The 115343-nt window shown below is 45.2% G+C and carries 88 protein-coding genes, 1 tRNA gene and 1 riboswitch (1 of these 90 running past the window's edge); of the genes, 72 read left to right on the forward strand and 17 right to left on the reverse strand.

Features of this window, described 5'->3' with window-relative positions; genetic code table 11:
• The 3 genes from G625_RS0115620 to G625_RS0115630 form a co-directional block, all read right to left on the reverse strand.
• Positions 1–99 carry the start of a D-alanine--D-alanine ligase family protein gene (locus G625_RS0115620; RefSeq protein ID WP_198014924.1) on the reverse strand. The gene continues 831 nt to the left of window position 1, outside the view, so the window shows 99 of its 930 coding nt (coding positions 1–99); the start codon lies at positions 97–99; its stop codon lies off the left edge, out of view.
• A gap of 110 nt (positions 100–209) precedes the next feature.
• On the reverse strand, positions 210–2186 hold the full coding sequence (locus G625_RS0115625; RefSeq protein ID WP_029201843.1) for an MFS transporter: 1977 nt from the start codon (positions 2184–2186) through the stop codon (positions 210–212).
• Between the two features lie 3 nt (positions 2187–2189).
• On the reverse strand, positions 2190–3605 hold the full coding sequence (locus G625_RS0115630) for a sensor domain-containing diguanylate cyclase (protein ID WP_029201844.1): 1416 nt from the start codon (positions 3603–3605) through the stop codon (positions 2190–2192).
• Between the two features lie 465 nt (positions 3606–4070).
• Between G625_RS0115630 and G625_RS0115635 the strand changes: the two genes are divergently transcribed.
• The 4 genes from G625_RS0115635 (at position 4071) to ilvD (ending at position 8873) form a co-directional block, all read left to right on the forward strand.
• Positions 4071–5042, forward strand: a complete 972-nt coding sequence (locus G625_RS0115635; protein WP_044933102.1) for a DUF2232 domain-containing protein — start codon at positions 4071–4073, stop codon at positions 5040–5042.
• A 209-nt stretch (positions 5043–5251) separates the two neighbouring features.
• Positions 5252–5833: an AAA family ATPase gene (locus G625_RS0115640; protein WP_198014925.1), complete on the forward strand. Its 582-nt coding sequence runs from the start codon at positions 5252–5254 to the stop codon at positions 5831–5833.
• A gap of 91 nt (positions 5834–5924) precedes the next feature.
• Positions 5925–6860 carry an N-acetyl-gamma-glutamyl-phosphate reductase gene (gene argC, locus G625_RS0115645; protein ID WP_044933105.1) on the forward strand — a complete coding sequence of 312 codons (936 nt, stop codon included), beginning with the start codon at positions 5925–5927 and terminating at the stop codon, positions 6858–6860.
• A 366-nt stretch (positions 6861–7226) separates the two neighbouring features.
• The gene (gene ilvD, locus G625_RS0115650; RefSeq protein WP_029201848.1) at positions 7227–8873 is read left to right on the forward strand and encodes a dihydroxy-acid dehydratase; all 1647 of its coding nucleotides are present in this window, start codon (positions 7227–7229) and stop codon (positions 8871–8873) included.
• A gap of 127 nt (positions 8874–9000) precedes the next feature.
• On the opposite strand, the gene G625_RS0115655 is transcribed toward ilvD, so the two are convergent.
• Complete coding sequence (locus G625_RS0115655; RefSeq protein ID WP_029201849.1) at positions 9001–9525, reverse strand: hypothetical protein; 525 nt, start codon at positions 9523–9525, stop codon at positions 9001–9003.
• A 269-nt stretch (positions 9526–9794) separates the two neighbouring features.
• Between G625_RS0115655 and G625_RS0115660 the strand changes: the two genes are divergently transcribed.
• A complete protein-coding gene (locus G625_RS0115660) occupies positions 9795–10049 on the forward strand; it encodes a type II toxin-antitoxin system RelB/DinJ family antitoxin (RefSeq protein ID WP_029201850.1) in 255 nt (84 codons plus the stop codon).
• Positions 10050–10101: 52 nt separating this feature from the next.
• On the opposite strand, the gene G625_RS0115665 is transcribed toward G625_RS0115660, so the two are convergent.
• Together G625_RS0115665 and G625_RS20405 are read right to left on the reverse strand one after the other, a co-directional pair.
• Positions 10102–11058: a D-2-hydroxyacid dehydrogenase gene (locus tag G625_RS0115665; protein WP_029201851.1), complete on the reverse strand. Its 957-nt coding sequence runs from the start codon at positions 11056–11058 to the stop codon at positions 10102–10104.
• A gap of 411 nt (positions 11059–11469) precedes the next feature.
• The gene (locus G625_RS20405; protein WP_049895952.1) at positions 11470–13662 is read right to left on the reverse strand and encodes an FAD-binding protein; all 2193 of its coding nucleotides are present in this window, start codon (positions 13660–13662) and stop codon (positions 11470–11472) included.
• A 307-nt stretch (positions 13663–13969) separates the two neighbouring features.
• Between G625_RS20405 and G625_RS0115675 the strand changes: the two genes are divergently transcribed.
• Positions 13970–14863 (forward strand): LysR family transcriptional regulator, encoded by an 894-nt coding sequence (locus G625_RS0115675; protein WP_029201852.1) that lies wholly within the window; start codon positions 13970–13972, stop codon positions 14861–14863.
• Between the two features lie 459 nt (positions 14864–15322).
• On the opposite strand, the gene G625_RS0115680 is transcribed toward G625_RS0115675, so the two are convergent.
• Positions 15323–15393 (reverse strand) — tRNA-Gly (locus G625_RS0115680).
• Between the two features lie 226 nt (positions 15394–15619).
• On the opposite strand from G625_RS0115680, the gene G625_RS20410 reads away from it, so the two are divergent.
• Entirely contained in the window at positions 15620–16429 is an 810-nt protein-coding gene (locus G625_RS20410; RefSeq protein ID WP_029201853.1) for a GDSL-type esterase/lipase family protein, read from the forward strand.
• Positions 16430–16552: 123 nt separating this feature from the next.
• Positions 16553–17461, forward strand: coding sequence for a GDSL-type esterase/lipase family protein (locus G625_RS0115690; RefSeq protein ID WP_029201854.1), 909 nt, complete (start codon positions 16553–16555; stop codon positions 17459–17461).
• Between the two features lie 161 nt (positions 17462–17622).
• Here the strand turns inward: G625_RS0115690 and G625_RS20415 are convergent, their stop codons facing one another.
• The gene (locus G625_RS20415) at positions 17623–18330 is read right to left on the reverse strand and encodes a flavin reductase family protein (protein ID WP_044933108.1); all 708 of its coding nucleotides are present in this window, start codon (positions 18328–18330) and stop codon (positions 17623–17625) included.
• A 244-nt stretch (positions 18331–18574) separates the two neighbouring features.
• Here G625_RS20415 and G625_RS20420 point away from each other — a divergent pair, with 244 nt between their 5' ends.
• The 12 genes from G625_RS20420 to G625_RS20450 all read left to right on the forward strand — a co-directional run bounded on the left by G625_RS20420 (position 18575) and on the right by G625_RS20450 (position 36602).
• Positions 18575–19516 (forward strand): GDSL-type esterase/lipase family protein, encoded by a 942-nt coding sequence (locus G625_RS20420; RefSeq protein ID WP_049895953.1) that lies wholly within the window; start codon positions 18575–18577, stop codon positions 19514–19516.
• Between the two features lie 92 nt (positions 19517–19608).
• Positions 19609–20388: a DUF4358 domain-containing protein gene (locus tag G625_RS22135; protein WP_084152940.1), complete on the forward strand. Its 780-nt coding sequence runs from the start codon at positions 19609–19611 to the stop codon at positions 20386–20388.
• 257 nt (positions 20389–20645) lie between these two features.
• Positions 20646–22097 (forward strand): MBOAT family O-acyltransferase, encoded by a 1452-nt coding sequence (locus tag G625_RS0115720; protein ID WP_029201855.1) that lies wholly within the window; start codon positions 20646–20648, stop codon positions 22095–22097.
• Positions 22098–22241: 144 nt separating this feature from the next.
• A complete protein-coding gene (locus G625_RS20435) occupies positions 22242–23453 on the forward strand; it encodes a DHHW family protein (protein WP_084152941.1) in 1212 nt (403 codons plus the stop codon).
• 252 nt (positions 23454–23705) lie between these two features.
• Complete coding sequence (locus G625_RS21620; protein WP_198014926.1) at positions 23706–25256, forward strand: polysaccharide deacetylase family protein; 1551 nt, start codon at positions 23706–23708, stop codon at positions 25254–25256.
• Positions 25257–25339: 83 nt separating this feature from the next.
• Entirely contained in the window at positions 25340–27010 is a 1671-nt protein-coding gene (locus tag G625_RS0115735) for a M3 family oligoendopeptidase (RefSeq protein WP_029201856.1), read from the forward strand.
• A gap of 3 nt (positions 27011–27013) precedes the next feature.
• Positions 27014–27880 carry a pseudouridine synthase gene (locus G625_RS0115740; protein WP_029201857.1) on the forward strand — a complete coding sequence of 289 codons (867 nt, stop codon included), beginning with the start codon at positions 27014–27016 and terminating at the stop codon, positions 27878–27880.
• Positions 27881–27948: 68 nt separating this feature from the next.
• A complete protein-coding gene (locus G625_RS0115745; RefSeq protein ID WP_029201858.1) occupies positions 27949–29106 on the forward strand; it encodes a DUF4317 domain-containing protein in 1158 nt (385 codons plus the stop codon).
• A 114-nt stretch (positions 29107–29220) separates the two neighbouring features.
• Positions 29221–32124: an amino acid permease gene (locus G625_RS21625; RefSeq protein WP_198014927.1), complete on the forward strand. Its 2904-nt coding sequence runs from the start codon at positions 29221–29223 to the stop codon at positions 32122–32124.
• A gap of 4 nt (positions 32125–32128) precedes the next feature.
• The gene (locus tag G625_RS0115755; protein ID WP_029201859.1) at positions 32129–33823 is read left to right on the forward strand and encodes a two-component system response regulator; all 1695 of its coding nucleotides are present in this window, start codon (positions 32129–32131) and stop codon (positions 33821–33823) included.
• A complete protein-coding gene (locus tag G625_RS0115760) occupies positions 33810–34151 on the forward strand; it encodes an Hpt domain-containing protein (protein WP_029201860.1) in 342 nt (113 codons plus the stop codon). The genes G625_RS0115755 and G625_RS0115760 overlap by 14 nt, the downstream gene beginning before the upstream one ends.
• A gap of 12 nt (positions 34152–34163) precedes the next feature.
• A complete protein-coding gene (locus tag G625_RS20450) occupies positions 34164–36602 on the forward strand; it encodes a PAS domain-containing hybrid sensor histidine kinase/response regulator (RefSeq protein WP_049895957.1) in 2439 nt (812 codons plus the stop codon).
• 275 nt (positions 36603–36877) lie between these two features.
• Here G625_RS20450 and mnmA read toward each other — a convergent pair whose 3' ends face one another.
• Positions 36878–37972, reverse strand: coding sequence for a tRNA 2-thiouridine(34) synthase MnmA (gene mnmA / locus G625_RS0115770; protein ID WP_029201861.1), 1095 nt, complete (start codon positions 37970–37972; stop codon positions 36878–36880).
• A gap of 407 nt (positions 37973–38379) precedes the next feature.
• Here mnmA and rfbA point away from each other — a divergent pair, with 407 nt between their 5' ends.
• The 11 genes from rfbA (at position 38380) to G625_RS0115825 (ending at position 51289) form a co-directional block, all read left to right on the forward strand.
• Entirely contained in the window at positions 38380–39273 is an 894-nt protein-coding gene (gene rfbA / locus G625_RS0115775) for a glucose-1-phosphate thymidylyltransferase RfbA (protein WP_029201862.1), read from the forward strand.
• Between the two features lie 135 nt (positions 39274–39408).
• Complete coding sequence (gene rfbB, locus G625_RS0115780) at positions 39409–40440, forward strand: dTDP-glucose 4,6-dehydratase (protein ID WP_029201863.1); 1032 nt, start codon at positions 39409–39411, stop codon at positions 40438–40440.
• Positions 40441–40460: 20 nt separating this feature from the next.
• Positions 40461–41384 carry a dTDP-4-dehydrorhamnose reductase gene (gene rfbD, locus G625_RS0115785; protein ID WP_029201864.1) on the forward strand — a complete coding sequence of 308 codons (924 nt, stop codon included), beginning with the start codon at positions 40461–40463 and terminating at the stop codon, positions 41382–41384.
• Positions 41385–41518: 134 nt separating this feature from the next.
• On the forward strand, positions 41519–42880 hold the full coding sequence (gene glmM, locus G625_RS0115790) for a phosphoglucosamine mutase (protein ID WP_029201865.1): 1362 nt from the start codon (positions 41519–41521) through the stop codon (positions 42878–42880).
• A 147-nt stretch (positions 42881–43027) separates the two neighbouring features.
• Positions 43028–44785 carry a 2-isopropylmalate synthase gene (gene leuA / locus G625_RS20455; RefSeq protein ID WP_044933219.1) on the forward strand — a complete coding sequence of 586 codons (1758 nt, stop codon included), beginning with the start codon at positions 43028–43030 and terminating at the stop codon, positions 44783–44785.
• 111 nt (positions 44786–44896) lie between these two features.
• A complete protein-coding gene (locus tag G625_RS0115800; RefSeq protein ID WP_029201866.1) occupies positions 44897–45871 on the forward strand; it encodes a glycosyltransferase family 8 protein in 975 nt (324 codons plus the stop codon).
• On the forward strand, positions 45852–46850 hold the full coding sequence (locus tag G625_RS0115805) for a hypothetical protein (protein ID WP_029201867.1): 999 nt from the start codon (positions 45852–45854) through the stop codon (positions 46848–46850). Before G625_RS0115800 ends, G625_RS0115805 begins: the two co-directional genes overlap by 20 nt.
• Before the next feature lie 103 nt (positions 46851–46953).
• Positions 46954–47781: an NAD-dependent epimerase/dehydratase family protein gene (locus G625_RS0115810; protein ID WP_029201868.1), complete on the forward strand. Its 828-nt coding sequence runs from the start codon at positions 46954–46956 to the stop codon at positions 47779–47781.
• Positions 47782–47789: 8 nt separating this feature from the next.
• Positions 47790–48767 carry a glycosyltransferase family 2 protein gene (locus G625_RS0115815; RefSeq protein WP_029201869.1) on the forward strand — a complete coding sequence of 326 codons (978 nt, stop codon included), beginning with the start codon at positions 47790–47792 and terminating at the stop codon, positions 48765–48767.
• 82 nt (positions 48768–48849) lie between these two features.
• The gene (locus G625_RS0115820) at positions 48850–49854 is read left to right on the forward strand and encodes a glycosyltransferase (protein ID WP_044933111.1); all 1005 of its coding nucleotides are present in this window, start codon (positions 48850–48852) and stop codon (positions 49852–49854) included.
• Positions 49844–51289, forward strand: coding sequence for a lipopolysaccharide biosynthesis protein (locus G625_RS0115825; RefSeq protein ID WP_029201871.1), 1446 nt, complete (start codon positions 49844–49846; stop codon positions 51287–51289). Before G625_RS0115820 ends, G625_RS0115825 begins: the two co-directional genes overlap by 11 nt.
• On the opposite strand, the gene G625_RS0115830 is transcribed toward G625_RS0115825, so the two are convergent.
• Together G625_RS0115830 and G625_RS0115835 are read right to left on the reverse strand one after the other, a co-directional pair.
• On the reverse strand, positions 51231–52382 hold the full coding sequence (locus G625_RS0115830) for a glycosyltransferase family 2 protein (protein ID WP_084152944.1): 1152 nt from the start codon (positions 52380–52382) through the stop codon (positions 51231–51233). The two genes, G625_RS0115825 and G625_RS0115830, sit on opposite strands and share 59 nt — an antisense overlap.
• Before the next feature lie 251 nt (positions 52383–52633).
• Positions 52634–53929, reverse strand: a complete 1296-nt coding sequence (locus G625_RS0115835) for an acyltransferase family protein (RefSeq protein WP_029201873.1) — start codon at positions 53927–53929, stop codon at positions 52634–52636.
• A gap of 479 nt (positions 53930–54408) precedes the next feature.
• On the opposite strand from G625_RS0115835, the gene G625_RS0115840 reads away from it, so the two are divergent.
• Together G625_RS0115840 and G625_RS0115845 are read left to right on the forward strand one after the other, a co-directional pair.
• A complete protein-coding gene (locus G625_RS0115840; protein ID WP_029201874.1) occupies positions 54409–54783 on the forward strand; it encodes a CidA/LrgA family protein in 375 nt (124 codons plus the stop codon).
• Positions 54780–55490: an LrgB family protein gene (locus G625_RS0115845; protein ID WP_029201875.1), complete on the forward strand. Its 711-nt coding sequence runs from the start codon at positions 54780–54782 to the stop codon at positions 55488–55490. Before G625_RS0115840 ends, G625_RS0115845 begins: the two co-directional genes overlap by 4 nt.
• A gap of 221 nt (positions 55491–55711) precedes the next feature.
• Here G625_RS0115845 and G625_RS0115850 read toward each other — a convergent pair whose 3' ends face one another.
• Positions 55712–57466, reverse strand: a complete 1755-nt coding sequence (locus G625_RS0115850; protein ID WP_084152945.1) for a L,D-transpeptidase — start codon at positions 57464–57466, stop codon at positions 55712–55714.
• A gap of 207 nt (positions 57467–57673) precedes the next feature.
• Here G625_RS0115850 and G625_RS0115855 point away from each other — a divergent pair, with 207 nt between their 5' ends.
• The 7 genes from G625_RS0115855 to G625_RS0115885 all read left to right on the forward strand — a co-directional run bounded on the left by G625_RS0115855 (position 57674) and on the right by G625_RS0115885 (position 64675).
• Complete coding sequence (locus G625_RS0115855; protein ID WP_029201877.1) at positions 57674–58786, forward strand: DegT/DnrJ/EryC1/StrS family aminotransferase; 1113 nt, start codon at positions 57674–57676, stop codon at positions 58784–58786.
• A gap of 10 nt (positions 58787–58796) precedes the next feature.
• Positions 58797–59819 (forward strand): ATP-grasp domain-containing protein, encoded by a 1023-nt coding sequence (locus tag G625_RS0115860; protein WP_029201878.1) that lies wholly within the window; start codon positions 58797–58799, stop codon positions 59817–59819.
• Positions 59820–59941: 122 nt separating this feature from the next.
• Positions 59942–60655 (forward strand): glycosyltransferase family 2 protein, encoded by a 714-nt coding sequence (locus G625_RS0115865; RefSeq protein WP_029201879.1) that lies wholly within the window; start codon positions 59942–59944, stop codon positions 60653–60655.
• 5 nt (positions 60656–60660) lie between these two features.
• On the forward strand, positions 60661–61926 hold the full coding sequence (locus G625_RS0115870; protein WP_029201880.1) for a lipopolysaccharide biosynthesis protein: 1266 nt from the start codon (positions 60661–60663) through the stop codon (positions 61924–61926).
• Between the two features lie 10 nt (positions 61927–61936).
• A complete protein-coding gene (locus G625_RS0115875) occupies positions 61937–62869 on the forward strand; it encodes a glycosyltransferase family 2 protein (RefSeq protein ID WP_044933115.1) in 933 nt (310 codons plus the stop codon).
• Between the two features lie 50 nt (positions 62870–62919).
• Positions 62920–63387, forward strand: coding sequence for a DUF2304 domain-containing protein (locus G625_RS20460; protein WP_084152946.1), 468 nt, complete (start codon positions 62920–62922; stop codon positions 63385–63387).
• Positions 63374–64675: an acyltransferase family protein gene (locus G625_RS0115885; protein ID WP_029201882.1), complete on the forward strand. Its 1302-nt coding sequence runs from the start codon at positions 63374–63376 to the stop codon at positions 64673–64675. Before G625_RS20460 ends, G625_RS0115885 begins: the two co-directional genes overlap by 14 nt.
• Positions 64676–64776: 101 nt before the next feature.
• Here G625_RS0115885 and G625_RS20465 read toward each other — a convergent pair whose 3' ends face one another.
• Positions 64777–66252, reverse strand: coding sequence for a DUF2142 domain-containing protein (locus G625_RS20465; protein ID WP_049895958.1), 1476 nt, complete (start codon positions 66250–66252; stop codon positions 64777–64779).
• 296 nt (positions 66253–66548) lie between these two features.
• Here G625_RS20465 and G625_RS0115895 point away from each other — a divergent pair, with 296 nt between their 5' ends.
• From G625_RS0115895 to tpiA, 25 genes are all read left to right on the forward strand, one after another.
• Entirely contained in the window at positions 66549–67733 is a 1185-nt protein-coding gene (locus G625_RS0115895; RefSeq protein ID WP_029201883.1) for an acyltransferase family protein, read from the forward strand.
• 510 nt (positions 67734–68243) lie between these two features.
• On the forward strand, positions 68244–69059 hold the full coding sequence (locus G625_RS0115905; protein ID WP_029201884.1) for an ABC transporter permease: 816 nt from the start codon (positions 68244–68246) through the stop codon (positions 69057–69059).
• 175 nt (positions 69060–69234) lie between these two features.
• Positions 69235–69984 carry a lysophospholipid acyltransferase family protein gene (locus tag G625_RS20470; RefSeq protein ID WP_049895959.1) on the forward strand — a complete coding sequence of 250 codons (750 nt, stop codon included), beginning with the start codon at positions 69235–69237 and terminating at the stop codon, positions 69982–69984.
• A gap of 33 nt (positions 69985–70017) precedes the next feature.
• Entirely contained in the window at positions 70018–71160 is a 1143-nt protein-coding gene (pheA, locus tag G625_RS0115915; protein WP_029201885.1) for a prephenate dehydratase, read from the forward strand.
• A 14-nt stretch (positions 71161–71174) separates the two neighbouring features.
• Positions 71175–73394 carry an RNA degradosome polyphosphate kinase gene (locus G625_RS0115920; RefSeq protein ID WP_029201886.1) on the forward strand — a complete coding sequence of 740 codons (2220 nt, stop codon included), beginning with the start codon at positions 71175–71177 and terminating at the stop codon, positions 73392–73394.
• An 18-nt stretch (positions 73395–73412) separates the two neighbouring features.
• Positions 73413–74114 (forward strand): response regulator transcription factor, encoded by a 702-nt coding sequence (locus G625_RS0115925; protein WP_029201887.1) that lies wholly within the window; start codon positions 73413–73415, stop codon positions 74112–74114.
• Between the two features lie 180 nt (positions 74115–74294).
• On the forward strand, positions 74295–75509 hold the full coding sequence (locus G625_RS20475) for a sensor histidine kinase (protein ID WP_330365064.1): 1215 nt from the start codon (positions 74295–74297) through the stop codon (positions 75507–75509).
• Positions 75448–78066: a hypothetical protein gene (locus G625_RS0115935; RefSeq protein ID WP_207637314.1), complete on the forward strand. Its 2619-nt coding sequence runs from the start codon at positions 75448–75450 to the stop codon at positions 78064–78066. The genes G625_RS20475 and G625_RS0115935 overlap by 62 nt, the downstream gene beginning before the upstream one ends.
• Positions 78053–79015, forward strand: a complete 963-nt coding sequence (locus G625_RS0115940) for an ABC transporter ATP-binding protein (RefSeq protein ID WP_029201889.1) — start codon at positions 78053–78055, stop codon at positions 79013–79015. The genes G625_RS0115935 and G625_RS0115940 overlap by 14 nt, the downstream gene beginning before the upstream one ends.
• Entirely contained in the window at positions 78993–79715 is a 723-nt protein-coding gene (locus G625_RS20480) for an ABC transporter permease (RefSeq protein ID WP_049895960.1), read from the forward strand. The genes G625_RS0115940 and G625_RS20480 overlap by 23 nt, the downstream gene beginning before the upstream one ends.
• Positions 79716–79802: 87 nt before the next feature.
• Entirely contained in the window at positions 79803–80330 is a 528-nt protein-coding gene (locus tag G625_RS20485) for a VanZ family protein (protein ID WP_049895961.1), read from the forward strand.
• Positions 80331–80592: 262 nt separating this feature from the next.
• A complete protein-coding gene (gene udk, locus G625_RS0115955; protein ID WP_029201890.1) occupies positions 80593–81213 on the forward strand; it encodes a uridine kinase in 621 nt (206 codons plus the stop codon).
• A gap of 182 nt (positions 81214–81395) precedes the next feature.
• Positions 81396–82877, forward strand: coding sequence for a threonine synthase (gene thrC, locus G625_RS0115960; RefSeq protein WP_029201891.1), 1482 nt, complete (start codon positions 81396–81398; stop codon positions 82875–82877).
• 280 nt (positions 82878–83157) lie between these two features.
• Positions 83158–84021, forward strand: coding sequence for a class II fructose-1,6-bisphosphate aldolase (gene fba / locus G625_RS0115965; protein WP_029201892.1), 864 nt, complete (start codon positions 83158–83160; stop codon positions 84019–84021).
• A gap of 265 nt (positions 84022–84286) precedes the next feature.
• Positions 84287–86422, forward strand: a complete 2136-nt coding sequence (locus G625_RS0115970; protein WP_029201893.1) for a glutamine synthetase III family protein — start codon at positions 84287–84289, stop codon at positions 86420–86422.
• A 522-nt stretch (positions 86423–86944) separates the two neighbouring features.
• Positions 86945–88939, forward strand: a complete 1995-nt coding sequence (locus G625_RS0115975) for a sugar phosphate nucleotidyltransferase (protein WP_029201894.1) — start codon at positions 86945–86947, stop codon at positions 88937–88939.
• Positions 88940–89006: 67 nt separating this feature from the next.
• On the forward strand, positions 89007–90293 hold the full coding sequence (locus G625_RS20490; RefSeq protein ID WP_049895963.1) for an N-acetylmuramoyl-L-alanine amidase family protein: 1287 nt from the start codon (positions 89007–89009) through the stop codon (positions 90291–90293).
• Between the two features lie 163 nt (positions 90294–90456).
• Complete coding sequence (locus G625_RS20495) at positions 90457–92415, forward strand: BMP family ABC transporter substrate-binding protein (protein WP_044933118.1); 1959 nt, start codon at positions 90457–90459, stop codon at positions 92413–92415.
• Positions 92393–93106: a metallophosphoesterase family protein gene (locus tag G625_RS0115990; RefSeq protein WP_029201895.1), complete on the forward strand. Its 714-nt coding sequence runs from the start codon at positions 92393–92395 to the stop codon at positions 93104–93106. The genes G625_RS20495 and G625_RS0115990 overlap by 23 nt, the downstream gene beginning before the upstream one ends.
• Entirely contained in the window at positions 93096–93764 is a 669-nt protein-coding gene (locus G625_RS0115995) for a uracil-DNA glycosylase (protein ID WP_029201896.1), read from the forward strand. Before G625_RS0115990 ends, G625_RS0115995 begins: the two co-directional genes overlap by 11 nt.
• 21 nt (positions 93765–93785) lie before the next feature.
• Positions 93786–94619, forward strand: a complete 834-nt coding sequence (locus G625_RS0116000; RefSeq protein WP_029201897.1) for an undecaprenyl-diphosphate phosphatase — start codon at positions 93786–93788, stop codon at positions 94617–94619.
• A gap of 142 nt (positions 94620–94761) precedes the next feature.
• On the forward strand, positions 94762–95562 hold the full coding sequence (locus G625_RS0116005; RefSeq protein WP_029201898.1) for an N-acetylmuramoyl-L-alanine amidase family protein: 801 nt from the start codon (positions 94762–94764) through the stop codon (positions 95560–95562).
• Positions 95563–95920: 358 nt separating this feature from the next.
• Positions 95921–96940 (forward strand): type I glyceraldehyde-3-phosphate dehydrogenase, encoded by a 1020-nt coding sequence (gene gap / locus G625_RS0116010; protein WP_029201899.1) that lies wholly within the window; start codon positions 95921–95923, stop codon positions 96938–96940.
• 227 nt (positions 96941–97167) lie between these two features.
• Complete coding sequence (locus tag G625_RS0116015) at positions 97168–98388, forward strand: phosphoglycerate kinase (protein WP_044933126.1); 1221 nt, start codon at positions 97168–97170, stop codon at positions 98386–98388.
• 149 nt (positions 98389–98537) lie between these two features.
• The gene (gene tpiA, locus G625_RS0116020) at positions 98538–99287 is read left to right on the forward strand and encodes a triose-phosphate isomerase (protein ID WP_029201901.1); all 750 of its coding nucleotides are present in this window, start codon (positions 98538–98540) and stop codon (positions 99285–99287) included.
• A 48-nt stretch (positions 99288–99335) separates the two neighbouring features.
• Here the strand turns inward: tpiA and G625_RS0116025 are convergent, their stop codons facing one another.
• Entirely contained in the window at positions 99336–100055 is a 720-nt protein-coding gene (locus tag G625_RS0116025; protein WP_029201902.1) for a hypothetical protein, read from the reverse strand.
• A gap of 173 nt (positions 100056–100228) precedes the next feature.
• Positions 100229–101287: a methionine adenosyltransferase gene (gene metK / locus G625_RS0116030; protein WP_044933129.1), complete on the reverse strand. Its 1059-nt coding sequence runs from the start codon at positions 101285–101287 to the stop codon at positions 100229–100231.
• A 188-nt stretch (positions 101288–101475) separates the two neighbouring features.
• Positions 101476–101586, reverse strand: a riboswitch (SAM riboswitch).
• A gap of 566 nt (positions 101587–102152) precedes the next feature.
• Here metK and G625_RS0116035 point away from each other — a divergent pair.
• From G625_RS0116035 to G625_RS0116070, 7 genes are all read left to right on the forward strand, one after another.
• Positions 102153–104855, forward strand: a complete 2703-nt coding sequence (locus G625_RS0116035) for a hypothetical protein (protein ID WP_029201904.1) — start codon at positions 102153–102155, stop codon at positions 104853–104855.
• Between the two features lie 187 nt (positions 104856–105042).
• The gene (locus tag G625_RS0116045) at positions 105043–106641 is read left to right on the forward strand and encodes a helix-turn-helix domain-containing protein (protein WP_029201905.1); all 1599 of its coding nucleotides are present in this window, start codon (positions 105043–105045) and stop codon (positions 106639–106641) included.
• Between the two features lie 154 nt (positions 106642–106795).
• Positions 106796–107815 carry a homoserine O-succinyltransferase gene (locus G625_RS0116050; RefSeq protein ID WP_029201906.1) on the forward strand — a complete coding sequence of 340 codons (1020 nt, stop codon included), beginning with the start codon at positions 106796–106798 and terminating at the stop codon, positions 107813–107815.
• Between the two features lie 58 nt (positions 107816–107873).
• Positions 107874–109124 carry a peptidase T gene (gene pepT / locus G625_RS0116055; protein WP_029201907.1) on the forward strand — a complete coding sequence of 417 codons (1251 nt, stop codon included), beginning with the start codon at positions 107874–107876 and terminating at the stop codon, positions 109122–109124.
• 1054 nt (positions 109125–110178) lie between these two features.
• Positions 110179–111513: an MATE family efflux transporter gene (locus tag G625_RS0116060; protein WP_029201908.1), complete on the forward strand. Its 1335-nt coding sequence runs from the start codon at positions 110179–110181 to the stop codon at positions 111511–111513.
• A 73-nt stretch (positions 111514–111586) separates the two neighbouring features.
• Positions 111587–112243, forward strand: a complete 657-nt coding sequence (locus G625_RS20500; RefSeq protein WP_084152947.1) for a 5-formyltetrahydrofolate cyclo-ligase — start codon at positions 111587–111589, stop codon at positions 112241–112243.
• Between the two features lie 142 nt (positions 112244–112385).
• Positions 112386–113141 carry an NAD-dependent protein deacylase gene (locus tag G625_RS0116070; RefSeq protein ID WP_029201909.1) on the forward strand — a complete coding sequence of 252 codons (756 nt, stop codon included), beginning with the start codon at positions 112386–112388 and terminating at the stop codon, positions 113139–113141.
• A 169-nt stretch (positions 113142–113310) separates the two neighbouring features.
• Here G625_RS0116070 and G625_RS0116080 read toward each other — a convergent pair whose 3' ends face one another.
• Both G625_RS0116080 and rfbC read right to left on the reverse strand, forming a co-directional pair.
• A complete protein-coding gene (locus G625_RS0116080; RefSeq protein ID WP_029201910.1) occupies positions 113311–114285 on the reverse strand; it encodes an RluA family pseudouridine synthase in 975 nt (324 codons plus the stop codon).
• Between the two features lie 72 nt (positions 114286–114357).
• Positions 114358–114966: a dTDP-4-dehydrorhamnose 3,5-epimerase gene (gene rfbC, locus G625_RS0116085; protein WP_029201911.1), complete on the reverse strand. Its 609-nt coding sequence runs from the start codon at positions 114964–114966 to the stop codon at positions 114358–114360.
• Positions 114967–115343 lie beyond the last annotated feature (377 nt).

A 115343-nucleotide genomic window follows, 5' to 3' on the forward strand; every position in this document is an offset into this window, starting at 1 on the left:
ATGTCCCCTGTTTTCCAGGGCTTTTGCTATATCTTTTGCGTTTTTTTCTGAAGGACCCTTTTCTTCGGGAGTTCCTCCGTAAACTACACTGACTATCATACTATTATGCTCCTCTATAAATGCATGTTTTCCGCCGTTTATCTCTGACATACAGATGCAGATCTAATCGGCTCCTATACTGATTCTCCTGATTTGTAAAAATCCGGTCTTTATCGTACTGTTCCGGATTTTTGCATCATCTCCGAATAAATAAAATATGCTACTGCCATTATAGCAAATGCTACGGCCAAAGCACCTATTCCCGCCCTGTAACCCAGTGTCAATGCGGCGGCAAATACGAATGGGCCGATCATTTCCAGCATCTTTTTTATAAAAGAAAGAACCGAAAGTGATTTTGACGGGCCAAGCTTTTGAACAGCCGGAAGTCCGAGGAAGTAGTTGTTCTGGACACCGAAGCCAAAACTGTCGGCTGTTCCCAGAAGACAGGCACTAATGTAAGGCAGGAACAGACTCGCTCCCATAACCGGGAAAAGAAGGCTCAAAGCTATAATGAGATTATAAACATAGTTTATTCTCTTGAGGGACTTGCCCTTGAGCTTTGATATAAAGACTGAAAGAGTGGGACCTGCATATACAAGGAGTATTCCGTATAACATCTGGGATCTTCCGACATCGGTTATGCTTCCGCCCATGGAGTCAAAGTAAAGAGGCAGATAGTAGCTCAGGAAGGAGGCTGCAATACTTGCCGGTGCGATCATAAGGATCACAAACAGGAATACTGAAAAGTTCTCATTGAAGGATATCTTAGCGGTTTGTCCGGTTTCTGTTTCATTGCTTTTTGCCTTAGGAAGCAGAGCATTTTCAAGTCTTATGATAAAGACTGAGGTCATAAGAGTGAAAACGGCAGAAATGAAAAATACTGTCTTATACCCAAATACATCCGCAAGGATAGCGCCCAGTGAAGAACCGCAGTTCATTCCCGAGTAAATTCCCGCATTCAAAAGGGCAAAGCCCAAAAGCTGCTGTTTTGCATTCTTTCCGAAAAGTGAAAGATTCCGGAGGGTCATCCAGCAAAAACCGTAGCCAAGTCCCACCAATGCTCTGGACAGCACGAATAAGAAAAGATTGGTGGACAGGGCAGAGGATAAGGTTCCTGCCGATACCAGAAGAAGTCCGGAGATAAACGGGAACTTCCACCCTTTTTTCTCCAGCATAACTGTAGTTATGAATATGGCGGAGCAGGTAAGAAGTGTCTCTGCTGACTGAGGGATACCCGCTGCGGTTGTAGCTGCCATTCCCTTTATGGGATTATTGAGGGATTTGGCAACTATGGGAATAAATGAAGAAGACAGCCTGGAAGCAAAATAGAATAAAAAGGCAATCTGCCGTATATAGTAAAGGGCAGACGGAACATCGGCATTCTCAAGGGATGCTTTGATAATTTCATATTCGTCTTCCGGAATCTGTGACCGTTTGTCTTTATCCTGATATTCCTTAAGAATCCGCCTGGTCATTCTCTTCGATACGTTCATTATCATGAGAAGGACTATCTCAACGGAGAAGAAAACTGAAGTTACCAGGACTGTGAGGAGATTCAGGGAGATGGATTTTATTTTGTTTCGTACAAAAAATGGATCTACCCGGAACCGGATACTGTTTTTCTTATTGAAGCTGTAGGTGTACCTGGTTCTTTCTGCGGTACTGCCGATAAGGTTTTTATCCGAGGAGTGTAAAATCGTTCCGGACATATCGGTCACGGAGATTTCGGTAATGCTGTCTTTGCAAAGGGACTCCAAAAGATCATCAAGCTTTTCTTCCCGGTAGGTTGAGGCTACATTGATATCGTTTCGTATGTCAGAATAAACCTGATAGTTCAGGAGCTGGTTTTTTACAGAAATGATCTCAAAGAAAAATGAAATCTGAATAATGATTATGACAGTCAGAAGCATGGCATTTATATTGGTGCTTTCCAGCTGTCCGTGAATATCAAAAACCGGGCCTTTGGCAAAAAACAGTGTCATGGCAATACAGGATATGACTGTAAGTATTGCAAGGACACTGAAAGGAACCCGTGTGTACTCCACGGGTTCATTGATGTTGAGTATGACCAGAAACGCTGACACTACGAGGATAGTGAGGACGGATCCGATGTATAAATAAAGTCTTGTTTTTTTGTTTGTTGTCATAGTTTACCTGTAGCTTCCATGTTCATTTTTAAATATCATCTTACGCTCATACATATGCTTGTCCGCACGTTTGATAATGTCCTGGAACTCATCGCCGTCATTGTAAACGGCCATTCCAACCGATGCAGTGTAACGTTCGTAAGGTTCTTTTTCTTCATTATCATAACACTGCTGATACTTTGTGTTAATGTCTTCGAACAGCTGATCACGATCCTCGCAATCCTTTTCTGTCAGTACTATAAGGAATTCGTCTCCACCCATACGGTAAATAGGTGAATTTTTGTAGGTATCCTGAATGATGTCGTAGCAGCCCAGTATATATTTGTCTCCGACATCGTGTCCGAAGGTGTCATTAACATATTTAAGATTGTTTATATCCACCATTACGGTAGCGATATCCTTAAGTCCGTTCTTTATCTTAATGTCATATACAATCTCATCATCAAGGAAAGCCGCTTTGTTTTTGGCCGGGGTGAGACCATCGGTATAGGTTTTCTGGCTTATCTTTTCTATTTCATTTTCCTTTTCTACAATCTCGTCCTTTGCCTTGTTGAAATTGGACATGTAGTACAGGCTTTCCTTTAGGTTGCTGACAAAGCTGTTATAAAGGACGCCTATCTCATCCTCCTGGCGGAAGTCAAGGGCCTCAAGACGCTGGACATTCTGGAAACGGCTTGCCTCGGTTTCATAAACAAAGCTGTCGATGCAGGAGCTGATTCGGTCAAGGGGATGGGTTACTTTATTTCTTATGTAATATATATTACCGCCCAGAATCAGGAGCAGGAATACGGCAAGTATGCTTATGAGCTGATATATGAATTCCCTGTCCTGCTGATGGATAAAGTTCATGGAAAAGTCGACGCAGGCGCTGCAGGCATAATTTCCGTCCTTATCAAGGATGGGTCTGACGTAGGACAGGAGATATTCACCATCTTCCGTTTTCACATTGTGGACTGCAGCTTGTTTTCCTGTAGTCATAAGATAGATATCGGAATCAAAGGGCGGGTCCACATCATAGGTGTCACCTATCCATTCTATGCTTTCTTCCGGTGGATCATCAGTGTACTCTTCATCAAGGTCTATGATGACTGTGGCATGGGGATCAACCGGGTCAAATTTATAAACATACATATAGTAAATATCCGGATAATTTTCCTTAAGAGAATAATAGTACTTAAGGATGTCATTATACTCCGGCATGCTGTAGTTTCTTTCTATATATTCCTCGGTTCTCTCTGTATCATAGGCGGCAGCCATAAGGTTTGTAACGCCTTCAGCCATACGTGTATAATCTTTTATCATTCGATCTTCGAAGCGCATATGCACTATGAAGACGGTGATTAAGCCAAGTGCAAGATAAGACAGTATTGAGATCAAAGAGATCTGAAGTGACAGGGATTTTTTGAATTTATCTATCATATTTATATCCTGATGGTGTTAAGTGTGTGCTGTTGTAAAGGTTTTACTGTAATATTAAGGCTCTTTTGTCAAGCCGTCAAAGCTATATAAATTTTGTCGGCAGAAAATCCGTAAACATTTGTGATTTTGAGAGAAAACATAAAAAATACATAATATTGAGAGGCTATAGGGATTTCGGGGCAGCTGTTCTGACGGAGCATGAGCATTAGTAACAGTTCAGCCGGTGGACCATGGGAACGGGGTTAGTGGTCCACCGGTTGAACTGTTACGAGCATTATTCTCAGGTTTAAGAAAAGAGAAATCCAAGTGCTTGTAGGAGAAGCAAAAAAGGCTTAGAATTATATGACATCTGGAAAGAGGGTAGTGCCTAAGGATGTGTAAAGACACAGAGTCATATATCCGGGTCAGGGCGGGCTTTTGCATCAGATGTCTATATATGCAAGAAAACTGAAGCGAGAAGTAAAAATGAATCAGAAAACATTGAAAATAACCTATGGTGCCATGATCGTGGCACTTTTCGGAGTATTGCTGCTTATCAACCGGCACACGGGAGGAATGTTTCATGGGATACTTATGTTCCTTTTACCCATTCCCATGGTGGCTTACGGTGCAAGGTACGGCTGGAAGGCAGGTCTTGCGGCCTGGGCTGCGTCCCTGTTTATCAGCATTATTGTAAGTACTCCAGGAGCGGCGGTTAATGCTGCCTGCCAGTCCTTTGTGGGTATGGTTCTGGGAACCTGCATCTACCATAAAAAGGATATGACCAAAACCCTGTTTCTGGTAATGCTGCTTTGTACTGTCACCGAGCTGCTGGATGCCGTGATCCTGGCTGCCATATCGGGACAGACTCTCAGTATGTATGTGGCTGAGATGCAGCTTGCCATGAATGAGTCCATGGAAATGATGACGAAGGTTATGGGAAGCAATCCTCAGACGGAGCAGCAGATGGCACTTATGAAGTCCATGATGAGTGATGATTTTGTGGCCAGGATGCTCCTTATATCCACGGCGCTTACCGGAGCCATGCAGGGCTTTATCATATATGAAATCAGTCTTCTTATTTTGAGAAGACTTCATATAGCTGTCCCGAAGCCGAAGCCTGTTGCTGAGTATACACCACCTTTCTGGACTGCATATCTCGGGATATTTGCCTTTGGGCTTTATAATTTTTCATTCGTGAAACCCTTTGAAAATGAAATTGTCCAGAGCCTTGCCCAGGTGGCAGGTATAGTAGGAACCCTTTATCTCATGTTCTTCGGAGTTATCGCCATAAGCCTGCTGATTCAGGTTTATATCACGAGAGTCAAAGCGGTGGTTGTGATTCTGTCTTTCCTCGCTTTCTTTATGATGCCTCAGATTAACACGATTCTGGGAATCTTCTATATATCGGGTCAGCTTCATACGTTTCTTCTAAACAAATTGAACGGAAAGAGGTAGGACAGAGCCGGAGGGCGTCCTTTTGAATGCGAGTAGGCTCAACGTATTCAAATGGATGCCCTCCGCCTCTTTCCAAACATCTCTTTGATTCTCAAAATAGAGACATAATTGTGATGACTAAATTTGGAGAAAATGTTTCTTATCGTGAGTATCTGATATATTATATAAGTATGAAAGAATATTCATCCAAAATGAGTGAGGAAAAAGATATGAATTACAAAGTAATAACCATCAGTCGCGAATATGGAACACACGGGCATGTACTGGCTGAAAAACTCAGCAAGAAACTTGGGCTCCCGTACTACGATAAGGACTTTGTGCGACAGACGGTCAGAGAAAGCGGGATTGAGAAGGACGTTATAGATGAAGAGGGAGAGCAGTATACTCCCGCTGCCAGATTTATAGAAATGGTTTCACCGGCATCGCTTACTTCCACTCATGATGAGATATTTAAGGCTCAAAGCAGAGTGGTTCTGGAGCTGTCACAAAATCCATGTATAATTGTAGGAAGATGTGCCAATTATGTTCTTAAGGAAGCCGGCATTGAATCCTTTGATATTTTTCTTGCAGCTTCAGAGGAATGGCGTATGGAACATGCCATGGATGCAGAAAAAATAAAGAAGCCTGTGACCAAAGAGTTTATCAGGAAGCAGGATGCTGAACGCCGCAGATATTACAAGACCTACACCGGTCAGAACATGGGAAATGCGGATAATTATTCATTATGCATAGATGTGAGCAAGATTGACATGGATAAATGTGTAGATATTATTTGTGAACTTTTGAAGTAATTATTCAGAACCTGTGTTATAATACCCGTATTCTTGCATAAAAATGCTGGAATGCGGGCGTTTTTGTATAAATATCAATTTAAGGAGAGAAATGATGAAGACAAAGGTATATATTGACGGACAAAGCGGAACCACAGGACTGCAGATATATGATCGCATCGGCTCGAGAGAAGATCTGGAACTTCTCAGAATCCCTGAGGATAAGCGTCATGACCTTGAGGAACGTAAGAAGTATATTAACAGCGCGGACATCGTTTTTCTCTGTCTTCCTGATGATGGCGCAAGAGAAGCGGTTTCTCTCATTGACAATGATAATGTAAGAGTCATAGATGCATCCACTGCCCACAGAACCAACGACGACTGGGTGTATGGATATCCCGAGCTTTCAAAGGAGCAGAGAGAAAAGATCAGTAACGGAAAGCGTATAGCAAATCCGGGCTGCCATGCCACAGGTCTCATTTCAGTTACAGCTCCGCTTGTTCGTATGGGGATCCTGCCGAAGGATTATCCTCTCACCTGTTACTCCCTTACGGGATATTCAGGCGGAGGAAAGAGCATGATAAAGGATTATGAAGCAGAGAACAGACCTGAGGTGCTCAGTTCTCCCGGAATCTACGGACTTACATTGAAGCATAAGCATATTCCGGAGATGCAGAAGGTTACGGGACTTACCTATGCGCCTGTATTTATGCCGGTGGTAGATGACTACTATAAGGGAATGGCAACCACCATCATGCTTCAGAACAGACTGCTTCCCGGAAATCCTTCAGCAAAGGACATTTGTGAAAAGCTTGCTGAGTACTATAAGGATGAGCATTTCGTATCAGTGGTTCCTTTCGGAGAGAATGACAGCAAGCTTTATGCGAACAAGCTTGCGGGAACCAACAGGCTTGAGATCGTAGTCTGCGGATATGAGGATCAGACCTCCGTCACAGCTCTTTTCGATAACCTCGGAAAGGGTGCCAGCGGCGCCGCAGTACAGAACATGAACATAATGCTGGGACTTCCTGAAGACACAGGACTTTAAGATTTCCACCGGGGACGGTTCTCGCCGGCGAGAACCGTCCCCGGTGGGTAGTGGATTAAAAAGACTGAAAAATGATAAATCATAACCGGAGCGATTGAACGAAAAATGTGATATCACTGCCGGTTATATTTGTTTGATGAAATCAATATAGGACATTGGAATAAAAAGGTGCGACAACAGGAGGATAACAGTATATAATTGAAGCATGTGTGTATCTGTGTTTCGTGGTCCGGAGGATATCATCGGAGTTAAAACCGGACAGGGGATGCGGATTTAGGGAGCCGGATGCAGCTGCATTTATATGTCAGAGATAAACGGCGAAATACATATGTTTAGAGATGAGACTATTTTTCGGAGGAAATAATTATGCGCAGTGATTTAGTAAAGCAGGGTATCGAGCACACCCCGCATCGTTCACTTTTAAAGGCTGACGGACTTACAGACGAACAGATGAAACGACCGCTTATAGGTGTTGTAAATTCATTTACCGAGGTTGTTCCGGGTCATGAGCATTTGCAGCAGATCGCAAGAGCTGTAAAGGACGGAGTTCTCATGGCAGGAGGCACTCCCCTTGAGTTCAATACGATAGCGGTTTGTGACGGAATCGCCATGGGACATGACGGAATGCATTTCTCACTTTCTTCACGTGAGCTTATTACAGACACCATCGAGTGTATGGCAACAGGTCATGCTCTTGACGCTCTCGTGTTCATTCCGAACTGTGACAAGATCGTTCCGGGAATGCTTCTCGCGGCTCTTCGTCTCAATCTTCCCTGCGTATTTGTTTCCGGAGGACCGATGTTATCACTTCATCAGAAAGACCTGAATACTGCTTTTGAGGCAGTAGGTGCTTATAAGGCAGGACTTATGGATGAGGCAGGAGTTATGGATGTTGAGAATACCTGCTGTCCTACCTGCGGCTCCTGCTCAGGAATGTTTACAGCCAACTCCATGAACTCTCTTTGCGAGGTTCTGGGTATGGCGCTTCCGGGCAACGGTACCATTCCTGCGGTATATTCCGAGAGAATCCGTCTTGCCAAGACAGCCGGAATGCAGGTGATGAAGGTTCTGGAACAGAATCTGAGACCAAGAGATATCATAAAGGCGGAGACCATCGAGAATGCTCTCACAGTTGATATGGCTCTCGGATGCTCCACAAATACATCACTTCACCTTATGGCGGTTGCACATGAGGCAGGTTTCCCCTTTGATCTTCACAAGATCAATGAGATTTCCGATAAAACTCCTAACCTCTGTCACCTTGCTCCTGCGGGACACCATCATATGCAGGATCTCATGGAGGCAGGCGGTATCTATGCGGTTATCCATTCACTGGATGAGCACGGACTTATCAACAGAGACTGCATGACTGTTCTCGGAAAGACCATCGGTGAGGTTACTAAGGATGCTGTGAACAGAAATACTGACGTCATCAGACCCTTCGACGATCCGTACCTTAAGGAAGGCGGACTTGCAGTGCTTTACGGAAATCTGGCACCAAACGGCTCCATCGTTAAGCGTTCCGCAGTTGCACCTGAGATGATGGTCAATGAGTGCACAGCGAGAGTATTCAACTCCGAGGAAGAGGCCATCGGCGCTATCTACGGCGGAAAGATCAAGGCGGGAGACTGCGTGGTTATCCGTTATGAGGGACCTGCAGGCGGCCCCGGCATGAGAGAAATGCTCAGCCCCACATCAGCCATCGCAGGTATGAAGCTTGATACTACCGTTGCTCTTGTAACTGACGGTCGTTTCTCAGGTGCATCCCGTGGTGCAGCCATCGGACACGTTTCACCCGAGGCTCAGGCAGGCGGACCTATCGCTTATGTTAAGGATGGAGACAAGATAAAGATCGATATCCCGAACTACTCCATTGAGCTTCTGGTTTCCGACGAAGAGATGGAAGAGCGCAAGAAGACCATGCAGATACGCGAGCAGAGAAACCTTACAGGTTATCTCAGGAAGTATGCTAAGCTGGTACACTCCGCTGATACGGGCGCGATTGTGGAATAATGATGCGATTTTACTCTCCGGGTGTTCCCGGGGAGTATTTTTGTGAAGGTGTCACTAGCACCGAATATAATTGACATTTCCGTTTTCATGCAATAAACTAAGACTAAGGAATGGGTTTTCACCGCACTTACTGTTGCGGCCTGCTCGTTTCTTTTTTTAGTGCTAAAATATCGTATAGGTATTTCTTCCCATTTCTGGCATGATTGATTAGCAATCTGGCTCCATAAATGTTATAACGCACCAAAATGTCATCATTATAAACGGGAATCCCAAAACGAACATCATATCTGTACCATCCGTTTTGTGCATCTTTATTATGCTTTTCTTTTGTGTTTTCCTGAAATTTCCGGTTGGTAGCTATATTGATGAGTTCAGGGATTGCTGTTGCGGCATTTGCTTTAGCCTTAGCGTTTGCTCCGTGTAAACTTTTCCTGCTTTCTGAACCGGTATATTCCTCAGGAAGCTCGTTGCCAATGTAGATTTTTTCTGCGAATTCACTTATTTCATAACAATCACCGACATATCCTTTAAGGTATTCCTTTATATCTTCCCAGTTCATGCTACGTTTGCCTTTAAATCTAATGTCATTGATGAATACAATCTTTTTGTTGTTTTCGTCAGTAATAATACTTATGTTTCTGTTTTTTATCATTGGGCATGAGGTTATATATACAACTACATTCTTATGGTATTATGGAATATAATTTATCACAGAATGTGAAGAGATTCTTTGAAACATGGTTGAATGATTATGTATAAGAGATGATATCAGAGATTGGCTGATTTGCATATGGTCTAAATTTCGACTATATAATTTGGTATCATTTCTGCATTAGTGTTAATAATTGATCCTTAGAATGGTTGGAATGTAAAAATCATGTAAGTAGTGATAATAAGTTTTTGAGGAGGTACTACGCAGTTATGGCACGGTTAAATGTGTATATTGATGATGATGTGAAGCAAAAAGCCGAAATAGCTTGTGATGCTCTTGGCTTAACAATGACAGAAGCAATAAATCTATATCTTGTAAAGCTTGGAAATGAAATGAGAATTCCTTTTGAGGTTTCAGTAGATCCATTCTACAGTCCAGAGAACCAGAGAGTACTTGAAAGATCTATTCAACAACTAAATGCTGGTAAAGGAACGGTTCATGATCTGATTGATAAGAATTATTAATATATAATTAAACACCGGAATCGTGTAAGTGTTACATGATTCCGGTGTTTAATTAATATCCTTTTTTGTGATCTACTTTACTTTTCATGGAGGCGATGTCGCCGGCAAGGTACTTTTCTAAATTCTCTCCGGTGATTTTTACGATGTTATCGAAGGTTTTCTGGAGGTAGAACTGGCCGGCGATGTGCGGGGTGATGATACATCTCGGAGCATCCCATAGGGGATCTGTTGCAGGGAGGGGTTCAGGCTCTGTTACATCAAGGGCTGCGCCTCCGATGATACCGTTACAGAGGGCTTCATTCAGGGACTTTCCGTCCACTGCATTGCCGCGGCCCGCATTGATAAGGAAAGCTGTCGGCTTCATAAGTTTGAGACGATCAGCATTTATGATATGAACATTTTCTGCTGTTCCAGGAAGCACCATGGCAACGTAGTCCGCTCTCGGAAGGAGATTATCAAGGTGCTCGATAGTGGTGAGCTCATCAACAAATTCGGGCTTGTCACTATGCTGATGTTTTGTGACGCCGATCACATAGCTTCCCAGAGCATGCATCTTCTTAGCATAATGCTTACCTATAGAGCCAAGTCCCAACACCAGAGTTACCGAATCCTCGATGGAAACCACCTTGCCCTCCGGTTTCCACTCTTTGTTGACCTGATTCCTCATATAAAGGTCTTCCTTACGTGCCAGCATAAAGCAAACCGAAACCATCCACTCAGAAACCGTAGTGTCATAAGCACCTGAAGCACTGGTCAGTAGTGTATCCGGAGAAAGTATTCCCTCCTTACAGTAATTATCAACTCCCGCAGAATTGGTCTGGAGCCATTTAAGCTTAGGAGCCTTTGCTACAACTGCCGGAGAAACATTACCCAGGATGATATCTACATCCTGCACATCCGCTTCCTCCACAATCTCCTTCGCTTTATAAACAATCTCATGCCCCTTTGCCTTACTCTCAATATACTTTCTGTCCTCGTCACTAAAAGGCATAGCCCCTAAAATCTTCATCCGAACACCCTCCTGTCATGAAATAGCATTTTCAGTCTCCATTGATTTTACCATATATTCCTCACTAAATAGCACCTATAAATTTTGTTTCCCCCACAAAAATCGCGAAGGTTCTGAGTTCATATAATTGCTCGATTGTTGTAGAAAAGCTATGCTGATGCCGCTAGCCGGCGAGGCTGTTTCGGTTAAAACAAAATCTGATTTAAGTTCCGGTTACCGATACGTGAAGAAAATGCAAGGGATGGGTGGCAAGGCTTGCGAGTTGAAAGAACACCCCCGGGGATATGTCCGATCAGAATGCACATACCTGTGCATACTGGGCGGACATATCCCCGGGGGTGTCCTTTCAATCTCGTGGGCCGCCACGCGTCCCTTGCATTTTCTGGCCCATTTCAAAACCTATCGGTCTCATCAGATCTCGGCAGCAGCATTCTCTCCTGCGACCTTACCATAGTACATAGCCATGGAGTGGCTCACGCCCTTAAGACCGATAGGATATTCCATTCCGAAACGTCCGCCCTGCATATTTCCGGCAACATAGAGACCCTTGATGATCTCGCCGCAAACCTGGCGTCCCTGCTCATCTGTTACCTCAGTAAAGGTGTGGCAGTCCTCATCGGATTCGAGACCACCGATACAAACAAGCATGATAGCGGTTGTAAACTGATCAGCATAGAAAGGAGCTGTATCCACAGGCATGAGACGGCTCGGTACCTTGTGGAAGTCCTCATCATAGCCTGCTGCAGCCAATTCATTGTATCTCTTGATGGACTGAAGAGCCTGCTCCTGAGCTGCGGTATCATCAGGATATACCTTTGCAACAAGCTCCTCCAATGTATCTGCCTTCAGACATCTTCCGTCCTTAACAGCTGCCTCAAGCTGATAAGGGCTCTTCCAGTTGCGATAGGTCTTATTGTTCTTAGGAGCTTCATCAGCAGAAGCGTAATCCTCAAAATAGCAGGCTCCGCCGTGAGCTGCCGGCATATGTGTTACCTGCTCGGGCCAGTTTGCATCGAAGAACTGCCAGCTGTTCATAAGTCTTGTCTGCTCGATCTGATTCTCAAGCTGCTGTCCGGGAAGATCCTCGCACATGAAACGCTTTCCGTCCATGTCCAGGTTCAGGAAGCCGGCATTACCCATAACACCAACGCCTGAAAGATCGGCGCCGCCGCCCATGTGGTGGATCATCGGAGCATTGTAACCCATAACCTTTGCGCCTGCCCATGCACCCATTCTGAGGCCTTCACCCTGGTTTGTGGGAACTCCATTTACGTCGAAGGAAGTGAAAAGCCTATTGTTCCGGTGAGTCTTCATTACATCAGGGGCAAAATGGTTCATGGCAGCATCATTGGAACCATAATCACCGGTTGAAAGGATAACGCCCTTCTTTGCAGTGAGCTTCAGGTACTTGTCCTTATCGGGAGACTGAGGGTCATCGTTTAATGCATAGACACCGACGCATCTGCCGTTCTCCATGATGAGCTTCTTTCCGAAGTGTCCGAAATAAGCCTCTACCTTTCCGGTTGCCAGAGCCTTATCCCAGTTTGCGGTGAAGGTTGCAGCCTGGCTGGGAAGGAACTCAACTGAAGTAGGATAGCAGGGGAAGCGTTCTTCCTTCCAGTTGTATACGTGCTCATTTCCGCTTGCATCTTTATAGGAAGGAAGCGGACGGAAGATAGGAACCATAAAGTCGTCTGCATTTTCATCTTCGATAGGCTGTCTTGTCTCATCGGCTATGAACAGATGATCATCGGCATCTGTCCACCAGTCGAAGGCCTCACCGATATTGTCGGCCCACTTCTTTGCGATGCTTCTCTTTACGCGGTATGAAGATTCATTAACATGAGAATCAATGATCTCGTCAACTTCCTCTCTTGATAATGCTCTCTCCGGCCAGCGGGCATTGAGCTTAGGGCTGTTGATGACCGCATACTCTCCTGAACGACAGCAGGGTGCTGCTGCGCCATCGATACCTATTACTGTTGCACCTTTTTCTGCGGCACCTCTTGCAGCGGCAACACCGGCAACACCGAGACCGACAACTATAACATCGGCCTCAACCTCATCGTATACATCAGCGTCATTGATCTCCGGCTCTGCACCCAGCCAGTCATCTCCGGAAGCACCTGCGGCATTGCCTGCGTCGGCGGACATGGTTACGGCCTCGCCCTTTGCCTGTGCGATACAGTTGGCAGCAGCTTTCTTTACGGCATTGGATGTAACTGTGGCACCTGAAACAGCATCCACTTCAGCACTCTGTGCCTCAAGAATTGCCTTTGAAAGCGGCTCCGGAGTTGCTGTTCCGATACCTTCGGTTTCTCCTGAAGCATCGATCTTGACATCGGTTATGCTGTTTTCATCAAAGGTCATTGTGACGGTGATATCACTCTCAAGTCCTTTTTCAATTGCTGTATAGGTTCCGGGTGTATAGAGTGCTGTTTTGGCAGCTTCTGTTGCGGCAGCTGTGGTTGCGGCTGCTGTTGTTGCCTCGGGTGTATCGGAGCTGCATCCTGTAAGACCTCCTATAACAGCACCTGCTGTTAATGTTATGGCACCTGCTGCTGTGCCTCTCAAAAATTCTCTTCTAGAAATCAGTTTAGCCATTTTTCCTCCTCCGGAAATACTTGTTTTCGCCGTTTATTTCTGACATACAGATCAAATCGGTTCCTTAAGAAACATCGATACAGATTTGAAAGCCTTATAAAGATAAGTGAATAGATTATGTCAAAACATTGGCATTTATTTAACAGTATTTTCCTATGGATTCCGTTGTTTGTATATTTCAATTGTGTTAATGTGTATTTAGATTTACTTAATACGCATTAACACTTTAAGGCGGGAGGAGAGGCCTGACTTATTCATTTAATGTGAATATTTCTGGTTATAATCGTGACGGTGACAGAGGATAGTTATGTACAGTACACAGATTCGGACATTTCTTACAGTATGTAAAAGAGGTAGTTTCAATAAGGCAGCGGTGGAACTATACATTACCCCCAGTGCCGTGCTTCAGCAGATAAATACACTGGAAAAAAGACTGGATGTGAGACTTTTGGAAAGAAACCGCGGGGGAGTTGAACTGACGCCTGCCGGAGAATTTCTGAAAAAGGAAGCCAGGTCATGGGTACATGCAGGGGATGCCATAATGGAGGAGGTTCGTGCCATAGCAGAAAGAGAGAATCACATTTCCATAGGAACATCTCTGCTGGAGAAAAGCCGCCTGCTTTATGAGCTTTGGATGCTGTACTCGGCAGTAAATGACAATGTTAAGATAAACATGGTTTCCATCGATACCGAGCACCATATACCGGCCCAGACGGATCTCATTGAAAGTGTTAACAGCGGAGTTCCATGGATGAAGGAATGGGATTTTATAAGAATATGCGATGTGCCTTTTGGTTTTGCGGCTCCGGAGCGGCATCCTATCTCAAAAAAGGATATAGTTTCTCCGTCGGAGCTTTCCGGGGAAACGGTAATGTGCTTCAGGGACGAAGGAGCCTCAACTATAGTGGAAATGTTTGATTGCATGAGGACTCATGGAATAAATCTCGACATTCATAATTATCCCAGCGAGGTTATCCTCTGGGGCGGAGGATTTAAGGGACAGCTCTTACTTGTGCCCATGTGCTGGAATGACATTCTTCCCGGCATGAAGGTGATACCATGCGAGTGGAACTACACCCTGCCCTACGGAATATTCTTCCGGAAGAATGCTTCTCATACGGTTCGCAAATTCCTGAATTTCGTCCGGAAAACCTACAATGAAGGCAATGAACAGGGGATAGTGCCGGTGCTGACGTACTGAGTTACCAGAGAGTTCTGCCGGATTAGTTATTTTCAGTAATAAAAATGTAACAGTTCAGCCGGTGGACCAGGCTTTTGCTTGACTCATAATCTGCTTTACGGGGATATGAGTCATGTAGAATCAGACTTGGCATTGACTCATATCTGGTGTTTTGATGATATGGGTCATGTAGAATCGGACTTAGCATTGACTCATATCTGGTGTTTTGATGATATGGGTCATGTAGAATCGGACTTGGCATTAACTCATATCTAGTGTTTTGATGATATGGGTCATGTAGAATCGTTCTCAACAATGACTCATTTCCGGATTTTAGAGTTTTGGGTCATGGAGCAGCAGAACTTGAATATCTACTATTCATTCGTACACCATGGTTCACAGGCTGAACTGTTACATAAACATGGCGAAAATCCTAAAGAATAAGCCATTCTTTTAGGATTTCCGCCATGTTTTCAATTCAGCAGATAACGGGAATCGAACCCGCCTCCTCGGCTTGGGAAGCCGATGTACTACCGATGTACTATATCTGCACTTATCATACTCACATAATTTTACTCTTATTTTCCCGCAAGTCAACTATCGCAAGGTGGTTGCATGACTTAATATAAAGTTCTATGAATAATTTTTTACTTTTTTTATATTCTCTCCGCTTCTGTCATTAATTTGTAATTGAAGTTCAAATGATTTTATAAACCGATTTTATTCTTTTGTGCTACAATACTCCTTGCAAATTATAATTAATTAGAAGAGGTCTTTATGAGACAGATTAAAAAAATCGCAGCTCTGACACTGGGAACCTTGCTTGTATCCGGTGTTTGCAGCTTTGGTTCCCTTGCTGCCGCTACAGGAATTTCCGCAGTAGATTTCAGCAACTACAGTTCGGATGCTTCTGCTGCATCAGCTACGATGCCGGCAACAGGCATCAGCACTCCGGGTTTTTCCACTGATGATGCTTTGGATCAGCTGTTCCAGAACTCTGTAATTGTCGGTAACTCCATCGGAAACGGCTTTGCCCTTTACACCAAGAAGCACGCTGACGATCCGGTGCTCAAAAACTTCCAGTCACTTACTGCCAACGGTTTTTACATCGAAGGTGCTTTTGAGGATATCAGCTCCACAAGCCGTCACCCCTTCTATATGGGTCAGCAGCGCTACGTTTGGGATGCTATCCAGCTTATGGGCGCGAAGCATGTATTCCTTTCCTTCGGAACAACCGAGGTGCAGTACCCATCTGTTCTTGAGGATTATCAGAGGCTTATCAATCAGATCAAGGCAGTTAATCCTGATGTTGACATCACTGTGATCAGCGCCACCTACATTTATCCCGGCAAGTACTACGGTACCATGACCAGTGCCAATGTTAAGAAATTCAACACAGCCATGGAGCAGATCTGTGCCGCAAACGGCTGGGGCTTCATCAATGTTGCCGACCTTCTGGCAGACGCAAACGGAGATCTGAATCCGATTTACAGCTCTGACGAGTATATCCACCAGAACGATCTGGCCTATGACATTTGGACAAACTCCCTTAAGGAGTACGGACTCAGGAAGCTTGGACTTGCATAATAGGAAATAATGTACTATACCAAATATACTTGAGGGATTATAATGTTCCTTCCTGGAGTAGTACAGGTTTCATAAATATGATTATAAAGGGAATGGATTTCCCGATAACAAGGAGTAGAGAGTATGAAAAAGTTATTAAAGAAGGCAGCAATCATCGCGCTTGCTTCATCCATGATCGTTTCATCAGGTATCATTGCAATGGCAGAAGAGACTGCCGCAGCTCAGGAAACTCAGGCTGCCACAGATCTTTCCCAGGATCCGGTTGTTAATGCTCAGGAAGATCAGCGCGTGGTTGATTTTTACAAGGATTCCATCGTACTTGGAGATTCAGTGGCAAACGGTTTCGAGAGATATGCTATTCAGAGAAAAGCTAACCTGATTCTTGCAAACCTTCAGTTCATGACACAGCCGAGATACAGCATTCATGACGAGCTTCAGGCTATCGGAACAGAGGGTGTTAACCACTTCTGGTATGGCGGAGCTCAGCATTATGCTTATGAGATGGTAGGTTTACTTGGCGCAAAGCATGTTTACCTTTCACTTGGACTCAATGATATCAAGGCTCGTCCGAGTGAGGTTTTCGAGCAGTACAAGACTTACATCGGACAGATCAAGGCTGCAAATCCGGACGCAGACATTACCATCATAAGCACAACATACATTCATCCGGATGCTCAGACTTCACTTGCAGGCATCAAGAGCTGGGCATTTGACAATGCTACAGTTCGTAAGCTTAATGATTCCATGCAGGCATATGCTGCAGAGAACGGCTACGGATACATCGATATAGCTAACCGTCTTGCGGATGCTAACGGAAATCTGAATCCGATCTACTGCACAGATAAGTACATTCATCAGAATGCTGAGGCTTATGCTATCTGGGTTCAGTGTCTTCGTGAGTATGCGGCTTCTCAGAACTATGCTCATGCTAATGATGCGGCAGCCGCTGCCGTGGCCGAGACAGCCGCAGCAGATGCTGCTGCAGCCGGTTCTACAGAAGAAGTAATCCCTGTTGTTCCTACACAGGCATGATGAATCCGGAAATATTTGAAATGGTACAGAAAATCCAAGGGACGTGTGACGGCCCACGAGATTGAAAGTACATCGGCTTCCCAAGCCGAGGAGGCGGGTTCGACTCCCGTTATCTGCTTGAAGAAAAATCGGAACCCATTAGTTAGATAGAATTGATTCTATTAAGGGGTTCCGGTTTTTTTGTTTGAATGATTTTTTCCTGAAGTCTTCTTATTGGCGGAGCTGCTCTTGCCTGCAGGTTTTTGTGTATCTTTAACCTTTGCGAAAGTACTTTTCTTTACCGGTTTCTTTTTCTCTAGCAGCGGCTTTTTTCTCACGGAGTAGCCGAAGCTGCCCAGCTTTTCTCCGAGGGACATATAGTCGCCGTGGGAATAGGCTACGAGGCCTACCCGGTCCATGTGAAAAGCGCCTTTTTCGTCGATGAACTGTTCGTTAACACGGACGGCAACTACTTCGGCGAGGAACATGTCATGGCTTCCCAGGGGGAGAACCTGTGTTACCTTGCACTCGATGGAGACCGGGGCTTCTTTGATGGAAGGGGCGGAAACTATGGCAGATTCTTCTTCGTGGAGGCCCATTTCCTTCCACTTGTCAACGGTGGCAATGCTTCTGACACCACAGTAGTCAAGAGCCTTTACCAGCTTTTCGTCCGGGAGATTTATGACAAATTCTCCGGATTCCCGTAGCATGGGATAGCTGCCTCTGCTTTTTCGTACGGAAATATATGCCATGGGCGGATCGGAACAGATGGTGCCGGTCCAGGCAACGGTCAGGATGTTTGTCCTGCCGGATTTGTCTTTAAGGCTTACCATTACGGCGGGAACTGGATATATGAAATTACCGGGTTTTTTAAATGTTATCTTACTCATAGGAATAATCTAAGTTTTGTTCGCTTTATCGTCAAGTATATTTAAGAAAACTTGCACCTGTATAAGTTATAATAAGGAAAATACTTTTTTATCGTCATCTTATATTGGGTTACCTGATTGACGAGATATTAAATCAGGACGTGTTTATGAGGGTTTTAAAAAACCTTAATTTAAAGGAAGACGGTCAGATCTGCATATATGTCAGAAAAAACGGCAAAAATATGCATTTACAGAGGAGGAAGGTATGAGAAACAGAAAGGTTGCAGCGGCATTGATGGGTGCTGTTCTGGCCATAACACCGGTTTTTACTTCGTTTGCGGACATACAGGGGATTTCTGCATTGGCTTCGGGGACATATAATACCGGTCTTGGGGCTGCTGCAGAAACAGAGAGCGCTGTTATCGGCCCCACCGTGGGTGCCTATGGGAATAGCTCTTTACCGGGAGTTCCGGGGGAAACCACCCCGGTAAAAACAGAGGAGGAGCTTTTACTTGAGAAGCAGTATCAGGAGTTGCTGCAGGAGCAGTTAAGACTACAGGAACAGGCCGTGCATGCCCTTGAAATCGGAAACTTTTTCAAGGATTCTGTTCTGGTGGGGGATTCCGTGGCATTGGGTTTCTCAAATTATGCTGTAAAAAACTCGGCATTTCCTATTTTCCAGAATCTCAGATTTCTTACCAGAGGGAGCTATTCTGTTCATAATGCTTTTTCGGCTATTTCAAGTAAGTCCTGCCATCCCATATATCAGGGAGAGCAGAAATATGCCTGGGATGCATTGAAGATTATGGGTGCAAAGCACATTTATACCTTCTTTGGACTGAACGATCTATATGCCGGAGTGGATAACACGGTGGCAAAGTATCTTGAGTTCATCGCAAGGGTACAGGCGGAGATTCCCGAGATAGAGATCACCATCATCAGCACGACTCCGATGTACAAGGGCTCCGAAAAGAAGAATCTGAACAATGCCAACATCCGGGCGCTTAATGCACAGATGTCAGCATTGGCAGCACAGAACGGATGGGGTTATGTTGATATAGCTTCAAGGCTTTGCGACAGTAACGGCTGTCTCGCGAAGCAGTATTGCAGCGACAGCTATGTGCATGAGACCAATGCCGCCTACGTGATCTGGCAGGCAGCTCTGGAGGAATATGCGGAGGCGCATCTTAAAAAAATTTCATCTTAAAGTTGTTAAAATTGAAATAAGTCTTTATAATGGTGCAGGGATTTTATGGTCCTTGCATTTATTATGTATAGAGTTCAAAGGGGAGAAACAATATGAGAAAGACTATAGTAGCAACAACACTTGCAGTAATCGCAGCATCAGCGCTTATGCTTAACGGATGCGGCAAGAAGGCAGAGGCTGAGGCAGTTACAACAGCAGCAGTAGAGACTACAGCAGCTGAAACAACAAAGGAAGAGACAACTACAGCAGAGGAGACAACAACTGCCGCTGAGGAGTCAAGTGAAGAGGAGACTACAGCAGCCGCTGAGGAAACAACAGCCGCAGCAGAGGAGTCAGAGGAAGAGTCAACAGAGGAGTCTTCTGAGGAAGAAACTACAGAAGAGACAACAAAGGAAGAGACTACCGCAGAAGAAACCACAGCCGAGGAAACAACTGCAGAGGAGACAACAGCCGAAGAAACTACAGCTGAGGAGACAAAGGCTCAGGCAGCAGGCCCAGAGCCAAGCGCTATTTACAGCCAGGTTACAGGTCTTCTTCCGGGAATGATCACAGTTGACGCAAATTATATCGCAAACTATTACGGAATCGATGCATCACAGCTTGAGGGATATGTATTCGCTATGGCTGAGGATGTAACAAAGGCTGATACGGTTGCCATCCTTAAGGCTAAGGATGCCTCAAGCGTTGCAACTCTTGCAGGTCAGCTCAGTGCAGTTCAGCAGCAGAAGGCTCAGGAGCTTCAGGATTACATGCCTGAGCAGTATCAGATCGTTGCAGCAAGCGCAGTTAAGACTGTCGGTAACTATGTTTACCTTGTAATGTCTTCCAATGCCGCAGCTATCGAGCAGACCATCGCTACGAACATCGGCTGATAAAAACGATTCAATCGAATAAAAATTTGCAGAGCCGGAGGGCAGCCATAGAAACGTGGTGCCCTCCGGCTTTGATTTTATCCACCGGGGACGGTTCCCGCCGGCGAGAACCGTCCCCGGTGGATTTCATAAGGATTCTCTCTTATTTTATGAACTGTTATTTACATTTATCGAAAGTGTTTGCCACCTTCGGAGTTTGATTGTAAGATAGGAGCGTTATGTTTTCATAAAAGTTTTATAAATCGGAGCATTAAAGTATGGTTTTCAGTAGTATTCCATTTTTGTTCTTTTTCCTTCCGCTGTGCCTGATCCTTTATTATCTGGTGCCGTTTAAGGTAAAGAATTATATCCTTCTTGTTTTTTCGCTGGTGTTTTATGCCTGGGGCGAGCCTGTATATATTCTCCTCATGCTGTTCGAGACTCTTTCGGACTATACGCTGGGACGGATTATGGACAAGGCTGCAGACGGATCGATCCGCAGGAAAATGTGCCTGGCACTGTCCGTTATCATCGATCTTTCGGTGCTGGGATTCTTCAAGTATGCTGATTTCCTTATTGAGTCTGTCAATGCTTTTGCCGGTACATCCTTCACACCCCTGGGCCTCGGTCTTCCTATAGGAATAAGCTTTTTCACCTTCCAGACCATGAGCTACACCATTGACCTCTATAAAAAGGAAGTGGCGGTGGAGAAGAATTATTTCTATTATCTGACCTATGTTTCCATGTTCCCTCAGCTTATTGCGGGACCTATCGTCAGATTCTCAACTGTTAATGAGGAGCTCCACGAGCGTAAGATAGATTTTTCCGGCTTTATCCAGGGCGGTCTCAGATTCCTCCAGGGACTTTTCAAAAAGGTTCTTCTGGCAAACACTATCGGTTCTCTCTGGGAAGTTATAAAGGCTCAGGCATTTGCCTCAACGGGAGAGCTCAGTGTTGTAAGTGCCTGGCTTGGTGCCATGTGCTTCACTCTGCAGCTATACTTCGATTTCAGTGCCTACAGTGACATGGCGATAGGTATGGGAAGGATGCTTGGTTTCCATTATCTTGAGAACTTTAATTATCCTTTGAGTGCTGTTTCGGTAACGGATTTCTGGAGACGCTGGCACATTTCCCTCAGTACCTGGTTCCGTGATTATGTATACATTCCACTGGGCGGCAACCGCCACGGAGAGCTCAAGCAGCTCAGGAATATGTTCGTGGTATGGTTTCTTACTGGTCTCTGGCACGGTGCTGCATGGAACTTTATTTTATGGGGACTTTTCTACGGAGTGCTTCTGGCACTTGAAAAGAACGTATGGGGCAAGGCCCTCGGCAGGCTTCCGGGAGTTTTTCAGCACCTTTATGCCATGTTTATCTATGTGACGGGATTTGTAATCTTTGTATTTGATGATATGGGTCAGCTGGGACATTATCTCAGGATCATGTTCGGAATGTCCGGAGCCTCTGTGGTTAATGCTGATATCCTGTGGTATCTCAGAAACAATTTTCTCATCCTCATACTGGGATGCATCATTTCCTTCCCGGTATACCCGTGGCTGAGAGGAAAGCTCAGAAGCGCCGCAAAGGGCAATGGCGGGCTTTCAGAGATGATCACAAGGGAGACATTTATCACCATCCTAAGGTCTTCCTTCTACATCATCCTGTTCTTCCTGACCACAGCGTACCTGGTAAACGATACCTACAATCCGTTCCTTTATTTCCGTTTTTGATGAGGAATGGTTTAATGCTAATGAACCGCTTATCAATAGTGGTTCGCCAAAACCTATGACTGATGCAATGATTTTCAAGGGGAATATTAAGTTCTCCAACACATAAGATAATTCAAGGCATCGGCGTTTGATAATTGGAGTTTTATGATGCAAAACAAATCGAACAATAATGAAGACAACCTTCTTTGGGGAGTCCGGAATGTGGGTAATGTCATCACCGTGATGACCGTCACCCTTTCCATACTCATTTTCGGAGTCTGGTTTCTGGCTTCTCCAAAGAAGGAATTCAGCGAGAGTGAGAACCGTCAGCTGGCATTGTGGCCCACATACACATTCCAGTCACTGAAGGACGGCTCTTACATGAGCAGCATACAGAAGTATCTGTCAGACCACTTTCCTGCCCGTGACCAGTTCATGACCCTGAAGACCAAGGCCGAGATTATGATGGGAAAGCAGGAGATCAACAATATCTATATCGCTAAGGACGGCTATCTCATCGAAGCCTATGATGAGCCGAAGCAGAATGAAAAGATCATCACCCAGTACGGAAAGCTTTATCAGGACATAACCACTGATGCAAAAAACAACATTAAGCTGATGCTGGTGCCTACGGCGGTGACTGTTTATAATGACAAGCTTCCTGCTTCTGCACCCGACAGGGGAGTGCTTAAGCAGCTTGAGACTATGAATAAGATTTATGAGGCACGTCCTGAGATGAAGCGCATCGACTGCTTTCAGGGGCTTCTTGAGGCCGCTCAGGATGAAAAGACAGCTTCGGAATTCACGCCGCTTTACTATCACACGGATCATCACTGGACCACCTACGGTGCCTATGTGGCGTACAGAGAGTATTGCAAGGCCGAAGGCATTGAGCCGCTCCCGGAGGAGGCATTCACAAAAACCGTTGTCACAGACAGCTTCAGGGGTACGGTTTACTCAAAGCTCAATGACACCACGGTTCCGGGGGAGGAGATAACCATCTATGAGAATCCGGACAATGCTTTGACCGTGGACTACACTGACTCACATGAGGTTACTGATACCCTTTACAACAGGGATTATCTGGAGAAAAAGGATAAGTACTCCATGTTCCTTAATAACCTTCATCCTCTTATCGAGATTACCAACGAGACTGCGGATTCCGACAAGGTCATGGTTCTCGTTAAGGACAGCTACGCAAATTCCATTGTGCCGTTCCTTGTAAATCACTATAAGAAGATATACGTTTTCGATACCCGTTACTACCGTTTCGGTCCGGCGTCCTTCATCAACGAACATCCGGAGGTTACGGATGTGCTGGTGCTTTACAACATGAACACCATTGACACGGATCTCGGAATCGGGGGAATCTTCTGAGGAAACTTCGGTTTAATCGTGACAGTTCATCCGGCAGACTACGGGGACGGGGTTGGTGGTCCATTTTTCTAAAATGGACCACCAACCCCGTCCCCATGGTCTGCCGGTTGAGCTGTTGCTTTTATGCATCAAAAATTATTCTCCTATTATGATTTTTTATACTCCAAAATTTATATTGTATGTTAGAATAATTCCAGTATAATGATGTTGATAAATCGATATAACAAATTTGATGATAAAGAAGTAATAAAAATGGCAGGTAATTATAATCAAAGATATTCGGATAATCATGCGAGGGGCGGAAGCGGTGTACGCAGCCGAAACGCTTCATATAATTCCCGGGGAGTCCGTTCGGGGTCTCGGGGAAGCGGGCGGAGCTCTTCAGGCGGAGGCTCCGGCAGGAACCGTATTATGACCAATGCCGAGAAAGAGGCTATCCGCGAAAAAAGACTCAGGAGGATCCGCCAGAAAAAGGCGCGTCAGAGGGCTTATACCTACAGGGTTATTTTCCTGAGCGTTTGTGCTCTTTTTGTATTTGGCCTCTGGAAGGGCGTTACCGGCATTACCGGCTATATCGAAAACAGCCGTCAGGAAAAGATCGATGCGATGCAGAACATCGAGATCAACAAGGGTAATGACGCCATCGATGTAGCCGAGTCAGTGATCACGGTGACAGAAGCAAGCACAGAAGCCACAGTTGAAACCACTGAGGCATATGACCCCACCAAGGTGTTCTCAAACGGACGTTATGTGGATATAACAAAGCCTATGGTGGCTCTCACCTGGGATGACGGTCCTAACGGAAGTACCGGTGAGGCAATCATGGATGTCCTTGAAAAATACAATGGTCGCGGTACCTTCTTCATTGTAGGAAACCGTATTGACGAGTTCGCCTCCGAGGTTCAGAGAATGGCTGCGAACGGTCATGAGATTGCGAATCACAGCTGGGATCACGACACAAAGCTTTCAAAGAATTCTTCTGACTATATCGTGCAGGAATTTGCAAAGACCAATGCAAAGGTACAGGAGGTTGCCGGCGTAACTCCGGTACTTGCACGTCTTCCGGGCGGAATCATTTCCGATACGGTGAAAAGCAGCATTACGATGCCTCTTATCTTCTGGTCTGTAGATACTCTGGACTGGAAGCACAAGGATGCGGATAAAGTTATCAGCTCGATAAAATCCGAGGTTACGGACGGCAGCATCGTTCTCATGCATGAGCTTTATAAATCCACTCAGGCAGCCTGTGAGCAGATTATCCCATGGCTTGTGGAACAGGGTTATCAGCTTGTGACGGTTTCAGAGCTTATACAGTTCAGAAATGCTGAGGTTGTGGGCGGAAACGGAAAGCAGTACAGCAGCTTCCCGCCGACAGAAACAGTTGCGGAAACCACGGCAGAAACGGCAGCGGCTTCACCTGAAACCCAGGCGGCAGCTCCAACCAAAGCAGAAGAATCCGAAGAAGCTTCCTCTAAAAAGTCTTCTTCAAACGATGAGGATTCAGCTAAGAGCAGCAAGAGTAAAAGTGAGGACAATGACAATGACAATCACAGCACTCAGGTGATCCCCGGAGTTGATGATGCTCAGGATGAAGTTTCCGAAGTTCAGGATTCACAGGAAAACAGTGATGTGATAGAAGCTCCCGCAGAAACCACAGAGGATGATACCTATGTACCAACCACAGCTCAGGAGGCTCAGGCAGTTTCTGAAACTGCATGGTGGATGGCAGGTCCTTCGGCTCAGGGTGCCCCTGATGGCAATGCCCAGGCTGATGCCATTCAGGCCATAGATGCCCCGGGCTAAACAATAATCATGCGTAGCACTTACACCTTAGGGTGTTTTGTGCTACGCTTAATATTTTAAAGAAAAAATGAGGAGACATTATAATGAAATTTTCAGAGATGCCCTATGAACGCATAGATTTCAAGAAACTTACTCAGGACTTCAAGGAACTTGAGGACAGACTGGAAAAAGCCGAAAGCGGGGAGGAACAGTTCAGGATACATCAGGAATTCTACCTCCTGTACAATCATGTGATGACAGAATCACAGATTGCCATGATCCGTTCGGATATCGATATGTCCGATGAAAAGCTTCTTTGTGAGCAGGAATATTTCGATGAGAACATGCCCATTTTCCAGAATCTGGTGGTTTCTTATCGTAAGAAGCTTTTTAACTCACCTTTCAGACCTTATCTTGAGGAGAAGATCGGAAAGGTGGCGTTCAAAAACATTGAACTTGCCATGAAGGCAGTTGACGACAAGCTCATTCCTCTCATGCAGGAGGAAAACAAGCTTCAGACAGAATACAACAAGCTTCTCGCAGGTGCAAGAATTGACTGGAACGGGGAAGAGCTGAACCTGAGCCTCATGAGCCCTTATCTCAATCATAAGGACAGAAGCATCAGAAAGGAAGCCTGGGAGAAGTTCAGCGCCTTCTTCGAGACTCATCAGGAAGAGCTGGATGACTTCTATGATAAGCTCGTGAAGAACAGAACAAAGCAGGGAGAGCTTATGGGGCATGAGAATTATCTTCCTTTAGGTTATGCCCGCATGAACAGAAACAGTTTTGGGCGCTCCGACATACAGGAGTTCCGGAAGCAGGTAAAGAGAGACTTTGTTCCTTTTGCCGAGAAGCTTCATGATCTGAGAAGACGTCAGCTGGGACTTAACAAGCTTAGCTACATTGATGAAGGTGTTTACTTTACAAACGGAAATCCGGCACCGGTGGGAACTCCGGAGCAGATACTTGCGGCAGGACAGAAGATGTACAATGATCTTTCACCTGAGACCGGTCGATTCATTAACTTCATGTGCGACTCGGAGCTTTTCGATGTTCTGGGAAGAAAGAATAAAAAGACAGGAGGCTATATGACCATGCTTCCTGACTATCATGCGCCCTTTGTATTTGCAAACTTCAACGGAACCTCAGGAGATGCAGACGTTATCACCCACGAGTGCGGACATGCCTTCCAGGGATACATCACCGCTGACGATCCAATCATAGAGCACAATGACATTACCATGGAAATCGCAGAGACTCACTCCATGTCCATGGAATTTTTCACCGAGCCCTGGATGCCGCTGATTTTCGGGAATCGCTCAGAGGACTATATAAAGATGCATTTCATGGATGCGGTTATGTTCATTCCTTACGGAACCATGGTAGACGAATTCCAGGATATCATTTACAGTGACCCGGGACTTTCACCCAAGGCGAGAAACGAGGTTTGGCGGGAGCTGGAGCGCCAGTACAAGCCACACCTTGATTACACGGGTAATGCTTATTTCGAGCACGGCGGCTACTGGCAGCGTCAGCACCACATCTATGACAACCCGCTCTACTACATCGATTACTGTATCGCCGGTGCCAATGCCCTCCAGTACAAGGTCCGCATGGACAGGGACTACCGAGAGGCCTGGGAAAGCTACCTTAAGCTCTGCAAGCTCTCAGCTTCGGATTTCTACAACGAGCTCATGAAAAAAGCCGGACTGGACAACGTCTTCGAGGACGGTTGCTTGAAATATATCGTTAAGAAGCTGGATGAGAGATTTTGACATATGCGTTTAGACAAGTATCTTGCCGATATGGGTGTCGGCAGCAGAAGCGATATAAAAAAGGCAATAAGAAAGTGTAAAGTAACAGTGGACGGAGAGGTGATTCGCGAAGCGGGCTTTGAAGTACCGGAGGGAGTGGTCATAACCTATTTTGACGAAGAAATAAGGTATGAAAAGTACCAGTATTATATGCTGAATAAGCCTGCCGGAGTTATCTCGGCAAGCGAGGACAAACGTCAGACCACAGTGGTGGACCTGATCCGGGATTCGGAGTTCGGTGGTCAGGCGCGGAAGGATCTTTTTCCGGTAGGACGTCTCGACAAGGATACAGAGGGACTCCTGATCATCACTAATGACGGACAGCTTGCTCACAGACTTCTGGCACCTAAGCACCACATAGATAAGGTATACTATGCGGTGGTTTCCGGAGAGGTTAGTGAGGAGGATAGAGAGATTTTCAAAAAAGGCATCCGCTTCGACGAGCATCTGACGGCAATGCCTGCGGGACTTGAGATCCTTAGTACCGGAAAGACAGTAAAGGAGCTTGCAGATAAGCTTCAGATTACTGTGGATCCGGAAAGGTTCGAGAGAGTGCGTTTGTCCGGAGCTGATTTTAAAGGCGCAGAGGAAGCTGCCAATGTCAATGCAGAGACATTATGCTCTGAAATCAATGTGACGATACAGGAAGGTAAGTTCCATCAGATCAAGAAAATGATCAGAGCCCTTCCGGTCGGAAAGGATGTGCTTTACCTCAAGAGAATGTCCATGGGAAGCATTGAACTGGATGAAAGTCTCGCACCCGGAGAGTACAGGAGCCTTACGGAAGAGGAGATACAGACACTGAAAGACAGCTGTTCCGGCGAAATCTGATGCCTGCCGGGGAGTCTGACGTTTCTTTTGGTGGTTTCTAAAATAGATATACACGGAATGGAGAATGAATGGATAAAAAATCAGTTAGTGAAATAAAGTCAAAGTGTTTCAATAAAAACGATTGCCGCATAGACCGTATGCGTGCCTGCTATGTTAACGAAGAGAAAGAAAAGATTTCCGCCTTCCATGATATGTTTCTGCAGCTGGAGGAAGCGGAGAGATCCAAATACTGTGAGATATTTAAGCGCTCCATGTCCGGCAAGTTCGGACGCAATCTTTTTAATGTGGAGTTTCCTGCGGCAGAGGAGATGCCCGGGGGACACCAGGAATTTTTATATCGCCTTAAAAAGTCGGAGCTCAAGGACGATGCGTTGGTGGAGGAGTTTTTTGACAGGATCATCGGGAGCTACAGTTATCCCGGAAAGTACCTTATCATACTAAGCCACGGGGTTTATGACATTCCGATGAAGCTTAAGGATCAGACGATCCTCGAGGATGCAAGTGAGTATGTATACAGCTTTATTTTGTGTTCCATCTGCCCGGTGGAGCTTTTGAGAGAGGGGCTTTGCTACGATTCCGCGGCTCAAACCTTTTTGAGCCGCACCAATGACTGGGGTGTAAAGAATCCGGAATCGGCCTTCCTGTTCCCGGCTTTCAATTTCCGTAACATGGACATTCACAACACCCTTTACTATACAAGGCATCCTGAGGAGAGACATGAAGAGATAGTACTGGATATTCTGGGAACCGAACTCAGCAGAACCGAAAAGGATCAGCAGCATGTTTTCAGAGAGATCATTGAAACTACTCTGTCCGGAGACTGTACCTTTGAGACAGTAAGAAGTATTTCCGAAGAGGTTAACGAGATGATCCGCGAGAATCAGAATGATAAGGATTCAGATGATCATGTTGAACTTGGAAAAGGTGAGATCAGGAGACTTCTTGCCTCCAACGGCGCAAGTGAGGAGCAGCTTCACCAGTTTGAAAGAATCTACGAGGAAACAGTAGGGGACGATGATTCTCCGTTGGTTGCAGAGAACATCCAGGATCAGAAGCACCTGGTAGTGAAGTCACTTACCATGAAGCTTGACATAAAGTCAGACAGCGCAGACCTCCTGGAGACCCGTGTCATTGACGGCCGGGAATACCTGCTGATCCCCATAGCAGATGACATCGAAGTCAACGGAATAAGGATCCGCCAGAACCTGAAGCCGGCTCATGCCTAGGCTGTGCTGAAATTAACAATAAAAACGCAAATTAAGCATTTCCCAATAATATTTCGCAGTAAAATGTCGATATATCACGTGAGGCAAAGTTTATTTTTGGTGAAATTGACGAATATGCGTTTTGATAATGATAATAATAATAAAAATCAAATGACACGATACCTTTCGCCCCTTGCCATATGGGCGCTGTCTTTCGGCTGTGCCGTCGGGTGGGGTTCCTTTGTCATGCCTGGAACAACCTTCCTTCCTTTGGCGGGACCCTTGGGAACGGTTATGGGAGTTATCCTGGGAGCTGTACTCATGCTTGTCATCGGGCTTAATTACAGCTTCCTCATAAAGAGGTATCCGGACAGCGGCGGTACCCTTACCTATGCTGTCAAAACCTTTGGATATGACCATGGCTTTATTTCGTCATGGTTTCTTATCCTTGTTTATATTGCCATCGTATGGGCCAATGCTACTGCCCTTCCCCTTATGGCAAGATTTGTTGTGGGTGATATTTTTAAGTTCGGCTTTTGCTATTCTATCCTTGGATATGATGTATACATGGGTGAATTGCTGCTGTCCATGCTCATGATACTTCTTTTCGGGCTTATCTGCGAAAGTAATAAACGGCTGGCTGCAGCGATCCAGACTGTGGCAGCCCTTCTTTTGCTGTCCGGCATAATTTTCTGTTTCTTTATGGTGGTGAGCCATTCCAATATAGCTTCATTAAGTGAAGTAATGAGCTTTTCCGGAAGCGGAAAGCCGGTCTCAGTGCAGGTATGGGGCATTTTAATGCTGGCTCCCTGGGCATTTGTGGGCTTTGAATCCGTATCCAATTCTGCCGGAGAAGTGACCTTTGACCATGGTCATATGGGGAAGATCCTTGAGATTTCTGTGATCACAAGCGCTGTGGCATATATTCTTCTTTCTCTTGCCCCGGCCTTCTGTTATCCCTCAGGCTTCTCTTCCCTTCAGGCTTATCTCGGTGAGATAGGGGATTTAAAGGGAATTTACGGTCTTCCTGTGTTTTACGCCGTTCATGCGGCTATGGGAGAAGCAGGTATAGTCGTACTCGGGATATCAGCCTTTTCCGCAATCCTTACGGGCCTTATCGGAAATTACGTTGTTTCCAGCCGGCTTATATTTTCCATGGCGGATGACGGCATCCTTCCATCCTGGTTTGGATATCTGGATGAGGATGGGAATCCCCGCCATGCATATTTCTTTATCATAGCTCTGTCAGTGTTCATCCCTCTTCTGGGAAGAAGTGCATTAGGGTGGATCATTGATGTCAATACTCTGGGCGCATCCATCGCTTATCTTTACACCTCTGCGGCGGCTCTTGTTATAGCCAAAAATGAAAACAGGAAAAAGGAATGTTTCCTTGGAGTTGTCGGAATCATCATATCTATTGCCATCATAGTATACTTCCTGTTTTTTTCTTCGGGAGCCATACAGACTGAAACATATTTCATACTTGCGTGCTGGGCGATCCTTGGTTTTGCATTCTTTTATTATGTCTTCAACCATGACGGGATGCAGCGCTTCGGAAAGTCGGCTGTTGCGTGGGTTGGCCTCATGTTATTTGTTTTTCTCATTTCCTTTGCCTGGATAAAGCAGTCCGATGCCGATGTGACCAGAAAAACCGTAAATATCGTGGAAGCATACTATGAGGATGAGATAGAAGGGGAAAAAACGGAGGCATTCTATCAGGCAGAATCCTTTGCGGAAACCCATATCATGAAGGTTGGCAGGATACATACAAGAAATTCCTTCATTCAGTTTTGCATGAACCTCATAAGCCTTGTCTTTCTCTTCAGCATTTATAACACTATGAACAAGCGTGAAAAGAAGCTTGAATTACAGAAGATGAGAGCGGAGGAAAGCAGCCGTGCCAAGACCCGGTTTCTTTTTAACATGTCACACGATATCAGGACACCCTTGAATACAATCCTCGGTTTTACCCGGGTCATGATGAATGATGAGAAAACAAGGGATGAGGACAGGCAGTATGCAGAGAAAATAGATATTGCCGGAAAGCAGCTCCTGGGGATAATCGATGATGTTCTGGAAATGAGCAGTGCAGAGGATGGGAAGATAGTACTCAGGAATGAGGAAAATGATATAGCCAGGGCCGTAACAGATACCTTTGAACTGTTTTATGATGAGATGATGGAAAAGGAAATAAAGTATTCCCTGAGTGTCCATATCATACCGGAAACCCTTGCGGTGTTTGACAGGACACATTTTATGAGGATACTTATGAATCTCATAAGTAATGCCTGCAAGTTTACCGACAGGGGCGGAGAAGTCTCCGTTACCCTCACCCAGTCACCCGTGGACGGAAACGGAAATTCCGAATATTGTGTTTGTGTAAAGGATAACGGGATCGGCATAGATAAGAAATTTGTAAAGGATATGTTTGAACCCTTTGCGCGTGCCAGGACTTCTACTGAAAGCGGAATAAACGGAACAGGACTGGGACTCGCGATAACAAAGAGTATAGTCGATGCCATGGACGGAACCATCGAGGTTGTTACAGAAATCGGAAAAGGTTCCGAATTTATTGTAAAGCTCACCTATCCCGTTATAGAAAAGCAGGTGGATACGGTAGTCATAGAAGAAAAAGACAGTTCCGGTGAGGATCTGTCCGGAAAGAGGATACTTCTTGCAGAGGATATGGATATAAACCGCGAAATCGCCGTGATGCTTCTTGAGGATATGGGATTTGTGGTTGAGTCTGTAGTGGATGGAAAAGAAGCTTTTGACAAATACAAGAGTGCCCAACCGGGATACTATGATCTCATCATTACAGATATTCAGATGCCGGTCATGGATGGCTATGAGCTTACGAAGGCTGTCCGGGGAATGGAAGATAAAGCTTATTCCGGGATACCGATAGTTGCCATGACAGCCAATGCAATGAAGGAAGATCAGGATAAGTCAAAAGAGCTGGGGATGAACGGACACATTCCCAAACCTCTGGATGTGGATGTTATGTCGGAAATAATAAGAGAGGCATTAAGGAGATAGAGCTATGAGAAATTTTTACGAAGACCAGAATATAAAGCGAAAGGTACTTATCGTTGAGGATGAGTATATCAATCGTGAGATACTTGGGAACATCCTTATGGAGGAATATGATGTGGAGTATGCCTGTGATGGTCATGAGGCCTGGGAGAAGCTGGCACCTTCCGAATATTCCCTCATTCTTCTTGACCTTATCATGCCGGTTCTCAGCGGCTCGGAGCTTTTGGCCAGGATCAAAAATGATCCTAACCTGAAATCCACACCGGTGATCGTTATGACTTCGGAACAGGATGCGGAGGTGGACAGTATACGGCAGGGAGCGGCTGATTTCATCACTAAGCCCTATGATATGCCTGAGGTTATCCTTGCAAGATGCGAAAGGATCATAAAGCTCTCGGAGGATGCCCGCATCATCCGTTCAACTGAAAGGGATACCCTGACCGGACTCTACTCAAGAGAATATTTCTTTGAGTATATCCGGAGGATCGACACGTACATAAAGGACATAAAAAGAGATGTACTGGTGCTTAATATCAATCATTTCCGCCTGATAAATGAAATGTACGGCAGGAGCACCGGAGACAGAGTTCTGAAAAAGGTGGCCGATACCATAAATGAGGCTTTCCGCAGCAGCCTGATCATAGCCAGCAGGCCCGTGGCTGATACCTTTTACATATACTGTGAAAATGACGGTAAAGAAAAAGGTATAGGTCTCCTGCAGGAGCAGCTGGACAAAACCTTCCCCGAATTGAAGCTCAGGCTGAGAGCCGGGATCTATCAGGATGCTGATATGAAGATAGCTCCTGAGGACAGATTTGACAGGGCAAAACAGGCCTGCGACCGGATACGCGGAGACTACCTGTCAAATGTATCCTACTATGATAAGGAGTTCCATGTCAGATCCGTTTACAACGAGAGACTGATAAAGGATGTGGATTCTGCCATAAAAAATCATGACTTTCTGGTGTATTACCAGCCGAAGTACAACATTACCGGGGATACTCCGAAGCTTTGCAGTGCGGAAGCGCTTATCCGCTGGAAGCATCCGGAGCTCGGAATGATAAGCCCCGGTGACTTCATTCCTCTTTTTGAACATAACGGTCTCATCCAGAAGGTAGATAATTATGTATGGGAATGTGCCGCACGTCAGGTGGACGAATGGAAAAAGAAGTTAGGCTACACTCTTCCTGTATCGGTCAATGTCTCAAGGATAGACCTGTTCGACCCTCAGCTTGAAGAAAAGCTTCATAAGGTGCTTTCGGACAGCGGTATAACAGAAAAGGAACTGATGATCGAGATAACAGAATCCGCTTATGCCGATGATGCAGCAAAGGTTATGGAAATCACGGAGAAGCTGAGAAGTGAAGGCTTCAAGATAGAGATCGATGATTTCGGTTCAGGATATTCCTCACTTAATATGATAATGAATATTCCTGTAGATGTGCTTAAGTTGGACAGGAGCTTTGTCAAAAACCTTAAGAAGGATGAGAAGAGCCTTATGCTCGTTGAGATCGTCATAGGCATAGCAAGGTTCCTTAACGTCCCGGTAGTGGCAGAGGGCGTGGAAGATGAGGATCAGATTAAAACCCTTAAGGGCATGGGCTGTGAGATCGTTCAGGGATTTTATTTTTCCAGGCCTGTTCCGGCGGAGGAGTTTGAAGTTTTTATAAAAAAAGAGGTAGAGAGAAATGATAACAATTGAAAAGCTTGATGGATTCGGAGCGGACACAGCTACCGGTCTCGGAAGATGCGCCGGAAAGGAATCAATGTATCTTAGACTTGTATCCACGGTACCAAAGCAGCCTGATTTTGACCGCATGGCTGAGGCTATCGAGGCAGGAGACCTGAAAACGGGTTTTGAAGCTGCGCACTCCCTTAAGGGTATATTGGGGAATCTGTCATTATCGCCGCTGTATGAAAAGGTATGTGAGATAACTGATTATTTAAGAAATGGAACTGAGATGGATTATTCCCCGCTTTTGAGCGAGATAAAAGCAATGAAAGAGCAACTGACGGCATTATGCGATTAAGAGGATGCTATTATGTTGGGAAAACACTTCAAACATGAAAAAGAGGCTCTGGAAGTACTGGAGCAGATAGGCCAACATTTTCCGGGCGGCTTTTTTATCTACAAGGCTGACAGTACGGAAGAGATTCTGTATGCCAATAAGACTGTGTTTGAGATATTCGGCTGTGAAGACCTTGAGGACTTCAGGGGGATGACCGGCAATACCTTTAAGGGCATGGTGTATCCCGATGATTATGATATGGTATATGCCTCTATCATCAAACAGCTTGATGAAAGTAAAAATGAATCTGACCATGTGGAATACAGGATCAGGAGAAAAGACGGCCTCATACGGTGGGTGGACGATTATGGCCACTACGTTCGTTCCGATGCGTATGGAGGGCTGTTTTACGCATTTATCTCCGACATAACCGATAAATGGAACCAGCAGGACAAGATGATAACTGCGCTTTCTGCCGAATACAGGAGTGTTTACCATATCGATCTTGATAATGATGACGCTGTCTGCTACAGAGGAGACCCTGAAGACCATCAGCAGACGGTGGAAGGTGTGCATTTCCCCTATTTTGAACGTTTCAAGTGGTATGCCGACCATTGTGTGGATGAGAATTACAGGGAAGAATTCATTGAATTCATAAAGCCCGAAAATATAAGGAAAAAGCTGATCGATAAGGCGGTGGCATCTTACCGTTACTTCGCAAGAAGGGAAGGGAAGGAATATTATGAAATGATCCGCATTGCCGGTGTAAGGCATGTGGAGGACCGGGACGATAACATGATCCACGCTATAGGTATGGGATTTGCCAACATTGATGAAGAGATGCGTGAATCCATGATGAAGAATGAAGCCCTTATGGATGCGCTGAAGGCTGCGAAGGAGGCCAATAAGGCAAAGACCGTATTCCTTTCCAATATGAGCCATGAGATAAGGACACCTATGAATGCCATCATAGGTCTTGATAACCTTGCCCTCCGAAAGGAAAACATGGATCAGGATATAAGGGAGTACCTTAGTAAGATCGGAGACAGTGCCCGGCATCTTCTGGGACTTATCAATGATATCCTTGACATGAGCCGTATAGAATCAGGAAGGCTTGTTATCCGGAATGAGGAGTTCTCTTTACGTGATGTCCTGGATCAGATCAATGTTCTGGTCATGACCCAATGCAATGATAAGGGACTTAAATATGAATGTACGGTTACCGGCGGTGTGGCTGACTACTACATCGGAGATAACATGAAGCTTAAGCAGGTCATCATCAATATACTGAGTAATGCCATCAAGTTTACGGAAGCGCCCGGAAGTGTCAGCCTGAGAGTGGAGAGAACTGCGGTTTATGATGATAAATCCACTATAAAGTTTGTCATCAGTGATACAGGGATAGGAATGGATGAAGCCTTCATTCCAAAGATATTTGATACCTTTTCACAGGAGGACAGCAGCAGGAACAACAAGTATGGAAGCACAGGCCTCGGAATGGCCATAACAAAAAGCATAGTTGACCTTATGAACGGTACCATCACAGTTAAATCAAAGAAGGGTGAGGGAACCACATTCACAGTGGTTGTTACTTTCAGGAACAGCGAGCACGATGCATCAGATGATGTGGTCATAAACCCAAGGGACATGAGGGTCCTGATAGTGGATGATGAAGAGATTTCTGCCGAGCACACCCGGGTCATACTTGAGGAGGTGGGTATAAAGGCAGATACCTGCTCTGACTGCGAAAGTGCCCTGCATCTGCTTGAAGTACAGCAGACAAAGATGGAGCCTTATAACCTTGTGCTCCTTGACTGGAAGATGCCGGATAAGGACGGGCTTGAGGTGGCAAAGGAAATAAGGCGACAATATGATAAAAACACAATGGTGATAATCCTTACTTCCTATAACTGGGAAGAAATCATGGATGATGCCAAAAGCATAGGTGTGGATAATTTCCTAAATAAACCTCTCTTTGCTTCTGATGTGATAAAAGAATTTGAGCTTCTGGCAAGAAGGAACAACATTTCGTTGCTGAAGGAAAAAGAGAAGGCAGAGCTTGACGGAAGACATATACTTCTGGCAGAGGATATATTTATAAATGCAGAGATCATGAAAGAGCTTTTGTCTTCAAAGGGAATTCTGATAGATCATGCCGAGAATGGCAGGGAGGCTCTTGAGCTGTTTGATAAAAGCGAGCCCGGCTACTATGATGCCATCCTTATGGATGTCAGGATGCCGGTCATGGATGGACTTGAGGCAACAAAGGCCATACGCGGACTGGAAAGAAGTGATTCAAAGACAGTGCCTATTATTGCCATGACTGCCAATGCTTTTGACGAGGATGTGCAGCGGTCCCTTCAGGTTGGCATGAATGCCCATCTTTCAAAGCCTGTAGACCCGGAAAGGCTGTACAGCACTCTGGAAGAGATGATATGGGAGGCAGATCAGAAAAGAAAAGTGAATGCCTGACCGGGTAAACAGCCTTTCGGTTCTGAACCTGTATAAAAGATATAAGCTGCGAAAAACAGGCTGTGACAGCCGATAATAAAAAGCCAATGCTGCATGCGCTGCAGCATTGGCTTTTTTGAATGGTGTTAGACAAGAGTGGGATCTTTATGAGTGGGAGAAAGGCGTTGAAACATTGGTGTTTTTGGATGATGTTAGTCGTCAAAAGAGTTTGATTTGGGATATGACACGCAGAAGAACACAAGAGAGCAATCTGCGTGTCTAAATTGAATAATGGTTTATCTTTTGGCTTTTATTATGGTTCCGCCGCCGACTACTATGTCACCATCGTAGAGGACCACCGCCTGGCCTATGGCTACGGCGCGTTCCGGTTCATCGAAAATGATACGGGTCTGACCGGTGAGACGCCCCTGTTCGTCCCTGATAGCCTCGGCGGTTGCCGGAGATTCCTTTGCTTTGTAGCGGGTTTTAACCGTGACCCTGACTGGCTCCTTCGGTTCATCGAAAGGAATCCAGTTAAAGTTATCCGCAATAAGAGCCTTTGAATAAAGCTCCGGTCCTGTGGTCAGGATGACGTCATTGTTCGCCATGTTCTTTTCGCAAACATACATAGGCTGCTTAAGGGCAAGACCTAAGCCCTTGCGCTGACCGATGGTGTAGCGGATGATGCCTTTGTGCTGTCCGAGAACATTACCCTCAGTATCCGTAAAGTTTCCGGGAGCATAAGTCTTTTTGGTATAACGCTCGATGAAATCAACATACTTTCCATCCGGAACAAAACAAATATCCTGGGAGTCATGCTTGTGAGCGTTGATGAAATCAAGCTTTTCGGCTCTGGCACGAACCTCATCCTTTGAAGCAAACTCTCCCAAAGGAAATCTTGTATGCTCAAGCTGCTCCTGACTCATGAAATAAAGAACATAGCTCTGATCTTTGGCAACATTTTTTGCCTTCTTCAAAAGCCATCGTCCTGTATCCGGATCCTGCTCAATCCTCGCATAATGCCCCGTCACGATGACATCACAGCCAAGTGAAACGGCACTGTCAAAAAGCTTCTTATGCTTCATGTATTTGTTGCACTCAATGCAGGGATTAGGTGTACCGCCCTCTTCATAGGTCCTGATAAAGCGCCTTACAACCTCTCTGTCAAAATCCTCCGTAAAATCAAAAACATAAAAAGGCATCCCCAGACTCTCTGCGACCCGCCTTGCGTCCTCAACACTGTCCGGAGTGCTGCAGGTATTCAACGAAGCATCACTGTACAGCTTCATAGTCGCTCCGATGCAATCGAACCCCGCCTCCTGCATCAATGCCGCCGAAACCGAACTATCCACCCCGCCACTCATGGCGATCAATGCTTTCTTCTTTGACATATATTTACTTCCTCTTCCGTGGTTATACAAATTAATTTACGTGACTATAACACGATGATTCTGCTTAATCAAGAATAATGGAATTCTGTCGTAACGTAAGAAAATGGAAGGGATGGGTGGCTAGGCTTGCGAGTTGAAAAGACATCGGAGCTGTTGTGTACGGCACGGATGCACATACTTGTGCAGCCGGGACGAACACAACAGCTCCGGTGTCTTTTCAATCTCGTGGGCCGTCACACGTCCCTTCCATTTTCTGACCGGGTATCCAACCCCTTTCGCCTTAAACAAAAATAAATTTGTATATCCCCCCCTTTTGTGTTAAAATTTGAAAAGTATGTATACATGTCGGGTGAACTATGCCCAAATTCAGGGGCTCTATACCAAACCTGATAGTAAAAGGAGAATTTATGAAGGGAATTATACTTGCCGGAGGATCCGGTACAAGATTATATCCACTTACACGAGTAACCTCCAAACAGTTACTTCCGATTTATGATAAGCCGATGATCTACTATCCCCTCAGCGTTCTTATGAATGCCGGGATACGCGACATCCTGATTATTTCCACACCAAGCGACACTCCGAGATTTGAGGAACTCCTCGGAGACGGAAGCCAGTTTGGCATCAGTTTACAATATAAAGTGCAGCCGTCACCGGACGGACTTGCCCAGGCCTTCATCATCGGTGCGGATTTCATAGGAGATGATTCTGTAGCCATGATCCTTGGTGACAATATCTTCTCAGGACACGGCTTCAAGAGACTTCTCAGAAGTGCCGCCGCAAAAGAGAAGGGCGCCACAGTATTTGGATACTATGTTGACGATCCGGAGAGATTCGGTATCGTTGAGTTCGATAATACAGGTAAGGCCATCTCCATTGAAGAGAAGCCACAGCATCCAAAGTCAAATTACTGCGTAACAGGTCTCTATTTCTATGACAACAAGGTTGTCAATTATGCTAAGAACCTTAAGCCTTCAGCAAGAGGTGAGCTTGAGATCACAGACCTTAACCGTATCTATCTTGAGGACGGTGAGCTGGATGTGACACTCCTGGGACAGGGCTTTACCTGGCTTGATACAGGAACCCATGAGTCACTTGTGGATGCCACAACCTTTGTCCGCACCATCGAGACCCATGAGCATCGTAAGATTGCCTGCCTTGAGGAAATCGCATATCATAATGGCTGGATAAACACCGAGAAGGTACAGGAAGCCTATGAAATGTACAAGAAGAACGAGTACGGCCGTTATCTCAAGGATGTTCTGGAGGGCAAGTACGTTGATAAGCTTAGAGAGTTTTAGAAGTAACATCACAGGCAGGATAGGAAAGAATCCTGACGGATTTTTCTGAAGCGCTCAAAGCCGCGTGGCTCCTGCGACTAAAATCGCGGGCAGAAAGGCTTTTGAATTAAATCGTAATACGAGAGGAACAATAAAATGAAATATATAGTAACAGGCGGTGCCGGCTTTATCGGCGGCAACTTCATGCATTTTGCTGTTAATACTTATCCCGAGGATCAGTGGATCTGCCTTGATGCACTTACCTACGCAGGAAATCTTGAGACACTTGCACCACTTGAGGGCAAGCCAAACTACAAGTTTGTAAAGGGAGATATCGCAGACAGAGAGTTCATCTTCAAGCTCTTTTCCGAGGAAAAGCCTGATGTGATCATTAACTTCGCAGCAGAGTCTCACGTTGATCGTTCAGTAACAGATCCCGGCATCTTCCTTCAGACAAATGTTGGAGGAACAGTTACACTGCTTGATGCCTGCAAGGAGTATGGAATCAAGCGTTATCATCAGGTATCAACCGATGAGGTTTACGGTGACCTTCCCCTTGACAGACCTGACCTTTTCTTCACAGAGGACAACAAGATCAAGGCATCATCACCATATTCAGCATCAAAGGCCTCAGCGGATCTTTTTGTAATGGCATACCACAGAACCTACGGTATCCCTACAACCATCTCAAGATGCTCAAACAATTACGGACCATATCACTTCCCTGAGAAGCTTATCCCGCTGGTTATCTCAAGAGCACTTAACGATGAGAAGATCCCTGTATACGGAAACGGTGCCAATGTCCGCGACTGGCTGTATGTGACAGACCACTGCAAGGCCATCGACCTTATCGTTCGTAATGGCAAGGTTGGCGAGGTTTACAACATCGGCGGACACAACGAGAGAACAAATCTTGAAGTAGTAAAGACAATCCTCAAGGCTCTCGGAAAGCCTGAGACACTTATCGAGTATGTTAAGGACAGACCGGGACACGACCAGAGATACGCTATGGATCCTACAAAGATAGAGGCAGAGCTTGGATGGAAGCCTGAGTATACATTTGATACAGGAATCCCTGTAACCATTGACTGGTATCTCAACAACAAGGAGTGGTGGGAGCACATCATCTCCGGAGAGTATGAGAACTATTTCGAGAAGATGTATGTTAAGGGTAAGGGTCTTAAGTAAGAGAAAGTGAGTAAAGAATCGTGAAAGTATTTGTTACCGGTGTCGGCGGACAGCTCGGACACGATGTCATGAACGAGCTTGCCAAAAGAGGACACGAGGGAATTGGTTCAGACATAGCACCTGTTTACAGCGGTATTCAGGACGGAAGTGAGGTTACAAAGCTTCCCTATGTTTCCATGGACATCACAAACCGTGAGCAGGTGGATAAGGTTATATCAGAGATCAATCCGGATGTTATAGTACATTGCGCTGCATGGACAGCAGTGGATCTCGCAGAGGATGAAGACAAGAAGGCAAAGGTTAAGGCCATCAATGTTGACGGTGTTCAGAACATCGCTGATGTGGCAAAGAAGCTTGATGCCAAAATGATCTATATTTCCACCGATTATGTATTTAATGGTCAGGGCACAGAGCCCTGGAAGCCGGACTGCAAGGATTATGCTCCACTTAATTACTATGGTGAGACAAAGCTTGGAGGCGAGCTTGCGGTTTCAAAAACCCTTGAAAAGTACTTTATTGTACGTATAGCATGGGTATTCGGACTTAACGGAAAGAACTTCATCAAGACCATGCTTAATGTAGGAAAGACCCACGATACGGTTCGTGTGGTTAATGATCAGATTGGTACACCTACATATACCCTTGATCTTTCAGTACTTCTTGTGGACATGCTTGAGACAGAAAAGTACGGATATTATCATGCCACAAATGAGGGCGGATATATCAGCTGGTATGATTTCACAAAGGAAATCTATAAGCAGGCAGGTCTTGCTACTGAGGTTATTCCCGTCACCACTGAAGAGTACGGTCTCAGTAAGGCTGCCCGTCCGTTTAATTCAAGACTGGACAAGTCAAAGCTTGTTGAGAATGGATTTAAGCCGCTTCCTACATGGCAGGATGCATTATCAAGATATCTTGAAGCATTAAAAGATATAGAGATATGAGGATAACGGGACTGCCTTAATGGCAGTCCTTTTCTGCATTACAGATATTAAATAGATAAAGAACTAACTCCGACTTTCATCAAAAGGAGGATATCCCTCCTGTCGGAGTATAGAATTTAAAGGAGCTTTATATAATGGGAAAATATTTTGGAACAGATGGTTACAGAGGTGAGGCTAATGTCAATCTTACAGCGGACAATGCATTCCGCGTAGGTAAGTTCCTTGGCTGGTACTATGGAAAAGACAAGAAGGACGGAGAAAGGTGCCGTATCGTTATCGGAAAGGATACCCGTCGTTCGAGTTACATGTTCGAGTATGCCATTGCTGCAGGTATAACAGCAACCGGAGCCGATGCTTATCTTCTTCATGTAACAACCACACCATCTGTTGCTTATGTGGCACGTTCTGAGGATTTTGACTGCGCGGTTATGATTTCGGCTTCACACAATCCTTACTATGACAATGGTTTAAAGGTTATAAACGGAAACGGAGAGAAGCTTGGAGAGGATGTTATCGCTGAGATAGAAGCTTATCTTGATGGTGAAACTCCTGAGGTTCCTCTGGCAACTAAGGATAAGATCGGTCGCACGGTAGACTTTGCTGCAGGAAGAAACCGTTATATAGGATATCTCATTTCACTTGCAACAAAGAGTTTCAAGGATAAGAAGGTTGCCCTCGACTGTTCAAACGGTTCCGCTTCCTCCATTGCAAAATCCGTTTTCGATGCTCTCGGAGCAGATACCTTCGTTATCCATAACGAGCCAAACGGAACAAACATTAACGATAATTGCGGTTCCACACACATTGAGTCTCTTCAGAAATTTGTTGTGGAAAAGGGCTGTGATGTGGGATTTGCCTATGACGGAGATGCGGACAGGTGTCTTGCTGTGGATGCAGAGGGTAATCTCATTGACGGAGACCAGATCATGTATGTCTGCGGCTGTTATATGAAGGAAAAAGGACAGCTTCAGGACGACACCATCGTTACAACTGTAATGTCCAACTTTGGTCTCTACAAAGCACTGGATGCCGTAGGCATTAAGTATGAAAAGACACAGGTTGGTGACAGATTTGTTTATGAGAATATGTTACAGAATGGCTTCTCTCTCGGAGGAGAGCAGTCAGGCCACATTATCTTCATGAGACATGCAACCACCGGCGACGGAATCCTTACCTCCATAAAGGTTATGGAGACGATGCTGGCAATGAAGAAGTCCCTTAAGGATCTGGCAGCACCGTTTACCGTATTCCCTCAGCTCCTTAAGAATGTAAGAGTTGAGGATAAGGAAAAGGCCCAGAAGGATCCCAAGGTTCTTGCTGCGGTTGATAAGGTTACGGAGGAGCTTGGTTCAGACGGAAGAATCCTTCTCAGAGCCTCCGGAACAGAGCCTTTGGTAAGAGTCATGGTTGAGGCGGATACCATGGAGAAATGTGAGAAATATGTATCCCAGGTTATAGATGTTATGAAAGAACTGGGTCTAGTGCTTGACGCTTGATAAGGATATAATTAAGTGGGTGTTATGCCTACTTATGATCTAAAGCAGAAAGCTGATTACGGTTATCTGCTGATAGATCCATTGCATAATAGTGAGGAACCAATGGCGGTTGTGGGCTCGGGTTCTTCATGCGAAAGGAATGAGACTATGTTGAATTATAAGCGTTACAGAAGATTTCCGGCATTCAGGTATCCGGAAAGAACATGGGTGGACAAAGAAATCGTAGAGGCACCTGAATGGTGCTCTGTGGATCTTCGTGATGGCAACCAGGCACTGGTAGATCCGATGAGTGTTGAAGAAAAGATAGAATTCTTCCAGATGCTGGTTAAGCTTGGCTTTAAGGAAATCGAGGTTGGTTTTCCTGCCGCATCACAGATCGAGTATGATTTCCTGCGCCAGCTTATCGAGCGCAAGATGATCCCTGATGACGTTACCGTGCAGGTACTGGTTCAGTGCCGCGCAGAGCTGCTGGAAAGAACCTTCGAGTGTCTTGCGGGTCTTGATAAGGCTATCGTTCATATCTATAATTCAACCTCCATTCTTCAGAGAGATGTGGTTTTCGGAAAGTCAAAGCAGGAGATCATTGACATCGCTCTTACAGGTACACAGCTTGTAAAGAAGTATGCCAAGGATTTCCCCGGAACTATCCGTCTTGAGTATTCTCCCGAGTCCTTTACGGGAACGGAGATGGACTTTGCGGCGGAAATATGCAACGCAGTACTGGATGCCTGGGAGTGCGGACAGGGCAGAGAGGTCATCATTAACCTGCCATCAACAGTGGAGATGAATACTCCCAATGTTTATGCCGACCAGATCGAGTATATGTGCAATCACTTAAAGTACCGTGAGCATGTTATCGTTTCCGTTCATCCTCACAATGACCGTGGTGAGGGTATCGCTTCTACAGAGCTTGCTCTTCTTGCGGGAGCAGACCGTGTTGAGGGAACACTTTTCGGAAACGGTGAGAGAACCGGTAATGTTGATATCCTCACAGTTGCCTACAATATGTTTTCACACGGTGTGGATCCAAAGCTTAATATCGAAGACATTAACCCTATAAAGGAGGTTTACGAGAGATGCACAAAGATGAGCATCCATCCGAGAGCCCCTTATGCAGGTGAGCTTGTTTTCACAGCTTTTTCAGGATCCCATCAGGATGCCATCAATAAGGGCGTTAAGGCAATGAAGGACAGAAATAGTGAGATCTGGGAGGTTCCTTATCTTCCTATCGATCCTGCAGATATAGGAAGAAAGTACGAGCCGATAGTACGTATCAATTCCCAGTCAGGAAAGGGCGGAGTTGCCTTCATTATGGATTCCCAGTTTGGTTACAAGCTTCCTAAGGGCATGCAGAGAGAGTTTGCGGATTACATCCAGTTTGTTTCGGAGCAGGAGGGCGAGGTTTCACCTCAGGAGATCTTCGATATCTTCGATGCCTGCTACGTACAGACCAAGGAGCCTATCCACTTCAAGAATATACGTACAACGGATACCGAGAACGAGGGCGACGACAGCTTCACAACTCTTGCCAATGTTACTTACATGAACCGTGGCGAGATGAAGAACTTTGGTGGTGTCGGAAACGGACCTATCGATGCGGTTCTCACGGGTCTTAATCATGAGATCGGCATCAAGGCAAAGGTTATCGATTATCAGGAGCATGCTCTTGGTTCAGGAACCAATGTTAAGGCGGTTTCATATATTCACCTTCTTGACATTGATACAGGAAAGACCAGCTATGGCGTGGGACTTTCTTCCAATATCACACGTTCTTCCATCAGAGCTCTCTTCAGTGCGGTTAACCGTCTGTACTTTAAGGATATAGCTGAGGATGCCGGAAAGAAGCGTGTAGAACAGCGAAAGCTCAGCGGTGAGAAGCCGAAGGGACTGTTCGGGAATTCATAAGTAATCTTGAATTAACTTTAAAATGATAGTAGTATATCAAGTGCCGAAAGGCGCTTGATGGGCTCGACCCGTAAGGGCCGAGCCCTTTTAGATTATGTAAGGAAATAATTTATGAATATTGTTTACGCGACTGATGACGGTTACTGTCAGCACATGGCGGTTTCCATGGCATCATTGATCGAACATAATAAGGAAAATGAGATTAATTTTCATGTGCTGTCCGACGGTATTTCTGAAGAAAACAGGCAGAAGATCGGAGAGATGGCGAAATTCTATGGGAGAAAGGTTGAGTTCTACCCGATAGAAGGTCTGATGCAGGATCTTAAGGACAGGATTTACGGGCTTGATACAGGGAAGTTTCGTATCACGACTCTTGCGCGACTGCTGATGGGTTCCATACTTCCGGAAACAGTTACCAAGGTTTTGTATCTTGATTGTGACACGGTTGTGCTCAGGGATATTTCGGGGCTTCATGATCTGAGGCTAAATGACGATATCGCAGCTATGGCGTCTGAGCCTACCATTTATCCTGAAGTAAAGGAGCTGGTGGGGCTGACAGAGGAGGATAACTACTATAATGCAGGCATGATTCTTCTCAATCTTTCCGCCTGGAGATCTGAAGACATGGAAACAAACTGTCTTGAGTACTACAATACCATGGGCGGAAAGCTTCCATTCAATGATCAGGACATCATTAACCACGTTCTTAAGGGACGCATAAAAAGAGTAGGGCAGACCTACGATTTTATAACCAACTACTACTATTTCAGATATGAGACTCTGGTGGAGAAGTCAGCGGCTTACGGAAAGGGTGAGTCCAAGGAGAGCTTCAGGCTTGCAAAGCATCATCCACACATAGTGCACTATGCTTCGGATGAACGCCCTTGGAATAGAGGAAACCTGAATCACTACAGTCGTGCTTATGAAAAATATCTTAAACTGACACCATTTGCCGATGCAAAGAAGGTGAAGGGAAAGGAAGCTTTTATGGTTGCTTACCATGCCATGAACATTATCACCTTCCTGGCACCTCCTGTGCGTCAGTTTATTTCGGACAAGTATTACAATGATAAAGTTAGAAAATAAGAAGATTCTTCTCATAATGCCCTATTTCTATAATTATGAGAAAGACATAAAAAGGAAACTTGAGGAAGCAGGGGCAGAGGTATTCTTAGTGGATTCCAACCTTCATGCTCACAGTCTCTATAACAAGCTGGTGATGTTTTACACAAAGGGCTTAAGGGACAGGCTGGTGTTTGATTACTATGAGGGCGTGATTTCAAAGCTTCCGGAAGACATTGACACTGTTTTTGTTATAAAGGGCCAATGGATGACAGACCGGGTCATTGAGCGGCTTCGGGAAAGATTCAGGGCCGCGACTTTCAAGATTTATCAATGGGACAGCGTATCCACATTTCCGGATCAGACAAGGCTGAATCCTCAGTTTGATGAGATTTACACATTTGATCCTGTGGATTCGGAGAAGTACGGTTGGAATTACAGACCGCTGTTTTTTAAGAAGGAAGAATGCCAAAGCTCAGAGGACAAGCGCTATGATCTTATATTTTTATGCTCCATGCATACGAGACGCATGCAGATTCTCATAAAGCTTAAGGAGCTTGCGGAGCGCTACGGGAAAAATCTCTTCGGGTATATTTATGTGCCGAAGCTTCAGTATATTAAAGAGGCGGTTCTTAAGAGAAATCCTTTGTATAAGGGGGCCCGGGAGGCTTTGCATTTTGATTCCCTTCCCATGGAAAAAACCAATGATATCTACAATCATACAAGGTGTTTTGTGGATTACACTTTTCCTCAGCAAAACGGTCTCAGCATGAGAACTATTGAATCGGTGGGACACAGATGCAAACTCATCACCAACAACAGGCACATTCTGGACACGGACTTCTATTGCAAGGAGAATGTTTACATTTATGACCCCGAGGACTTTTCAGTGCCGAAGGAGTTTATAGAAGAGCCGTATAAGGAAATTCCGGAAGAGGTGTATGAGAGATACAGCCTGGATGGGTTCCTAAAAGACATCCTGGGAAATGATGATTTGAAATGAAGCTGCTAAATGTGCCGACAGGTATGTGTGGCAATTTTCATTTGATGTGTAAAGTACCTTGCTTAATGATTATTTCATGAAGTGAATAATATTGGAGAAATTAATGAAAATTCTTGTTACAGGTGCAAATGGATATATAGGTCAGGGGCTGGTGAAGCAGCTGCTTGATGATGGAAATCAGGTTGTAGCATCGGACTTTAGGCTGGATATCGTTGACAAAAGAGCAGAGCTGAAGGAAGCAGATCTTTTTTCCTTAGAGGATCCTTTCGAGTTTTTCGGAAGACCGGATGCCTGTTTTCATTTAGCATGGAAAAACGGTTTCGTGCACAATGATCCGTCGCACATTAATGACCTGCCTAAACATTATGCTTTCCTTGAAAAGCTTGTTGAATCAGGTATAGAGCAGCTGGCGGTCATGGGTTCCATGCATGAGATAGGGTTTTTTGAGGGCTCCATAAAGCCGGATACTCCCTGCAATCCCCAGTCTCTTTACGGGATTTCCAAGAATGCTTTGAGGCAGGCGCTTGAACTTCTTTGCAAAAATAAGCCGACGGTTTTACAGTGGGTAAGGGGTTACTACATCGTTGGAAATTCCGAGCATGGCTGCTCCATTTTTTCGAAGATCACCGCTGCGGAAAAACGCGGGGACAGGGAATTTCCTTTTACCATGGGACAGAACCAGTGGGATTTCATCGATTATGACAGATTCTGTGAGATGCTTGCGGCTGTTATCGAGCAGAAGGAGTATCAGGGCGTCATCAATGCCTGCTCGGGCTTCCCGGAGAAGCTTGCCACAAGAGTTGAGGATTTCATAAAGGAAAATGGCTACAGCATTAGCCTAAAGTACGGAGCATTTCCGGACAGACCTTATGACAGTAAGGCGGTTTGGGGAGATGACAGTATCATTCGGAAGATAATGGAGAAGAGGTAAAGAATAAAGTGTATGATGTCACTGTGCTTTTATGCACCTACAATGGCGAAAGCTATGTAAAGCAGCAGATCGATTCTATCCTTGGGCAGAGTTATGAAGACCTTAGGATAGTTGTATCGGATGACGGATCAAAGGATGGGACACTCGGGATTGTTGAAGCTATAAGTGAGGTTCATCCCGGAAGGATAGAGATATTGGAACAAAATCCTCCCTGCGGAAGCGCACAGAAGCATTTTTTGAAGCTTTTGGCAGAGGAAAGGTACGGAGAAGCCAAATACATCATGCTTTCCGATCAGGACGATGTATGGAATCCGGATAAGGTTGAGAAGACACTTAAACAGATGAAGGTGCTGGAGGCGGTTTACGGAGATGATAAACCGCTTCTTGTGCATTGTGATTCCGAGGTTGTGGATCAGGAGCTTAATCCTATCTCCCCAAGCTATGTGGAGTATCAGAAAATGACTCCCGCGAGAAAGAAGCTGAATCAGATTCTGGTTCAGAACAATGTTGTGGGCGGTGCCATGATGATAAACCGGGCCCTTGCGAAGCTTATAGACAGAGAGCCTGAGCACTGTGTCATGCATGATCAGTGGATAGCCCTTGTGGCGGCAGCGTTTGGACAGATTCGTTTCGTGCCGGAGTCTCTTTATAAGTACAGGCAGCATGGGAACAATGTCCTCGGTGCTGAAAAGGGTTCCCGTATCATGGAGATTCTCGGCCGCTTCGGCATCGGCAGAAAAGACGGGAAGAGCAAGGCTGAGATGGATGAGCATTCCCGAAAGGTTTATGAGGAGATGTTTCAGCAGGCCCGGTGCTTTTTGGAGATTTATGGGGACCGGCTCACCGTGAAGCAGAAGACGCTGTTGGAGAATTTTGTGAGCATACAGAGTAGAAGCCGGCTTGGGAAGATATACATTATTCTTAGGTATGGCTTCACCTACAACATGTTCCATAGAACCGTGGGGGAGTGTCTCTTTATAAGGTGATTATGCAAGAATTCCACCGGGGACGGTTCTCGCCGGCGAGAACCGTCCCCGGTGGAATTGTAATGAAATAGAAGGTTAGTTGATGAGTGAAGTAGAAACTCAGGTTAGAAAAGATAATAGTAAGCCTATAATGGTCTCTGTATGTGTTGTGACTTACAACCACGGAAAGTATATCGGTGAATGTCTTGACCACATTCTGGGGCAGGAGAGGGATTTCGAGATCGAGGTTCTGATACATGATGATGCTTCTACGGACAATGCCCAGGAGGTCATCAGGGGGTATCAGGAGAGGTATCCGGATATCATTAAGCCGATTCTTAGGACTGAGAATCAGTACAGTAAGGGGATTACCAATATTTCGGGGGCCTTTAACTTTCCTAGGGCCGTGGGGAAATATGTGGCTCTTACAGACGGGGATGATTACTGGTGCGATCCCTTGAAGCTTAAGAAGCAGGTTTCCTATATGGAGGCACATCCGGAGTGTGTATTTACTTTTCATTCTGCGAAGGTTGTTTCCGAAGACGGGGCTCTTGTAAACGGGGAGCTGATGAGACCTTATAAACAATCCCGTGTGGTTAAACCGGAGGAGCTTGTGGATAAAGCAGTGGGCTCACCCTTTGCAAGCTTCCTTTTAAGGCGGGAAATCGTTGAAAAACTGCCGGATTACTATGTGGATTGTCCTGTTGGCGACAGACCGCTGGAGCTTATGGCGGCGGCAGCCGGGGACAGCTACTATTTCGATGAGCCAATGAGCGTTTACCGTTTCGCAATAGGGGGCTCATGGACAGAGAGCCAGATGACCGGCGACTACATTAGAAAACAGGAAAAGTTTGCGGAGGATCTCTGGAAGATGTATCGGAGATTCGATGAAGTGACCGGTGGCAGGTTCCATGAGGCGGCCATGAGGGCAGGAGGAAGAAATGAGTTCCTCACCAAGGTCAATGTCAGGGACTTTAAGACGATCTTTAAACCTGAGAACAGAGAGTTTTTCAATGAACTGAATCTCCGGGACAGATTTTTTATAGGATTTGAATATCGCATGCCGAAGCTTTACAGTTGGCTGCGAAACAGGAAAAATGGCAGATAATAATTTGAAAAGCAAGGTGATAAGCGGGCTTTTCTGGAAGGTGCTGGAGCAGTGCGGTTCCCAGGGAGTGCAGTTTGTGGTTGCCCTCATACTGGCGAGACTCATGACTCCCACGGAGTACGGAACCATCAGTCTTATCACCATATTTATAACAATAGCAAATACCTTTGTGCAGTCCGGCTTTGCAACGGCTCTTGTGCAGGGTAAGGATATAAAGGAAGAGGATTACAGTTCGGTTTTCTGGATCAGCATGCTGCTGGCGCTGGGATGCTACCTGGTGCTTTTTGCAGGAGCGCCCTGGATAGCCGGTTACTACGGAATTCCGGTGCTTAGAGAGCTTGTAAGAGTTATGGGAATCGTTCTTTTCCCGGGAGCCATAGTGTCTATACAGACAGCCTTCGTAGCGAGAAATCTCAGGTTCAGGCAGCTCTTTCAGTCAACCATGATTGCAGTGCTTATCTCAGGAGCGGTGTCCATCGCCCTCGCCATGCAGGGCTTCGGAGTCTGGGCTATGGCTGCCCAGCAGATATCCTACTACTTCTCACTTATGATAGTGATGCTATTCACCGTAAGATGGTATCCTCACTTTTTGTTCCGCACAGGACGGTTAAGGCAGCTCTTTTCCTTTGGATGGAAGATACTTGCCTCCGGTCTCATAGATGCGGTGTGGCAGAATATTTACGGACTGATCATTGGCAAAAAGTACTCAAGTGCCGATCTCGGAGCCTATAACAGAGGTGAACAGTTCCCGAAGATCATCGCAACGAATCTTTCCACCGCCATTCAGTCGGTAATGCTTCCGGCCTACAGTAAACAACAGGATGATCCTGAAATGCTCCGGCGTATGGCCAGCAGATCCATCAGATTAAGTTCCTTCGTGATCTTCCCTATGATGGCGGGACTTGCGGCGGTTTCGAGACCACTTGTAGAGATTCTTCTTACGGAAAAATGGCTGGTGGCGGCGCCGTATCTGGTGCTTCTGGCTGTCAGCTACGCGGTCTATCCCATTCACATCATCAACCTTCAGGTTATGAATGCCATGGGAAGGTCCGATCTTTTCCTGAAACTTGAGCTAATAAAAAAGACTCTCGGCATTGTAATACTGCTTCTGAGTCTTCCATTCGGTATATGGCCAATGCTTATACTTAAAGTCATTGACGAGTATCTCTGTACCGTCATCAATGCCTGGCCGAACGGTAAGCTTATAGGCTACGGACCCCTTAGGCAGTGGATCGAGGTATTGCCCTCCCTGGTGGTTTCGGTGCTTATGGGTGCGGCAGCATGGAGCGTGGAGCTTCTCCGGTTTGCCCCGATTCCGACATTGATCCTTCAGATGGTGACAGGAGTCCTTGTATACCTTATAGCTTCTTATATTTTTAACCGCGAGCCTTTGGACTATATCGTCTCATTAATCTCGAAGCGTACTCAAAGGTAGCGGCAATAAGTCTTAACTCCAGAGTGAGGTATCGCATGGGCGGTACCTCATTTATTTTCGCCCTTTTGAGAGTTTTGAACTTGCTGAAGGCTTCAAAGATGCCCTCCATGTAGGCCTTTAAGAAGCCCTTTTTGGTGAAGAACAGTATCTTTATAAGGTAACCTGCAAGGATGGGCAAAATGTTTAGTATCACCATAAACAGGGGCAGGTTCTTATAGAGAAGATACAGTGAGTTTCTTGCACTCAGGCGAACCTTAAAGGCATTGTACTTTGAACCGCTGGTGCCGGAACCAACGTGATGGACCAGAGCCTCTGGACAGTAGAGAACTTTGTAGCCATAAAGCTGTGCCCTGTAGCAAAGGTCAATGTCTTCGAGATAGGCAAAATGGTTTTCATCGAAAAGCCCCACCTTTTCAAAATGCTCGGTTCTGTACATTGCAGCCCCTGCACAGGCGGAGAAAACCTCTGACTCGGTATTCCATCTGGGAAGAGAGGAGGGTTCGTCCAAACCTCTCTGGAACTGCCAGCCAAGAACTGTCATCTGATCGCCGGCGTCATCCATGATGGAAGGGTCATGCATTTTTACCATCTTGCTGGAGATGGCAAAGACTTTCTTTTTACTGTCCTTGTCCATGCGGGTTTCCAGGACTTCAACGAAATCAGGAGCTACCTTTGTGTCATTGTTTAAAAGAAGAGTGAACTCGATGTTGTACTCCATGGCAAAGCGGATTCCCTGATTTACGGCTCCTGAAAAACCGAGATTTTCTTCGTTCAGTATCAGTTTGCGATGAACCTTATCCTTTTCCTGCCAGGATTTAAGCCACTTGGTATCTTCTTCTCCCGAACCGTTATCGATCACGAGAGTTAAGAAGTGATCCACGGTCTGGGCATCGATGGCATTCATGCAGTCATCAAGGAATCTGAGACCGTTGTAGTTCGGGATGACGATGACGGTCCGGAAACCTAAATAAGCTGAGTCATTAGTTGAAGTTTCCTTGGAAGAGGTTAGCTCATTGATTTCCCCGGAAATTCCCGATGTGGTAGCTTTGACGTTTTCTGTTATTTCGTTATTAGTAACTATATCTTTAGACATTGCGTTTGTACCTTTGTCCCATCTTTACAAAACAGTGTAGACACGCAGAATTCTTTCTGGCGTTATTTTGCGTGTCAAATTCTTTAAAAACAAATTAGTGTAGACACGCAGAATTCTTTCTGGCGTTATTTTGCGTGTCAAATTCTTTAAAAACAAATTAGTATAGACACGCAGATTGTTTTTTGGTGCTATTCTACGTGTCATTTTCTTCAAAAATAGACCGATTTAGACACGCAGATTACCGTCTATCATTATTCTGCGTGTCGTTTACCAAGCACAACACATTTGATGACTAACATATTGGTGATATATATCAGTATAGAGCAAAATGCGAAAATAAATAAAGAGTAAACCAAACTGTATAGTATAAGCCCAAGGGATGTCTCTCCGAAGAAGCCCTTAAAAGCTGCCTCAAGTCCCGTTGCTCTAAAATGATTGGTAAATACGTAGTGTATCAGATAAATGTAAAATGTATAGCTACCGAGAGTGGAAATGAGCGTACTCACGGCAGAGTATGGTACTGCTATGCTGCCTGACGGTTGCTTTGGCTGATCTTTAAAGCTGCTATTGTCAGTGTTTGCTGAACTTACCGATGAAGCTCCGCTTTTGTATTGAAGCTTTAATGGAAGTAAAAGTACAAATCCTGCAAGGCTTACTGTCTGAAGGGCACAGATCAGTCCGCTCCAGCTTGTGAAATAGTAATCTGTATTCAATTCATCTACCGATCTTCCAATCATAAGTCCCTGCGTATAAACATGCTTTTGAAGAAAGAAAAGTACCGTTGAAAGTATTATGAACATAAACAAAAACAGTAAGGGTAAGCGTTTGCTCCTGGTAAGAGGCTGCTCAGTGGCCCGCACCTTTTTTATCCACGAGTAAAAAAGGTATCCTGCAATAGCGTACAGTGCCGGTTTTCCCATGGCTTCGGGAATATATATCCCGAAGGGCAGAACCACCAGGGCACTAAGGTTCACAAGAGTGTAGTGAAAAACTCCGATCAGAAGCATTAGTTTTAAAGCAGTATTTTCATCGTGTTTTACAAGAGTTAGTATCACAGGCATCCAGAACATGATGGAGGCATAACTGAAGATATACCATAAGTGGTCTGCGTAAATCCCGAAACGCACAGTATCAAAAGCAAGAAAGCCCTGAAGCATATCCGCCAGAATGCTAAAAGGATGTGAACTAAGAACACTTTGCAAAAGCCCCATCCCCGGAGTATCGATCCAGGGACGTATGAGCCCGAGGCAGAATACAAACACAGCTGTCGGAAGGATAACACCTTTCAGAAAACGCTCTATTATATGTGAAAGTGTTTGCTTTTTACTGATGAAAAACCCGCTTATGAGAAAGAAGGATGCCACCGCAGGCCCGTTCATTACATTTATAAAAACAACAGCATCCCTGAGAGTTGTTCCCGAAAAGGGAAAAGGTCTCACATGTATCATTATGACCATAAGGCAGGCGATGATACGGAGGAGCTCAACATTAAGATCCCGGGAACTGTGCCGGATGCCATGATTGCTATTTGGATTTGATTCTGACATTCTATTTATCCTTTGTATGTATTTCTGATTTACGATTCAAGATTATATCATGACAGAGTAGGAGTATACAAATGACTGTAAATATATGTGCCAAGCCTTGCGCTGACTGCGTTCGGTCTTGGATACGCCATCGGACGCAATAGCAAAAACACACGAGAATAGCCGCCCCGGTCGGTCAAACTTAGGCGGCTACTCTTGTAGTTAATTCTTAAGGAAGCCTGCCGTTGCCGGTGGCATCCTTTTTATTCCTTTTTACATTTTCATCTTACCATCAGCATAGAAATCTGTCAAACAACCATCAGTCAGATGAAAATACAGCCTCAAATTATACACACATTATCGAGGCTTTTCGTATCTTAATTTGTCTAAATATCATCTTGTTTTGATGTTTGCAGTGGACTATGCTTTCTCTGTTATTATTCTGAGACCTGTCATCACAGATCTGTAAATAAACATTATCAAAAGAAGGTGTATTTAAAATGAAATATGTAAAAGAGGTGGCATGGATCATGGCTTTCACCTTTATCGGGGAGGCTCTGAACAAACTGCTGCCATTACCGATTCCAGCGGGGGTTTACGGGCTTGTCCTGCTGCTTGCCGGGCTCATTACAGGAATAGTAAAGCTTGAGGATGTAGAAACAACCGGAGGATTTCTACTTGATACCATGACGCTAATGTTTATTCCCGCTGCTGTTGGAATCATGAGCGTGACGGACATTCTTCTTCCTGTACTTGTGCCCTATCTTGTGATCATCATATCTTCAACCGTTATCGTAATGACTGTTACAGGCATCGCGGCATCATTGATCCTCAGGCGGTCTGAAAAAAAGGAATATAAGGAGGCTGCGGAATGAAAGAAACACTGATAAGTGCCGTAGCAGGCTCCGACTATTTCGGACTATTTCTCAGCATCGGCCTTTTCATTATTGCCCTGAAACTTAAAGCCAGGTTTAAATTTGCCATACTGAACCCTTTGCTGGTCTCGACGGTACTTTGCATAATTGTTCTTGTGGTGCTGGACATTCCCTACGAAACCTACCGCGACAGCGCAAAGATGCTTAGTTACCTTCTGACTCCGGCTACGGTATGTCTGGCGGTGCCAATGTATAAGCAGTTGAAACTTCTCAAGGATAATCTGGCTGCTGTGGCCATCGGAATCATGACCGGAACCTGCTGCTCCATTCTGAGCATTCTGGCTATGGGAAAGCTTTTTGGTCTCACCGATGACCACATAGCAACATTACTTCCCAAGTCCATCACAACCGCCATAGGCATGGGCGTATCGGAGGAAGCCGGAGGCATAGTGACTCTGACGGTTGCGGCAATCATCATAACAGGAATCCTCGGAAACATGATAGCCGAGAACATTTTCGAGATCTTCCATATCGAACATCCGGTGGCAAAAGGCCTGGCTCTCGGAACCTCAGCCCATGCGGTAGGAACCGCAAAGGCTCTGGAGCTTGGAGAGGTTGAAGGGGCCATGAGTTCACTAAGCATCTGTGTAGCCGGAATACTTACTGTTATTCTTGTTCCTTTGGTAAGTGGGACACTTCTTTGGTGATATAACCTACAAAAGCCACCGTGAATTTGGGTGACCAATACGACTTCAGGAATTATGATGAGTTCATAGTGTTTTGATTATCAATATACCTTTTCATAAAAACCAGAGCTTCTGTCTCGATTACGGGACGGAAGCTCTGGTTTTTTCATTTTTTATTTGGAAACTCGTTTGATAATACAAAAAACAGGAGGGAAAATTCCCTCCTGTCCAATATGTAAGTTTTACTGTGGCTCTCCACTTGTCTCGGTAGCGGCCTCGGCAGCGGCAGCTTCTGCGGCAGCCTTAGCGGCAGCGTCCTGAGCAGCTGTTACTACAGGATCTGTAGGATCGAAGGTCTGGTTCCTCGGGATAGCCTGCTGGATAGCATCCTTCTCGATAGGACCTTTGTCCCACTTATCATTGTACACAGTAACGGTTGTGCCGTTCGGACAGTTGTTGTAGATCCATGCACAGTCTACAGCACGGAGACGGATACATCCGCCTGACATGGAGTCATCCATGTAGTTATAGTAAATGGCATCCATTGTGTTGTAGTCGGGTCTTGAGTAAAGCAGTGAGTGAAGCAGGTAGTGACCCTTGAATCTTGAAAGGAACTGGCAGTAGCAGTCTGTATGCATGAAGTGCCATCTGTACTTCTCGTAAATGCTGAAGGAACCGATAGGAGTATCATCACCTACCGTTACCATGAGAGTCTTGTAAGGAATTGTAAAGTTTCCTGAAGAATCCTGTGCAAGAACGTACATGGTTCTGGTTGCCTTGTTAATTCTGATAGCATAAGCTCCCGGATTACCCATGATGCCTGAAAGATCACGAAGAGCAACACCGTTTTCATCGAAGTAGATGTTGTAGCCGTTGATCTCATTCCAGCCGGTTACCGCAACACCGTTGTTGAAGTAATACTGGTTGGATTCCCCGTCGAAGCCCCATCCTGTATAGGAACGTCCATCAGCTGTTACGTAAACAGTACCTGATGAGGTATGGAAAACACCCTCGTTGGAAGCATTGGCCATAGGCTTCTCTGTTGAATCATAGAATTGAACGCCCTTCTTCCAGAGAGCAAGCTTGATGCCTACGATATAACGGTCATCACCGATGGAACCTACTGCCTGACCCTCCTTAGCCCAGTCAGTAACAGTGCCGTCGTTAAGAACTGCTCTGTAGTAAAGATCGCCGAGGTTGTGAGTATAACCCTTTACACGAATCTGAAGTGCTGAAACGATACCCTGGTTAGGTGTAGCCTCCTTTGAGGTTGCCCATGGACCCCAGCCGGTGTCCTTTGAGAAGGTTCTGTAGTACCATCTTCCTACGTTTGCGTGCTCAAGCATGAAGCTTGTGAAACCGATGGAAGAATATGCGAAGGAATCATTCTTTGAGGTTGTACCCCAGTCGATACGCTTTCCTGCTCCGTCATAGATGAAGTAGGAACCGAGCGGTACCAGGTTAAGAACCGGATCTGCATCCATGTTTCCCTCGTTAGGAGTTGTCATATAATTGTAACGGATGCCCTCAACGTCTGTGGGATCAACTACAGGAAGTGTTTTTGAGCTTGAGCTTACGCCGCTTGCTGCAACTGCTCCTGTTGACTGAGTTGTTGTGGCAGCAGGAAGAGTTGAGCCTGTTGTACCGGTGCTCTCGGTTGGTGCTACGGTAGTCTCAGTGGTTGTTCCAGGATCTGTAGTAGTGATGGTGCCATCACCTGTAGGTCCTGCAACCGCACCCGGTGTAATGGTTTCAACAGAAGAATCCTGAATAACTGCTGCAGGCTGAGTCTCGGCTACAACTGTACCTGAGGTTAATGCAGGATCAGCTGATGTGATAACATTGCTTGAAATAGCAGATGAGCCTGTGTTGTCCTCTGTGATCTCAAACAGAGGAGTGAGATTGTCGCCGGGAGTTGCAGCAAGTACTGACATGGGCTGAGCCATCATGGTAGCCGCTGCTGCAAGGATAGCGACAGTACGTTTCATACTAATCATTTTTTATCCTCCAATAATATGGAAACTATTTCCTTATTAAAAAATGCACGCCTACACTTTAACACAAGCTCTTGGAAAGTGCTAGACGGGATTTACTTTTTATAGGGCATATTATAAAATCGTAAAGTATTGGCAACAAACCTTATCTGTTTTTTATAAAATATTTCAATCAGAAGCATTATGATAAGGAAGAATTTTGGAGATAAAATGTCAGATATAGATAAAAACATCATAAATGTAACTAAAGCCAGTCTTCCGCCTCTGGATGAATACACTCAGATGCTGAGGGATATATGGGATTCTGCATGGCTTACCAACATGGGTAAGTACCACGAAGAGCTGAAGGAAAAGCTTACAGACTACCTCAAGGTGGGCTCCCTGCAGCTGTTTGTCAACGGCCACAGCGCCCTTGAGTTCCTGATTCAGGCCATGGAGCTTTCCGGAGAGGTCATTACCACTCCGTTTTCTTTTGCGTCCACTACCCACGCCATCGTGAGAAACGGACTGAAGCCGGTTTTCTGTGACATTAATTTAAAGGATTACACCATCGATACGGACAAGCTTGAGTCCCTGATAACCGAAAAAACCACTGCCATAGTTCCTGTGCATGTTTACGGCAATGTCTGCGACGTGGAAAAGATTCAGGAAATCGCAGATAAGCATCACCTCAGGGTTCTTTATGATGCTGCCCACACCTTTGGTGAAGAATATAAAGGAAAGGGAGTCGGTACCTTCGGAGATGCCTCCATGTTTTCCTTTCATGCCACCAAGGTTTTCAATTCCATTGAAGGCGGCGCTGTCACCACAGGAGAAAAGAACGAGAAGCTCATGGCAAAGCTTTATGAGCTTAAAAACTTCGGAATTCTCGGACAGGAGGAGGTGGCTTCCGTAGGCGGAAACGGCAAGATGAATGAATTCGCCGCCGCCATGGGGATCTGCAATCTCCGCCACGTGGATGAGTATATCGCAAGACGTAAGACAGTATTTGAGAGATATATGGAGAATCTCAGTGGCGTTCCGGGAATCATCCTTCCCGAGGAAAATCCGGACCTTAAGTCGAATTATGCCTACATGCCGGTGCGTTTCCATGAGTTCGGAAAATCCAGAGATGAGGTCTGGACAGCACTTAAGGGCGGCAATGTTAATGCCCGTAAGTATTTCTATCCATGCATCAATGCCTACGGCTGCTACAGGGATCAGTATGATGTTAATGATACTCCCCGGGCGCTTCTCGCATCTCTTGAGATCCTTACACTTCCGATCTATCCGGATCTGAGCCTTGAGGATGTGGACCGTATCTGCATGATGATACTTAACTGAGGAGAACAAAATGACAGAACAAAGAACAGCGCTGGTCACCGCCATCGGCTCCTTTTCCGCAGACGCGGTTATCAGGAGTCTTCACGAGATGGGCTATAAGGTAGTGGGCAGCGATATATATGATAAGGAATGGGTTGCTGCATCCCTTGATGTGGACGTGTTTTACAAGGCTCCCTACGCAAGTGATGAAGAAGCCTACATTTCCTTTATAAAAAAGGTATGTGAGGAGGAGCAGGTGGACCGTATCCTTCCTCTTATCGATGTGGAGATTGACGTACTTAACCGTCACAGAGAAGAGATTGAGAATGACAGGGTTGCTATCTGCATGTCCGGAAAGGAAGCCATCGAGGTTCTCAGAGACAAATATCTCATGAGCCGTCTCGTGGAAGGCGTTCTTAATGAGATAGAGGAGCCCGAGGTAAAGGGCGCTGTCAGGATCATCCCCACAAAGCTCGCCGAGGAGGTGGACTTTGAACAGGTCACTTATCCTCTGATCCTTAAGCCCGTGGACGGAAGAAGCTCCGGTGGACTCTACCGCATCTACCATGAGGATCAGCTGGGCTTTGCATTTTCAAACATCATCGATCCAGAAAAGCTGAACGACACAAATCTCACGAGATACATCGTCCAGCCTATGATCAAGGGTAATGTTATCACCGTGGACATCCTTCGTGACACTAAGGGGAACTGCAGGGCGGTACCGAGAGAGGAGCTTCTCCGTACGGCAAACGGTGCAGGACTCAGCGTAAGGATCATGGAGGATGAGGTGCTTCAGAATGTATGCTGCAGGATAGCGGAGCGCGCCGATATCACAGGCTGCGTTAACTTTGAGTTTATCCGCGGCGAGGGCTCGGGAGTTTATTATTTTGTCGAATGTAATCCACGATTCTCCGGAGGCATAGCCTTTACGGAGCTTTCAGGCGTTCCCATGATAAAGAATCATATGAGGATTTTTGATGGTGAGAAGATGGAAGAACTGCCTAAGCAAAAATGCGGCTTTATGACCAGAAAATATATGGAAATAAAGATGTAGTGTGAAAAATATATTTCATCACTATTTGTGCCGCAGCTTGAAGGCAGAATGGAGATTAATGTGAAAAATACTTTTCAATGCTATATGTGCTGCAGGTCAATTGCGGCGGAATGGAGATCTGTATGGCGGAAGCATTAAAGGAAAATTCAAATAGAGAAAAAGTGCTTTTGGTCATACCTGCCTACAATGAAGCGGAGAATCTTCCGAAGGTTATGGCAGACATAAAAGCGCAGAAGTTCCCCATGGATTACATCATCATTTCCGACGGTTCAACTGACGGTACTGTGGAGCTTTGCGAAAGGGAGCATTATAACTATATATCTCTTCCGGCCAATCTCGGACTTGCAGGCTGCTTCCAGACAGGTATGAAATATGCCTACAGAAAGGGCTACAGCTACGCCGTTCAGTTTGACGGAGACGGACAGCATCGCGCCGAGGATATAGAATCCCTGTATGAGAAGATGAAGGATGGGGATTTTGACATAGTTCAGGGTTCCCGCTTTTTGGAAAAGAAAAAGGGCGGATCAATGAGGGAGATAGGCTCCAGGCTCATATCCATGGCCATAAAGATCACCACCGGAAAAACCATCACAGATCCCACCTGCGGATTAAGGATGTACAGCAGCCGCGTGATTGACAGCTTTGCCAACAGACTGAATTACGGTCCGGAACCGGATACCATTTCGTTTTTGATAAAAAAGGGTGCAAAGGTAACCGAGGCTCCCGTAACTATAGATGACAGACTGGCGGGAGAATCCTATCTGAAGCCCATGAATGCAATGAAATATATGGCAAGGATGCTCATATCCATACTGGTCATCCAGAGCAGCAGGTAAGATTCATGAAAAATATCATTACTGAATCAAACAGGGATTTTATATGGAATGCGCTGGGCAGTCTCATCTATGCAATGGCCTCCATCGTGCTTGCCTTTGCGGTGATACGAATCGCAGGCCCCTCGGAGGGAGGAATATTCGGCTTCGGCTTCTCCACCCTCGGACAGCAGATGTTCATCATTTCCTACTTCGGCATCAGACCGTTTCATATAACTGACATGAAAAGGCAGTTCAGCTTTTCTGATTATCTTCTTACGAGACGGATCACCTCGATGCTTGCTTTTTTGGGAAGCATTTTGTTTGTCAGTATACAGATTGTAGAAGGAAATTATGATATCCATAAGTCACTTATTCTTGTGCTGCTGTCTTTATATAAGATCATAGACGGTTATGCCGATGTTTATGAGTCAGAGCTTCAGAGGCAGGAAAAGCTGTATAGAACCGGACAATCTCTAGCATTTCGAACAAGTCTTTCGGTTATGACATTGCTTCTTGTACTGCTTGTGTCGGGAAATCTTCTGATCGCGGTTGCGGCAGCAGATGTGATGCAGATAATGGGAACAAGACTTTTTGCGGTGAGAGTTCTCGGAAAGGGACTCGCACCGACGGCTCATGAATTTAAAAAAGCCTATGAGCTCATTTCTTCGACAGCCCTTTTGTTCCTAAGTGTTTTCGTGGACTTTTACATTTTCTCGGCCTCAAAGTATGCCATTGACGCCGAGCTTTCGGATGCGGCTTCCGGGTACTTTAATGTACTTTTTATGCCCACATCCTTTATTTATCTCATCGCGAATTTTCTTATCAGGCCGATGCTTACAAAGCTTGCGACCTACTACAGCGAGAAAAACAAGAAGGCTTTTGATCATACATGCATTTATATGGTAAAGGCGGTTGCGGCATTAAGTGTTTTGATACTGGTTCTGACCTTTATCTTCGGACGTTTCGGCCTCGGAATATTTGAATTTCTTCTGGGACCTTCCGCTGATGGAAAGCTTCGGTCCGAATTCATGACCTTTGTACTTCTCATAGCCGGCGGCTCGCTTTATGCCTTTGCCAATGTCATGTACTACATTCTCGTGACCGTTCGTAAACAGCTTCAGATTTTTATAGGATATGTGATGACGGCTGCGGTGGCAGTATTAACCGCAGGCCCCATGGTCAGGACACAGGGTATGTTCGGAGGCGCCCTTAACTATGTTATGCTAATGTCTATACTGACGGTAATCTTTTCGGCTTATACTTTTGTTTCAACCAGGGACATCAGTAAATAAAGGAATGCTAATGAAAACAGTTGATGTTATCATCCCGACCTACAAACCGGGATCCAAGTTCATAAGGCAGCAGGAGATGCTCCGCAGGCAGACTTATCCTGTAAACCGTGTGATCATCGTTAACACGGAAGAAAAATACCTGGACATAAGTCTCCTCCGGGATTATGACAGTGTTTCCGTGACGAACATTTCTGCTGAAGAATTTGATCATGGAGCCACCAGAAATCTCGGGGTTTCCAAATCCCGTGCGGATTATTTTCTTATGATGACGGACGATGCGGTGCCGAAGGATGAATATCTGATTGAAAATCTTGTCAGGATGATGGAGTCATCACAGGAAAAGGAAATCGGTGCGGTTTACGGAAGGCAGCTTGCGACTGGAGAGAGCTCGGAGGATGAGAAGTATTCGAGAAGCTTCAACTATCCCGGAAAGTCCTTTGTGAAAACCGTAGAGGATCTGCCGCGTCTTGGCATCAAGACCTATTTTGAGTCCAATGTCTGCTGCCTTTACAGAAGAGATGTTTTTGACAGGCTTGGTGGATTTATTGACCATACTATCTTTAATGAGGATATGATCTACTGCTGCAAGATGCTTAAGGCGGGTTTCGCCAGTGCCTATTGTGCCGAAGCAGCGGTTTTTCATGCACATAATTACACCGGCATGCAGCAGCTGAGAAGAAACTTCGATCTCGGGGTTTCCCAGGCGGATCATCCGGAGGTATTCGGTGGTCTTAAGTCAGAAGGAGAAGGCATCAAACTTGTCAAGGGTAATGCGGCTGCACTTATGAAAAAGGGAAAGCTTTTTTCTGTTGTGAGGCTTATATGGATTTCCGGCTGCAAGTATATAGGCTTCCGGCTTGGAAAAAATTATAAGAAGCTTTCAAAGAAAACCATAATGAGATTTACAATGAACAAAAATTATTGGGGACCTATGGGCCGTTGACTGTATGACGAAAAAGCCCAAAAAAACTTTTGCTTAGGAGAGATAGTATTATGATGACGCCGCTTTTCAGAGCTGTGCTGGTGGTTGCATCTGTCGGAACCCTGACAGTGGTACTTAACCGTATACACAAGGCAAAACTGAATATTGAGGATTCTATCTTCTGGATACTTCTGGTGTTCATGTTTGTGGTGTTTGCGGTATTCCCTGTAGTGCCAGATACATTGGCAGGACTTCTCGGAATCTACAGTACTGCCAACTTCCTGTTCCTCTTCATGATATTTATCCTCATCATGAGACTTTTTTCCATGAGCATGAGGGTGAGCTCTCTTGAGGACAAGCTCAGAAATCTGGTTCAGGAGCTGGCACTTAAGGAAAAGAATGAAGTGGATGAGAAGACATTGAAATCCACAGCTGATCGGGAAGTCTCTTCAGTGAGGGTTCAGGAAAGACTTGAGGATAAAAATCTGTCAGAAGAAATCCATACATCAGAACAGGGTGAGGGAAATGACATCAGTTAAGGGCGAGAAACAAAGATATCTTTTATGGGATATATTTAAGGGCTTCGGAATAGTGTTTATCGTTTTCGGGCACACCGGAAAGGTTGGCGGTGCCATAGTATATCTTTTCCATCTGGCTCTTTTCTTTTTTGTCACAGGATACTTTTTTAATGAAGAAAAGTATGGACGGGATCCCTTCAGATATTTCGGAAAACGTATAAAAGGCACCTGGGGAAAGTATATGCTGTATTGCATTTTCTTTGCCATCACCCATAACTTCTGTGTGATACACGGCCTCATGACACCGGGTTCGGTGATATATGACGGACCGGAGTTTCTGAAATCTGTTATGGGCAGTATGGTGTTTGAGAGACCGGAGCTATATTCAGGACCCATGTGGTTCGTGCCTCTGTGGCTTTTGGGATCGGTGCTTTTTGCAGGAGTGATATATCTTTCAAACAGGATTTCAGGAGTTTTTGCCGGTTCCTCTGTGGAAGAGGAAAAAACTCCAAATGATGATGCGGAAAAATCGAAAGTAACTTCCGCAGCGGATTACAAAAGGAGACACAGAGACGAAAAAAAGTTTGTGAATCTCGCGAGTATCCGAAAAAGATCTGTATCACAGGAATACCAGACTGCTAAAAATATCAGCATAGTGATTTTGTCCTTGCTTTGCCTCATCACAGGAATCTATGCAGTAGATAAAGTCATCAACATTCTTTATCATATGGAGCTTGCGTTTGTGATCGAGCCGTTTTTTGCTTTTGGATATTTCATGAAGAAATACCTTCCGGACTGGCAGGAAAAACCGGGATGGCCCATAATGATTCCGGCAGTGGTATTGATCTTCTTCATCTTCAATAAATTTATAGATGCGGGGATATGGTTCGATCTTGCAAGCCAGGATATCTTTGGCTGCTGGTATTATGCTGGCGGAGTTCTGGGCATCATCTTTACCATCATGCTTTCAAAGCTTGTTGAGAGGGTGGAGGTTAATGATAAGCTCCCGGAAGACAGTAAGCTTAGAGCGTGTCCTTTGTTTACCTGGGGACCGAATCCGGTGGCAGCGTTTCTTGCAGCTGCCGGAAGATACAGCTTCGATATCATGGCGCTCCACATCTTTGTTTTCAAGATGCTGGATATGCTGCTTAGGAAATTCTACTACAGGGATCCGGTTATGGATCTGTCACAGTATCCTTCACCTTTATCTCAGCAGTGGTGGGTGCTGTACCTGGTGGTGCCGGTGCTGGTACCGATGCTCGTGGGCATCATGATTGACAGAATAAAGAGAAGGATACGAGGGAAATAGTCCCATAGGATCTTTGAGCTGGTACAGCGTTTATTATATTTTAGACACTTCTATATACAGTTTCTTATGGCTGCTTATATTTTGGATGAATAGTCATCTGATTATATTAATCTTGAAACGACAGTATGGTAGCATCCGGCGAGGACTATTCCATCCATCACAATTTCTAAAAGAAGAAATAGTTTTGGGATTGCTGCTGTTAGGTTTTGGGAAAGCCCTTTTCCCGATATGGTGTTAAGTTTTTCGATAAGACTTTTGATCCACTTTGATCGGAAGCAAAGGAGCAGTACCGGCAGATATGGGAGGAAGTATCGTCCCTGGATGCCTAAGATGTAGAAGGTGTCCGCCGGGGTGTAGGAAAGCAGCATGCTGGTGAGCAGTATAAAGGTCAGGAAAATAACGGTTCCTGCCATGATAAGTCTTTTCCATATTTCCGGAACAGGTTCTTCATGGTCATATGCTCCGGTGAGGATTGCGCCTATCCAGAATACAAAAAGGAAAGGGGTTGGCGTTGAGAGCCCTCTGTCAAAGGCGCCCAGCCACATGCCGACTGTGGTGCCCAGATACTGGGTACCCAGGATCTGGAAGGTGTTTCTGATGATGCGGAATACTAAGGTCTTATCCCGGATGAGTTCCGAAAGGTCATGGAGCTTTACGGTATTTACCTCTCCCGAAGAAGTGAGTTCCGGTGCCTGAGTCACGCCGGAAGCATTGACATAACGGAGTACTTCGCGGAGATTCACAAGGACTATGGAGCCGATTATAAGTGCCCCGATAAGAAGAACTGTCATGCCCCATCTCATAAGGCTTGGCTTTTTCCACTTTTTAATCGGGATCATAAGACACAGGGCAAAAAGCGTTGCGTAGATCATCTTGCAGGGAGAAAGAAGTACCGCCAGAATTCCCATCTCTGCGATATCCCTTATGGTGATAGTCCGGTATTCACTTCCGATGGCGTGGTCAAGGATTACCGCCGTAAGGTAAAAGCTCAGCGCTATGATGTAGGAGTCGTAGCTGTAGCTTCCCGTGATTTCAAGGGTCATGGGGAAAAGAGATACTGCAAAAAACACTTTCTTTCCGACGGGAGTCCTTTTCACGGACAGCGCTCCGAGAACCGAGAAAAGCAATAGGTTCATAAACCTTCCCAGAAACAAAAGTCCGAAGGCGCTGAGGTGAAGGAGTCTTGCCAGAGTGATTCCCAGGGCAGGCATAAGATATGCAAGGGGCGTTGTTGCCACCGGCTGCTGCAGCGTAATGCTTTCACCTTCTTCTCTTACGCCGAAGAAGCCATAAGCCTGTATTTCTTTGTAAACCGAGGAGTTCAGTGTCTGGCCGAATACAGTTGCTTTGTTCCAGTCATTGTCGCCTGGCCAGTTTACGATGTACTCATCCTCTTTTCGTATGATGACATTTCCGTCTGTGTCCCTTGAGGGCTTAAGCATTAGCTTGTTTGAAAGCTCGTAGGCTCCGACAAAATGAAGTACTTCGTCCGGTGCCGAAAGCGGCGGGAGCACTGCTGTGAAAAGCATGCCCATTAAAAGAACTGTCAGAAAATATATCTTATATAGTTTAAGCATCCGATATATGCCCCCTAAATTTCATAATACTTCTAAACATTGAAAGCATATCATATTAGGGGTGGCAGTTAAACTCTTATATCCACCCGTCCGGAAAATGCAAGGGATGTACTCTCAACTCGCAAGCCTAGGCACCCATCCCTTGCATTTTCCTCTGTTGCTGATAAAATATACGGGCATTGTTGCTCATATCACTTGTTTATTGTGGATTGGATATGTTATTAGTAAAGTTATCTAAATAGAAGCATATCAGGTATGGCTTTTTATGAAACAGATAACTTTTTTAAGAGGTTTTTATGTCAGAGAAATCAGCTTCAAAGAGGCTTTATTATCTTGATTCAGTTAAGTATATTTTTTGTCTTATTATTTTCTGGGCTCATTTTACAGGTGTGTTCTGGACCATGTGTGAGGTTAAACCGGATCTGAAGCCGGGGTTTCAGGTGCTTTTTCATCCACCGCTTTCGATACTTGTGGATTCAAATCTTGCACTTTACGGTTTCTGCATGCTGGCAGGGTTCCTTGCTGCACATAAAAAGATAAAGTCTGTAAAAGAACTGGTGATACAGTTTATAACAAGATATGTTCGGTTTGTGGTTCCGTTTTTCTTTATTAACCTGATCGCATTTTTGATTTATTACACCATAGGTTTCCCTACGGTCGTTTCAAGCCAGCTTCTTCATAACAGCTGGGTAGGTACCTATTACAATCATGCGCCGACTCTTAAGGAACTCATTACCGCTTCACTCACCATGAGTGGAGAACTTAATGGTCCTTTATGGATGATGAAGTACATCTTCTTCGGAACATGCTTTATCTTTATATATAATTTTGTAAGGGGCCTTATAGAAAAGAAGAATGCTTCTATAGGGGCGGTTAAAATACCGCTTGTTATTTATGATATCGCCTGTCTCGTTGTTTTGATTTACAGCTTTTTCCATCTGCCGGAGCCAAATTTTTTCCACTTTCATCTGGTGCTCCTTGGGGTAGTGTTGAAGCGGGCAAATGAACTTATAAGAAAGGATATTGATATCTTCTTTCTGATTATGGCGCTGCTGCCCGTTTTTCTTGATGCCGGCGGACTTAACAGAATAGTTTATCCCTTCATGAATGCGCATTTTTCGGCAGCAAGCGAATACTTCAAGTGGAGCATGTACTGGGTAATAGGCTTCAGCTTTTTCCTGATTCTTGGAATCATGCATTCACCTATACTGCAAAAAGCGTTGGAGATAAAACCATTGAGAATTCTGGCTCCATCCAATTTCTCCATTTACCTTGTGCATTTTCCGCTCATTACCTGCTTTTCTCTTCACCTCTATGTCCTGATGGTAAACCGAATATCCTACAGCAAGGAATTCATAGTTCTCGCAGTTGCCACATTCATAGCCTTATTTGTAGTGGCATGGGTTTATGAGAAAACAGTTGGAAAGATTCAAAACAAAGTGATCAAAACGATAAATGATAGGATAAAGAATGACGGCTGATCACAAATCATGGGATAATTGACTTGCGAATGTATGTTTGCTACAATTTGAGATGTGCTACCAGTACAAAACGGTAGGCGGTTAGCTCTCTGTCAGGAGGGCTTTGGAAGACCCTCCGGAAAGGAGGGCGCTATGGTGACTTACAGTGATATATTCCAGCTTGGAATTTTAATTGTAGCTATTATTAGTCTTGTTTATAAGATAACAAAAAAGTAACCGCCCTCAGCCTCGCAAACTGAACAGTTACTTTTTTAACTAATCATTTGAGAGCTAACCGTCTGCCGGTAGCACTTCTTTTCAATTAGTATGATAACATCGTTGTTTACCTTAGTCAATACAGCCTCCGGGTTAGGACGTAGTAATAGATTACGAAGGAACTGTCTTATTTACATATTATCTCTGAATGACATGTTTTTATAAATATTCGATTAGAATAATGTGATATAATAGGTTATTAAGAATTTTCGAGGAGCAGATAGAAAGGCATTCGGAAAATGCCTTTATGAATATATGAAATATTTAAAAGAACTGATAAAGGATATCATCGGGAGAAGGAGGATGATCCTGGATCTTGCCAAGTCGGATTTCCGGAAAAGATTTGTGGGATCCTATTTCGGAATCATCTGGATGTTTGTCCAACCTCTCGTGACTGTAGTTATCTATGCTTTTATTTTTGGACCCTACGGCTTCAAATCGGCGCCGCCGGTTCCCAATACAAGCTACGTGATCTGGCTCATCCCCGGACTGGTTCCATGGTTTTACTTCAGCGAAGCCATGAATACCATAACCGGAATACTTCATGAGTACAGCTATCTCGTGAAGAAGGTTGTATTTCCGGTGGAGCTTTTGCCCATCATAAAGCTTGCATCCTGCTTTTTTGTACATCTTTGTTTTATAGCTATCATGCTGGCGGCATATTTGATCTCCGGAAGGATGCCGGAGCCAAGCTGGATACAGATTTTCTACTACAGCTTTGCGGCTTCCGTTCTGGCACTTGGACTCGGTTATCTTACAAGCGCCGTTAATGTCTTCTTCAAAGACATGCAGCAGATTGTGGGGATAATGCTTCAGTTCGGCATCTGGATGTGCCCCATCATGTATGATGAGACCTTGTTCACAAGCCGTGCACCCTGGGTCGGAACAGTACTTAAGTTAAACCCGTTTTATTACATAGTCGCAGGGTACCGTGATTCAATGCTTACAGGGGATCTGTTCTGGATGAGACCTACACTGAGCATTTACTTTTGGGCTGTTACCCTCATCATATTTTTCATGGGACTCGGATTCTTTAAACGGGTACGCCCGCATTTTTCCGATGTTCTTTAATGATTGACAGAAACAGTTATGCTTCTCTGGATATCAGAATTCAGAGACATTAACGAATAAACTTATAAGGAAAGAATCTTTACGGATTCTTTTGAAGCGTTCAAAGCCGCGTGACTCCTGCGATTGTGAAAATCGCAGGCAGTCAGTACGAAGAGTCAAGATTCAGGAGGAATTCATGATATACACAATATTTGCATTGGCACATTTGATCTTTTTCTTCACAATTTCTGATATGTTCAATGCCAAAAAAATAGAAAAAATAGAGGACAGAAGAGAAAGATCCCTTGCAACTCTCAATAAGGTGCAGGTGTTGTTTCGCAACATCCTGAATTCCTGCAAGGTTACTTATGATGTTGAAGGAATGGAGAACCTTACAAATATTCCAAAGGAAGAGGGAGTTATGTTTGTGGGTAATCACCGCTCCTATTTTGACGTGGTCATAGGCTACACACTTGTAGACAGACCTACAGGTTTTGTTGCAAAGATAGAGATGCAGAAGATAAAGCCCATGGCAAGATGGATGGACTATGCAGGCTGCCTCATGATAGACAGAAACGATCTCAGGCAGTCCCTTAAGGTTATCCTTACAGCAATAAAGTATGTTAAGGCCGGGATTTCCATTTACATTTATCCCGAAGGAACACGTTCTCGGAGTGAGATGGAGGAAGAAATGCTGCCTTTCAAGGAAGGCTCCTTCAAGATCGCAGAGAAAACCGGCTGCAAGATAGTGCCGATTTCGATGATACACACAAGAGAAGTTCTGGAATCTCATTTTCCTTTTATTCACCCTCAGCATGTTAAGGTAAAGATCGGTGAACCGATACTTATGAGTGAGCTTACGGAAGAAGAAAGAAATCATATCGGAAGCTATGCCAGAGACAAGGTTATAGAGGGCATAAAGGAATTGAAAGCAAAAGAAGCTTAAAGACATAATTCAGAGACTGAAAGGGACCGACACATGGAAAACAAAGAGACACTTCTGGATATCAGGGATCAGCTTGACACCATAGACAGAGACATTACCCTGCTTTACAAGAAACGTATGGATCTCTGTGCCAGGGTTGCTGAAGTAAAGATCAACACCGGAAAAGCAGTTTTTGATCCTGCGAGAGAACAGCAGAAGCTGGATTCGGTAGCGTCTTATCTGGAAAGTGATTTTGACAAGAAGGCAATTAAGGAACTGTATCGTCAGATGATGACTATTTCCCGGAGACTTCAGTTCGGTATCATGACTCAGCAGGTCAAGAACTTTGATTCCGGTTTTTCGAAAATCAGCGAGATAGATAAGACAGGAAAGAAGGCTGTATATCAGGGTGTGGAAGGTGCCTATGCCCAGCTTGCGGCATTTAAATGTTTCGGTACAGATTATGACATAGAAAGCGTTCATACCTGGAAGGACGCAGCGGACATGGTGAAAGCAGGGAAAGCCGACTATGCAGTGATCCCTATCGAAAATTCAAGCCATGGCGTGGTTTCTGACAATTTTGACCTGATGATAAAATATCCTGAACTTGCTATAATAGAGGAAGTAGATTTAAAGGTAGAACATGCACTTATGGGTGTAGAAGGAGCTTCCGTTTCGGGACTTAAGGAAGTGTATTCCCACCCTCAGGCATTGGGACAGTGCAGCGACTTTTTTGATGCCCATCCCGGTATAAAGCCGGTTCCGGTTATCAATACAGCGGTTGCTGCCAAGTACGTGAAAGATAAAGGAGATGCAACTATAGCTGCATTAGCCTCGGAAAGATCTGCCGAGCTTTACGGTCTCAACATTCTTCAGAGATCAGTGAACCGGCAGAAAACCAACACCACAAGATTTCTCGTTATCGGAAAGGACAAGGTTTACACCGATAAGGCAAAGAGGATAAGTCTCTGCTTTGAAGCTCAACACGAGCCGGGAGCTCTGTACAACATCCTCGGAAACTTTATTTTCAATGATGTCAATATGACTATGATCTCATCCCGTCCTATTCCGGAACACATCTTTGAGTATCGCTTTTTTGTTGATATCGAAGGAAGACTTGACATGCCAAATGTTATCAATGCAATTTCCGGCATGGGAGATCAGGTGTCAGAATTAAGGATACTCGGTAACTACTGATAAGGGAGTTTGCCATGGCATTTAATACTAAAAATGTTTTTGATCCGTGTAACTACACAAATCGTGAATTAAGCTGGCTTGACTTTGATGCCCGCTGTCTTTACGAGGCAAGGAATCATGACGAGCCTTTGTTTGAGAGACTTAAATTCCTGAGCATCACTGCTTCCAATCTTGACGAGTTCTTTACCGTCAGAGTAGCTTCTCTCAAGGATCAGGTCAATGCCGGATATCTGAAGAAGGATATAGCCGGAATGACACCGCAGCAGCAGCTGGATGCCATCTCGGAAAAGGTTCAGGGGTTCATGAGCCTGCAGTATTCAACCTATAACAGATCTATACTGCCTGCCCTCAGGAATCAGGGACTTTATCTTATTTCCGAGCATGAAAAGCTTAATGATGCCGAAGCCGGATTCATCGACAAGTACTTTAAGGAGCAGGTATATCCTGTCCTTACACCGGTTGCGGTGGATTCCTCAAGACCCTTCCCGCTGGTACTTAACAGGACTCTGAATATTGCGGCCCTTGTTAAGCCAAAAAAGGTTAAGGGAAAGAGCATTACCGGCAAGAAACACAAAAAGGCTGCCGGACTTGATATGACTCAGGATAACTTTGAGTTTGCAATGGTACAGGTGCCCAATACCCTGCCACGTCTTGTGGAGCTTCCGGAGGAAACCCTGGCAGACGGAAAGAAACAGAGAGTTTTCATATTGCTGGAAGAAATCATTGAGCGTAATATGGGACTGCTTTTTGCAAACTATGAGATAGTCTCTACCCATATGTTCAGAATCATGAGAAATGCCGACCTCAGTATCGACGAAGAGGAGGCAACGGATCTTCTTGAAGAGATAAAGAAACAGCTTAATCAGCGCCGCTGGGGTGAGGTAGTGCGTCTCGAGGTTGATGATACCATAGATAAGCGGCTTCTCAAGGTACTCCGTAAGGAGCTTGGCATTGAAAACAAGAACGATGTCTACAGGATAAACGGTCCTCTGGATCTCACCTTCCTTATGAAGCTTTATAATGTGGAAGGCTTTGAGCATCTGAAGACCCCACAGTATGTTCCGCAGCCGGTACCTGCTCTTGATAATGAGGATTCTATATTCAGATGCATAAGACAGAAGGACATCTTTGAGACCGTACCCTATGAAACCTTTGATTCGGTTGTAAGGCTTATCAAGGATGCCTCAAGGGATCCGGAAACCCTGGCCATAAAGATCACCCTTTACAGAGTGTCGGGTAATTCACCTATAGTAAAGGCTCTGGAGGAGGCAACCGCAAACGGCAAGGACGTCACCGCCCTCGTAGAGCTTAAGGCACGCTTTGACGAAGAGAACAATATCCAGTGGGCGGAACGCCTTGAGAAAGCGGGAGCTCACGTTATATACGGACTTGTGGGACTGAAAACTCACAGTAAGATAGCCCTTGTGGTCCGCAGGGAAAAAGATGGAATCCGCAGGTATGTTCATCTTGCGACCGGAAACTACAATGACAGCACGGCCAAGCTTTATACCGATCTTGGTATCTTCACCTGCCGTCCCGAGTTCGGAGAGGATGCTTCCAATTTCTTCAACATGATCTCCGGATATTCGGAACCCGAGAACTGGAATGAGCTTATCCTGGCACCTTTATGGCTCAGAAAGTGGGTATTGAAAAAAATACGTAAGGAAATAGAGAACGCAAAGAAAGGGCTTCCTGCTAAAATAACAGCAAAGATGAACTCACTCTGCGATCCTGAGGTTATAGGAACTCTTTATGAGGCCAGTCAGGCCGGTGTGGAGATTGACCTTATCGTTCGTGGCATATGCTGTCTGAGAGCCGGCATACCAAAGTTAAGCGATCATATACATGTGAGATCCATAGTCGGATATTTCCTTGAGCATGCCCGCATATTCAGATTTGAAAACGGAGGCAATCCGGAGTATTATCTCGGAAGTGCAGACTGGATGCCCAGAAACCTTGACAGGCGTATAGAGATAGTGTTCCCTGTTCACGATAAAGACATTCAGAACAGACTTCAGCATATCCTGGATCTGGAACTTGCGGATAATGTCAAGGCCTCCATCATGGATGAGAAAGGGGAGTATCATCACCCTGACCTGAGAGGACGAAAGCAGATCAATTCTCAGGAAGTGCAGTGCAAAGAAGCCCTGGAGCAGACAAAAATGCTTAAGAGTCGCAAGAAGTCGGAAAAGAAGTTATTTAAACCTGTAGAACATAAGGACATAAAGAAGTAAAAGACAAAAGGAGTAGTTATGCCACAGATTAATATTCTTGTAGTAGATGATGAAAAGGAGATCGCCGAGCTTGTTGAGATCTATCTGGTGAGCGACGGATATAAGGTTTTCAAAGCCTATAACGCCGATGACGGACTAAGGATCCTGGATGAGCAGGAGATTCACCTGGTACTCCTTGATATCATGATGCCGGGTATGAACGGTCTCGAGATGTGTAAGAAGATACGTGAGAAGTCCAATATCCCCGTTATCATGCTTTCAGCAAAGTCTACAGATCTCGATAAGATCGTGGGACTTACCGGAGGAGCTGACGATTACGTTACAAAGCCCTTTAATCCTCTTGAGCTCACAGCCAGAGTCAAGTCACAGCTTCGCAGATATACACAGTTAAATCCGAACGCTGCCAACCAGTTTACAAACAATGAGATAACCATCCGCAATATGACTATCAATAAGGATAATCATAAGGTTATCATTGACGGAGAGGATATAAAGCTTACACCTATCGAGTTTGATATACTCTTCCTTCTGGCATCTCATCCGGGTAAGGTATTCTCTACAGATGAGATATTTGAGAAGGTATGGAACGAAAAGGTTTATGAGGCCAACAACACAGTTATGGTACATATCCGTCGTCTCCGCGGAAAGATGAAGGAAGACAGCAGAGAAAACAAGATCATTACCACCGTTTGGGGCGTTGGATATAAGATTGAAAAGTGATTTTAAGCCGGACGGAGCACTGCGGACGCAGGAGTTCCTCCGGCTTTATTTGTAGAGTGCTATCGGTGTCATGGGGAACGGTCCTCAATTGCGATTGCCACCTGGGACGGTTCTCAACCGCGAGAACCGTCCCAGGTAGTACACCCATGGCAGAGAACCATTGAAAGGTGAGACAAAGCCTTGGATAACGAAAAAAAACAAAGTACCGGCAGGATCAGTACAGGACGCGGTTATATGATGCAGCTTATCGCCAATATAGGCGTTTCGGCAGTGATCACCGCAGTTCTTGAGGTCTTTCTGGTCACCAATATTACAGCCATCACAAGTTTTCTTTATCAGACGGGAAACGACTCGCAGACAGTGAAACGTTTTGCTTTCGGGTCTACGATAAGTGTCCTTCTTTTTGTGCTGTTCGGAATAGCTGTTTTTTCTTTTATCTTTCTGATGATGCAGAGGAAAACGGCAAGAGACATTGAGACCATCGCCAATGCGGTGCAGCAGATTTCGGAAGGGGATCTCACCACAAAGCTTGATGTCACCGGTGAGGGAGAGCTTACTGAAATTGCCGAAAACATCAGCCGTATGGAAAAGGATATCAGGGATCTCATCGAGAAGGAACGAAATTCAGAGCAGTCAAAAACGGATCTTATCACCAATGTTGCCCATGATCTGAGAACTCCGCTTACATCCATCATCGGATATCTGGAGCTTCTCAGAAAGAATAACAGCATTTCTCCGGAAATGAGACAAAAGTATCTGGATATAGCCTATAACAAATCGGAGAGACTTCAGAAGCTTATCGAGGAGCTTTTCGGATTCACAAAGCTTTCCTACGGAAAAGTGAATCTGAACATCACAGAGGTTGATATAGTAAAGCTCCTGGCTCAGCTCCTTGAGGAAAGTTATCCGAATTTCGCCAAGAACGGGCTAAGCTACGATTATGTTTCCAATACCGGCTCCCAGATCATAGAAGCAGACGGAGATCTTCTGGCCAGGCTTTTTGACAATCTTATCAACAATGCCATCAAGTACGGTAAAGAGGGTAAGAGAGTTAAGGTCAACCTCCGTGCCGACAGAGAGATCGTCACCATAAAGATCGTCAATTACGGTTATGTGATCCCGGAAAAGGAACTGCCTCTTATTTTTGACAGATTTTATAGGACTGACCACAGCCGTACCACTCAGAACGGTCCCGGCGGAACGGGCCTGGGACTTGCCATCGTTAAAAACATTACCGACATGCATCATGGTGCGGTTTCGGTATCTTCCGATCTTTCGGGAACGGTTTTCACCGTTAAGCTGAAGATCCACTTTGAGGAAGGGAAAGAGAATTTTGAATCCAGAAATATTGAATCCCACAATCATGACTCAAGAGGTTATGACTACAGAAGATAATGCAAGGCTTTCTTTACGCCTGCTTTCAAAGATAAAGATTATTTTTGCTGTGCTTTTCCTTGTGATGGTATTTCCTCTCATGGCGAAGGCGGACACCATTGATCTTTCCGTGACCTACGGGTATCAGAATACTGCCAAGGCCGGAAGATTTCTACCCTTAAGCATTACCATAGAAAATACAGGCGAAAAGACTTTTTCAGGTTATATCCATGTGTACATGGTGGAGTCTGAGGACAGTGTTTATGAGTACAGATACAGGAAGACGGTGGAAGGAGAATCAGAGGACGTGCTGTCTGCCACTGTATCACTGAGCTCCGGTGTAAATCAGATCCTGGTGACTGCCGAGGATTCCAAGGGAGAGCTTTTAGGCTCAAGACGAGTCGGTCTTGACGTGGCGGGCTCTGACGCGGAGCTTATCATCGGACTCATTTCCCAGAGTCCGGAAACCCTTACCTATCTTGGAGGTGTCGGCATCAATAACGGTATCCTCCGCACAAGAACCGTAACTCTCGATACGGATAATCTTCCGAAGGACAAGAAAGAGCTTGATCAGCTGGATGTGCTTTTTATTTCTGACTACAACATTCAGAAGATGAAAGAAATCGAGGCTGAAACCATCATAGACTGGGTTAAAAAGGGCGGTGTCCTGGTTCTCGGAACAGGAGCAAAGGGGAATTTTGCTCTTGCGCCTTACTTTGACGGATATCTGAGAGAGCCCCTTATGCCGAGAGAAATGAAGCTCAATATGGGTGATCAGTATTCTGGAGGATCAGGCAAAAATATCCTTGATCTCAATGCTTCTGCCGTGACCCTTACCCGTGGAAGAGAGGTAATGTATTCCGACGGTGTTCCCATCATTTCAATGGTTACGGAGGGAACGGGAGCTATAGCAGTCTCTGGCTATGACTTTTGCGATATCCAAAGATTTGCAACGGATCAGATGTTCTATGTGGATGACCTTTTTAAGGCGATACTCGGTCAGAACCGTCTGGACAAGCTGTCTGTTGCGGCATCGGAGAGGAGTCTCAAGCGTTACTGGGATATCCAGGCTCTCATGAATATGAGTGATCTCAGCAAGATCCCTGAACCGCTGTTTTACGTGACGATTCTGTCTGCCTATGTGCTTCTGGTGGGTCCGGGACTTTATTTCTATCTCCGTACCCATGACATGATAAGGCTTTACAGGCCGGGGGTTATAGTGGTCACAGCCCTTGCGGCCATGCTCATATGGGTCATGGGTGTGGGAACCAGATTTTCAGGTCCCTTCCTTACCTACGCAAAGCTAAATGAAGTGTCCAAAGACAGTATTAACGAGATCGATTATGTAAATTTAAGGTCTCCCTATAACAGCACCTATACCTTTGATGTTAAATCCGAGTACTATGTATATCCGGTGCTTAAGGGATCCGACTACAACGGAGATATCCAGGAGCTTTCATTGGATACAGAGACCGGACATACCACCATCAATAATGACCGTGACAAAACGGAGATAATCATTTCCCATACCGATACTTTTACGGGAAGATATTTTGAGTTTAACACGAAAACTCCCAATTCCGGAGGCTGCTTCACCACAGATATGGTGTATTCAAACGGGAAGGTTCAGGGTGTTCTCAAAAATGACTCGGACTATGAGCTTTCCGACGCAGCCATCCTTATCTATGGAAAGGTTATCCTTATTGGGAAACTCGGAGCAGGTGAGGAAGTTGATCTGTCGGGAAAGGATATCATCAATGTTCCCGTCGGGGATTATCAAAGGATTGCGGATACGGTTACGGACGGCGCCAATTTCAGCTTCCTGAAATACTATATTTCCGACAACATGGCGGGTTATTACGGGGATGCAAGACTTGTAGGCTTTGTCCGTGAGAGCGGTCTGGGAGAACGCTTGAGCTTTTCGGATCAGCTTAACTATGACAGCTACGGAGTCAGCATGGTGGTGGCGTCTCTTCCGCTTGACACAAGAGTCGGGGATGAGTACAGCTACAGCGTCATGTCTACGGATCCTGAGGTAAGAGCCGGAGATTATAACATCAGTGACAACACTATTTCCGGCGTGGTTCCTGCAGTTCTGGCTTACCACCTTGGAGAGGGCGATAACATTAGCAGTATCACCATAGAGAGCCTGAGCTCCGATGATTCCGGAAATACGAACCACAGGATAGGAAATCTGAGACCGTTTAAGGGCTCCTTAAGCTTCTACAACAATCGTACCGGAGGCTTTGATCCCGTGGATATTGGGGACGGAGTTCTGACCGATAAGGAGCTTACCTACTACCTTGGTGAGGATAATGTTCTCGTGGTGAAGTATACACCCGGCGAGCAGAATCTCGGCATCGATGAGAGAATGTATCTGCCTATGATCACTGTCACCGTGAAGGAAAATGTTACTGTCATAAATCAGATACTTGATAACGGAACCGGAGATGAGCAGCAGGAGGAAGTGGGACCGCTACCGCTGGATGCTGACGGAAGTGTGGTCGCCGATGAGATAGCTCCGTCGGTTCCTGCCACTGAAACACAGGAAGGAGAGTCTCAGGATGATCGCCCTTGAGAATGTTAAAAAGACATACGGACATATAAATGCTCTTGACGGGCTCACCATGCACATAGAAGATGGTGCCATGTATGGTTTCGTCGGTCCCAACGGAGCAGGCAAAACCACGGCGATCCAGATCATGTGCGGTCTTGATTTTCCAGATCAGGGTGTGGTTATGGTGGATGATATGGAAGCCGGTTCCAATGTCCGCAGACTTAAGCGAAGGATAGGATATGTTCCTGATTATACGGGAAGCTACCCGAATCTCCGCATCATTGAGTACATGGATTTTTTCGCGGAATGCTACGATATGAATGAGCCGAAGATAAAAAGGCGCATTCAGAAGCTTCTCAATATGGTAGGACTTGCCGACAGGCAGAATCAGTACATGGATTCCCTGAGCCGCGGAGGGCAGCAGAAGCTGAGCCTTGCAAGAGCCCTTATCCACGACCCGAAGATACTCATACTGGATGAGCCTACTGCGGGACTGGATCCCAATACAAGATTTGAGTTTCGTCAGATAATAGCGAACCTTGCGGATTCCGGTAAAACCATAGTCATTTCCTCCCATATACTTAACGAGATTTCTGAACTCTGTACCGATATAGGAATCATAGATCAGGGAAAAATCGTTATGGAAGGAAAAATCGAGGATGTACTTGATCAGGTTAATGCTTCCAACCCCATCATCATCTCAGTCTCGGGTAATTTAAGTTCGGCACTTGCCACATTACGGGATGATAAGATGGTGAAGTCTGTAAGTATCCGTAACAAGGATCTCCTAATCACCTATGGAGGTTCGGACAGGGATGAGGCGCAGCTTCTCAAAAGACTGGTGGAGGCAGGGGTTAGTATCAAAGGCTTCCATCGTGAAAAAGGGAATCTGGAGTCATTGTTCCTGCAGCTTACCGGAGCCAGGGAAGAAAGGAGGGTGACCTACTATGAAGCTGAGTCCGATTTTTAAAAAGGATGAGATAACAAGTGTGAGAAGATATTTTCTTCCCTTTCTTATCACGCTGGTAAATGGCTGCCTTGCCTTTCTGGTACTTGTAAATCTTTTCTATGTTTCGAAAAATGCAAGGGCAACGGGAGAAATATCCTATATTAATTTCCTGAGGATATACTATATCGCAGCAGCAGCTGAGCTGCTCCTTATCCTTCTCATAGCTCCGGCTCTCACCTCTTCGTCCATTTCCGGAGAAAGAGAGAGGAAGACCCTGGGTCTGCTTCTTACGACGCAGCTGGATCCCTGGGATATAGTGATCGGCAAGTTTCTGGGAGCGCTGAGTACACTGTTTCTTCTGGTGATCACCTCCATACCCATACTTTCAACCGTGTATATATACGGAGGCATCACACTTACGGAGGTCCTGCAGTATATAAGTGCCCTTACGGTAACGGCGGTTTTCTGCACCAGTGTAGGAATCATGGGAAGCTCTCTTGTGAACAGTACCGCGGCGTCCAATGCCATAGCTTACGTTATCATTTTTGTCAGTTATGCATTGATCATAGTGTCCTATATATTTAAGGATGCCATGGGCATCAGTGAGGCTAGATTCATTTCGGAAGTGGTAGCCACTATGCTCCTGCTTTCGGCATTTATGCTTTATATCAGTAAGAGACAGATCACGCCGCGAAGGAGAAAGAAGAGTAAGGAAGGGTAAGGGCTCAGATGCCTGGTTGAATAGGGCTTTGTGGATAGGATTGACATCTTAAGGTCTGTATTATGGTTGAAATAAGAGCGCTGATGTATGAGGAACGAATTTAAAAATGATCATAATAAGAGCAGGAAGAGGTGTTTTTTTCCGGTGCTGGTCCTGCTGTGGATGCTGGCGATATTTCTGATGTCTTCGCAGCCTGCGGATGATTCTACTGAAACGAGTCTGCGAGTTGGCGAAGCCATAGGAAAGATCTTTGTGCCGGGATATATCGGGTGGTCTGAGGAGGCACAGCTGGAGTTTGCCGAAAACATCGATCATCCGGTGAGAAAAGCGGCACATGCCACGGAGTATACGATACTTGGTATCCTTTTATTTATGACATGCCGTGAAAGCTTTGGCATGAATCTGAAAGCTTCGTTTAAGAACGCTTTTCTTGCGGGTACAGCCTATGCGGCCACGGATGAGTTTCACCAGCTGTTTGTGCCGGGAAGAGCCGGGATGGTCAGCGACGTTCTGATCGATTCACTGGGAGTGCTTTTCGGATGCCTTTTGGTTTCTGCACTATGCAGGATTTTAAGGAAGAAGCGAAATGTCTCCACGAAGGGCATGTGCCTCTGATCCTGAAACGGACCATAGAAACAAACGGGAGCCGGTGAATGATCATCAAAGCTTTTAAATATATCAGTGCTATAACTGGGATTTATATAACCGGGGTTTTACCCCGGTTTTTCTTTTGTCTTCGGTTGAAAAGGACTTATGTATATGATTATAATGATGTAGAAACTCTACGGGAAAGGTGATCCGGAGGCAGAACATACCGCCGGCAGAATCCGCTCCTGTGGCAGCATTGCTTTAACAAAAACACAGAGGTGTAATATTTATGAGCTGTATTATGATCGGCATCGCCGGCGGTTCAGGTTCCGGCAAGTCTACATTTACAAACAGGATCAAAACTGAATTCGGAGACAAGGTAACTGTTATTTATCATGACAATTACTATAAATCCAACGACGGAATCCCCTTTGAGATACGTCAGAAGAACAATTATGATTCTCCGGAAGCCTTTGAGACGGATCTTCTGATCTCGCATTTAAAATCCCTTAGAAGGGGAGAATCGGTACAGTGTCCTGTATATGATTATTCACAGCACAACCGTACAGATAAAACCATAGAGCTTAAGCCTTCAAGGATAATCATTGTTGAAGGCATCCTGGTTCTTGAGAATCCCGAGCTTCGTTCGCTTTTTGACATCAAGATTTACGTTGAAGCAGATGCGGATGAAAGAATCATCAGACGAATCATCCGTGACGTAAAGGAACGTGGCAGACAGGTTGAAGACATTTCCACCCAGTATCTCACAACCGTAAAGCCGATGCATTATCTTTATGTTGAGCCCACAAAGGCTAAGGCGGATATAGTTATCAACAGCGGACTTAATGATGTGGCGTTTGATCTTATGAAAACAAAGATCAGAAGTCTTTTGGAAAATGGAGCCGATTAGACCGACATTTTTCATACGGGAATTTACGAAAAATACGCTTTGACATAGGAGCCGTCAGGATCTTGTCAGTATGTCGGATATTAAGGCTCAAAAACAGTGTTGATATAGGGGCTGACCGAATCTTGTCAGTATATCAGATATTAAGGCTCTAAAAAGCAACGTTAATATAGGAGGAGAGATCAATGCTTTATAACAGTACACGCGGAGGAGAAACAGGCTTACAGGCATCAGAGGCTATACTTAAGGGACTTTCGGATGACGGTGGATTATTCATGCCGGAAGCACTTCCCAAGCTTTCAAAATCTTTAAAGGAGCTCAGCGGCATGTCCTATCAGGATCTCGCTTATGAGGTTATGAAGGAGTTCCTTACGGATTTCACAGAGGAGGAGCTTCGTCACTGCATCAATTCTGCCTATGATGAGAAATTCGAGACCCCGGAGATAGCTCCCCTTGTAAAGAAGGACGACGCATATTTCCTTGAGCTTTTCCACGGAAGAACCATTGCCTTTAAGGATATGGCGCTCTCCATACTTCCCCACCTCATGGTGACAAGTGCAAGAAAGAACAATGTTACCGACAAGATCGTTATCCTTACAGCTACCTCCGGCGATACCGGAAAGGCTGCCATGGCAGGCTTCAGTGATGTGCCGGGAACAGAAATCATCGTTTTCTATCCTTACGGCGGCGTATCAAAGTTTCAGGAGCTTCAGATGCGCACAGAGCCCGGGCTCAATACCCATGCGGCTGCTATCCACGGCAATTTCGATGATGCCCAGACCGGAGTCAAGAAGATATTCGGAGACAAGGAGTTCGCAAAGAAGCTTAAGGACAAGGGCGTTATCCTGAGTTCCGCAAACTCCATCAATATCGGACGTCTCGTTCCCCAGGTTGCTTACTATGTATATGCGTATGCCAAGCTTCTCGCAAAGGGTGAGATCACTGACGGTGAGAAGATCAATGTCTGTGTTCCTACAGGCAACTTCGGAAATATCCTTGCGGCTTATCTCGCAAAGCATATGGGAGTGCCTATCGAGAAGCTGATCTGTGCTTCCAACGAGAACAGGGTACTTACCGACTTCTTCAGAACCGGAAAGTATGACAGAAACCGTCCGTTCATACTGACCTCAAGTCCTTCCATGGATATCCTTATCAGTTCAAATCTTGAGCGTCTCATATATCTCAGCACAGGACGTTCAGCCGAGAAGACAGCCAAGCTTATGGCTGACCTTAAGGAGACCGGCGTTTACGAGATCACTGAAGAGATGCGTTCCTTCATCAAGGATTTTGTGGGCGGCTATGCAGATGAAGGGTCAGTATTTGCCTCCATCAAGGCTCTCAAGGAGAAGACCGGTTATGTCATCGATCCTCACACAGCGGTTGCCAAGGCAGTTTACGACAACTATGTTAAGGAAAGCGGCGATAAGACAAAGACGGTTATCGCTTCAACCGCAAGTCCTTTCAAGTTCTCTCCGAATGTTATGAAGGCTCTGGGTGAGAATGGCGATGATGAGGATGTATTCAAGGTTATCGATGCGCTTCAGAAGATTGCCGGTGTTCCTGAGCCAAGAGCAATTAAGGATGTACGCAGTGCAGAAATCCGTCACAATACAGTCTGCGAGATAGCAGATATGGAAAATATCGTGGAGAAGTTCCTCTTCGGCTGATGCCCACCGGCTGAACTGTTACTTATGCATAAAGGAAATTTGTATATTTTTAATAATGCAGAGTACCATTATTGCTTAAAAAATGCTATTATATACCAAGATGATTTTTTCACCACTTTATTGTTATGTGATGATATTTTCAGTTTTGGAAAAAATAAGTATTAATAAGGGCGTAATGAGAAAAAATTAACAATCTTTTATGCTCTTATAGAAATACAATACGCAGTGTGTTAATATATTAACAGGCTATGTAAAAGTAATTACATTAGGAGGAAATCAAATGTTAGTAAACGCAAAGGAAATGCTGGACAAGGCACTTGCAGGACATTATGCAATCCCACAGTTCAACATCAACAATCTCGAGTGGACAAAGTCAATTCTTCTTGCTTGTGAAGAGTGCAAGTCACCTGTAATCCTCGGTGTATCTGAGGGTGCCGGCAAGTATATGACAGGCTTCAAGACAGTAGTTGCTATGGTTAAGGCTATGGATGAGTCTCTTGGAATCACAGTTCCTGTAGCTCTTCACCTTGATCACGGTACATACGAAGGCTCCAAGGCTTGTATCGAAGCTGGATTTACTTCTATCATGTTCGATGGTTCTCACTATGATATTAATGAGAACGTTGAGAAGACAAAAGAACTTGTTAAGACTGCTCATGATTTAGGCATTTCTATTGAGGCTGAAGTTGGCGGTATCGGTGGTGTAGAAGACGGTGTTGCATCTGACGGTGAGAAGGCTGATCCTAATGAGTGCAAGATGATCGCTGATCTCGGAATCGATTTCCTTGCTGCAGGTATCGGAAACATTCACGGTGTATACCCTGCTGACTGGAAGGGACTTGATTTTGACGTTCTCGCAGCTATCAAGGATAAGATCGGTGAGCTTCCACTGGTTCTTCACGGCGGTTCAGGTATCCCTGAGGATCAGATCAAGAAGGCTATCTCTCTCGGTGTTTCAAAGATCAATGTAAACACAGAGCTTCAGCTTGTATTTGCTAAGGCTACAAGAGAGTATATTGAGGCTGGCAAGGATAAGGAAGGCAAGGGCTATGACCCTCGTAAGCTCCTTAAGCCGGGCACAGAGGCTATCATCGCAGAGTGCAAGAACAAGATCAATATCTTCGGTTCTGCTAACAAGGCTTGATAAGCGGCTGAACAGCTTTAGTACAGTTTAGCTTTTCGATTTAGTTAAGCCGGTTGACTGTACGAATAAATCAAATGACGAGAAAGGCTGTCGGAACAATTTGTTTCCGGCAGCTTTTTTTGTGATCTGCCGGGTTATCACATTAACCAATGTCTTTAATGAAAAGCAGCCTATTTTTTTCTTGCAACACTGTTGTGCTGTGGTTTACAATCAGCACAACACAATTAAATATACAAAGACAAGGGTGTTAAAAGGAGATTTGAGAATGAATGATGTTCTGAATGTTGCTGAGATATTTGGCGAAGATGTCTTCAACGACAAGGTTATGCAGGAACGTCTTCCGAAAGCCGTTTATAAGAAGCTTAAGAAGACGATCACTGAGGGCTATGAACTTGATCCGACTATTGCTGATTCCGTTGCTCAGGCGATGAAGGAGTGGGCTCTCGAGCATGGCGCCACTCATTATACCCACTGGTTCCAGCCGCTTACGGGTATAACTGCCGAAAAGCATGATTCCTTTATTTCAGCTGCCGATCAAAACGGAAAGGTCATCATGGAGTTTTCCGGCAAAGAGCTTGTCCGCAGTGAAACAGATGCATCATCTTTTCCTTCCGGAGGTCTTCGTGCAACATTCGAAGCCAGAGGCTATACCATCTGGGATTGCACAAGCCCTGCATTTCTGCGTCATGAAGGTGATAACAGAGACATTGTCACCCTTTGCATTCCTACTTCTTTTTGCTCCTTCGGCGGTGAGGCGCTTGATACCAAGACCCCGCTTCTCCGTTCAATGCAGGCTGTTAATGAACAGGCCCTGCGTATTCTTCGTCTTTTCGGAAATACAAGCTCTAAAAGTGTCAAGCCTTCTGTAGGCGCAGAGCAGGAGTATTTCCTCGTTGATCGCAACAAATACTTAAAGCGTAAAGACCTTATCTATACAGGCCGTACCCTGTTCGGCGTGATGCCTGCAAAGGGTCAGGAGCTTGATGATCACTATTTTGGTTCCATCAGACACAGAATTGCCGAGTTTATGCGCGATGTAGACATTCAGCTTTGGAAACTCGGAGTAACAGCAAAAACAGAACATAATGAAGTTGCACCGGCACAGCACGAGCTTGCACCGGTTTATGATGAGGCAAATCTTGCCGTAGATCATAACCAGCTGGTGATGGAGGTAATGAAGAAGACTGCGCCCAAACACGGCCTTGAGTGCCTTCTCCACGAAAAGCCATTTGAAGGTATCAATGGTTCCGGTAAGCACAACAACTGGTCCCTTACCACAGACGACGGCATTAACCTCATGAGCCCGGGAGAGACACCTCATGAAAATGTTCAGTTCCTGCTGGTTCTGGCCTGTGTTCTTGCGGCGGTTGACAAGCATGCGGATCTTCTCAGACTCAGCGCTGCAGACGTGGGAAATGAGCACAGACTGGGAGCCGATGAGGCACCTCCTGCAATCATTTCCGCGTTTATCGGAACACAGCTTGAGGACGTGGTGGAGCAGCTCATCGGTCAGGGCTACGCTACAAAGTCCAAGAAGGGCAAGAAGCTTCCTACCGGCGTCAACACCATGCCGGATCTTTATGCTGATGTTACAGACCGTAACCGTACATCACCTTTTGCCTTCACCGGAAACAAATTCGAATTCCGTATGGTAGGTTCCAGCGATTCCATTGCCGAGGCCAATATCATTCTCGATGCAATAGTGGCTGAGCAGTTCAAAGAGGCTGCGGATGTACTTGAGAAGGCAGAGGATTTCAAGATCGCCTGCCACGACTATATTAAGAAGCTCCTTACAGATCACCGGAGGATCATCTTTAACGGCAACGGCTACAGTGAAGATTGGGTTAAGGAGGCCGATAGACGCGGACTTCCGAACCTTCCATCCATGGTTGATGCGATTCCTGCACTTACCACAGAGAAAGCTGTTAAGCTTTTCAATGAATTCGGCATTTACACTCGGCCTGAGCTGGAGAGCCGTAAAGAGGTTGAGTATGAGCACTATGTAAAGGTTACAAACATTGAAGCCCGTGCCATGATCAATATCTCCGGAAAGCAGATCATTCCGGCGGTTATTCACTACACCACAAGACTTGCGGATTCAGTGAATAAGGTTACAAAGGCATGTCCTGATGCCAATGTTTCTGTGCAGAAGACTCTTCTTGAGAGAGCTTCAAAGCTTCTTGGGGACATGGAGGATGCACGTACTGATCTTTACGAGAAGGTTGAGAAGTACGGCAAGGAGAAGGATGCCGAGAAGAAGGCTCATAAGTACCACGATGTTATCGTTCCTGCCATGAAGGCGCTCAGGGCTCCTGTTGACGAGCTCGAGCAGATAGTGGACAAGGATCTGTGGCCATATCCAAGCTACGGCGATTTGATCTTCGAGGTTTCTGAGCCGTAAGTTTATTAATAACCGGACGAGAAAATGCAAGGGACGTGTGGCGGCCCACGAGATTGAAAGAACAGCCCTGCCACCCATCCCTTGCATTTTCTCTGACTTTGGCTAAACGTAAAACAGTAACAGTTCGGCCGGGGTATACGTAAAGACCGAAGCAGGCAGGCATCCCTCTAAAAACGTTGAGCGAGGACGTGAAAAATCAAAATTGGCCCCTTAGTGGCTCTTGGTTCCCTTTTCCTTAGCCCCCTCGCCAAGTCAGAGTTGTCATAAAAGAAAACTCTGACATTGGCGAGGGCCTAGAGCCACTTAGGGGCCAATTTTAGATTTTTCCGACGAAGCGACCCGTTTTTAGAGGGATGCCTGCCTGCTTCGGGCTACGTATACCCCGGCCGAACTGTTACGTCAGGATCAAGAATAGGTAGCGGGAACACTTGCGTTGAGGGAGAGATGATGATATTATGTTCAAAAGCGACGAAGATGTCGTGGATTTGAACAAAACATTGGACGAGGGCCGAAGGAAGAGATATGAGCAAGGCGAGCAGGGAATCGATTATTATTTTAAGGACTCTTTTTGAGAACAGGGAAAGTACCCAGAGGGATATCGCACAGCAGCTGGAGGTGTCGCTGGGGAAGACCAACAAGCTTATAGCGGAAACGGTTGAAGAGGGACTGCTTTCAAAGGTGGAGAGTTCAGAAGGGCGTGGAAGGAACGTTTCTTACGAGATAACCGAAAAGGGAAGAAGGATGCTGGAGAAGTACCGGGTGGAAAGGGCGCTGATACTTGCTTCGGGATTCGGATCAAGATTTGTGCCGCTTACCTATGAGACTCCAAAGGGACTCCTGGAGGTATTCGGGGAACGCATGATCGAGAGACAGATAAGACAGCTTCATGAAGTGGGGGTCAGAGACATCACCATCATGGTAGGATACCTCAAGGAGAAGTTTGATTATCTCATCGATAAGTACGATGTAAAGCTTATTTATAATCCTGAATACAGTGATAAAAATACCCTTGCGACTTTGTATCATGCGAAGGATGTACTTAAGGGTAAAAACTGCTATATCCTGTCCTCCGACAACTGGATGAGGGACAATGTTTATCACAGCTTCGAGGCGGATACCTGGTATGCGGCAACTTTTATGAAGGGGGAGACCCGTGAATGGGCTATGGAGACCGGAAAGAACGGTGTCATAAAGGACGTGCGTATAGGCGGCTGTGACAAGTGGTGCATGTACGGCCCGGTTTATCTGACAAAGGAGTTTTCGGAAACATTTCTTCCGCTTATCGAGGCATATTACAGGATGCCGGGAACGGAGCAGTTCTACTGGGAAGATGTACTTATCAGGAATCTGAAGAACCTTCCGGATATCTATATAAACAAGCAGCCGGAGGGTGTGGTTTACGAATTTGAAAACCTGGAGGAGCTCCGTCGCTTTGACGAGAAGTATGTTAACAATTCCGGTTCAAAGGCCATGCAGCTGGTTTCGGAAATATTCGGAATCCCTGAGTCGGAGATCATAAACATTAAGTGCCTTAAGGCAGGCATGACCAACAAGTCCTGGTATTTTAATGTTTCGGATTCGGAGGAAATCGCTGAAAAGTACAGGAACAAAGCCTTTATATGTCGTATCCCCGGACCCGGAACGGAGAAGCTCATCAACCGCCGGCAGGAGGGAGAAGTTTATAAGGCTGTCGCAGGACTTGATATAACTGAAGAGCTTGTATATTTTGATGCGGAAAGCGGATATAAGATATCGAGATATTATCATGGGGCACGAAATGCGGATTTTGATAATGTTAAGGAGCTTTCACAGTGCATGTCGATGCTCAAAAAGCTTCATAATTCCGGCATAAAGCTTGGCCATGATTTTGATCTTAAGAGAGAACTTGGCAATTATGAAAAGGACATAAAGGAGGCCGGAGCTGAGGTTCCCTACGAGGACTATCCGGCTGTCAGGATGAAGGCGGAGGAGGTGCTTGGCTGGATCGATTCTTTGAACAGACCGAAGACCATCGCACATATTGACTCCGTAAAGGACAATTTCATTTTTACTGATGAAGGTCTCAAGATGATTGACTGGGAGTATGCGGGAATGGCTGATCCTCTGCTGGATCTTGCAATGTCGGCGATCTATTCTTACATGAGCTTCGATAAGGCGAAAGAGCTCGTCAGGGTGTATGCCGCGACACCGGAACCCGAATCCATAGCTTTGGATATAAAACTACAGGCTGGCGGGAAAGACAAAGGTCCGTTGGAAACCTCCGTGTCGGCAGGGGCACTGACAGAGCCGGCAGTGCAGAAGATTTTTGAGTCCCGTGGAGGCATTGCCCTGAAGGGACTTGCACCTGATGATGCTTATGCTCTGGTGATCGCCTATATGGGCCTCGGCGGTCTTCTGTGGGCTCTTTGGGGGATTTATAAGATGGCTCTGGGAGAAAGCTTTGGAGATTACACCCTTAAGATGTACAGGTATTTCAAGGACTCCTACAAAATCTTACGAAAACTAGAAAAATTTTAATGTAATAGAAAAAGACTTACGCTTGAATGCGTGATAAAATTTCAATAGATGATTTTGGGGGTGCCTTATGATTAAGAATATAAAAGCAAAACTGGGAGTGGCCGGACTTAGTATCCTGATCGGATGCAGTGCTTTTGCACCGATGGCATTTGCCGGCTGGGGACAGAAAGACGGAAAATATTATTATGTAGATGAGTCAACCAACGAAAAGATCAGCAATAAATGGATACATACTTCATCAGGCTACTACTACATTGGAAACGATGGATATATGGTAACGGGCTGGAAGAAGATCAATGATAACTGGCACTATTTCAGGAGCAACGGCCTCATGGCAACAGGCTGGAGACAGATAGATAACAAGTGGTATTATCTTCAGTCAGACGGTGTTATGCAGACCGGATGGCTCAAACTTACGGAAGGTTCGGAAACCAAATGGTATTATCTGAAGTCTAACGGAACCATGACTACAGGCTGGATAGAGCTTAACGATAAGTGGTACTATTTCCAGCCGGGAGACGGAACCCTCATTATGGATTCATGGGCGAAGATCGACGGCAAGTGGTATCGTTTTGAGTCTAACGGTGTTATGCAGACCGGATGGTATTCCAACAACGGCTCATACTACTATCTCAATGCTCAGGGCGTTATGCAGACAGGCTGGAAAAAAGATGCCTCCGGCAATAAGTATTATCTTGATGCCGAGAACGGTAAGATGGCTCAGGGATTTAAGGAAATCGATGGTGCGAAGTACTATTTTGCTCAGAACGGCAAGATGGTAGTCGGATGGCTTGAGTATGAAGGCTCTTACTATTACTTTAAGGATGGAAAGATGCAGAAGAACAAGACTCTTACCATTGACGGCACTGAGTACAAGTTTAACAGCGACGGTGTATGCACAAGCTCTGTTAACGGAGTTTCGGTTACACATGCATCAACAGGATCTTCCGACAGCTCAAGTTCAGTAACAACACCGGGAGGAGCAGCCTCTGAGACAAGCAGCAGTACAGTTTCCGGCAGCAACGGAACCAGTACAACTACAACAACTACCACAACCACAACAGTGACAACAACAGGAAATACCGGCACAACCAATGCTGCTTCCACAACTCTTGCAAGCGGTACGGTAGGTGAAGGACCTGATTCAGATACTTCGGTAACTACGACACCTTCTTCAAGCACAAGTGCTGTTACCGCAACATCTCCATCATCTTCCGCATCTACTTCGGGTAATGTTGTTTCGGCAACAGTTGCTCCGTCGGAGATCAGCACATCAACTACCAATGTTGGTACATCCGTTAACAGTAGTTCAAATGTAAACTTAAACGCAGGTTCAACAACCGGACCTAAGTGATCAAAATCCGTGACATAATTTGGCACTGCAACATTTGGAAAGGGATCAGGCTGTGACAGGTCTGATCCCATTGTTTCAATGAGTTACCACCGAGTTATCCACCGGGGACGGTTCTCGCCGGCGAGAACCGTCCCCGGTGGCACTATTATTTAGAGGGAATCTAATGATCGAAGATTATGGAAAGGCAAAACGCAGGGGGGATGCCCAGTATCGTAAAGATGTAACCGGCGGCAGATATCCTTATCTGACAGCCCTTGACGATATGATTGCTTCTGCCAAAATAACTGCAGAAAACAGATTGGGTGTGATGGAGATACCTTTATCATCCTTTGCCGGGACTAAGACCCGTGGCAGGCAGGAGGCATTTGCAACCAATTTCATGCCCATTCTTGACTTAGATACTGAGTTTGCCATGAAATGGAGTTCTCTTTATGATGCGGCCATGAATGAAGGCATCAGAGACGCCATACTGGTTTATGAGTACATGGGTCGTTTTTATGTACAGGAGGGAAACAAGCGCGTTTCCGTATCCAAGTACATCGGTTCAGAATCCATAGTGGCGGACGTCATCAGGCTTATGCCCCAGAGGACAGGCAGCAAAGAGGACAATATATATCATGAGTTTGTTGAGTTCTTTAAGGCAGCGGGATTTTATGGAATAAGATTCAGCGAAGAAGGACAGTATCAGAAGCTATGCGATGTACTGAAGCTGCCCATGTCAAAGCCCTGGGACGCAGAGGTAAGGAAGAGCGTCAAGGCAGCCTTCAGCAGATTTTCGGGTGTGTTCATCAAAAAAGGCGGAGATCGTCTGGATTTAAAAATAGGCGATGCATTTTTACTTTATCTGACTGTATTCGGACTTTACAATATCCAGGATGTTTCCAATGTACAGATTGATAAAAATCTCGACCAAATCTGGCAGGAATTCCTGAAGGAGCCGGATGATATCAGTCTCGTTAAGGAACCGGAGCTTCTGGAAAAGCAGGAGAAGCTAAAGTTTTTCAACATTTTTACGTCTAAAGCAGGCTTCAGGGGCGATGTTCTTAAGGCCGCATTTATATATGAAAAGAGTACAGGGAACTCAAGCTGGGCCTACGGACATGAGCTGGGACGTGCTTATCTTTCAGAAAAGTTCGGTGAGCACATAGAAACCAAGGTATATGAGAATTGTGAAACGCCGGAGCTTGTGCATGATGCTCTTGAGAAAGCTGCGGAGGCCGGTGCCCACGTTATCTTCACAACTTCGGGAATGATGATAGACGAATCCGTAAAGGCAAGGGTGGAACACCCGGAGATATACATTCTCAATTGCTCTGTCAATACAAATTACAACACCATAAGAACCTATTACAGCCGTATGTATGAGGCGAAATTCATCATGGGAGCCCTTGCGGCGTCACTGACAGACGGTCATGACATAGGATATGTTGAACTTTGCCCCCAGTATGGCACCCTTGCCAATGTCAATGCCTTTGCCATCGGTGCCCAGATGATAAATCCCTATTCTCGCATACATTTAAAGTGGATGGGACTAAAGGATTCGGACTGGAGGGAAGAACTCAGAAGAGAAAACATTATCACCATATCGGGTCCGGAGCTTACACCGCCCAAGGTTTCAAGAAAGGAATACGGCGTTTACATGGTTTCGGACGGGGATGTTGTTTCAAACATTGCCATGCCTATATTTGACTGGGGCAGGTTCTATGAGATCATCATAGACTCCATTTTGAGCGGAACCTGGGATAACTCAACATTGACAAAGGATCATAAAGCTCTCAATTTCTGGTTTGGCATGAAGTCGGGGGTTGTGGATGTCATTCTGTCGAGAGAGCTTGGCTATGCTTCAAGAAAAATGACAGAGGCACTTAAAAAAGGTATAGTTGAAGAGATGTTAAATCCTTTTGGCGGAGAGCTGCGTAGCCAGGAGGGCATCATCAAAAAGGAAACAGATCCGAGATTGTCGGGTGAGGAAATAGTGAATATGCATTGGCTTAATGACAATATCATAGGCACCATACCTCCTATAGAGGCATTCAACGAGAGAGCACAGTATCTTATGCGCATAAGCGGTTTTATGACAAATAAGGGAGATATGGGTGATGAAGGTTCTTCTGATCGCTGACGAAGAAAGTAAGTTACTATATGAGTATTTCGATCCGGAAAAACTCCGGGAGGTGGATCTCATCATATCTGCGGGAGATCTCCATGCCGGATACCTGGAATTCCTTGTGACCATGGGACACGCGCCCCTTGTTTATGTTCCCGGGAATCATGACAGTAACTACGTGAGCCATCCGCCGATGGGCTGTGACTGTGCCGACGACAGGATCATTGATTTCCGGGGACTCCGGATACTTGGGCTTGGGGGCTCCATGAAATATAAGGAAGGCCCATACCTGTACACCGAAAGGGACATGGAGAAAAGGATAGAACGTCTGAGGCGTACCATAATGCTTTATAACGGTTTTGACATCCTGCTGACCCATTCCCCCGCGAAGGGCTACGGAGATCTCACTGACCTCCCTCATCAGGGATTTCAGTGCTTTAATGATCTTCTCATGAGGTATAAGCCCAAATACATGATCCACGGCCATGTTCACGGGAATTACGGGGAATTTCAAAGGGAGCAGGTTCATCCTTCGGGGACGGTTATAATCAATGCTTTCGACAGATATGATCTCAATATAAAGAAGGAGGATCACCCGGAGGAAGGTAAAACAGGCTCCCTGCTGTACGATCTTTACAAGAACGTGTCTATGGGACGCCGGAAGTATTACCCTCAGCTCCACGGAGAAGAAAATGATGATAAATAATGACTGGGAGGCTTTGCTCAGGCCTGAGTTTGAGAAGCCTTATTATAAAAATCTGTATGAAAGGATAGACCGGGAATACAAGACAGAAAAGGTCTATCCCCCGGCAGAGGATGTGTTCAATGCTTTCCTCTATACTCCTGTGAGTAATGTGAAGGTGGTGATCCTCGGACAGGATCCCTATCATGAACCGGGACAGGCCCACGGACTTTCATTTTCCGTAAAGCAGGGCATAGACATTCCGCCGTCACTGGTTAATATCTATAAAGAGCTTCATGACGATCTGGGGTGTTACATTCCCAATAACGGATATCTGAAGAAATGGGCGGATCAGGGCGTGCTGCTTCTGAATGCGGTTCTCACGGTCCGGGCTCATGAGGCAAACAGCCATAAGGGTCTGGGCTGGGAAGAGTTCACGGACGCAGCCATCAGGGCGCTTAACAAGGTGGACAGGCCCATGGTCTTCATACTTTGGGGAAGGCCGGCCCAGATGAAACAGGCCATGCTTGACAATCCGAAGCATCTGATACTGAAGTCACCGCATCCGAGTCCCCTCAGTGCATATCGCGGATTTTTCGGTTCAAAGCCTTTTTCAAAGGCCAATGCCTATCTCGAGGAGAACGGCTTAAGTCCTATTGACTGGCAGATTGAAAATATTTAATTTTTTTATAAAGGGGTTAGTATGAGTTTTGTAGAAATACTTAAGGTTTTGGTTTTTGGACTTGTAGAGGGATTCACCGAGTGGCTTCCGGTTTCCTCCACCGGTCACATGATTCTTGTTAATGACATCATCAAGCTTCGTCAGCCTGCGGAATACTATGAGGTATTCCAGGTTGTGATACAGCTCGGAGCAATACTCGCGGTGGTTACCACATTTTTCAGACAGCTATGGCCCTTTGAAGCAAGACGCAGAGGCGGCATCGGCCTTGCTCCCGCAAAGGTTGAGCTCTGGATCAAGATAATCATCGCCTGTCTTCCCGCAGCAGTGCTGGGACTTCTTCTGGACGATTTCCTGGACACCTACCTTTACAACGGATTCGTGGTGGCTCTTACCCTTATCATCTATGGCGTGGCATTTATTCTCGTCGAAAAGAGAAATGAAACAACCACCTTTTCTGTCAGGAGAGTAAGTGAGCTGGACCTCAAAACTGCATTATGGATAGGCTGTTTCCAATGTCTCGCCCTTATACCCGGAACCTCACGTTCAGGTGCTACCATAATTGGAGCCATGCTTCTCGGTGTTTCCAGAACAGCTGCCGCAGAGTTTTCATTCTATCTTTCCGTACCTGTCATGTTCGGAGCAAGCCTTCTGAAGCTTCTCAAGAGAGGTGCCGGATTTAATGCTGTACAGTGGTTCTACATGGTACTCGGAATGCTTATCGCTTACCTTGTAAGTGTATACTGCATAAGCTTCCTGATGAGATATATCCGTAAGCACAGCTTCACGATTTTTGGCTATTATCGTATAGTTTTAGGCGTGATAGTTCTCATATGGTTTGCCGTTTCCAAGACCTGATAAGCGTGTAAGAAATACTTAAGAGGGACGTAACCGATTGTCGGTTGCGGGCCCTCTTTTTTTGGATTATTCTCAACATGTGATTATAAATAATTTCGGCCCGGCTGAAGTTATATTTATAAGGTATTTGAAAGAGGAAAAAATGAAGAGGATAAAGGTAGCAATTATAGCTTGCGTCATGTCGTTGTGCATGAGCGTTTCTGCATTGGCAGCGACTGACATCGGACTGAATCTCGACTGGAAGTATGCTGAAAATACAAAGATCAATACAGGAAGGGCGAGGCTTTATACAAGCGATGCCGCCGATAAAAAGAATATCACCATAGCTGTGGATGCAGGGCATGGAACAGCAGGGGGAGAAGATGTGAAGATCCTTTGCCATCCTGACGGAACGGCAAGAGCGGACGGAAGTACTGCCTGTGAAGCCGTGACCAAAGGAATGACATTCCAGGATAAAGGAACCGAAGCAGACGCAAACCTTATGGTGGCAGAAAGCTTCAGGGATAAGCTTCTCTCCGAAGGCTATGACGTGCTTATGATAAGAGACGGTGAAGATGTGCAGCTTGACGATGTTGCAAGAGCGGTTCTTGCAAACAACAAGGCAGACTGTCATATCTCCATTCATTTCAATGATTCATCAAGCGGTGTGGGAGCGTATTACGTTTCTGCCCCGGATAAGCTTAAAAAGCTTGAGCCGGTTTCAAAGTACTGGAATAAATCGAAAAAGCTTGGTGACAGTCTGATCTCAGGACTTGAGGCCAACGGAGTAAAGATCAGCTCTAGCGGCAGTGTGGAAGAGGATGTGGTGCAGACAGCTTATTCTTCTGTTATATCGGCATATGTAAAGCTTGGCGACAAGACCGCAGACCACTCAAAGGAAGCCTGTGAAAAGTATGCGGAAGGACTTGTACTGGGTGTAAATAAGTACTACGGATTTGCGTGATAAATATCATAAAGACATTTAGTGGCAGCAGGACATCTGATAAACGGATGCCCTGCTGTTTTATACTGCCCAGGATATGTTTTTAATCGTGGGAGCCGCACAGCTTTAAGCGGTTATTTACAATTGTGAAAAAATAAATTTTATATAGTATTTTTATTAAATCCGGATATGTATGAAGGTATATGTTGGAATTACGTTAAATATGCCAAATATCTGCTGTGAAATTTTTCACAAAATTACTGTTTTGCACTTGCAAAAATACATAACATGACATACAATATGTTTGCTGACGGAAATTTCATCCAAACAGCATTTGCAACATGCATTTTTTATTATAAGTATCAGGAGGATATTTACTATGGCAGTTAAAGTTGCTATTAACGGTTTTGGTCGTATCGGTCGTCTTGCATTCAGACAGATGTTTGGTGCAGAGGGATTTGAAATCGTTGCAATCAACGATCTTACAAGCCCTGAGATGCTTGCACATCTTCTTAAGTACGACAGCACACAGGGTCGTTACGAGCTTTGTGACAAGGTTTCTTACGGTGAGGATTCCATCACTGTTGACGGAAAGAAGATCACAATCTACAAGGAAGCAGATGCTAGAAACCTTCCTTGGGGTCAGCTCGGTGTAGACGTAGTTCTTGAGTGTACAGGCTTCTATACAAGCAAGGAAAAGTCACAGGCTCACATCGATGCAGGCGCTAAGCACGTTATCATTTCTGCTCCTGCAGGAAATGATCTTCCTACTATCGTATATAATGTTAACCACCAGAACCTTACAGCTGATGACAAGATCATCTCAGCAGCTTCTTGTACAACAAACTGCTTAGCTCCTATGGCTAAGGCTCTCAACGATCTTGTACCTATCAAGTCCGGTATCATGTGCACGATCCATGCTTACACAGGCGATCAGATGACACTTGACGGACCTCAGAGAAAGGGCGACAAGAGACGTTCACGTGCAGCAGCAGTTAACATCGTTCCTAACTCAACTGGTGCAGCTAAGGCAATCGGCCTTGTTATCCCTGAGCTTAACGGAAAGCTCATCGGTGCTGCTCAGCGTGTTCCGACACCTACAGGTTCAACAACTATCCTTACAGCAGTTGTTGAAGGAAACGTTACAAAGGATCAGATCAATGCAGCTATGAAGGCAGCAAGCAATGAGAGCTTCGGTTACAACGAAGATGAGATCGTTTCATCTGATATCGTTGGAATGAGATATGGTTCTCTCTTTGATGCAACTCAGACAATGGTTCTTCCTCTTGACAACGGAACCACACAGGTACAGGTTGTTTCATGGTATGACAACGAGAACTCATACACAAGCCAGATGGTTCGTACTATCAAGCACTTCGGAAGCCTTCTTAATAAGTAATTATCCTTGAAAGATAAATAAGACATGACTTTGAAGAGGTCCGGCCTATATGGGCCTGGCCTCTTTTTCTTGCAATAAGTTATAGTAAATACAACCATAATCGACAATTTAAAGAAGATTTTTGCACATGCTTTTGTCAAAAAACACAAATGGCTGGAAAAATCTTCTATAATATTTCAAAGAGAAAATAAAATCAGAGAGATATTTCTCTCAAAAAGGAGATTCATATGGCAGGATTAAACAAGTTAACAGTTGATGATATCGATGTTAAGGGCAAGAGAGTACTTTGCAGATGTGATTTCAACGTTCCTCTTAAAGAGGGCAAGATCACAGACGAGAACAGACTCGTAGCAGCACTTCCAACAATCAAGAAGCTTATCGCTGACGGTGGAAAGGTTATCCTTTGCTCACACCTTGGAAAGGTTAAGACAGAGGAGGACAAGCCTTCAAAGACACTTGCTCCTGTAGCTAAGAGACTTTCAGAGCTTCTCGGACAGGAAGTTAAGTTCGCAGCTGATCCTGAGGTTGTTGGTGCCAATGCCAAGGCCGCTGTAGCTGAGATGAAGGACGGAGACGTTATCCTTCTTGAGAACACACGTTACAGAGCTGAAGAGACAAAGAACGGAGAGGCTTTCTCAAAGGATCTTGCTTCTATCGCTGATGTATTCGTAAACGATGCATTCGGAACAGCTCACAGAGCACACTGCTCAAATGTTGGTGTTACACAGTTCCTTAACGGTCCTCACGCTGTTGGTTACCTTATGCAGAAGGAAATCAAGTTCCTTGGACAGGCTGTTGAGAATCCTGTACGTCCATTCGTAGCTATTCTTGGCGGCGCTAAGGTTGCTGATAAGCTTAATGTTATTTCTAACCTCCTTGAGAAGTGCGATACACTTATCATCGGCGGAGGTATGGCTTATACATTCGCTAAGGCACAGGGCTATGAGATCGGTACATCTCTTTGCGATGAGACTAAGGTTGATTACTGCAAGGAAATGATCGAGAAGGCTGAGAAGCTTGGCAAGAAGCTCCTTCTTCCAGTAGATGCTGTTACAACAGACCACTTCCCTGAGCCAATCGACGGATCTATCGACACAACAGTTGTTGATATCGACAAGATCCCTGCTGACAGAATGGGTATGGATATCGGACCTAAGACACAGGCTCTTTATGCTGATGCTGTTAAGTCAGCTAAGACTGTTGTATGGAACGGACCTATGGGTGTATTTGAGAACCCTACTCTTGCAGCCGGAACAAAGTCAGTTGCACAGGCTCTTGCAGATACAGATGCTACAACCATCATCGGTGGTGGTGACTCAGCTGCTGCTGTTAACCAGATGGGCTATGGCGACAAGATGACACACATATCAACAGGTGGCGGAGCTTCTCTTGAGTTTCTTGAGGGTAAGGAGCTTCCGGGTGTAGCTGCTGCAGACGACAAGAACTGATATTGAACTGATGTCTATCCGGAGAACAGAATCAAGAATGGTTTCTTCTGACTGTTCTTTGGATAGGATGAATTTAGTACATAGAATAAAGAGAATTTTTTCTTGTGTATGACTGTTTAGGAAATAGGCATACACGGAATGGAGTTTATATGAGAAAGAAAATTATTGCCGGAAACTGGAAGATGAACATGGTTCCTTCAGAGGCTGTTAAGCTTGTTGAGACATTAAAGCCACTTGTACAGAATGATGATGTAGACGTAGTTTACTGCGTACCTGCAATTGATATCATCCCTGTAGTTGAGGCTGTTAAGGGCACCAATGTTCATGTCGGTGCTGAGAACTTCTATATTGAGGACAAGGGTGCTTTCACAGGTGAGATTTCAGCTCCTATGCTTAAGGATGCAGGTGTTGAGTACATCATCATCGGACACTCGGAGAGAAGAGATATCTTCGGTGAGAATGATATCCTTATCAATGCAAAGGTTAAGAAGGCATTTGCTGCAGGTCTTAAGCCGATTCTTTGCTGTGGTGAGTCTCTGGCACTTCGTAAGGCCGGTACTTACAAGGAGTGGATCGAAAGACAGATCACCTGGGATCTTGACGGAGTTACTGCTGATCAGGTTAAGGAGCTTGTTATCGCATACGAGCCTATCTGGGCAATCGGAACGGGAGAGACAGCTACTTCAGATCAGGCTGAAGAGGTTTGCAAGCTTATCCGTGATCTTATTGAAAAGCTGTATGATGCAGCTACAGCAGACGCTGTTCGTATTCAGTACGGCGGATCAATGAACGCAGGCAATGCTGCTGAGCTTTTATCCAAGCCTGACATCGATGGCGGACTTATCGGCGGAGCTTCACTTAAGCCTGACTTCGGTAAAATCGTTAATTACAACAAGTAATTATATCTTTTTGAAAGGCCGGTCCCATTCGGGACCGGCCTTTTGCTGTTATTTGATTCGGTTGTAACCTGCGGCATATATAATCCGATTATAGGCGGAATCAAGTGTGATGTGAACGATTAAATCACCGTTCAGTGTGGTGTCTATGAGTGTGATATCTTTTGAAGTGGAAAGATCGGCATCTTTCAGGATATCAAGGGAAAGAATGCGGTCGCTTTCTTCTTTAAATTGGTCGGAAGAAAGGGTTTCTCCGAGGCTCAGGTGGAAGTCGTCTTCCAGGATACTGCTGTATTTGTAGTAGCGGTAGGAGGTGTTTGAAGGTGCTCCTGATATGTGGGAGGGAAATATTTGCCTGCATATGTCAAAGCACTCTGCATCCACATCTCTGTCTACAACCATGTATTGCTCAGTTTTTGTGGTACTGGAGCAATAGGGCGGTACTATACATAAAACCACAGCTGAGATTACACCAAGTATCAGCACCGGGAGGGAGACTTTTGTGAAAAACTTTGCCCAAAACTGAAGCTCATAGGTTCTGGCCCATAGCCCGAAGACTCCGACAATAAATGGCAGAAACATGACGAGGTAATGAACATTTAATATAGGAGTACGTTCAAAGGACAGCTTTGGGAATCTCATGGACCAAACGAAAACGGCTACAAAATACAGCAAAAGCTGAAGTGCTATTCCGACTATAAAATCGTAGGTCAGCCAGTCATGCCATAGTGTATGCTTTTTGTTTTTGGAATTATCGGATGAAAACTTCAATTAAAGCCTCCTATAGGTTACCGTAAACATTCGGCATAAACAATTTGTTCATATCCACCGGTAAGGGTTCAGCTTTGAGACTAATTATCTTGAACTCATCGAGTTTACTGTTAATGCATCATTTAAACAGTAAAGATAATCTGTCTAAACCACTCTATATGGTTTCGCTATGATTACTGCTCCCAGGGAAGCTCAGGCTTTCCGAAGTGTCCGTAGCTTGAAACGAGATTATAGTTAACATCTTTAAGCTTAAGGGAATTGATGATGCCCTTTGGGGTAAGGTCATAATCATGTTTTATCTCATCCCAGATCTTGTTTCGGTCTTCTTTTTCTGTTCCGAAGCAGTCAACGTAAACTGATACAGGCTCTGCAACACCGATAGCGTAGGCAAGCTGTACTTCGCAGCGGTCAGCCTTTCCTGCCTTTACGATATCTCTTGCGATCTTTCGAGCCATGTAAGCGCCTGAACGGTCAACCTTACTGGGATCCTTTCCTGAGAATGCTCCGCCACCGTGGTGAGCGGCTCCGCCATAGGTGTCGGCGATGATCTTACGACCTGTAAGACCTGAATCCGCAAAGGAAGAACCCATTACAAAACGTCCGGTAGGGTTAACAAGGATACGGAAATCGGTATTTAGACCCATTTCCCCGGCTGTCTCTTTCATGATGTCGGAAACTATCTCACGTACTTCATCAATAGAAGTTTCTTCAGCATGCTGGGTTGAGATAAGGAAGGTATCGATGCGGTGCGTATCATAGTCAAATGATACCTGAGCCTTGGCATCAGGACGTAACTTCTTGAAGCCATCCTTGATATTGAACTCTCTGAGCTTAAGTAGTGCTCTGTTAGAAAGAACATAAGGGATCGGAAGAAGCTCTTCAGTTTCGTTTGTGGCATAGCCGAACATCATACCCTGATCTCCGGCACCGTCATTATCAACGCCCATAGCGATATCAGGTGACTGCTTTGAGATAAGGATGCGAATGGTGTATTTATCAACATCTGTGAGACCGATATTCCTGAGAACGTTTCTTGCAAGCTTCTCGTAGTCTGGCTCGTAATTTGTGGTAACTTCTCCAAGGACGGATACCTCCCAGTCCTTAATGGTTGTCTCGGCTGCAATACGGCCTGCCTTATCATGCTGTAAGATGTCTGTTACGATGGCATCTGAAATCTGATCACAGATCTTGTCGGGGTGTCCGTTTGATACCTGTTCTGATGAAAATAACATATAAATAATTCCTTTCTGACGCATGGCGTCCTGGTGTTTCGAAATACCTGAGATCAGGTTGGAGAAAACTCCTTCTGCTTGATGTATATAAAGGCCGGATGTATGCCGGTTAAAGCACAAGGTACAACCGGACGCATTATGATACAAAAAAAGCCGGTCGAACAATCGACTGGCTTCTAATAAGCATCCTCTTATTGTTCGAAACAAAAAATAGTTCGCTCAGGTTAGCACCTTCCGGTTTTCCCGGGGTTGCTGCGGTTTCATAGCTCCTATGTAGCTCCACCGACTCTGAATAAGTATTCATTTGTACGGCATATTGTAGCATTTCATATCAATTTGTCAACAGTTATATGAGAATACAATGATGCCATACTTGTACTACTATATATTTCTTCGGCATTTGCAGGATATTTATAAACGTTTATAAGTAAAAATGTATCTTGCCAACTCTTCAAAATGTATCTCAGAGGATGATTTGGCGTGAAAATCCTTGATCAGCATGCCGACAGTCAGAGGTGTGGTTCTTTTGCGTGCTGCGATAACATGCAAGTACAGACAAAAAATCCAATACAGACAGGAAGTACACCTAAATGAAGGTGTCAGCCATGGAGTAAGGTATACGGATAATGCGGCTCGTGCATCAGATAACAATCTGCAAAATTTAAGTGATTTTATAAGCGAAAAACCGCATAAAACCTTGGTTTTTTTACGAGGGTCACACTTGTGACCTATATTTTTACCGATAAGTTTTATAATATTATCTTTAATATTTATTGCCCTTTACACTGGTAAGGTATGCACCCTACAGATGTGTCAGGGGCTGTTCGTAATAATCATAAATTGAACAGTTAGGAGGAGACTTAAGTTGAAAAGAAGGAATTTATGTACCACAAAGAAATTGCTGGCGGTGATCATGTCAGCATCCATGATAATGATGAGTACGGCTGTGCCTGCGCTGGCACAGGAAAATGTAGCTGTAGATACTTATGATGATACTGAGGAAGTAGGAAATGAAGAAAACGTTGATAGTGCTGAAAATGAGCAAGGATTTAAAGCAGCTGTAGAAGCTTCATCAAGTGGCGAGGATAAGGAAGCAACTGTCAAAGTATCAAATGATGTGACTTCTAAAACAGAAAACGGTTCTTCCACAGGTGTTAGTGCAGGATCTAATAATGGATCAACTACCACAGTAGAAGTAGGAGGGGATGTCACAAGCTCTGCTGAGAATGGTGATGCAGAGGGCGTTAACGCATCAGCATCTAAGGGATATAACGAAAGTTCAGATACAAAATCCACCACAACCGTGACCGTTGGTGGTGATGTAGCTGCTGAAAGCACACAAAGCAGCACTACCGGAGTTATTGCATATGCAGACGGGGATTCTGAAGCAGCGGTTACTGTTAAGGGCGAGGTTTCTGCAAAAAGTGATAGCGGTAAGTCCACAGGAATAGACACAAGATCAAGTTTATATTCTTCAGCGTATGCAGATAATACCAGCGTAAAGGTTTCGGCAGATAATGTTTATTCCGAAGGAGCTACAGCAACCGGTATTGATTCCGGCACTTTGGGTGGATCGAATTTTGCAAGCAAAGGTAATACAGATATTACTGTTTCCGGCGATGTTGTTGCAAAAGGTGAAGGATCGGGAGGAACAGCAGTCGGTGTCAAATCAGGTACAGGTGCCAAGGGTGATACAGACATCACTGTAGGCGGTGATATCCGTGCTGAAAGTTCAGGAACCGCAACAGGTATAGAGTCCATTACAGATGGGAGCGCTAGTGGAGCCAGCACAAGTATCCATGCAGGCAGTATCTATGCCGATGGTTTAGGAACCGTACAGGGTATCAATATAAGCAACAATCAGGAAGGCAAAACCACAATTACGGTTGATAATGATATAACTGCTGCAGCTTCAGGAGAAAGTGATACTTTAGCTGTGGGAATTGCAGGTTCTAAATTGGGAGAAGGTGATGTTTCTGTCACTGTTGGCGGTGATGTGACAGCCAAAAGCATATTGAAGGAAAGCAGTTCAACTGACAGTCTTTATGAACCACAGGCTTACGCAGAAGCAATCCAAATAGAAGGCAATCAAGGAAAGCTTGAGATCACTGTTGGTGGTAATGTTATACAGGATGGCACTGAAGGTTGGGCTATCGGTGTATCAGATGCAACTGATTTGAGTTACTTCAACTATAACGAAGAAACAGGCCAGCATGAATATGTAGAGAGTTATTCGGCAAATGATAATTCAGATATCGACATCAAAGTGGCCGGTGATGTGGTTGCTTCAGATACTGCTATAGCAATTACCAAAAAGTCGGATAAGAGTACAATGGATTTAGTTGTTGGAGGAACCATTACAGCCGAGGAACATTCTATCGTTGTCGATCCTGATGATAGTACCAATAATCTGAACATAACAGTTTGGAAGGTTGACACCTCTAAAAATAACAATATTGTTGAAAACAAAAGCATAGACGAGACTACCTATAAGGAAACATATACCCGTAATGAGGCTGTTGAAAAGACCATCAACTACATCATCAAGGTAGAGTCAACTACTGTTGATGGAGCATCACTTGCTGTCAACAAGGAAATGGACAGCAACGGTTTCTGGACAGGAAAGGAAGCTGAAAAGGTTTATCTTAAACTGGATATACCTAGTGGTTATGAAGTAGATGATTTCTACAACGGAACAGGGGCAGCTCTTGTAAATGTTGTTAAGGACAGCAGCGGGAATTATTATCTTGAGGTGCCGAGAGGCGGAGGCGTTGATATAGGTGTTAAACTTAAGGCTGCAAGTTCAAATACCGAAAACAACGATACTCCATCCGGCGGCAGCACCGCCCCATCCGGCGACAGCACCACTCCATCCGGCGACAGCACCGCCCCATCCGGCGACAGCACCACTCCATCCGGCGGCAGCGATTCTTCCGTTGACACCCCCTCAGGCGGCAGCGATTCTTCCGTTAAAACCCCCTCAGGCGGCAGCACATATTACAGAGATGATTCATCCTCAGACAGCAGCGATTCCGACGGTGGCTCAGGCAGCACCGGAAGCAGCAGTGCTCCATCAGCTCCGGCTGCTCCGGCAGGATTTGAAGCAAAGTTCAGCGATGTGGCCACAGCGCTGGCTTACCAGGGAATAGATGCTGCAAGCTTCTTCCGTGTAAGCTCTGTGGACTTAATGGGTAATGCTCTCAGCTTAGACATTGGCAGCGTACTTACACCGATTGATAATCTGACAGCTATAAATAACTTCATGGACAGCGGTGCTCCAAGCCTTGGTGCCGATAACATCAAGGGAGCCGGTGTGGTTTCATTCTCTAATGTATTCGCAAACTCAGTTTCCGACACAGTATCTGTACCGGTGGTATCAGATGTTGTCAGCGGATTTACATACACGGTTGCATTCAGTGACGGAACAACCATAAGCGTTCCCTGCGCTATGAACGGCGTCCTGGAGATACCTTTCCTGAAAACAGCGGAAGGTCTGACCTATATAATCTATGGCGTATCCATGGATCCGGGTCTTGCGATGCAGCAGGCTATGCAGCAAACAACCTAGATCAGACTATGATACGATTGTCAGGAGGGTGCGAAGAGGCAGAATTTGCAGGCGGCAAATGCTTTTGGCACTCAAGTGATCATAATTTCATTCAGGAGGAACGGCTTCTACGGAGGCCGTTCCTTTTCTGTTATCTATTATCATTCCTGGCCGATATTTATACCAGACTAATATGCCGGAGAATGCCATGAAGAACCTGAAAACCATGTTCCTTCGTAAAGAGCTTGACTTTACGATGGTGTTTACGATTTATCTTTATATATATACATCCATATCCACAATGACCAACAGGGATTCTGTCGGGTATATAGATAACCATACTCATCTTGTCATGTACTACCTGAACCAGCTTATCTTTGTGGCCGGACTTTTTTTGAATGTTTTTTTCTGGACGAGACTTCCTAAGGATGAGCATAAATCTCTTTACCTTAAGTTTTCGGCTGTAGTTTTCTATCTTGGCAGCTTCGTGCTCATGCTTTACCCAAGTGCCTTCTCTTTTACGGTTATCGCTCCGATAGTGCATCTTTTTCTCGGAATCCTTGGAGGATCAGTGCATTATTTTATTTCTGCCGCACTTATGGGAACAGGTATCCTTGGAAGAGTTATCGCCATTGGCGCAGCCATAACATATCTGCTTCAGTACATCGTTCAGATAGTGGCAGACAACAGTCTGCTTCTTTTGGTTATGATAATATCAGGAGGCATAACACTGATCCCTGTCATAAAAAACTCATGGCAGTGGATCATACTTGAGTGTCTGCCACAGAACAACGTGAAAGATATGGGACAAAACCATACCGCCGAAAAAACCGGAATCAATATCCTGATATCCTTTGTCCTCCTGGCAACAGCGGCTACGTTCCTGCTGTCCTATTGTGACAACTGGCTCATAAACAGTATGCTGAGCAGTCAGCTCCAGGCTGTCAATGCCTACACCTGGCCGCGGCTTTTTGTAATTCCCGGCTATGTCTCTATGGGCATGATCGGTGATCACAAGGAAGGAAGGTTTATGAACGTAAACTTTCTTGCTGTGATCCTCTGGCTCATTATGTGTCCCGTGCTGCTATCGGATATATCGGGAAATAATATTCAGCTCTTTATGGTCATTTTCTATATCGTGGTTGGCTTTTACATGGGATATATATACTATATGTCCTTTTCATTGGCTCCTTATACCGGACGCAACATGATCATCGTCGCAAGTACAGGCAAGATCATTGAAGGTGTTTTTGGGGTTTTTCTGTCTCTTATCCCATGGGGGCTAATGAACACCTGGCACATCATCGCCATCGGTATCATGGCTTCATCAGTCATGACCCTTATTCTCGTCAGGAACTATATCTCCATGAAAGAGCCGTTAGCTAAGACAGAGGAAGACCCTGCGATAAGGGAAGAAGATTTACCGGAAGAGATGCCGATGGGAGGAAAGGCGGAAAAAACAGCAGATACAGATGCAGACAGAGATTCGGATACTGACATAGATGCAGATTCAGAGTTCAGCTTATCTGTCAAAGGTGACAGAGATGGTGACAAGGGTGGGCTTTCTCATATCATTGACAGACTTTCCATGAAATATGGCCTCACTGATCGCGAAAAGGAGGTATTTGCCAAACTCATCTTCACAGAGGATTCAGGACAGGAGATAGCTGACGCTCTCTATATCTCACGCCGTGTTTTTCAGAAGCATGTTGCCTCTATATATGAAAAAACAGGCACAAAAAGCCGGTTGGGGCTGTTTTGGATATATCACAGGGAAACAGTCCGGCAAGAAGCTCCATCACCGTGACTTCTTTCAGCCGCCGCATCCAGCAGTCTGCACATGGCCGGGCTGAGCAGTTACGCTCTGACCGTGGAACCGGCAAATATCACTTCATAAGCTGTTTAAATTCTTGATCATTTTGTGTATACTTAGGTAAATTTCGGACAAAGGAGATGTTCATATGCCGATCAAAGTACAGAATGATTTACCGGCTAAGCATATACTGGAAAGCGAAAACATTTTCGTTATGGATGAAAAGCGTGCCCGGTCTCAGGAGATACGACCTCTTCGTATATGTATCCTGAATCTGATGCCGTTGAAAGAGGATACAGAACTCGATATTCTGAGAGTACTTTCCAATTTTCCCATACAGACGGAAATTACTTTTATGAAGGTGGCAACCCATGAGTCAAAGCATACGGATGCTTCCCACCTTAACAAATTCTATATAACACTGGAACAGATCAGGGATGAATACTTTGACGGTCTCATCATTACGGGAGCGCCGGTGGAGAAGATGCCTTTCGAGGAGGTTGAGTACTGGGATGAGCTTAAAGAGATCATGGACTGGTCTCTCACACATGTATTCTCTACCTTCCACATCTGCTGGGCTGCGCAGGCAGGTCTTTACTATCATTACGGGATTGAAAAGGTATTGCTTCCTAAGAAGCTCTCAGGCATTTACCGTCAGAAGGTTCTTCACCGCAAGAAGATGATCATGAGGGGGATGGATGACTATTTCTATGTTCCCATTTCCAGATACACAGGTATAGATGAGGATGCGGTTCGAAACAATCCGGAGCTGTATGTGGTGGCTGATTCTGTAGATCCTGAGGAAGGCGGCATTTACATGGTTCTGGCCTGCTCCAGCAGACAGATATTCATCACGGGACATTCTGAATATGATAAGTACGATCTGGATAAAGAGTATAAGAGAGATTTGGCAAAGGGTCTGAATCCGGACATTCCTGTTAACTATTATAAGAATGATGACCCCTCTCAGGAACCTGTTCTCAGCTGGAGGTCCACTTCAAACTGCACCTATACCAACTGGCTCAATTTCGTTTATCAGGAGACACCTTATGATCTTACGGAGCTTAAGCCGGTTAAATGTGACAGCTATGTTGCGGTGGGTAATCACTTCAGTGAGAGGGATACGACCCTGACCTTTAAAATGGAAGGGGATCTGAGATATAATTGAGATTCCCGGGTCATTCAGGAAACCTACACATAAGAAGTACGATCAGAAAGGTAAATCAGTGGACGTTTTAGAAAGATTTATTGAATATGCAAAGATAGACACACAGTCAAGTGAGACCACCGGTACTCACCCATCGACAGAGAAACAGTTCGATCTTGCTAGACTTCTGGTTAAGCAGATGGAAGAGATGGGAATCAGAGATGTTCGTCTCAGTGACAAATGCTATGTATACGGAAGGATTCCCTCAAATTTAAGTGAGGAGGATAATGCTGTAACCCCGAGGCTTGGTTTTATCGCTCATATGGATACATCACCTGCGGCGAGCGACACAGGCGTAAATCCCCGTGAGATAAAAAACTATCAGGGCGGAGACATCGTCCTGAATGTTGAGAAGAAGGTAGTTCTGTCGCCGAAGACATTCCCGAAGCTTAACACTATGATCGGCGCAGACCTTTTGGTGACCGACGGTACCACGCTTCTCGGTGCGGATGACAAGGCGGGAGATGCCGAGATCATGGCCATGGCAGAGTACCTCCTTACTCATCCTGAAGTAAAGCATGGCGAGATTCTGCTCGGCTTCACACCGGATGAGGAAATCGGAGAAGGTGCGGATTTTTTTGATGTGGCAGACTTCAGCGCAGAGGTTGCATTCACTGTTGATGGCGGAACACTCGGCGAGATCGAGTATGAGAATTTCAATGCTGCATCCGGCAAGGTTGAGATCACAGGTGTTAATGTTCATCCCGGCGATGCAAAGGACAAGATGATCAATGCGGCGCTTGTAGCTATGGAGTTCAATGCATTACTCCCCGAGGACCAGCGGCCGGCTACTACAGAGGGCTACGAAGGTTTCTTCCATCTCACAGGTATCGAGGGTGATGAAGTTCTGACAAAGATGAGCTATATCATCAGAGATCATGATAAGGTGAAGTTTGAGGAGAAGAAGAAACTTTTCCAAAGTGTTGCAGACAGGCTCAATGAGAAGTACAAGGATACAGCGGCGCATGTAGAGGTGGTTCTTAAAGATCAGTACTACAACATGCGTGAAAAGATCGAGTCGGACAATATGTATCTCATCAGCGCAGCGGAAGAAGCATTCAGAAAAGCAGGAGTTGAGCCTGTGACAAAGCCTATCCGCGGAGGCACAGACGGAGCGAGACTCAGCTTTATGGGACTGCCTTGTCCGAACCTTTCAACCGGCGGTGAGAACTACCACGGAATTTATGAGTATCTCAATATCAATTCCATGAGGAAGATGGTGGAGGTGCTCATTAATCTGGCAACGGATATGGTGGGGAAAAAGAAATAAACGGCAAATGAAGCCATGGGGGACGGCTCTCTTCGGAGAGAACCGTCCCCCATGGCACTATAAATGCAATGTAAAAGGACCCTCACATTAAGGGCCCTTTTAATATTAAAATTTAACAAGTTTCTTAATCAATATTCTATTTTTCGGCTAACTAATACAACGGAGTATTCTCCTTTCATTGTATTAGGTATGATAGCTTACTTCGACAAAGCTTTGTGCTATGTCTGCTTCTATACCCGGTAACAAATAGATTTGTAAGACCAATCGTTAACTTTTTAATATGTTCCGAAGATGATTTCCACGTTTCAAGAAGGTTAAATAATAGGAGAAACACTCCTCAGCTGAATAACATGACCACTTGACGTGCTGTTATCATAATCTCTATACTACCTTACCTGAAGTCCGAGGATATCATCCAATAACTGTGCTGGCGTCATCGTTTTCATACCTCTGCTTTCTACAGTTTTCTGAAGTGATGTTTTTTATGATCTCGACGGATCATCATCGCTTTTGTTAACCTCGATCACCCTTTCTCGTCAGGTGATGTGTTAACTCGTTCTTTATTGTGATTTAATGTTAACATGTGGAAGTGATTTTGTAAATATCAAAAAGTAAGAAAAATATTTTTATTTTGTAAGATTTCACCGATTTTGTAAGTTTTTGTTGGAACGGACTTTGAGTCAGTATCACTCGTCTTAAGGAAATGGAGTTTGATGAAGAGGTAAAAAAGATTAAAACCAATATCTATTCATGTTTAAAAGGATGTGCAATGTGGAGACATTGGCATCCTTTTTCCATACTGAAATGATATAAAATATTCAGAAGGTGATAATGTCCGGAGAGAAGCATTCGTTTATTTCATAGCTGTTGCACCGGGAAGACAGAATATTATAAAATGGTGTAAGTAAGGGTCAAATGAACCAAATCATGCGTTTGTGCAAGGATTTAAGACTTTATGACCCGCCCGGGCGATTATTAAAACAGATATATATTCAGCCGGAAACCCCATGACCTTCAGGTCGTGGGATGAATGGTGTTACATAGAAAACGAAGTATGAGATCACGTATTCATTTATCAGAGCATTTTACATATGGTAAGCTGCTGCGGTTTACATTGCCATCCATTGCCATGAATATATTTGCCTCGCTGTATATCATTGCAGACGGATATTTTGTTGCCAATTATGTTGGTAAGACAGAATTTGCTGCTGTAAACCTTATCATGCCGGTACTGAATATATTGGGAACCATCGGTTATATGTTCGGTGTCGGAGGCAGTGCTTTGATCGCAAAGACCCTGGGGGAACAGAAAAAAGAACGGGCTAACCGTCTCTTTTCTCTGATAGTGATGGTATCTTCCTGTCTTGGCTTTTTTCTGCTTGTGGTGGGCTTTATATTTATGCCCCGTATCACTGCGATGCTGGGTGCTGAAGGGAAGCTTTTCGAAGACAGCATACTTTACGGACGGATATTTATCCTGGCTCTGCCTGCATGGATATGGGTGTATGAGTTCCAGCTGTTCTTTGTGACTGCTGAAAAACCGGGACTGGGTCTTGCCGTTACAGTATGTGCGGGATTTAGCAATATTGCCCTGGATGCTCTGTTTATAATCGGTTTCCGCTGGGGACTGGCCGGTGCTGCTGCGGCCTCAGCATTAACACAGGTAGTAGGGGGTGTATTCCCGCTTATCTACTTTGCGCGGAAAAACAACAGCCTGCTGAGACTTGTTAAACCTGAATGGAATGGCAGGGCGGTTTTTAAATGCTGCACAAACGGCTCTTCGGAATTTATGGCGGAAGCCGCAGCATCATTAGTGGGGATCATTTACAATGTTCAGCTTCTTAAGTATGCAGGTGAGGGCGGAGTTGTGATTTACGGTATCCTGATGTATGTAAGCCTGATCTTTACCGCCATGTTTGTGGGCTACTCCAATGGAGTAGGACCTGTTTTCGGCTATCATTACGGCGCTCAGAATCACGGAGAACTAAAAAACCTGTTGAAAAGAAGTCTTTTGATCATCGGCCTTACATCTGTTCTGATGTTTATTCTTTCGGAATTGATTGCATATCCATTTTCAGTATTATTTCTGCAGGGTTCGGAGGAGCTGCTGCCGGAAGCCTTGCATGCTTTCAGGATCTTCTCCGTTGCATACCTTTTCACGGGAATTGCTGTTTTCGGATCGGCTTTCTTTACTGCCCTGAATAACGGACAGATATCGGCATTGATATCCTTTCTAAGGACGTTTGTGTTCGAGCTAGGAGCGATTCTCATGCTTCCGTTGCTGCTCGGAGTGGACGGTATATGGTGTTCCACTTTGTTTGCTGAGCTGATAGCTGCTGTAACCGGCGGCATCTTTATGGTGGCTTTGAGGAAGAAATATCATTATTAGAGTAATTGCAAGTAGTGCTGCCTGAGCACAGTTTTGACAGTTAAGAACCTTCCATGGTGGGAATGTGTAAATTATGGACAAAAAAGAGCTGCGGACGATGATCCGCGAAAAAAGAAAAAATCTTACAACAGACTATAAGGACAGAGCCAATGCTGAGATTGCCACAAGGTTTCTGCTCTATCCTGTATTTCAGCAGGTGGATTCGATTTTCTGCTATGTGAATACACCGGATGAACCTGATACGAGAGCCATCATTGAGACCGCATTTCAGATGGGAAAGATGGTGACGGTGCCGAGGTGTAAGCCGGGACCGGAGCATGTCATGGAGGCGGTTCAGATTCAGAGCTTTGATGATCTGGAGCCGGGAACCATGGGCATCCTTGAGCCGAAAGAAGGGCTTCCGGTCATAGACGGGTACAAGATAGCGCTGGCTGTCGTTCCCTGCATTTCTGCCGACAGATGGGGCGGCAGACTGGGGCATGGAGCGGGATACTATGACAAATGGCTTCACGGACTCGATATCTACAAGTACTGCCTGTGCTTTGAAGAATTGCTTTCGGAGAGAGTTCCCATGGAGCAGAATGACATTAAGATGGACCGTGTATTTACAGAGGATAAGATTTATAATCCGAGGGTTCAGAGCGAGGATACTCTGGGGGAGATAAAAAGGGATGCTGTGAAAAGCGGACTGACAGAGATCCTGAAAAGTCTGTTTCCATGGAAGAAGTGATGCTGAGTGTTTGCATAAAGACATTTCAGTGAAGGATTTAAAATAGTATTCCTGGGAAGATTCGATTTTTTGCAGATGTATTTCTGCATTTTGGGATAGAGATTTAAATAAGAGTTAATAATAATTATTGAAGGAGGGCATGATGGACGAGCAAAAAATCAAGAGACTCAAAGAAATGATAGACGATTCAAAGTATATCGTTTTCTTCGGAGGCGCGGGAGTGTCAACGGAAAGCGGTGTTCCGGATTTCAGAAGTAAGGACGGGCTTTATAATCAGCATGATGTCCAGTTCGAGAAGTATCATCCTGAGTATCTTCTCAGCCACAGCTGTCTTGTGAATGAACCGAAGGTTTATTATGAGTTCCACAGGCAGAAGATGGATACGAGAAAGATCGAGCCGAATTTCGCTCACAAGTATCTTGCGGAGCTGGAGAAGAAAGGGAAGCTGAAGGCTGTGGTGACCCAGAACATTGACGGGCTCCATCAAAAGGCCGGAAGCAAGGAGGTCTACGAGATCCACGGAAGCGCCCTCAGGAACTACTGCATGCATTGCGGCAAGACTTACCCGGTGGACTATGTCTTTGATTCCACTGAGCCAATTCCTCATTGCGAATGCGGAGGCATTATCCGTCCGGATATCACACTTTACGAAGAGAGCCTTCCTGAGATTGCTGTGAGAAAGTCTGTTAATGCCATCGCCGAGGCTGACATGCTCATAATCGGAGGAACCTCTCTCACGGTGTATCCGGCGGCTTCCTATATAAACTACTTTGAAGGAAAGTATCTGGTGATCATTAACCGTGACGCGCTTAAAGTCAGATCCGGGAATCAGGAGGTCTTGATGATAAATGACAGCATAGGAGAAGTGTTTAAAAGACTGTCAGAATTGGAGAAATGATCAGATCCTGTATAGGCTCCGGAAAGGAAAAGAGCCGGAGGGCAACTGTCAATTACACTTCGGGAATAGTTGTCCTTCGGCTTCTGTGATGGACCACCAACCCCGTCCCACTGGCCCATCGACTGAACTATTACAGATTAAGACAACAGGTTTTTTGCTGAAAAGTAAATCAGTTGAATTCCGGAAACAAAGCCTGCATGTCTTCCGGTAATGCCGCGGTGAAGCTCATGGGCTCGCCACTTATCGGGTGCTTGAAACTCAGCTTCCGGGAGTGGAGAGCCTGTCTTTTTATGTAGCGGTAATCCGGGTTATAGAGGAAATCTCCTATCAAGGGATGCCCGATGTGCTTCATATGAACTCTTATCTGGTGTGTTCGCCCTGTTTCGAGCTTCAGGGCAATGAGGCTCAGATCCTTTTCGCTGTCGTAGAGGAGAGGCTTCACGTGAGTTGTGGCGGGGTCTCCGGTGGCGAAATCTACGACACGTTCGATAACTGAGGCTTCCTTCCTTGCGATGGGAGCCGATATGGTCATATCATAGCCTTCATGAGCTGAAGGGTAATGCTTAAGGCAGTCCCTTACGTCGCCCTGACAGATGGCGATATACTGACGGTGGATGGAACGCTCCCTTACAAAATCCCCGAGTCTTGCCGCAGAAAGCATATTTTTTGCTGAAATGAGGAGTCCGCTGGTGTCCTTGTCAAGCCGGTTAATGATGCGGTTAACGTAGGTGTCGAGGTTAAGGACATGGTGAGTGTAGAAGCAGAGAGCATTGGCAAGAGTGTCATCGTAGTGCCCCATGGAAGGATGGATGGGCATGCCGGCGGATTTGTCGATGACCAGAAGGTCCTCATCCTCATAGACGATGGAAAGAGGAAGCTCTGTTTCTACTACATTCTCTCCGGATTCCGTTTCCAATATATTGCAGGTGAGTTCGTCACCTTCATGAAGCATGGCTTTGAGCCAGGCCTTATCATAATTAAGCAAAAGCCCCGGAACATCCGAAGGAATCAGTTCTGTTCCGGTGTTTCGAAGATGATATATAACTGATCTTGAATATCCCATGGAATGAAGAAAAGCCTCTACGGTCTTGCCGTGGAAGCTTTTCGGGATTGTATAAGTTAGTACTCTTAGATTTTTTGACATATGATTTCTTTGCAGGTTGATGAAGTAAGTAATACTTGGTTACTGCCCAGGCATCAACTCCTGCAGATCTGCTTAGACATTGAACTTAAAGGTGTCCTTGAGACCAAGCCACTTCTGATCCTTGTCTGAAAGGTTCAGGGCTGTTCCGTCGTCCATGGCATAGCCTTCGGCAGAAGCATTACCCTTGTACTCACCTGTGAGATGAGGCCACTGAATGTTTATCTCGGGATCGTTCCAGGCAAGGCCGCCCTCGTCTCCGGGATGATAGAAATCGGTAACCTTATAGCAGAACTCGGCAACATCGGAAAGAACCAGGAAGCCGTGAGCGAAGCCTTCTGAAATGTAGAACTGCTTCTTGTTTTCCTCTGTAAGCTCAACTCCGAAATACTGACCGTAGGTTTTGGAACTCTGACGGAGGTCTACTGCAACATCATATACTGAACCCTTGATGACGCGAACAAGCTTGCCCTGAGGGAACTGCTTCTGGAAGTGAAGTCCGCGAAGAACGCCCTTGGTGGACATGGACTGGTTGTCCTGAACGAAAACCATGTCGAGACCTGCTTCATGCATGTCGTTCTGATTATATGTTTCTACAAAGTATCCGCGGCTGTCGCCATGAACGGTTGGCTCGATTACATAAAGGCCTTCGATAGGTGCTTTGGTAACTTTAATCTGTCCCATTTCAACTCCTTGATTTTTATGAAATAAGTATAATTATGGTCGTTCCTGAATGCCTGAAGGATAATGTTCAGAACCGGCTTTTTACACCGGGCATCAGTCAGTTGAGCCCATAAACGCTCATATATTATAAGTCGGTTAATGAAAAAAATCCACCCAAGAAAACATCAATCAACGAAGCCTATAGAAAACCGTCAATCAATCAAGCCTATAGAAAACATCAATCAGCCAAGCCCCACATCCAGTGCCATCATAAGTATGAATCCCATAGCAAAAGCGATGGTTCCTATGTTTGAATGCTCACCTTGATAGTTTATAAAGGGCATTTCTGTCCACGATATTTCTATGAACCTGTCTGAATCAACAGTGAAAAAGCGAAT

The organism is Oribacterium sp. NK2B42 (assembly GCF_000424445.1).
Taxonomy (GTDB): Bacteria; Bacillota; Clostridia; order Lachnospirales; family Lachnospiraceae; genus Oribacterium.

Excerpts from the sequence above, each read along its gene's own strand:
- G625_RS0115835 (WP_029201873.1), bottom strand. The coding sequence starts at position 53,929 with ATGTCAGAATCAAATCCAAATAGCAATCATGGCATCCGGCACAGTTCC.
- tpiA (WP_029201901.1), top strand. The coding sequence starts at position 98,538 with ATGAGAAAGAAAATTATTGCCGGAAACTGGAAGATGAACATGGTTCCT.
- G625_RS0115990 (WP_029201895.1), top strand. The coding sequence starts at position 92,393 with ATGAAGGTTCTTCTGATCGCTGACGAAGAAAGTAAGTTACTATATGAG.
- pheA (WP_029201885.1), top strand. The coding sequence starts at position 70,018 with ATGGAAAACAAAGAGACACTTCTGGATATCAGGGATCAGCTTGACACC.
- G625_RS0115855 (WP_029201877.1), top strand. The coding sequence starts at position 57,674 with ATGTCAGATATAGATAAAAACATCATAAATGTAACTAAAGCCAGTCTT.
- ilvD (WP_029201848.1), top strand. The coding sequence starts at position 7,227 with ATGCGCAGTGATTTAGTAAAGCAGGGTATCGAGCACACCCCGCATCGT.
- udk (WP_029201890.1), top strand. The coding sequence starts at position 80,593 with ATGAGCTGTATTATGATCGGCATCGCCGGCGGTTCAGGTTCCGGCAAG.
- G625_RS0115905 (WP_029201884.1), top strand. The coding sequence starts at position 68,244 with ATGAAATATTTAAAAGAACTGATAAAGGATATCATCGGGAGAAGGAGG.
- G625_RS0115920 (WP_029201886.1), top strand. The coding sequence starts at position 71,175 with ATGGCATTTAATACTAAAAATGTTTTTGATCCGTGTAACTACACAAAT.
- G625_RS0115720 (WP_029201855.1), top strand. The coding sequence starts at position 20,646 with ATGGTTTTCAGTAGTATTCCATTTTTGTTCTTTTTCCTTCCGCTGTGC.
- G625_RS0115760 (WP_029201860.1), top strand. The coding sequence starts at position 33,810 with ATGATAACAATTGAAAAGCTTGATGGATTCGGAGCGGACACAGCTACC.
- gap (WP_029201899.1), top strand. The coding sequence starts at position 95,921 with ATGGCAGTTAAAGTTGCTATTAACGGTTTTGGTCGTATCGGTCGTCTT.
- G625_RS0115625 (WP_029201843.1), bottom strand. The coding sequence starts at position 2,186 with ATGACAACAAACAAAAAAACAAGACTTTATTTATACATCGGATCCGTC.
- thrC (WP_029201891.1), top strand. The coding sequence starts at position 81,396 with ATGCTTTATAACAGTACACGCGGAGGAGAAACAGGCTTACAGGCATCA.
- G625_RS20435 (WP_084152941.1), top strand. The coding sequence starts at position 22,242 with ATGATGCAAAACAAATCGAACAATAATGAAGACAACCTTCTTTGGGGA.
- G625_RS0115975 (WP_029201894.1), top strand. The coding sequence starts at position 86,945 with ATGAGCAAGGCGAGCAGGGAATCGATTATTATTTTAAGGACTCTTTTT.
- glmM (WP_029201865.1), top strand. The coding sequence starts at position 41,519 with ATGGGAAAATATTTTGGAACAGATGGTTACAGAGGTGAGGCTAATGTC.
- G625_RS20405 (WP_049895952.1), bottom strand. The coding sequence starts at position 13,662 with ATGGCTAAACTGATTTCTAGAAGAGAATTTTTGAGAGGCACAGCAGCA.
- G625_RS20470 (WP_049895959.1), top strand. The coding sequence starts at position 69,235 with ATGATATACACAATATTTGCATTGGCACATTTGATCTTTTTCTTCACA.
- G625_RS0116070 (WP_029201909.1), top strand. The coding sequence starts at position 112,386 with ATGGACGAGCAAAAAATCAAGAGACTCAAAGAAATGATAGACGATTCA.
- G625_RS21625 (WP_198014927.1), top strand. The coding sequence starts at position 29,221 with ATGCGTTTTGATAATGATAATAATAATAAAAATCAAATGACACGATAC.
- G625_RS0115640 (WP_198014925.1), top strand. The coding sequence starts at position 5,252 with ATGAATTACAAAGTAATAACCATCAGTCGCGAATATGGAACACACGGG.
- G625_RS20485 (WP_049895961.1), top strand. The coding sequence starts at position 79,803 with ATGAGGAACGAATTTAAAAATGATCATAATAAGAGCAGGAAGAGGTGT.
- G625_RS0115895 (WP_029201883.1), top strand. The coding sequence starts at position 66,549 with ATGTCAGAGAAATCAGCTTCAAAGAGGCTTTATTATCTTGATTCAGTT.
- rfbB (WP_029201863.1), top strand. The coding sequence starts at position 39,409 with ATGAAATATATAGTAACAGGCGGTGCCGGCTTTATCGGCGGCAACTTC.
- G625_RS0116045 (WP_029201905.1), top strand. The coding sequence starts at position 105,043 with ATGAAGAACCTGAAAACCATGTTCCTTCGTAAAGAGCTTGACTTTACG.
- argC (WP_044933105.1), top strand. The coding sequence starts at position 5,925 with ATGATGAAGACAAAGGTATATATTGACGGACAAAGCGGAACCACAGGA.
- G625_RS0115850 (WP_084152945.1), bottom strand. The coding sequence starts at position 57,466 with ATGATTAGTATGAAACGTACTGTCGCTATCCTTGCAGCAGCGGCTACC.
- G625_RS0115830 (WP_084152944.1), bottom strand. The coding sequence starts at position 52,382 with ATGTCTAAAGATATAGTTACTAATAACGAAATAACAGAAAACGTCAAA.
- G625_RS0115925 (WP_029201887.1), top strand. The coding sequence starts at position 73,413 with ATGCCACAGATTAATATTCTTGTAGTAGATGATGAAAAGGAGATCGCC.
- G625_RS0115845 (WP_029201875.1), top strand. The coding sequence starts at position 54,780 with ATGAAAGAAACACTGATAAGTGCCGTAGCAGGCTCCGACTATTTCGGA.
- G625_RS0115675 (WP_029201852.1), top strand. The coding sequence starts at position 13,970 with ATGTACAGTACACAGATTCGGACATTTCTTACAGTATGTAAAAGAGGT.
- rfbA (WP_029201862.1), top strand. The coding sequence starts at position 38,380 with ATGAAGGGAATTATACTTGCCGGAGGATCCGGTACAAGATTATATCCA.
- G625_RS20490 (WP_049895963.1), top strand. The coding sequence starts at position 89,007 with ATGATTAAGAATATAAAAGCAAAACTGGGAGTGGCCGGACTTAGTATC.
- G625_RS0115665 (WP_029201851.1), bottom strand. The coding sequence starts at position 11,058 with ATGAAGATTTTAGGGGCTATGCCTTTTAGTGACGAGGACAGAAAGTAT.
- G625_RS22135 (WP_084152940.1), top strand. The coding sequence starts at position 19,609 with ATGAGAAAGACTATAGTAGCAACAACACTTGCAGTAATCGCAGCATCA.
- G625_RS0116000 (WP_029201897.1), top strand. The coding sequence starts at position 93,786 with ATGAGTTTTGTAGAAATACTTAAGGTTTTGGTTTTTGGACTTGTAGAG.
- G625_RS21620 (WP_198014926.1), top strand. The coding sequence starts at position 23,706 with ATGGCAGGTAATTATAATCAAAGATATTCGGATAATCATGCGAGGGGC.
- G625_RS0116005 (WP_029201898.1), top strand. The coding sequence starts at position 94,762 with ATGAAGAGGATAAAGGTAGCAATTATAGCTTGCGTCATGTCGTTGTGC.
- G625_RS0115865 (WP_029201879.1), top strand. The coding sequence starts at position 59,942 with ATGGCGGAAGCATTAAAGGAAAATTCAAATAGAGAAAAAGTGCTTTTG.
- G625_RS0115735 (WP_029201856.1), top strand. The coding sequence starts at position 25,340 with ATGAAATTTTCAGAGATGCCCTATGAACGCATAGATTTCAAGAAACTT.
- G625_RS20410 (WP_029201853.1), top strand. The coding sequence starts at position 15,620 with ATGAGACAGATTAAAAAAATCGCAGCTCTGACACTGGGAACCTTGCTT.
- G625_RS0115800 (WP_029201866.1), top strand. The coding sequence starts at position 44,897 with ATGAATATTGTTTACGCGACTGATGACGGTTACTGTCAGCACATGGCG.
- G625_RS0115870 (WP_029201880.1), top strand. The coding sequence starts at position 60,661 with ATGAAAAATATCATTACTGAATCAAACAGGGATTTTATATGGAATGCG.
- G625_RS0115655 (WP_029201849.1), bottom strand. The coding sequence starts at position 9,525 with ATGATAAAAAACAGAAACATAAGTATTATTACTGACGAAAACAACAAA.
- G625_RS0115755 (WP_029201859.1), top strand. The coding sequence starts at position 32,129 with ATGAGAAATTTTTACGAAGACCAGAATATAAAGCGAAAGGTACTTATC.
- G625_RS20420 (WP_049895953.1), top strand. The coding sequence starts at position 18,575 with ATGAGAAACAGAAAGGTTGCAGCGGCATTGATGGGTGCTGTTCTGGCC.
- G625_RS0115820 (WP_044933111.1), top strand. The coding sequence starts at position 48,850 with ATGAGTGAAGTAGAAACTCAGGTTAGAAAAGATAATAGTAAGCCTATA.
- G625_RS20450 (WP_049895957.1), top strand. The coding sequence starts at position 34,164 with ATGTTGGGAAAACACTTCAAACATGAAAAAGAGGCTCTGGAAGTACTG.
- G625_RS20495 (WP_044933118.1), top strand. The coding sequence starts at position 90,457 with ATGATCGAAGATTATGGAAAGGCAAAACGCAGGGGGGATGCCCAGTAT.
- G625_RS0115810 (WP_029201868.1), top strand. The coding sequence starts at position 46,954 with ATGAAAATTCTTGTTACAGGTGCAAATGGATATATAGGTCAGGGGCTG.
- G625_RS0115940 (WP_029201889.1), top strand. The coding sequence starts at position 78,053 with ATGATCGCCCTTGAGAATGTTAAAAAGACATACGGACATATAAATGCT.
- G625_RS20460 (WP_084152946.1), top strand. The coding sequence starts at position 62,920 with ATGATGACGCCGCTTTTCAGAGCTGTGCTGGTGGTTGCATCTGTCGGA.
- G625_RS0115630 (WP_029201844.1), bottom strand. The coding sequence starts at position 3,605 with ATGATAGATAAATTCAAAAAATCCCTGTCACTTCAGATCTCTTTGATC.
- G625_RS20415 (WP_044933108.1), bottom strand. The coding sequence starts at position 18,330 with ATGAGTAAGATAACATTTAAAAAACCCGGTAATTTCATATATCCAGTT.
- rfbC (WP_029201911.1), bottom strand. The coding sequence starts at position 114,966 with ATGGGACAGATTAAAGTTACCAAAGCACCTATCGAAGGCCTTTATGTA.
- G625_RS20480 (WP_049895960.1), top strand. The coding sequence starts at position 78,993 with ATGAAGCTGAGTCCGATTTTTAAAAAGGATGAGATAACAAGTGTGAGA.
- G625_RS0116050 (WP_029201906.1), top strand. The coding sequence starts at position 106,796 with ATGCCGATCAAAGTACAGAATGATTTACCGGCTAAGCATATACTGGAA.
- G625_RS0116060 (WP_029201908.1), top strand. The coding sequence starts at position 110,179 with ATGAGATCACGTATTCATTTATCAGAGCATTTTACATATGGTAAGCTG.
- G625_RS0115840 (WP_029201874.1), top strand. The coding sequence starts at position 54,409 with ATGAAATATGTAAAAGAGGTGGCATGGATCATGGCTTTCACCTTTATC.
- G625_RS20465 (WP_049895958.1), bottom strand. The coding sequence starts at position 66,252 with ATGCTTAAACTATATAAGATATATTTTCTGACAGTTCTTTTAATGGGC.
- G625_RS0115660 (WP_029201850.1), top strand. The coding sequence starts at position 9,795 with ATGGCACGGTTAAATGTGTATATTGATGATGATGTGAAGCAAAAAGCC.
- G625_RS0115745 (WP_029201858.1), top strand. The coding sequence starts at position 27,949 with ATGGATAAAAAATCAGTTAGTGAAATAAAGTCAAAGTGTTTCAATAAA.
- leuA (WP_044933219.1), top strand. The coding sequence starts at position 43,028 with ATGTTGAATTATAAGCGTTACAGAAGATTTCCGGCATTCAGGTATCCG.
- G625_RS0115860 (WP_029201878.1), top strand. The coding sequence starts at position 58,797 with ATGACAGAACAAAGAACAGCGCTGGTCACCGCCATCGGCTCCTTTTCC.
- G625_RS0115805 (WP_029201867.1), top strand. The coding sequence starts at position 45,852 with ATGATAAAGTTAGAAAATAAGAAGATTCTTCTCATAATGCCCTATTTC.
- fba (WP_029201892.1), top strand. The coding sequence starts at position 83,158 with ATGTTAGTAAACGCAAAGGAAATGCTGGACAAGGCACTTGCAGGACAT.
- G625_RS0115740 (WP_029201857.1), top strand. The coding sequence starts at position 27,014 with ATGCGTTTAGACAAGTATCTTGCCGATATGGGTGTCGGCAGCAGAAGC.
- metK (WP_044933129.1), bottom strand. The coding sequence starts at position 101,287 with ATGTTATTTTCATCAGAACAGGTATCAAACGGACACCCCGACAAGATC.
- G625_RS0115635 (WP_044933102.1), top strand. The coding sequence starts at position 4,071 with ATGAATCAGAAAACATTGAAAATAACCTATGGTGCCATGATCGTGGCA.
- G625_RS0115885 (WP_029201882.1), top strand. The coding sequence starts at position 63,374 with ATGACATCAGTTAAGGGCGAGAAACAAAGATATCTTTTATGGGATATA.
- mnmA (WP_029201861.1), bottom strand. The coding sequence starts at position 37,972 with ATGTCAAAGAAGAAAGCATTGATCGCCATGAGTGGCGGGGTGGATAGT.
- G625_RS0116015 (WP_044933126.1), top strand. The coding sequence starts at position 97,168 with ATGGCAGGATTAAACAAGTTAACAGTTGATGATATCGATGTTAAGGGC.
- G625_RS0115825 (WP_029201871.1), top strand. The coding sequence starts at position 49,844 with ATGGCAGATAATAATTTGAAAAGCAAGGTGATAAGCGGGCTTTTCTGG.
- G625_RS0115690 (WP_029201854.1), top strand. The coding sequence starts at position 16,553 with ATGAAAAAGTTATTAAAGAAGGCAGCAATCATCGCGCTTGCTTCATCC.
- G625_RS0116080 (WP_029201910.1), bottom strand. The coding sequence starts at position 114,285 with ATGTCAAAAAATCTAAGAGTACTAACTTATACAATCCCGAAAAGCTTC.
- G625_RS0115970 (WP_029201893.1), top strand. The coding sequence starts at position 84,287 with ATGAATGATGTTCTGAATGTTGCTGAGATATTTGGCGAAGATGTCTTC.
- G625_RS20500 (WP_084152947.1), top strand. The coding sequence starts at position 111,587 with ATGGACAAAAAAGAGCTGCGGACGATGATCCGCGAAAAAAGAAAAAAT.
- G625_RS0115995 (WP_029201896.1), top strand. The coding sequence starts at position 93,096 with ATGATAAATAATGACTGGGAGGCTTTGCTCAGGCCTGAGTTTGAGAAG.
- G625_RS0115875 (WP_044933115.1), top strand. The coding sequence starts at position 61,937 with ATGAAAACAGTTGATGTTATCATCCCGACCTACAAACCGGGATCCAAG.